Source organism: Pseudomonas sp. RA_5y_Pfl1_P24, from assembly GCF_963970945.1.
In the GTDB taxonomy this organism is placed as follows: Bacteria; Pseudomonadota; Gammaproteobacteria; order Pseudomonadales; family Pseudomonadaceae; genus Aquipseudomonas; species Aquipseudomonas tritici.
This window is the reverse complement of the sequence record NZ_CAXAOJ010000012.1, coordinates 56699-172041: the sequence shown is the minus strand read 5'-3', so window position 1 is coordinate 172041 and position 115343 is coordinate 56699. Positions and strand designations below refer to the sequence as shown.

The following is a 115343-nucleotide window of genomic DNA, read 5'->3' as shown; positions in this document are numbered from 1 at the left end:
TTTCAAGCTCAAGGGTAACGTCCATGCGCGTTCTGTCATTGATGATGGGTCTTACGACGCTGGCCGCCACTACGGTGTTCTGCGCCACCGCGATGGCGAATGAAGAAAGTCAGTTAGTCCAACAGATCAACCAATACCGCAGCCATGTGCAACGCTGCGGTGACCAGGGTTCCCAGGAACTGCCACCGCTGGCCAGCGACACGCGATTGGTGCTGCCCGCCAACAATGTGGGCGACTTGCAGCAAGCGCTGGCGCGGGCGGCGTACCCGATGGTCAACGTGCAGGCCATCAGCTTGTCGGGGCCCAAGGATGCGCAGTCAGCCATGAAGGCAGTGCGCGAAAGCTTCTGCCGTGTGGTGCTGGACCCGCAATTTGTAGACATCGGCGTGAGCAACAGCGGCCAGGACTGGCGCATCGTGCTCGCCCGCCCGCTGCTGACCAGCGGCCTGGGCGATTGGCAGACCGAAGGTAAGCAATTGCTCAACCTGATCAATACCGCCCGCGCCCAACCGCGTCAATGCGGTACCCAGGCGTTTACCGCGACCACGCCATTGTCCTGGAATGAAAACCTGGCCGGCGCCGCCAACAGCCATACGCGCAACATGGCCAACGGTAACTTCTTCGACCACCTCGACCATGACGGCCGTACCCCCGGCGACCGCGCCGAACTGGCCGGGTACACCGCGAAGGCCATCGGCGAAAATATCGCTGCCGGCCTGGACACGCCACGCAAGGTCGTCGACGGCTGGCTTGCCAGCCCCAGCCATTGCGCCAACCTCATGAACCCGCAATTCCGCGAGCTGGGTGCGGCCTATGCGATGGACCCGAAGAGTGACGCAGGCATCTATTGGACGGGGGTTTTCGGCGCACAATAAACGCGGTATTGGCAGATTGAAATGCAGGAAGCATCAAATTGCCATCTCATGGATAATCCCGTTGAACTGGCAGCGGCCATCCCGGTCTGTAGCTTGGCAGCCTGACATAGGGGGCGGATAAACAGACCGAGGCAAACAAGGTGCTCTTGCAATGATGAAATGGCTGCAAAGCAGCAGCGACATGGCTGAGCGGGTTCGCCAGCATGATTGGGCGAAAACGCCCCTGGGGCCGCCGGGGCAGTGGCCGGACGTGCTCAAGACCACCGTCGCGTTATGCCTTGCCTCGAGTTTCCCCCAATCCATCGTGTGGGGGCCTCACCTGACCATGTTGTATAACGACGCCTTCATTCCGATCCTGGGCGATAAACCCGATGCCTTGGGCCGCCCGTTCAGCGAAGTCTGGCGTGAGGCCTGGGCAGACATCAGCCCTATTGCCAACGCGGCATTCGAAGGCCGTGCCACCTATATCGAGAACTACCCACTGCAGATCGAGCGCGGCATGGGTGTCGAACAAGCGTACTTTACCTTTTGCTACAGCCCCATCCGCGATCCCAAGGGCAACGTCGTGGGGATGCTCGATACCGTCACCGAAACCACCGCCACCGTACTCCTGACCCGCCGCCTGGCCGTGTTGGACGCAGTGGGCAGCGCCGTGGCGAATGCTGCCGACGCCGAAAGCATCATGTCGATCACTACGCGACTGCTTGCCGAGCACTTGCAAGTCTCCAATTGCGCCTACGCCGATATGGACGACGATGAAGACGGCTTTACCATTCGTGGCAATTGGGCCGCGCCCGGCTCGCCAAGCACCGTGGGGCGCTACCGCCTGGCCTCGTTCGGCGCAAGGGCGGCGCAACAACTGCGCGGCGGTGAGCCGTTGGTGGTCGAAGACAGTCGCATTGAGTTCGCCCCCGAGGTTGCCGCCAGCTATCAGGCCCTGGGTGCGCTGGCGACCGCGTGCTTCCCACTCATCAAGAATGGCCGCCTGACCGCGTTGATGGCCGTGCACCACAAAACCGCCCGGGTCTGGTCGCCTGATGACCTGGCATTGGTCGGCCAAGTCACCGAGCGCTCCTGGGCGCATATCGAGCGGGTGCGTGCCGACGCCGCCGTACGCGAAGGCCTGGCCGCCTTCGCCGAGCTGAACGCGACCCTGGAACAACGCGTGCAAGAGCGCACCGCTGCCCTCACCCAGGCCGAAGCCGCGCTGCGCCAGTCGCAGAAGCTGGAAGCCATCGGCCAATTGACCGGTGGCGTGGCCCATGACTTCAACAACTTGTTGACCATCATTCGTTCGTCCGTGGATTTCCTGCGTCAGCCCGGGCTCTCCGAGGCGCGACGCCAACGCTATATGGGCGCGGTTTCCGACACCGTCGAGCGCGCCAGCAAGCTCACCAGCCAACTGCTCGCCTTCGCTCGGCGCCAACCCCTGAACCCGGAAGTCTTCGATGTCGGGCAACGGGTCAAGAACATCGGCGAAATGCTCGAAAGCGTCACCGGCGCGCGTATCCATGTGCAGGTACAACTGCCCGAGCGGCCTTGCTATGCACGTGTCGACACCAGCCAGTTCGAGACCGCACTGATCAATATCGCCCTGAATGCCCGGGATGCGATGGAAGGCCAAGGTACCCTGACCTTGCGCGTGGCCGATGTAGACGCAATGCCGCGCATCCGCGGCGATGAGCAAGTACGCCAACCTTTTGTAACCGTCTCCTTGGCTGACACTGGCAGCGGCATTCCGGCTGACACCTTCGAGCGCATTTTCGAGCCGTTCTTTACCACCAAGCCGGTAGGCAAAGGCACGGGACTGGGGTTGTCCCAGGTATTCGGGTTTGCCAAGCAGTCCGGCGGTAACGTTGACGTGGCCAGCCACCCAGACCAGGGCACGGTGTTTACCCTGTACCTGCCCGAAGTGGCGCCGCAGATGACGCACCACACACCGACACCGACAGGCCAGCAACTGCCCCAAGATACGACCCAGCGCCATATCCTGATCGTGGAAGACAACCTGGAAGTGGGCCGCTTTGCCAACCAGATCCTGCAGGACCTGGGTTACCAGACCACCTGGGCCACCGATGCCGAACAGGCACTCGCGCTGGCCGGTACGGATGCCCTGGCATTCGATGGGGTATTTTCGGATGTGGTGATGCCTGGCATGACCGGTGTGGCGATGGTCAAAAAGCTGCGTCAACGGCGCCCGGACTTGCCGGTGGTGCTCACCTCCGGCTACAGCGAAGAGCTGGCCGAAAGTGGCTATGAAGGCGTCGAGTTCCTGCCCAAGCCCTATTCCGCCGACCAGGTTGCACGGGCACTGACCACGGCAATGTCCAGGACTGAGCCCTACTGCGCCACCGCCACCTGATTGCGACCTTGTGCCTTGGCGCGGTACAGCGCCTTGTCGGCGGTATTCATCAGGCCGTGCAGGTCTTGGTCCTTGGCATGGGTGGACGCCACGCCCAGGCTGGCGGTCAACCCTTGCACGGGTTCAGAGTCCAGGCTGGAAATGGCCTTGATCAGTTGCTCGGCAATACCCCGCGCCGTTTCCAGTGAAGTGTTGGGCAGCAATACCGCAAACTCCTCACCGCCCACGCGCCCATACACGTCCGCCTGGCGAAAGGACGCGCTGATCACCCCTCCAATCTGGCGCAACACCTGGTCCCCGGTCTGGTGGCCGTAGGTGTCGTTGATTTCCTTGAAGTGGTCCATGTCCATCATCAGCGCGCACAGCGGCTGCTGGTTGTGAAGGCATTGTTCATGCAGCCGCTGGGCATGTTCGAAAAACGCACGGCGATTCATCAGACCAGTGAGTTCATCGGTCTGTGCGGCGCGAGTGGAGATATTGTGGGCACGTTCCATTTGCCGGGTCAGGCGAAACGCCTTTTCCAATGCATCGGACAACTTGCGCGTGGCGCTGACAACAAAGGTGGAGAACACCAATACGGCGATGGCCACGCCCACTTGCATCGAAGAAGGCTGGAACAGCAGCCACAGCGTACATGGCAGCAGCACCAGGCCCATGGAGGCCAGGGTCATGTAACGATAAGCCGAGTAACAGGATACCGCGCTGACCGACATGCCCACGGTAAACAACATGACCAGCACCTGGGACAGGCGATCATCCGTCGGCATCACCGCCAAGGCGCCGAAGCCCCAGATCCCGGCGGAAAACACCAGCGTCATCCAATAACGGCGCTCCCACAGATCCGGCGTGCGCTCGGCGTTGGGGCAGCGAAACCACTCTACAAACATCTTGACGCGCAACAGAGATGACCCCGCCAACACCACCAGCCAGACAAGGATGACCTGATGGTCAAACCGGTCCCAGCAGAGCCAGCAGAGCATGACCGCTGCCAAGAAACTGCCGAGAATGGCGGCAAATGACTGCCGAAACAGCTGGTGCAAACGGTCAGTTCGCACCAGCTCCTCTATAACGCAATCCTGGTCCTGCCCACGCCCAAGGCCATTCATTAAATCCGCCTGATCTACTGCCCCCGAGAATGGCGCTATTGTGGCACCCTGCCACCAGCATGGACAACAGAATCGAGCACGGCAGCGACTTTAAAGCGTTTCTGGCCGCAGAATCAGCACCCCAAGTGGCGGCACGTTCAACGACATTGACACCGGTTGACCATGGAGTGGTTCATCCTGTGTAAACACCTCGCCGCCGTTCCCATAATTGGAACCTGCGTACATGTCGGCGTCGCTGTTGATCACCTCACTCCAGCGCCCGCCAAACGGCACACCGACTTGATAGCCCTGACGCGGCACCGGGGTGAAGTTGGCCACCACCAGCACCGGCTTGCCGTCCTTGCTCCAGCGCAGCCAGGCATAGACGCTGTTGATCGCATCGTCGCCAATCAGCCACTGGAAGCCCTGCGGTGCGTCGTCCTGCTCATGCAGGGCCGGCTCCTCCCGATACAAGCGATTCAAATCGCCGACCAGCTTCTGCACGCCCTTGTGTTCCGCGTACTGCAGCAGGTACCAGTCCAGTTGCTGATCATGGTTCCACTCGCGCCACTGGCCGAATTCGCAGCCCATGAACAGCAGTTTCTTACCGGGGTGCATCCACATGAACGCCAGGTAGGCGCGCAAGTTGGCAAACTTCTGCCAGCGGTCGCCGGGCATCTTGTCGATCAACGAGTGCTTGCCGTGCACCACTTCATCGTGGGAGATCGGCAGGATAAACCGCTCGGACCAGGCATACACCAGGCCAAAACTCAGTTCGTTGTGGTGATGGGCTCGGTACACCGGGTCCTGCTGGATGTAATGCAGGGAATCGTGCATCCAGCCCATGTTCCATTTGTAGTTAAAGCCCAGACCGCCCTGTTGGGTCGGCTGGCTCACACCCGGCCAGGCGGTGGATTCCTCGGCAATCACCAAGGCGCCCGGCGCTTCCAGGGCCACCACATCATTGAGGTGACGCAGGAAGTCGATGGCTTCAAGGTTCTCGCGCCCACCATGGCGGTTGGGCACCCATTCGCCGGCCTTGCGCGAATAATCGCGGTAGAGCATTGACGCTACGGCATCAACGCGCAGGCCGTCGATATGGAAGTGCTTGAGCCAATGCAGCGCTGAGGCCAGCATGAAGCCATGCACTTCGGTGCGACCCAGGTTGTAGATCAGCGTGTCCCAATCCTGGTGGAAGCCTTCCAACGGGTTGGCATATTCGTACAGCGCGGTGCCGTCGAATTGCGCAAGGCCGTGGGTATCCGTCGGGAAATGCGCCGGCACCCAGTCGAGAATCACGCCAATATCGGCCTGATGCAGGGCATTGACGAAATACGCGAAATCTTGCGGCGAACCGAACCGTGCCGTCGGCGCGAATTGTGACAACGCTTGGTAGCCCCAGGAGCCACCGAACGGGTGCTCCATGATCGGCATCAGCTCGATGTGGGTGAACCCCAGTTGCTGCACGTAAGGAATCAACCGCTCAGCCAGCTCGCGCCAGTTGTATTGGCGGGCTACTTCGCCCGCCTCGTCCAACTCGCACTGCCATGAGCCCACGTGCAACTCGTAGATCGACAGTGGCGCGGTGGATTTTTGCTTGTCGAGGCGTGACTGCATCCATTCGTGATCCTGCCAGTCGACCGCCAACGGTTCGGCAACCTTGGATGCGGTGTCGGGTGGCAGTTGAGTGGCCAGCGCCATCGGGTCGGCCTTGAGCGGCAGGATTCCATTGGCGCCAAGTATTTCATATTTGTACGCTGCCCCCGGTTGCAGACGTGGGATAAAGATCTCCCACACGCCGGAAGGATGGCGCAGGCGCATCGGGTGACGGCGACCGTCCCAGACATTGAAATCGCCCACCACCGATACGCGCCGTGCATTCGGTGCCCATACGGCAAAGCGCACACCTTGCACGCCGTCGACCGTGGTCACTTGGGCACCCAGGCAACTGCTGAGGTCACGGTGATTGCCTTCGGCAAACAGGTAAAGGTCCATTTCACCGAGCAACAGTTGTTGGAAGCTGTAGGGGTCTTCGGTGATCTGTTCACCACCGGCCCACTGGACTTTCAGCAGGTACGCCTGACGTGTAGTGAAGTGCCCGACAAACAACCCCGGCACCTGGCTCGCGTCCAGGCTGCCGATCTGCTCGCCACTGTCACGCGCCAGTACCTGGACGCTCAAGGCCTCCGGCAGGAATGCGCGGATAAACTGGCCGCCGTGCTCATCATCGTGTGGCCCGAGCACCGAGAACGGGTCATGGTGTTCGGCGCGTACCAGTGCGTCGACGTCCTTGGACGCCGGCAGTGCAGTCAACTTCGGTTGCAGCGGTTCTTTATGTGTAAAGCTCATGACGATTCCCCACCGCGTGCAGTTTTCGATATTGGTGTTAGCCCACTCAATAGGCCGTGTAACCCTTGCAAGGGCACCGGCAACCAGGTCGGACGGTTTTCCGCTTCGTAAGCCACTTCATACGCGGCCTTCTCCAGGCTGAACAAGGTCAGCGCTGCGTCCTGGCCTTTGGCATCCTGCCAGTCATGCGCCAGTGTAGACGTAGCCGACTGATAAGCCTCGACAAAGGCCTGGCGTGCTTCTTTCAGGTAACGATCGGTCACACGCTTGCGTGATATGCCCGCCTCGGGTGAGTGATCCACCCCTTGCACATTCAACGCCATGGCCGCCGCGTAATCGAAGGAGCGCAACACGCCGCTCACATCTTTATACGGGCTGTGCTTGCCGCGTCGTTCGTGCAGCGGTCGTGCCGGTTCGCCTTCGAAGTCGATCAGGTAGGCATCGCCCTTCACCACCAGCACCTGGCCCAGGTGCAAATCACCATGGACGCGGATACGCAGCCCGCCTGCCGTGGCTTTCGCCAGGGCTTGCACATGGCTGGCGATGGCCTTTTTCTGCGCCAGCAAATCACTGACCAGCGCTTGCTCCACAGGGTTCAAATGGTTTTGATGCAGCTGTAGCAACTGCAGCGCGCGGTCGAGCTGCGCGCCGACATCCTTGGCCCAGGCCTGAGTGTCCTTGGCCGTGGTCACTTCGGGCTTGAAGTCTTTGTCTGTGGTTTTTGCACCCAGCACCACGTGCATTTCACCCAGGCGCTGGCCGAGCAATCCGGCAAAGTCGGCCAGTTCGCCCAGGGCGTTGTAGTGCTGTTCCTGCTCCGAGATGGCTTGGGCAAGCTCGTCGCGGATCGCCCGTTCCAGGTTGTTCTGCGTCCAGCTCCATGCGTCGCCCTGGTTGCTCAGGTAACCCTGGGCAATCATCAGCAGGTTGTCATGGCCGTCGGCGTCGCGGCGAATCACCGAACCCAGCAGCGGCGAAATATTCGGGTAGTCGGCTGCGGTGAGGTAGGCGCTCATTTCCAGCTCCGGGTGCACACCGGCGCTGACTTTGCGGATCAGCTTGAGCACCAGGCCCTCGCCCACCACCACTGAGCTGTTGGACTGCTCGGCGGACAAATAGCGCACTTGTGCTTCGTCCGTCAGTTGCAGCGCGTCCAGATGTTTTGTGGCTTCAAACCGCAGGTCGCCTTCGCTGGAGTTGAGCACCGTGCCAGCCTGCAGGCCCTGGATCACCGCGCGGATGAAGTGCTCAAGGCTGAACGCGTCGGTCACCAGGCCCACCTCGCGTGCCCGACGCACACGGGCCATCGCGAGTTGCTGCGGCAATGCGCTGGTGAACTGGTCCTCGCCAAGGAAGCCAAACGGCAGTTGATAGCGACTGACCTGACCACCTGCGGTCACCTCCAGCTCGCTGAGCAGTACCGGGTGTTGCGGGTCGCCAAAACGTACCCCATAGGCAATGCGCACGCTGTCGATAGCCGTGTCCTTGCCGGCAAACCAGCGGCGCTTGGGCAGCCAGGCCGGGAGCGCAGTCTGCTCCAGCGAGTTACGGCAGGGTTCTTCCAACAGTTCTTCCATACGCTTTTTCAGTACCAGTGTGGTGAAGTCCGGCATCCCTTGAACAGGCTCCACATGCCAGCTGGGCATTTGATTCTCGGCCGCCAAGACAAACCAATAGAAACCATAAGGCGCCAGGGTCAGCAGGAAATTCAGCTGGCCAATGGGCGGGAAGGCATTGCCGCCGAGCATCTCCACCGGGACCATACCAGCAAACGCCGACAGATCCAGCTCGGCCGCCTGGGCACTGCGTGACACGTTGGCCACGCACAGGATGATCTCGTGGCGTCCGTCTTCGCCGGTGAATTCGCGGGTATACGCCAGGATGCGGCGGTTGCTCGGCGAGAGCATTTTCAAGCTGCCACGGCCAAATGCCTTGGACTGCTTGCGCACCGCCAGCATGCGCCGGGTCCAGTTCAGCAACGAATGCGGGTCCTGGGCCTGGGTCTCAACGTTGACCGACTGGTAGCCATATTGCGGGTCCATGATCGGCGGCAGCACTAGGCTGGCCGGGTCGGCGCGGGAAAAACCGCCGTTGCGGTCGATGGACCATTGCATCGGCGTACGCACGCCATCGCGGTCGCCGAGATAGATGTTGTCGCCCATGCCGATTTCATCGCCGTAATACAGAGTTGGCGTGCCAGGCATCGACAACAACAGGCTGTTGAGCAACTCGACACGGCGACGGTCTCGCTCCATCAACGGCGCCAGGCGGCGGCGAATGCCCAGGTTGATGCGCGCGCGACGGTCGGCGGCGTAGTAGTTCCACAGGTAATCGCGCTCTTTGTCGGTGACCATTTCCAGGGTCAGCTCATCATGGTTGCGTAGGAAGATCGCCCACTGGCAATTGGCGGGAATCTCCGGCGTCTGCCGCAGGATGTCGGTGATCGGGAAGCGATCTTCCTGGGCAAGCGCCATGTACATACGCGGCATCAACGGGAAGTGGAAAGCCATATGGCATTCATCGCCGTCGTCGCCCTTTTTGTCACCGAAATACAACTGCGTATCTTCCGGCCACTGGTTGGCTTCGGCCAGCAGCATGCGGTCCGGGTAATGCGCATCGATCTCCGCACGGATCTGTTTGAGCACATCGTGGGTTTCGGGAAGGTTTTCGTTGTTGGTGCCGTCGCGTTCGATCAGGTACGGGATGGCGTCCAGGCGCAGGCCGTCAATGCCCATGTCCAGCCAGTAGCGCATGACCGACAGCACGGCTTTCATGACTTGCGGGTTGTCGAAGTTGAGGTCCGGCTGGTGGGAATAGAAGCGGTGCCAGAAGTACTGGCCGGCGACCGGGTCCCAGGTCCAGTTGGATTTCTCAGTGTCGAGAAAAATGATGCGCGTACCGTCGTATTTCTGTTCGTCATCCGACCAGACGTAGAAGTCCCGCGCTGCGGAGCCGGGCTTGGCCTTGCGCGCACGCTGGAACCAAGGGTGCTGGTCGGAGGTGTGGTTGATCACCAGCTCAGTGATCACACGCAGCCCGCGCTTATGCGCCTCGGCGATGAAGCGCTTGGCGTCGGCCATGGTCCCGTAATCGCCGTGCACGCCCCGGTATTCGGCGATGTCGTAGCCGTCATCGCGCCGTGGCGAAGGGTAGAACGGCAGCAACCAGATGGTGTTTACACCCAGGTCGGCGATGTAGTCGAGCTTGGCGATCAGCCCGGGGAAGTCACCGATGCCGTCGTTGTTGGAGTCGAAATAGGATTTGACATGAACTTGGTAAATCACCGCGTCTTTGTACCAGAGCGGGTCTTTGATAAAGGTGGCAGCGTTGGGTTTCTTCGCCATTGGAAACTCCTGGAAATTCTGAAAAAACCGGCTGAATGAACGCGGTTTAATGTGGGAGCTGGCTTGCCTGCGATAAGGGTGTGTCAGCACAGCACGTGTTGACTGATGTACCGCTATCGCCGGCAAGCCAGCTCCCACAGTTGATCTTCACTTGGCTCAGGATGTGGTGATACGCCAGATTCCAAACGGCATCTGCGGTTCAAGGCGCATCCACTGGGTCTTGCCATACCAAGTCCAGCGATGGCCGTTCATCAGGTCTTCGCCTTCGGTCTCGGCGTCATCCGGCAAATCCAATTCCCACAATGGCAACTCGAAACTGGCCTCCTGGGCATTGAACGGGTCAAGGTTGACCGCCACCAGAATGAAGTTGCTGCCATCCTCACTGCGCTTGCCGAAATACAGGATGTTGTCGTTCCAGGCGTTGTAAAGCTTCAAGCCCAGGTGCGTTTGCAGCGCCGGGTTTTGCCGGCGGATGCGGTTGAGCTGAGCGATCTCGGCGATGATGTTGCCGGGGGCGGTGAAGTCTCGCGGGCGGATCTCGTACTTCTCTGAATCCAAGTATTCCTCTTTGCCCGGCACCGGCGCCGCTTCGCACAACTCAAAGCCCGAATACATGCCCCACAGGCCCGAACCCATGGTGGCCAGCGCGGCGCGGATCAAAAAGCCCGGGCGGCCTGACTCATGCAAAAACGGCGGATTGATATCCGGCGTATTGACGAAGAAATTCGGCCGGTAGCATTCGCGCCATGGCGACTCGTTCAACTGCGTCAGGTATTCGCTCAGCTCGGCCTTGGTGTTGCGCCAGGTGAAATAGGTGTAGCTCTGGGAATAACCGACCTTGCCCAGGCGCGCCATCATCGCCGGCGTGGTGAACGCCTCCGCGAGGAAAATCACGTCCGGGTGCTTGGCACGCACGTCGCTGATCAACCATTGCCAGAATGGCAGCGGCTTGGTGTGCGGGTTGTCGACACGGAAGGTTTTCACGCCCTCTTCCACCCAACCCACCACCACGTCGCGCAGTTCGGTCCACAGGCCTGGAATCGCGTCCGCCGCGTAAAAATCGACGTTAACAATGTCCTGGTACTTTTTCGGCGGGTTTTCCGCGTATTTGATCGTGCCATCGGGGCGCCAGTTGAACCAACCCGGATGTTCCTTGAGCCAAGGATGGTCTTGGGAACACTGGATGGCGAAGTCCAGGGCGATTTCCAGGCCATGGTCGGCAGCGGCCTGCACCAAGCGACGGAAGTCATCGCGGCTGCCCAGTTGCGGGTGAATGGCCTCGTGGCCGCCCTCTTCGCTGCCGATCGCATACGGGCTGCCCGGATCATCAGGGCCAGCAGTCAGGGAGTTGTTCTTGCCTTTGCGGTGGCTGCGCCCGATCGGATGGATGGGCGGGAAGTACAGCACATCAAAACCCATGTCATGGATCATCGACAGCCGCGAGTGCACATCATTAAAGGTGCCATGACGCGCAGGATCGTCAGTGATCGAGCGCGGAAACAACTCATACCAACTAGCGAACAGTGCGGCCTCGCGCTCCACATCAATCGGGTACACGGTGCTGACGCTCAAATAAGCGCGGTGATCGGCCTGGGTCATCAGGCGTGCACTGTCTTCGTGCAGAAACTGCGCGACCTGCTCGGCTTCCAGCAGGCCGGAGAGTTCGTGGTGTAGCAGCATCAGGCGTTCGCGCAGTTCATTGTCACTGCGTTCGGCGGCCTGCAGCACCAGGCTGCGGCCTTCCTGCAATTCCAGGCTGACTGGTACGCCGGCTTCATGCTTCTTGCGCAGCTCGTAGCAGAAGCTGGCGAAGGTATCGATCCAGGCTTCAATGCAATATTCGTGGGGGCCTTGCTGGGTGACGGTAAATGCGCCCTCCCAGCCGTTGTTGCCCACATCAGTCATCACCACGCTGTGCCAGCTCTCTTCCTGCAGCGGGCGCCAGCGGATCAGCACTGCGAGCTTGTCATGGCCATCGGCGAACACGTTGCTGGTGACATTGACCCTTTGCCCCACCACGGCCTTGACGGCGAATTCGCCGCCGTCAATCACGGGGGTGGTGCTTTCGATAGCGATCCTGGGCAGCAACAGTGCCTGGGACAGCGGCAATATGGCGTTTTCTGGAACCTGTGCTTCAGCAGTCATCGAGCATCTCCCCTTACGCCCTATGGACGCTCTTTGCTTGATCCGAATTCTGATGCGGCCATGCTCTCCCTGAGCAGGGCCGCTTATAGGTCCGAGCCTGCGCCACTGTTAAAAGTTCAGGTGAATGTGTCGCCATTGGGCGGGAATCAATTCGGCCCGGCGGCTGTCCACCGCTAGAGCCAAGCACAAAGGAGGCCACACCGATGAATATCCCAATCCCGGCTGAAACGCCGGACCCCAATATCGACAACCCGACCCTGCCGCCCACCGAGCCGGCGCCAATTCCGGAAAAGGAGCCGCCAGAAAATGAGCCGCCGCCGGTCGAAGAACCGCCGACGACCATGCCCCCGGTGATCGTCAGTCCTTCTCGAAACGCTTGACGATTTTCGGCATCACGCTGAACACCACCAAGGCCAGGAATGTGCTCAGAACCGCTGTCGATTCCCGGCCCAACCCGGCCGAGACCCCAATCGCAGCGGTCATCCACAAGCCGGCTGCGGTGGTCAGGCCTTTGACATGGCCGTCTTCATCATCCTTGCCCTTGATGATCGTGCCAGCGCCGAGAAAGCCGATCCCGGCGATCACGCCCTGTACCACCCGGCTCATGGCATCCGCCTGGTTGCCAGACATTTGCGGCACCATGACAAACAGCGCAGCGCCCAACCCCACCAGCATATGTGTGCGCACCCCGGCGGCCTTGCCCTTGCTCTCTCGCTCAAAACCGAGAATGCCGCCGAGGATCGCGGCGATCAGCAGCCGCACAGTGATCTGGGTGAGCTGCCTGGCGTCGCCGATGTCGGCAAATTCAGCCTGCAGGGTTTGCCACACTTCATGCCACCAAGCGTCCATCTCAGCTGTCCTTTGTCATTGTTGGTAAAGGATGGACAGCGGCGACCGCCAGTCAGTTGCCTGGAACCCCTGCGCAGCGCCGTCCCCTAACCTTCAATAGCTCACAAAACAGGAGATCGGAATGCCCATACGCATCGAAAACCAACTGTGCTACTTCATGCTCGATGACAACGGCCAGGAACAGAGCGTGCCAGCGACCCGGGTCAATATTGTTACCGACATCGACAAATCCATGTCTTACGTGGAATTGGCGGCCGAGCGGATCTATATCACCGAAGCCGAGGCAGACGCGCTGACGGTCGCGGGCGCCCACGATGAGCGTCAACATGTAAAGGCAGACGACCCTGGTTCGTTGATTTGATTGATCTGCATCAGCACACCTCAGACAACGCTGCGCCGCTTGTTCCACGGGGTGCAGCAGATTGTCGCAGCGACTCTCTCATAGTCCATCTGATCCGCTTTTTATCGCCCTAGCTGAGTCTGTTATGCAAACAGAGCCGCGCGCATAGTTCATCCGCCTGATGGAGGCTGATGAGCGAACTACCATGAGCGAACGAATCCCCACCGTGGAAACCTTTGAGCCCATACACCCAAAGAAGGTGAAGGCCAAATCCAGCGACAACCTGGTTCATACCCGCAGCTTTACCGGCGTGTTCCGCACTGTGCGCGTGTGCGGTGCAGGCTTTCTGTTCCTGGCCTTTTTTGGCACCGTGTGGCTGAACTGGGGTGGCAGGCAGGCGGTGCTGTGGGACCTGGCGGACAGTAAATTCCACATTTTTGGCGCCACGTTCTGGCCGCAGGACTTCATCCTGCTGTCGGCCTTGTTGATCATCTGCGCCTTCGGCCTGTTTGCGATCACCGTATTTGCCGGCCGCGTGTGGTGCGGCTATACCTGCCCGCAAAGCTCGTTTACCTGGCTGTTCATGTGGTGCGAGAAGATCACCGAAGGTGAACGCAATCAGCGCATCAAGCTGCAAGCCGCGCCCTGGAGCCTGAACAAACTGGCGCGACGCTCGGCCAAACACATGATGTGGTTGGGCATCAGCGTGCTGACCGGGCTGACCTTTGTCGGCTACTTCACACCCATCCGCCCGCTGGCCGCCGAATTGCTGACCTGGCAAATGGGCGGCGTCAGCCTGTTCTGGGTGCTGTTTTTCACCGGTGCCACCTATCTCAACGCGGGATGGCTGCGTGAAGCGGTGTGCATGCACATGTGCCCGTATGCGCGTTTCCAAAGCGTAATGTTTGATAAGGACACCCTGACCATTTCCTACGACGTGGCCCGCGGCGAACACCGTGGCCCGCGCAAACGTGAGGTCAAACCCGCCGACGTCGGTCTGGGCGATTGCATTGACTGCCAACTGTGCGTGCAGGTCTGCCCGACCGGCATCGACATCCGCGATGGCCTGCAAATGGAATGCATCGGCTGCGCGGCGTGCATCGACGCCTGCGATTCGATCATGGACAAGATGGGCTACGCGCGCGGTTTGGTGAGCTACACCAGTGAACATCAACTGCAAGGCGGCAAGACCCACCTGCTACGGCCGCGCCTGATCGGATACAGTGCCGTGCTGTTAGTGATGATTGCGGCGTTGGTGGTGGCGCTGGTGGAACGGCCGATGGTGTCGCTGGATGTCACCAAGGACCGTGGCATGTTCCGTGAGAACGCCCAGGGCCTGATCGAAAACATCTACAGCCTCAAGGTGATCAACAAGACCCAACAGCACCAGGACTACCGCCTGGAACTGGTGGACGCCGATGGCTTCCAACTGCAAGGCAAGACCGAAATCAGCCTGGCGCCGGGGGAAATCAGTGATGTACCGGTGTCGGTGGCCTTGCTGGCGGATAAACCGGCGAGCAGTTCGCAAACCCTGCGTTTCAAGGTAACGGATGTGGATGAACCGTGGATCTACAGCGCGGCCGATAGCCGCTTTGTGGCGCCGCTGAACCGCTGAGGCCTGTCAGGCACTGAAGATCCCATTTAGCCCTGCGTACAATTTAAGAAAGTGATTAGGCCCCATGAAACGCTACGAAAAATTCGCCGACGACATTGCAGAACTGATCCGTTCCGGCGTGCTCGGCCCCGGACAGCGGGTGCCGTCGGTGCGCTATGCCAGCCAGACTTACGGCGTCAGCCCGTCTACGGTGTTCCAGGCCTATTATCTGTTGGAGCGCCGCGGCCTGATTCGCGCGCGACCGCGCTCTGGCTACTTCGTCAACACCCATGCGCCCAGCCCGTTCTCCGAGCCGGTGGTGAGTGAACAGGTGCATGAATCCACCGAAGTGGACGTCAGCGAACTGGTGTTCTCAGTCCTCGACTCGATCAAAGACCCCAACACCGTGCCTTTCGGCTCGGCCTTCCCCAGCCCGATGCTGTTCCCGCTGCCGCGCCTGGCACGCTCCCTGGCCAGCGCCAGCCGCGAGATGGACCCGCGCCTGGTCGTCACCGACATGTCACCGGGCAACCCGCAACTGCGCCGGCAAATCGCGCTGCGGTATATGGTCGGCGGGCTGATGCTGCCTATGGAAGAGCTGCTGATTACCAATGGCGCGCTGGAAGCACTGAACCTGTGCCTGCAGGCCGTCACCGAACCGGGCGACCTGGTGGCAATCGAAGCCCCGGCGTTCTATGCCTGCCTGCAAGTGCTGGAGCGCTTGAAACTCAAGGCGGTGGAAATCCCCGTGCACCCACGCGATGGCATTGATCTCAACGCACTGGCGCAAAGCCTTGAGCGCTACCCGATCAAGGCCTGCTGGACCATGACCAGCTTCCAGAACCCCATGGGCGCGACCTTGCCGGAAGCCAAGAAACAAGCGCTGGTGGAGCTGTTGCGCGGCCATCAGGTGCCGCTGATCGAAGACGATGTGTACGCCGAGCTGTATTACGGTCAACAGGCCCCCAAACCGGCCAAGGCTTTCGATACCGAAGGCCTGGTGATGCATTGCGGTTCCTTCGCCAAAAGCCTGGCCCCTGGCTATCGCGTGGGCTGGGTCGCAGCCGGGCGCTTTGCGCAGAAGGTCGAACGCTTGAAGTTAATGACCTCGCTGTGCCCATCGATGCCCGCCCAGGCAGCGATTGCCGATTACCTGCAACACGGCGGCTATGACCGGCACCTGCGCAAATTGCGCTATGCCCTGGAAGAACAGCAAAGCGCCATGCTGGCTGCCATCGCGCGCTACTTCCCGGCGCAGACGCGCGTCAGTCAACCGGCCGGCGGCTATTTCCTGTGGCTGGAATTGCCGGAGCAGACGGATTCGTTGAAGTTGTTCCAGATGGCGTTGGCGCAAGGTATCAGCCTCGCGCCGGGGCCGATTTTCTCGGCGACCCAACGGTTCAGGAACTGTATTCGCTTGAACTACGGCAGCCCGTGGACTGAAGCGTCGGAAAAAGCCATGGAGACGCTGGGGCGGATTGTGCGGTCATTTTGATCAGGCTGCTCACTGCGTCTCTCTTGTACAGTGCCGTGCCCCGCCGTTAGCGAAGATGTTTCACTCTTGTTACACTTACCGCCCTCTCACTGCTCATGGATGACGCCGATGCTTCGCCCACTGCTATCCGGAATTTGCTTGTTGGCGCTTGCCAGCCAGGCGCAGGCCCAATCCGCCACCAGCCCCGAACAGCTGTTCAGCGACTTTTCGCGCTGTGACGCACGCTTCTTCGAAACCCTCAACACTGCCTCGCTGCCCGCCGGCACCCTGCGCGTGGCCAAACAGGGCGCCGTCACCGCCCCAGTGGTCATGAACCCGCTGCAGGAAGGTGGACGCTATCAGCCGTTCGAGCAACCGTTGGTGGTGAACGGCGTGCGCCTGGTGGGTTATCAGAACGAAGCCATGGTGCTGCAAGGTGTTGGCAAGATCCTGTTCTGGGGCTTTGTCGCAGAAGGTTCAGTGAAGGATGTCACCGCGCGCCTCAAACCGTTGATCGCCGATAACGCGCGCGTGGCGCCTGATAGAGGCAGCTTCAGCCGCGTCGATATTCGCCGGGTCGGCGACCCTATCGGGCAGTGGCGCACCGAAGGTTTGGCGGGACCGGGCGTGGCCACGCCCTTTGGCTATGTGGAACGCATCCTGAGCCTGGAAAAAGGTACGACCGAGACGCGGACTAAGATTTTCTGCTCCTTGCAGGGCACCGTCACGCCCCCGCTGCTGCAAGTCTATCGCCCCGACCTCAACGCCAACCTGCTGGACTGACCAAGATGCCTATCGCCCTTATCCGTGGTTTTTCCCTACTGGCGGCCGCCGCCGTCCTGGCCGGTTGCGCACATCAGCCAACCGCTGCCCAACGTGACCTGCAGCATTGCGCCAACGCCCTTAAGGCCATAAAAACCGACCAGAACCAGCTGGTTATCCAGGAAGCCGACCTGTGCCTGGCCAAGAACACCCTGCCGGCCAAAATCCAGAGCACGGTGTACCTGCTCAAGTCCGCGGCCTATAGCAACCTCAAGCAGTACCCCGAGGCCATCATCGCGCGGGAGAAATCCATCGCCACCAACCCGCAAGTCGAACCGCGAGCGACGTTGGAACTCAGTTATCTGTATCGCCTGAATGGCAACCCACGCAAAGCGCTGGAACTGGTGCAGTCCAACCTTGACGCCGGCCTCGGCGAGCTCGGCAAGGGCGGCGGTTTCAACATGCCGACGTTCTATCACCTGGGGCTGGCGCTGCTCGACCTCGGCGAATACCGCGAAGCCGCCGAAGCGTTCAGCGCAGGGCTGGTCAAACAACCTGACTACGCCTGGGCCTTCTACCAGCGCTCGCTGGCCTATGACCGGCTGGGTGACAAGGAGAATGCCCGACGCGACCTGATGCAGTTCGCCAAATTGGTCGACCAGAGCACCGTGGAGCCGGAGCATAAAGCGCAACTGGCGGCGTACCAGGTCAAGCTGCCCTGACGGTCAACCGTGAGGCCTCCAGGCGGGGCCTCACGCGTTCCACCGGCTGCTGATCAGCGGCCGCCACCCAGGTCTAGGAATGTGCCCGTCGCATACGAAGCCTTATCCGACAGCAACCAGATAATCGCCTCCGCCACTTCATCCGGGCGCCCGCCCCTGGCCATGGGGATGCCGGACTCGAGTTTGCTGACGCGGTCCGGGTCGCCGCTCAGGGCGTGGAAGTCAGTGAAGATGTAACCGGGGCGCACGGCGTTGACACGAATGCCCTCGCCCGCGACTTCCTTCGACAAGCCCAGGGTGAACGTGTCGAGCGCGCCTTTGGAGGCCGCATAATCGACGTATTCACCCGGCGAGCCCAGTCGGGCCGCCACCGATGAGACGTTGACGATGCTGCCGCCCTGCCCGCCATGCTTGGGCGACATACGCAGCACCGCGTGCTTGGCACACAGGATCGGCCCGAGCACGTTGGTTTTCATGATTTTGAGGATGCGGAACTCGGACATCTCATCAACCCGCGCCTTGTGCCCCACGGTGCCAGCATTGTTGGCCAGTGCAGTCACGCGGCCCAATTCGGCGTCGACACGGTTGAACAAGGCGATCACTTCATCTTCGCTGCTCACATCGGCGCGCACGGCAATCGCCTGGGCGCCCAGCGCACGGACTTGCTCGAGCGTGCGGTGAGCAGCCTCTTCGTCGGACTGGTAGTTGATGCAGATGCGGTAGCCCTCGCGAGCGGCCAGCGATGCCGTCTCGGCGCCGATCCCACGGCTGCCCCCGGTGATGATGACGACTTTGTCCATACGTGCGTTCTCCTGATTCAACCTGACAGTTAGGGTCGTATCCGAGAATACCCGTCACTCACGGCTTTTGTCAGGCGCAACGCCTTTTTCGGCGTGCCGGATATCGGCCATGAACCCCTCCGCCGGCAACGGGTGCCCCAGCAGGTAACCCTGCAGGGAATCACACCCCAACCGAGTCAGGAAACGCTGCTGCGCATTGGTTTCCACGCCTTCGGCGACAATGCGCAACCCCAACGCCTGGCCGAGTGCGACGATGGCCGAGACGATGGCGGCGTCATCGCTGTCGTGCTCCAGGTCGCGGACAAACCCACGGTCGATCTTCAGCTCATTGGCCGGCAGACGCTTGAGGTACATGAGGCTGGAGTAACCCGTACCGAAGTCATCGATGGACAAATCGACCCCCATGTCCGACAGTGCCTGCAACACGGTCATGCTCGCATCGGCATCGCTCATGGCGGTGGTTTCGGTGATTTCCAGGGTCAGGTTGTTGGCGGGCAACTGGTGGCGCTCAAGGGCCGCGGCCACGCTCTTGACCAGTCCGGCATGGCAGAACTGCATGGCCGAAAGGTTCACCGCTATGCGCCAGTCTTCGTAGCCTTGGGCGTACCAGATACTCATTTGGCGACAGGCTTCATTGAGCACCCACTCGCCGATGGGAATGATCAGCCCGGTCTTTTCCGCCCGTTCAATGAACATCGCCGGCAGCAGCAGCCCCTGTTGCGGATGCTCCCAGCGCAACAGCGCTTCGGCACCCACCGGAATACCGCTCACCGCGTCGAACTTGGGCTGGTAGTAGAGCTGGAACTGCTGCTGTTCCAGGGCATTGCGCAGGTCTTGCAATAACTGCAACTGCTTGCGCGCATTGGTGCTCATCGATGCATCAAAAAAGCTGTAGCCGTTTTTGCCCACGCCCTTGGCGTGGTACATCGCGGCGTCAGCGTTCATCAGCAGTTCCCGGGGGTTGCCACCATTGCCCGGGAACATGGCGATACCAACGCTGGCGGAGATCTTCAGTTCATGTTCGGCTACCTGGAACGCGCGATTGATCAGCATCACCTGGCGTTCGGCAAGGCCGAGCGCGTCATCCGGCTGGGTCAGTTGCACCAGCAATACGAACTCATCCCCGCCGATACGCGCCAAGGTGTCCTGGCTACGCAAATCTTCACGCAGGCGTTGGCCTACTTCACGCAGCAACTGGTCGCCCATGTGGTGGCCGAAGGCATCGTTGACCGGTTTGAAGCCGTCCAGATCGATAAACATCAGTGCGAAGCAACCGCCCTGCTCCTTGACGGCCTGCATGGCTTGTTGAATACGGTCGGCGAGCAAGGTGCGATTGGGCAAGCCGGTGAGCATGTCGTGCAGGGCCAGGTGGGTCAGTTCCTGATTGGCTTGGGTCAGGGAGTCAGCGAGCACCGCCGTGCGGGCTTCCAGCCGCGCGTCGAGCAATGAGGTCAGCAAGGCGATGGCGAGCACGGCCAGGGTCGTGACCAGTACCAGATTGTCCAGGCCATTGCTGCTCAAGCCATCCAGCGCGGCACCGCAGAAACTGTCATCGGCGAACTGCGCCGCCGCCATACCGGTGTAATGCATGCCGACGATGGCAAACCCCATGACGACAGCTGCGCCACCCCGTGCCAGGCGCACGTATGGGGTATTACGACGCAGGTTGAAGGCGATCCACAGCGCTGCGCCGCAGGCTCCGACGGCAATCAACAAAGAAGCGCCAAACAAGGCCGGGTCGTAGTCGATACCCGGCGTCATGCGCATCGCGGCCATACCTGTGTAGTGCATGCAGGCGATGCCCGTGCCCATGATCAGCGCACCAAATGCCAGTTGCCACGCAGGTAAACGCGGCTGGCTGACCAGCCACAATGCAAAGCCGCTGGAGAGCACCGCGATCAACAACGACAACGCGGTGATGCCGCTATCGAAGCCCAGCGCAAACGGTAAACGCAGCGCGAGCATTCCGATGAAATGCATCGACCACACCCCGATCCCCATCGCCATCGCGCCGCCGGCTATCCATAGATAGACCGCGCGACCTTTGGCGGTGGCAAGGCGGCCGGATAGGTCCAACGCGGTGTAGGAAGCAAGGATCGCGACAAACAGTGAGATCGCGACCAGGGAGGGTGAATAACTACCGATGAGCATGGGACTTCTCGTGCGCAGCAGGCCTGAGAGGCCCGTGCAAATTGGCAAAGCGGGCGATTGTAGCGACAGTAATTCTTGTACAGTTGATTAATTATTGTATAGCCATTACTGGCATTTTGACGTCAATTGGCCAGCTCGACAACACCTTAAATTTTTGCTTAGGTTGAGTCCAAATGTGGGCGCGGGCTTGCTCGCGAAGGCGGTGAATCAACCCACTAATCCGGTGGCTGACACACTGCCTGCGCGAGCAAGCCCGCGCCCACATTGGCCTGAGTTCACACTCACTCTTTCTCGGCAATGGGTGTTTGCCCATCCCAACCACCGCCAAGCGCGGCGATCAGTTGCACACTGGCCACCAGGCGCGTCTGCAGCAAGGTCAATACGGTGCGTTCGTTGCTCAGGGCTGTCGCTTGCACGGTGACCACGTCGAGGTAGGCAATCAGCCCGGCCTTGTACTGGTTCTGGGTCAGCCGTAGCGATTCACGCGCGGCCTCAAGCGCTTCATTGCTCACCACCGCCTCGTCTTCCAGCACCTTGAGCTGCACCATGTAGTTTTCCACTTCGCGGAAACCATCCAACACGGTCTGGCGGTACTTGGCGACGGTCTCATCATAGCTGGCCACGCTGCGGTCAACTTCCGCCGAACGCTGGCCGCCGTCGAACAGGGTCATGGCGAGCTTGGGGCCTACCGACCAGAAGCGGTTCGGCAGGCTGATCCAATCGGAATAGGTGCTGCTCGAATAACCCCCGGCGAGGCTCAGGCTCAGGTCCGGGTAGTAGGCGGCCTCGGCCACGCCGATATTGGCGTTGGCGGCGATCACCGAGCGTTCTGCCGAGGCGATATCCGGGCGACGCTCAAGCAGTTGCGAGGGCAGGCTCAGCGGAATCTGCGGCAGTGCCGGAATATCTTTGCTCACCGCCAGGTTGAAGTTGGCCGGCGCCTCGCCGATCAGCACGGCAATTGCGTTCTCCAGCTGGGCACGCTGCCAGATGAGGTCGATCAGGCTGGCCTGGGTGGTCTTGAGCTGGGTTTGCGCCTGGGCCACCGCGTCCTTGCCGGAGACCCCGGCGCGGTATTGGTTCTGGGTCATTTGCAGGGAGCGTTGATAGGCCTCCAGCGTGGCTTGCAGCAAACGCGTCTGTTCATCCATCACGCGCAGTTGCAGGTAGCTTTGCACCAGTTCCGACTGTTGGCTCAGGCGCATCGCCGCCAGGTCCGCCGAGCTGGCTTCGGCGCTGGCCTCGTTGGCTTCCAGGCCACGGCGCAATTTGCCCCAGATATCCGCCTCCCAGCTCACGCCCAACTGTGCGTTCAGGGTGTCACGGATACCGCTGCTGGAACTGCTCAGGCTGGCGCTGCTGCTGCCGGTGCCTTGGCTGGCGCGGGTTTTACCGACGCTGAGGTCAACAGTGGGGTAAAACGCACCACGGGAACTGCGCACCAGCGCCTGGGCCTGGCGAAAGCGCGCTTCGGCCTGGGCGACGGTTTGGTTTGAGTGGTTGAGGCGCAGCACCAGGTCATTGAGCTGGCGGTCGCCGTACAGCTCCCACCAGGCGCCACGGGCCAGGGCGTCGCTTGGGGTTGCCTGGCGCCAGCCCTGGGCTTCTTTGAACTGGGCGGGCTCGACGACTTCCGGACGCTTGTAGTCGGGACCAACGGCGCAAGCGCTGAGCAACACGCCACACAGCACCAGGCTCGCCACGCGGCAACCGCGGAACAGGGCCAATCGGGCAAAGGTTGAATCGGTCATAGCGCAGTGTCCAGGGCAGCATCGGTACGCACGCCGCGCCATTTATTGAAGCGATGGCGCGCGCGGTCGAGATAGAGGTAAACCACCGGGGTGGTGTAAAGGGTCAGGACCTGGCTGAACACCAGGCCGCCGATGATGGTCAGGCCCAGGGGGCGACGCATTTCCGCGCCATCACCACTGCCCAACAGCAAAGGCAACGCACCGAGGATGGCCGCCAGGGTCGTCATCAGGATCGGTCGCAAACGCAGCAGGCAGGCGCTGCGAATCGACTCCATCGGGCCCATGCGGTCGTTACGCTCCAGCTGCAGGGCCAGGTCGATCATCAAGATCGCGTTCTTCTTCACCACACCAATCAGCAGGAACAGACCCAGCAAGGAGATCAGGCTGAACTCGCCCCCCGTCAGGTAAATCGCGAACATCGCGCCAACACCGGCCGACGGCAGGGTCGAGAGGATCGTCAAGGGGTGGATGTAGCTTTCATACAGAATGCCCAGCACCAGGTACACCGCCACCAACGCGCCGAGGATCATGAACGGCTGGCCCTTCTGTGTGGCCGCGAAGGCATCGGCGGTGCCGGCCATCTTGGCGATGACATCTTCTGGCAAGCCGACCTTGGCAATCGCCCGCTCGATAGCGGCCGTGCCCTGCTCGACTGTCACACCGGGCGCCATGTCGAAGGCAATGTTTTCCGAAGCGAACTGGCCTTCGTGGCTGACGCGGTCGTCCGCCAGGCTGTTCTCGTAATGGGCAATGGTCGATAACGGTACCCGCGCGCCGTCAGCGGTGATCACCTGCATCTGGTTCAGGGTGATCGGGTCCTGCGCGTATTTGGGATTGACCTCCATCACCACCTGATACTGGTTGAGGCTGTCGTAGATGGTGGAAATCTGCCGCTGGCTGTAGGCGTTGTTGAGCACCGCCGTGACCATATTCATGTCGATACCCAGGCGTTTGGCCTGGTCGCGGTCGACAATCAGCGTGACCTGCGCCGCACCCCGGCCTTCTCGGGCGTCGATGGCGGTGAGTTCCGGCAGCTCACGCAGGGCCGCGACGACCTTCGGATACCACAGACGCAGTGCCGCCAGGTCGCCACTTTGCAGGATGTAGGAATACTGCGCACTGGTCTGGTCGCGGCTGCCGCCGAATTGCAGGTCCTGGTCGGCCATCAGGAACAGCCGCCCGCCCGGCACCAACGGCACGTCCTTGCGCAGGCGCTCGATCACCGCCTGGGCGGAAATCTTGCGTTCGCTGATAGGTTTGAGGCGTACCAGCATCACCGCGTTGTTGGTGCCACTGTTGCCGCCGATAAAGCCGGCCACGCTGAGCACTGCAGGGTCCTTGAGCACGGCTTTGCGGAAGGTTTCCATCTTCGGTTGCATCACGCTGAACGACAGGCCGTCATCGCCTCGCACAAAACCGATCAACTGGCCGGTGTCCTGCTGCGGCATGAAGGTTTTCGGTACCACCACGTAAAGCACCACGTTCAAACCAATGGTCAGCAACAGGCTGAGCAGGGTCAGGCGACGATGGCGCAGCACCCAGTCCAGGCTGGTGGCATAGCCGGCGACCATGCGGTCGTTGACCCTTTGGCTCCAGCGCTGCAAACCGGTCATTTCGCCTTTGACATGGGGCTTGAGCCAGCGCGCGCAAAGCATCGGCGTGAGGGTCAGCGAGACAATCAGCGACACAATGATCGCCGCCGACAAGGTGATGGAAAACTCGCGGAACAGGCTGGTGACAATCCCCCCCATGAACAGGATGGACAGGAACACCGCCACCAGCGAAACGTTCATCGACAGCAAGGTAAACCCGACTTCCTGCGCGCCCAGGTACGCCGCCTTCATCGGCGGCACGCCTTCGTCGATATGCCGGGAAATGTTCTCCAGCACCACAATGGCATCGTCCACCACCAGGCCGGTGGCCAGGATCAACGCCATCAAGGAAAAATTGTTCAACGAAAAACCGTACAGGTACATCACCGCGAAGGTGCCCACCAGCGACACCGGCACCGCCAGGGTCGGGATCAGCGAGGCGCGGAAGTTACCGAGGAACAGGTACACCACCAGAATCACCAGGCCCACGGCGATCAGCAGGGTCATCTCGGCTTCGTGCAAGGTGGCCGTGATCACCGGCGAGCGGTCCATCGCAAGGCTCAGCTTGACACTGGACGGCAGCACCGCTTGCAACGCCGGCAACTGCGCCTTGATCTGCCTGACCGTCTCGATGATGTTGGCACCGGACTGGCGGTTGATCACCAGCAGCACCGCCGGTTCGTTGTTGAAGAAGCCGCTGTTGTAGCGGTCTTCCACGCCGTCGCTGATCTTCGCCACATCACTCAAGCGCAAGGCGGCACCGTTCTGGTAGCGGATCAGCAGCGGCTCGTAGTCCTTGGCCTTTTCCAGCTGGTCGTTGGCCTGGATCTGCCAGTTGCGCTGGCTGTCTTCCAGGGACCCTTTGGGCCGCCGCTGGTTAGCATTGGCAATGGTGTTGCGCACATCGTCGAGGGCCACGCCGTACTGGTCGAGGGCCTTGGGCTCCAGCTCGATGCGCACCGCCGGCAGGGAGCTGCCGCCGATCTGCACTTCGCCTACGCCCGGCACCTGGGACAGGCTTTGCGAAAGAATGGTCGAGGCCAGGTCGTACAGCTCGCCCTTCTGCAGCATGTCCGAGGTCAGCGACAGCACCATGATCGGCGCCTGGGACGGGTTGATCTTTTTGTAGGTGGGCATGCTGCGCATGCCGCTGGGCAGCAGGTTGCGCGAGGCATTGATTGCCGCCTGCACTTCCCGCGCAGCGCCGTTGATATCACGGTCGGAGTCAAACGCGAGGATCACCCGGGTGGAGCCCTGGCTCGACGAGCTGCTCATGGTGGTAATGCCGGCAATCGAGCCAAACGAGCGCTCCAGCGGTGTGGCCACGGTAGACGCCATCACCTCGGGGCTCGCGCCAGGCAAGCTGGCCGACACCACAATCACCGGAAAATCGATCTGCGGCAGCGGGGATACCGGCAGCAGGTTGAAGCTGACCCCGCCCAGCAACATGATCGCCAGGCTCAGCAGCATGGTCGCTACCGGCCGGCGAATGAAAGGTCCGGACAGGTTCATGACTCAACCGGCTCCAGGCTTTGCGGCTCTTTGCGCCAGCGACGGCCCAGGCGATCGAAGTACAGGTAAATCACCGGCGTGGTGAACAGCGTCAACACCTGGCTCACCAGCAGACCGCCGACCATCACCAGACCCAAAGGTTGACGCAATTCAGCGCCGGAACCCGTGGCGAGCATCAACGGCACCGCGCCAAACAGCGCCGCCAGCGTGGTCATCAGGATCGGCCGGAAGCGCAGCAGCGCCGCCTGGTAGATCGCGGTCTGTGGGTCGAGGCCCTGGTTGCGTTCGGCATCGAGGGCGAAGTCGATCATCATGATCGCGTTCTTCTTGACAATACCGATCAGCAAAATGATGCCGATGATCGCAATCATGCCCAGGTCATTGCCACTGAGCAGCAACGCTAGCAAAGCGCCGACGGCCGCCGACGGCAAGGTAGAGAGGATGGTGATCGGGTGGATATAACTCTCGTAGAGCACACCCAGCACGATGTACATGGTGACCACCGCCGCCAGGATCAGCAGCAAGGTGCTCGACAGCGAGGCTTCGAACGCCTGGGCCGCGCCCTGGAATTGGGTCTGCACGCCCACCGGCATGCCGATGTCTTTCTGGGTCTGGTTGATCAGCTCAACGCCTTTGCCCAACGCGACACCAGGCGCCAGGTTGAACGACATCATCACCGCCGGGAACTGGCCGATGTGCGCAATCGCCAGTTGCGCCTGGCGCTGTTCCACATGGGCCAGGCTGGACAAGCGCACCTGGCCGCCATCGGTGGTTTTCACATGGATCTGGTTCAGCGCATCCGGACCCAGGGTTTCGCCGGACTGGGCCTGCAATACCACGCGGTACTGGCTGGCCTGGGTGTAAATGGTAGAAATCTGCCGTTGGCCGAAGGCATCGTAGAGCGCATCGGTGATGCTCGATACGCTGACACCCAGGCGTGACGCCGCATCGCGGTCGATCATCAGGTACACCTGCAGGCCCTTGTCCTGCAGGTCGCTGGCAACGTCGGTGAGTTCGGGCATCTGGCTCAACGCGTGGACCAGTTTTTTGCTCCACAACGCCAGCAGCTCGGCGTCCGGCGACGACATGCTGAATTGGTACTGGGTGCGGCTGACGCGGTCTTCGATGGTCAAGTCTTGAACCGGCTGCATGAACAGGCGGATGCCCACCAGCTTGTCGATTTGCGGCTGCAGGCGGTTGATCACTTGGGCTGCGCTCAAGTCGCGCAGGCCGTGAGCCTTGAGGTTGATCAGCAAGCGCCCACTGTTGAGGGTAGCGTTGTCACCGTCCACACCAATGTAGGACGACAGGCTTTCCACCGCTGGATCGGCCAGGATGATCTTCGCCAGCGCCTGCTGGCGCTGGCTCATGGCGGCGAAGGAAATCGACTGCGGCGCTTCGGAAACACCCTGGATCACGCCCGTATCCTGCACCGGGAAGAAGCCTTTGGGCACCACCAGGTACAGCACCACGGTCAGGCCCAGGGTCGCGATGGCGACCAGCAGGGTCAGCGGTTGGTGCCGGAGCACCCACTGCAACATGCTTCCATAACGCGCGATCAACCAATCGATCCACGCACCACTGGCTTTGTAGAATCGGCTTTGCTCCTCTTCCTTGGGTTCACGCTTGAGCAGCCGCGCGCACATCATCGGCGTGAGGGTCAGGGACACCACCAGGGAAATCAGGATCGCCACTGCCAGGGTGATGGCGAACTCACGGAACAGGCGCCCCACGACGTCGGCCATGAACAGCAGCGGAATCAATACCGCGATCAGCGACAGGGTCAGGGAAATCAGGGTAAAACCGATTTGCCTGGCGCCCTTGAGCGCGGCGGCAAGCGGCGTTTCGCCCTCCTCGATATAGCGCGAGATGTTCTCCAGCATCACGATGGCATCGTCCACCACGAAACCGGTGGCGATGGTCAAGGCCATCAGCGTGAGGTTGTTGATGGAGAAACCCGCCAGGTACATCACGCCAAAGGTACCCACCAGCGACAGCGGCACGGCGATGGACGGAATGAGCGTGGCGCTGACCCTGCGCAGGAACAGGAACGTCACCATCACCACCAGGGCGATGGCGATGAGCAGTTCGTGTTGCACGTCTTTCACCGACGCCCGGATGGTTTGGGTGCGGTCTGTAAGCACCGTCACGTCGAGGCCGGCCGGCAGGTTGTCGGTGATGCTTGGCAGCAGCGCCTTGATGCGGTCCACCACCTCGATCACGTTGGCCCCCGGCTGGCGCTGGATATTCAGCAGCACGGCCTGGTTTTCATTGGCCCAGGCGGCAAGGCGCTCGTTTTCGGCGCCGTCGACGATCTGTGCCACGTCTTTTAGGCGCAACGGCGCGCCGTTGTTGTAGGCCAGGATCAACTCGGCGTATTGCGCAGGCGAGACCAACTGATCATTGGCATCGAGCATCGACACGCGGGTGGGGCCGTCGAAGTTACCCTTGGGCTGGTTGACGTTGGACGCCGCGATCAAGGTGCGCACGTCCGACAGGTTCAAGCCGTTGGCCGCCAGGGCCTCGGGGTTGACCTTGATGCGCACGGCCTGGCGCTGGCCACCGGCGATGCTGACCATGCCGACGCCGCTGATCTGCGCGATTTTCTGCGCCATGCGCGTGTCGACCAGGTCATTGAGCTTGGGCAGCAACATGGTTTTTGACGTGATGGCCAGGGTCAGCACCGGGGTGTCCGCCGGGTTGACCTTGTTGTACACCGGCGGCGCCGGCAAATCCTTTGGCAACAGGTTGGTCGCGGCGTTGATCGCGGCCTGCACCTGTTGCTCGGCGACATCCATATTGATGTCGAGGTTGAAACGCAGGGTCAGCACCGACGCGCCGCCGGAACTGGTGGACGCCATTTGCGTGAGGCCGGGCATTTGCCCGAACTGGCGCTCCAGCGGCGCGGTGACCGCACTGGTCATCACATCTGGGCTGGCGCCGGGGTACAGGGTCATCACCCGAATGGTCGGGTAGTCCACTTGGGGCAAAGCCGATACCGGCAACAAGCGGTACGAAATGATGCCGGCCAACACAATGGCCAGCATGCTCAGCGTGGTGGCGACCGGGCGAAGGATAAACAGTCGCGACAGGTTCATGAACCGACCTTTTGCGCCTTGCCGTCAGCAGCGCCGGTCTCCCCTTTCGCGGCGGGCTTGCCTTGCAGGTGTTCGGTCGGCGTGGTCGGCACTTCGCTGCTCTCATTCACCACTTCGACTTCGCTGCCGTCCTTGAGACGGTCAGTGCCTTCCAGCACCACGCGGTCGCCGGCCTTGAGACCTTGCTTGATCACCGTGTTATCGCCATCGGTATCGCCGACCACCAGCGGCTGCACCTTGACCTTCTTGTCGCCGTCGAGCACGTAGACGAAGGTGCCGGTGTTGCCGAACTGGATCGCCGCCGACGGCGCCAGCACTACGTTATGCAGGGTGTCAGCCAACAAGTGCACATTGACGAACTGATTGGGGAACAGCGCCTGGTCCTTGTTATCAAAGCGCGCCTTGAATTTCAGGGTGCCGGTGGTGACGTCGATCTGGTTGTCCAGGCTTTGCAGTACACCGGTGGCTTGTACTTTCACATCGCCGCGGTCCCAGGCTTCCACAGGAAGTTTGTTGCCAGCGTGGTAGCGAGCAAGCACGGTTTCCAGGGTATTTTCCGGCAGGGTGAAGACGACGCTGATCGGTTGGGTCTGAGTGATCACGGCCAGGGCGGTGGTGTCGTTGGCCGCCACCAAGTTGCCAACGTCCACCTGGCGCAGGCCTACGCGGCCGCCGATCGGCGCGCGGATCTTGGTGAAGTCGAGGTTGAGCTTGGCGTCATCCACCGCGCCCTGGTTGGTCTTGACCGTGCCCTGGTATTGCAGGACCAGCGCTTCGGCGGTGTCCAGGGTCTGCTTAGCGATACTGTCCTGGGCGAACAGGTCGCGATAACGCTGCACGTCGACCTGGGCGTTTTTCAGTTGGGCCTGGTTCTGCATCAGCGTGCCCTGGGCCTGGAGCAAGGCGTTCTGGTAGCTGCGCGGGTCGATCTCGGCCAGCAGGTCGCCGGCCTTGACCCTCTGCCCTTCTTCAAACGCGATCTTCACCAACTCGCCGCCTACCCGGCTGCGCACATTGATCGTGTTCAGTGCGGTAACCGTGCCCAAGGCCTTGTAGTACACCGGGAACTCGCCAAGCACCGCAGGCGCCACGCGTACCGGCACCGGGCCAGTGGAACCACCAAACCCAGGGCGCGCCATACCGGTCTTGCTCGCATGGCCGGCCGGCGCGTCTTTATGGGCGGCACCGCTGGGCCAGAATTTCCAGCACAGGCCGGCGATAGCCAGCAGCACAAGCAGGCCGAACAACCAGCGGCGGGAGTTGCGGGGGGAGGATTGCATGGAGTGATCAACCATTGGGCGCGAGAGCTTCTTCTTTGGGAGGCTGAAAGATAAGCACTGGAGCGCGTTAAGAAAAGCGCCTTTACCGGCTATTTACCTTGGGCTTAAAACTGTAAACATCTGCGCTTAGTCCGTTCGCTATTTCGCTAAGCACCTGAGCGACAAATAAAAACGGCCTGGACTAGGCCAGGCCGCAAGCATGCATCATACGTCTTACTGCCAAACGACAGTAACGTACCGAAACAGTTACTTCAAAACAGCCAGGGCTGCCTCGTAGTTTGGCTCCTGGCCGATTTCGCTGACCAGTTCGCTGTGCAGCACATTGTCATGTTCGTCCAGCACGACAACGGCGCGCGCGGTCAGGCCTTTGAGCGGGCCATCGGCAATCGAAACACCGTAGTCCACCGCGAAATCCGAGTCACGGAAGTCGGACAGGTTCTTCACGTTTTCCAGGCCTTCGGAGCCGCAAAAACGCGCCTGGGCGAAGGGCAGGTCGGTGGAGACGCACAGCACAACAGCGTTGGTCAGCTCGTTGGCCTGGGCGTTGAATTTACGCACCGACGTGGCGCAGGTCGGGGTGTCGACGCTTGGGAAGATATTCAGCACTTTGCGCTTGCCGGCAAAGGTCGCCAGGGTTGCGTCCGACAGATCGCCGGCAGTCAGGGTGAAATCAGGGGCTTGGGTACCGGTTTTCGGCAATTCGCCTTCAACCTGGACAGGGTTACCACGAAGGGTGACTTGAGCCATGAACGGAATCCTTATGCTGTGTTGGGTTTAACGAATTCGAGAGGCCGAAGTTAACCACAAACTGCTCAGAGGACCTATGGCAAACACATTATTTATAGAAATACGGGCGCCGGCATCTGCGATGCCAGACGCCCACTCGACTGTTAAATATCAAAGCGCTGACTGACTGTCCTGCGGTCATCAGGGCCCCCCATGTCAAAAATGAACGTCACGAAGATCTCAATCCAGATGGAGCCCCCCACGGCCATCGTATGGGTGGTATCCCAGACATGCCATTTTCCGTCCTGCCGCCTGTTATCAGGGGAATCGACCTTCCACTCTGCACCATTCTCGGCTTTTACCTCGAAATTGATATTTGCACTGTGGCGATTACCATTGGCGGTGAACATGTACCTGAGCGTTTGTACTGTCAGACTGCTGCCCACTCGATTCCAGCGCATGTCGAGATTGCCGGTGTAGCCGCTGGCACTTCCTGAAAATGTATCGCCTACCCAACTTGCGGGTGCCGAAGTTTTTTTGTCCATTTTAGAGGTGCTCCTCGGACCATGGTGAATTCCTCCCATGCCAGAGGCCAGGGAGACGCATCACCACACTGCCTGCCCCGCTCACGCTGCATAACTGTGATAATTGACAGTCAGTTAGTTCATTTCGCGATCATCGACCAGTCAATCTCTGACGTTCAGGAAACGCGTAGGTGTCGTCACTCCATGTTTTAATGCTGAATTTTGCCGGCCATGCAGCCGGAACACGTCAAGGATTCGAGTTAATGAACCACCGCGCCACCAAAGTCCTGGTCATTGGTTATGTCTGGCCGGAGCCCCGCTCTTCAGCCGCAGGCGGGCATATGATGCAGATTCTTGAGAACTTTCTTACGCAAGGTTGGGACATTACCTTCAGCAGCCCTGCGACCATTGGCGAGCACAAGGCCGATCTGCCCGCCCTGGGCATAGCCGAATGCGCGATCGAATTGAATAACAGCAGTTTCGACGATTTTATACGCGAACTCGCGCCGGACATCGTGCTGTTTGACCGTTTCATGATGGAAGAGCAATTCGGCTGGCGCGTCGAGAAATGCTGCCCCAACGCTCTGCGCGTACTGGAAACCTCCGACCTGCAAAGCCTGCGCGATGCGCGACATCAGCGCCTCAAGGATCACCTCAAGGCCCACCCCGACAGCGACGACTTCAGCGCGCTGTTTTCCCCGGCATTGCACGAAGAATTCCAGCTGATGGCCGACACTGACCTGGCCAAGCGCGAAATCGCGGCGATCTACCGCTGCGATATCAGCCTGATGATTTCCGACGTGGAAATCCGTCTGCTCACTGAGCACTTCAACGTGCCAGCCGCCCTGCTCCACTGGTGCCCTTTGATGTTGGAATCGCCAACCGAGCGTTTTGCGCCGTTTGAAGACCGCGCGCACTTCCTCAGCATCGGCAACTTCCGCCACGCGCCCAACTGGGATGCGGTGCTCTGGATGAAAAACAGCCTGTGGCCGCTGATACGCCAGCAATTGCCGGGGGCGCAGCTGCATATCTATGGTGCCTACACCCCGCCCAAGGCCACGGCACTGCACAACCCGGCCCAGGGCTTTCATGTGATGAACTGGGCCGAAGATGCGTTACAGGTCATGACCGCTGCACGCATCTGCCTGGCGCCCTTGCGTTTCGGCGCCGGCATCAAGGGCAAACTCGCGGACGCGATGCTCTGTGGCACGCCGAATATCACCACGCCCATCGGCGCCGAGGCCATGGGTGATGGGCAACCGTGGCCCGGGGTGATTGAGCAAAGCGCACCTGCACTGGCCACCGCCGCCGTGGCGCTCTACCAGGACCGCGAACGCTGGACCCAGGCCCAGGAAAACGGTCGCCAACTGGTGGCGCGCCGCTATGACCAGAACATTCATGGCCCCGCGCTGGTGGCATGCTTGCAACACTGCCGCAGCCATCTCGCTGCCCATCGCCGGGACAACTTCACCGGCAGCATGCTGCGCCATCATGCCCATAAAAGTACCCAATACATGTCCCAGTGGATCGAGGCAAAAAACCGCAGCGTATAAGCACCAGCGCTGGCGAGGTCGCGTGCGAGGGGGCATTATCCAACGCGACAACCACAATAAAGCGACGGCAGCATGACCCGAGCAACACGAATCACCGACCCTTCCTACGAGCTCATGGACGATCACAACGGTCTGTCCATCATCTATCGCCAGCATGGCTTCCCCTGCCCGCTGGTGCGCTGGCACTTTCACAAGGAATACGAGCTGCACCTGATCGTCGCGAGTTCCGGCAAGGTGTTTATCGGCGACTATATCGGCAACTTCTACCCGGAAAGCCTGTTCCTCACCGGCCCCAACCTGCCCCACAACTGGATCAGCCAGGTCGAGGAAGACGAGGTGGTGCCCAAGCGCGACATGCTGGTGAACTTTACCGATGAGTTGCTGGAGAACGGCAGCCACATTTTCACCGAGCTCAAGACGCTGGCACCGCTACTGGAACGGGCGCAGTACGGCATCGAATTTCGCTGCAAACGCACGATTGCCCAAGCGATGACCTTGATGCAACGCATCGAGGATGCCCAGGGCATTGCGCGCCTGGGGCACTTCTTTATTTTGCTGGAAGTGCTGAGTGCCTGTGAGGACTACCAACTACTGTCCGGTGCAACCACCCCGCAGCTGGCCGACGAGCACAGCATCGACCGAACCAACCGTGCAGTGGATTACATATTTGCTCACTATGCACGCGAGTTGCCGCTGGAAGAAGTCGCGGCCTACCTCGGGATGAAGCCCACGTATTTCTCCCGGGTGTTCAAGCAAGCCACCGGACGCACCTTCATCGAGTTCGTCAATCGGCTGCGTATCAGCAAATCCTGTGAACTGCTCGCCGACGGCGACAAACCGGTGACCGATGTGTGCTTTGAATCGGGCTTCAATAATATTTCCAACTTCAATCGGCGCTTCCAGCAGCTCAAGGGCATGACGCCATCGCACTACCGGCGGTTGGCGGTGCAGCGCTTGACGGAGCAGAACCTGGGTTGACCGCCCGTCGCTACTGTCAACTTTGACAGCTATACGCGCCACACCCAGGGGTGTGTGATTTCCTTACTCAGCTTTACGCTGCATAAGGAGCGCTCGCTATGAAAAAATTCACGTCCTCCAACTTGCCTTGCCCTGTCTGCAAACCCCATCGCCATGGGCCAAAGCCCCCCGTCATTGTCGACCCGCTGGACCCACCCTTTGTCAGCGACGCAGTACGACCGATTCCAGGCGCTGATAGCGGCTTGAATATTCGACTGGTGGAGCCCTGGCTTACGGTGCGTTTCAGCAAGTGGTTCAACTTCAACGAGGGCGACACGTTCACGTTATTCATGGGCAGTTTCACCTACGCCATTGCTGCCGATGAGGTCAGGTTCGAGGACTTGGATCCGGATAAGAATTTTTTAACGCTGGTGATCCCTGAGGGATTGGTTCCGAGGGGCTTTGTTTATCCGTGTTTTGGCCAAGTGAAGAGAGTGGGCAGCGGCACCCCGAGCACCTCCCCTTATGAAACCTGGCTTGTCAAAACCGACCGTCCCGGCGGCGTCAGCACCAATCCTTACTATCACTCGCGCCTGGTCATCCATCTACCGCCTGATCTGGTGGGGGGTGTACTCGACCCCGAGCGCGCTGAGCAAGGCGTTGACTTGACGGTTGATCCTTACCCGAACATGGCGTTGGGAGACACTGTCGAGGTGTGGTGGAACGGTCACCCAGTGTTCCTAGAGATTGATCAAGACCACCTCGACGGCATCAAGCCGATTGTCGTGCATGTACCGGAAGCGATCATCATCGCCGGAGGCAGCGGCGTGGTGGTGATTTACTTCCGGATCTTCGACATCGTGTTCAACTATTCGGGGGAAGTGCCGCAGTGGTCGAAGCCTGAGAAGGTGGAAGCCGATCTGGACCTATATGCGCTCGAACGGCCACACTTGGTGGTCAACGGGGATTCAGTGACTGAGGTCAATGTAGACCTTGTTGGTGATGGCCCCTATGAAGGAGAGGTCTTCGTTCCCAGAAAGCTACCCAATGGCACGACCACGCCTGGCGGCACGTTGATCCACCTGACGCTCGTCGTGTTCGATGATAATGGCGCAAATACCGTCACCCCATTACCCCCGTTTCCCGCTCGAATCGGCCTGTCGGCCACCACTGACATTGACCCCAAATATATTCAAATGGCGGTTAACGGCCACGTCCAATTGTTCTACACACTGACCACCGCCACTGGCACGCCCCTCGGCACCTCGCGACGCTTGAACGTCCCGGTTTCAGGCACGAGAAAGTCGATGCCGGCAATGACCATCGATAAAAGCGAAGGTGGCTTTATCGATCCATCGATCGAATATTTCCAGGCTTTTTTCCCGAATTTCTTCCCCTATAACGCTGACTGGAGCGTCATCTTCCGCATGGAGGCCCTGGACTCGACAGGCCGGCTGGTCGAGTACCAAGAAGAATTGCTGGCTGGCGCAAAAGAGCCACCCCCGCCCCCTCGCACAGTGCTCCAGGAGCAGTTTTCGCGTTTCATCGGACTGGGACTGGTCCGCGTGTTCTACCTCGTCAACGACGGCCAGATGCGGATCATGGGGGCAGGCATTAAAACGGTGCGCAAATCCGAGGTCCTGGAAGTAACCTTCGGCGCAGCAGTACGCTCAATGCCCGAACCAAAACTGCAATACGCAGACCTGTTCAAGAACTTGGACATTGATAGCATTATCGGCACCACGCTCAACTTGACCTTGACCGAAACACGTACGTTCCCTGGCGACATTCTCGAGTGGTTTTGGAGAGGTTCTGCCAGCAACGGCTCCGTCAGTGATGACGTGACACTCAACTCATCGACAGCGGGCAGGCAGGTCGTGATACCAGTAGAGGCGAAATACGCCATTGCCAATAACGATGGAGAAATTCGTCTCAGCTACACACTCCAACCGGCGGATGGCAGCGCGAAACGCTTTTCGGATGTTCTGCTCATCACAGTGGGAAAAGCACTCGAACTGAAACGACCGGAAGTCGCAGAAGCAACCCGCTATCCCGACCAACTGGCGGCAGTTGCCGCGACGCAGGGAGCGACAGTCGTGGTCGATATTGCGCAAATGCGACCCACTGACCAGATCGAGACCTGCTGGAGCGGAATCCCAGGCATTGGGACCTATTGCGAAACCCAGTATGGCAATACATCGAAAGTCCTGCATATCGACATCGACCCCGATGTAGTGGGTGCCAACATCCAGGCGCAAGGGCGCTTTATCACAGTGCAGTATTTCGTAATCCGGGGCCGGCACAGAACGCCTTCGCCCGTGTTGAACCTGGAGTTGTTACCACCGCCATTCCCCAAACCCTATCTGGAGGGCCATGCATTGGATGCGGTGCTGGACCTCAGCACACTGAAGGGCACCGAACGCGCCTTTGTCGATCGCTGGTTCTTCATCCAGCACTTTCAGCGGGCGTGGTTCGAAATGCTCGGTACCTATGCAGACGGCAATCAGTTTTACCATGCCTTCTACTATGGGGACCTGGTGGGACTGGACGGCGAGCAGAACGGTCTTCATCCACTTGCACCCATTGCGCAATTACGCAAACTCTTGGACGGGACGCAATTGACCATGCGCTGCGCAGTCACCTTCGACCAGAGCGCGGACCTGTCCAATGCGGTAAGGTTTTTGCAGCGCGACTACACCGTCAGGGCCTTGCCTGCGCAGTACCCGGTGCCCCTCTTGGAAGAGGCAAGCGGGTCCGGCACGTTGGTGACATTGGCGCCGCTGAACGCACAATACGGTGCGAATCTGCGGGTGAGCTATGGTCCGATGAGCACCACCGACAAGATCTATGTGGAAGTTCTAGGCAGTGCCGGCGCCGGCTCGGCTACCATCGGGCCGATCTACGGGGAAACCGATGGCACCGTCATTGTTCCCCTGGACGCCCCACTGATTGCCGCCAATATCCGCAGCACCACGAGCCAATTCACAATCAGGTACACGGTAACCAAAGGTACGGATACCCGGCCCTCTGTCTTGCTCACGGTGAATCTTGAACCGTTGCCTCAATCCGAGTTGAAAAAGACCGTGATCAGGATCGATGAAGCCACACCCGCCGGCGTGATCGATTTGGACACATTGATCGGTAATGCCACCGCCAGGGCGACGACCTGGCCATTTATCGCACGGCACCAGCCCGTATGGTTCAAATTGTTCGGTACCGACCGCGACGGTAAGGCGCACAACTTGACCCTGCTGGACGGTACGGTCGATGGCGAGGTTGATGCTGCCTGGATCAGCCAGGGTTATCACCTGGAAACGGTGTTGAGCAGTTACCTGCACGACCTAGGAAGCAACAGCCTGCTGACCCTGCAGTTCAAGGTGGCGTTCAACGGCGTCAGGGATGAGGGGCAGGCGATTGAGTTTCCGCCAACGCGTTACACAGTAAAAAGCGTGATGGTTCACGACTGCACGACATTCACCAACAATTACGTGAATTACTGGCTCAGTGAGTGGCCTGATGTGGGCATCCGACGCGAACCCAATGGCAACTTCTTTTGGCAGGCAGGCCCCCTTACTGGCAACGGGGCCCGCCTGTACAAAACCTTGACGCCTGCCACGGCAGGCTATTACCGGATCAGTTTCAGGTATCGGATCAACAAGTTTGCTGCCATTGGCGCGCCAACGTTCATTGAAATCCGGCTGGGCACACTGAAAAGCACGCCTCAGGTCCCCGCCATCAATACCTGGCTGAATGTCGACATCCCGCTCAACTACTTACCCGCTAATCCGTTTGTCGCCTCGATAGCCTTCAAAAACCCAACCACCGGCGGGATCTACGACCTGGATGATATTTGCATCATCCAGACCCCCTATCCGATTTGAGGTAGATGCAAAACAGGGATCAGTACCTGTACTGATCCCTGCGCACTCACTTGTTTATCCTACCGATGAATAGACCCTGGGGGGAAAATCAAGGCCTTACACATCTTTGTAACTGCTCGCTGAATTCATGCCCCGCGGGGCAAGTGTAAGGGAATTGAAGCCATCGGTTAGATTGAGCGCTCCATACACACCGGTAGTACCCCCCGACTCTATCAGTACTTTTAAAATAACCGGCCTTAGTACAAGCAGGCTCTCGTGACTCCGGCGGTTCCGTTGTACAAGCACCGAGAGAAACAGCAATGATAAAGCCCAGTACAGTCTTATAGACTGCGTTGTTTTTGAGAGTTACGCGAGAACCGTTCATAAACATCTCCTGGTTGGGTTGTGCCGAACCATTAACCCTCCAGTGCTCATAAGCGTCTACTGTCAGAACTAACAGGTCGGCGCCACTGTAGGCGCCGTTGAACATTTTGCAGACCCAGTGCAAAAAAGTATCAGTCCCAGTGCTCCCAAGGATTTGTCACAGCGCCATTTGAGGGCTGTAATCAACGCACACTCTTCCTGCTGTCGTGGAAGACACAACAACAATAACTGTCCTTCTGTAGCCCCTGGGCGCAGAAATGGAGTGCGCGATGAAGTTCACAGCAAAAGCTCTAATTGCCTTTTCTTGCATGACCCTCAGCGCCGTCAGCCTTGGCGCGCAAACCCTGACGATTGCGACCGTCAACAACAGCGACATGATCCGCATGCAAAAGCTTTCGAAAACCTTCGAGGCCGAGCATCCGGAAATCAAGTTGAACTGGGTGGTGCTCGAAGAAAACGTACTGCGCCAACGCCTGACCACTGACATTGCTACCCAGGGCGGACAGTTCGATGTGTTGACCATCGGCATGTACGAAGCAGCACTTTGGGGTGCCAAGGGTTGGCTGGAGCCGATGAAGGACTTGCCGGCGTCCTACGACCTCGATGACGTATTCCCTTCGGTGCGTGACGGTCTGTCTGTCAAAGGCTCGCTGTATGCCCTGCCGTTCTACGCCGAAAGTTCGATCACTTATTACCGCACCGACCTGTTCAAGGACGCCGGGCTGAGCATGCCCGAGCACCCGACCTGGACCCAGATCGGCGAATTCGCCAGCAAACTCACCGACAAGACCAAAGAGCAATACGGCCTGTGCCTGCGCGGCAAAGCCGGTTGGGGTGAGAACATGGCGCTGATCACCACCCTGGCCAATGGTTACGGGGCGCGCTGGTTCGACGAGAAGTGGCAACCGGAATTTAACGGCCCTGAATGGAAGGAGGCGCTGAACTTCTACGTCGACAACATGAAGAAATCCGGCCCGCCGGGTGCCTCCAGCAACGGTTTCAACGAAAACCTGGCGCTGTTCAACAGCGGCAAGTGCGCAATCTGGGTCGACGCCAGCGTCGCCGGCTCGTTTGTGACCGACGACACCCAAAGCAAAGTGGCTGACCATGTCGGCTTCACCTTTGCCCCGCACGAAAAAACCGACAAAGGTACGTCGTGGCTGTACTCCTGGAGCCTGGCAATCCCTACCAGCTCCAAGGCCAAGGACGCCGCCAAGGTGTTTACTACCTGGGCCACCTCCAAGGAATATGGCGCATTGGTCGCCAAGACCGACGGCGTTGCCAACGTACCCCCTGGCACGCGCAAGTCGACCTACAGCGACGCGTACATGAAGGCCGCGCCGTTTGCCAAGGTAACCCTGGAATCGCTGAAAGTGGCGGACCCGACCAAACCAACGCTCAAGCCGGTGCCGTATATCGGTATCCAGTTGGTCACCATTCCTGAGTTCCAGGCAATTGGCACCCAGGTCGGCAAGTTCTTCTCGGCCGCTCTGACCGGTCAGCAGACGGTGGATGCTGCACTGACCGCCGCGCAGACCAACACCGAGCGTCAAATGAAGCGGGCGGGTTACCCCAAGTAAGGTGAGCCTTCCACTGTAAATGTGGGAGCAAGCCTGCCCCCACATTTGACCGCACTCCGATTCTTGCTCTGTACCGGTCTCGAATACCATGAATACAACACCCAAAAACCGTCTGGCCAACCCCAGCTGGTTCCTCGTCAGCCCCTCGGTGGCCTTGTTGCTGCTGTGGATGATCGTGCCCCTGAGCATGACGCTGTACTTTTCGCTGATCCGCTACAACCTGCTCTACCCCGGCGAAAACCAATTCGTGGGGCTGGAGAACTTCACCTACTTCATCACCGACTCGGGCTTCCTGCCAGGTGCCACCAATACTCTGTTGCTGGTAGGCAGCGTGCTGCTGATCAGCGTGGTGTTCGGCGTATTGATCAGTGCCCTGCTGGAGGCCAGTGAGTTCTTCGGTCGCGGCCTGGTACGGGTGTTGTTGATTTCGCCCTTCTTCATTATGCCCACCGTCGGTGCGCTGATCTGGAAGAACCTGATTTTCCACCCGGTGTCGGGGATTCTCGCCGCCGTGTGGAAGTTTTTCGGTGCCGAGCCGGTGGACTGGCTGGCGCACTACCCCTTGCTGTCGATCATCATCATTGTGTCGTGGCAATGGCTGCCCTTCGCGATCCTGCTGTTGATGACTGCCATGCAGTCCCTCGACCAGGAGCAAAAGGAAGCCGCGCGCCTCGACGGTGCCGGCGCCATCGCGATCTTCTGGCACCTGACCCTGCCCCACCTGGCCCGCCCGATTGCCGTGGTGGTGATGATCGAAACGATCTTTTTGCTCTCGGTATTCGCCGAAATTTTCACCACCACCAACGGTGGCCCCGGCTACGCCTCGACCAACCTCGCCTACCTGATCTACAACCAGGCGCTGGTGCAGTTCGACGTGGGCATGGCCTCGGCCGGCGGCTTGATTGCCGTGGTCATCGCCAATATCGCGGCGATCATCCTGGTGCGGATGATCGGCAAAAACCTGACTGACAAGCCTTGAGGGCCGCGCCATGACGCTTCAACAATCCCGCCGGCTGCAAAGCCTGCTGCTTGGCACATTGGCCTGGGCCATCGCGATCCTGATCTTCTTCCCGATCTTCTGGATGGTGCTGACCAGCTTCAAGACCGAAATCGATGCGTTCGCCACGCCGCCGCAGTTCATCTTCACGCCAACGCTGGAGAACTACCTGCACATTAACGAGCGCAGCAACTACTTCAGTTATGCGTGGAACTCGGTGCTGATTTCCTTCAGCGCCACGGCCCTATGCCTACTGATCTCGGTGCCGGCCGCCTACTCCATGGCGTTCTACGAAACCAAACGTACCAAAGGCACGCTGTTGTGGATGCTCTCTACCAAGATGCTGCCGCCGGTAGGCGTGCTGATGCCGATCTACCTGCTGGCCAAGAGCATGGGCCTGCTGGATACGCGCATTGCGCTGATCATCATCTACACCCTGATCAACCTGCCGATCGTGGTGTGGATGGTTTACACCTACTTCAAGGACATTCCCAAGGACATCCTCGAAGCCGCCCGCCTGGATGGCGCCACTCTGTGGCAGGAAATGGTCCGCGTCCTGCTGCCGATCGCCAAGGGCGGCCTGGCGTCCACGGTGTTGCTGTCGTTGATCCTGTGCTGGAACGAGGCGTTCTGGTCGCTGAACCTGACTTCGTCCAGCGCCGCGCCGCTGACCGCGTTGATCGCCTCCTACTCCAGCCCTGAAGGCTTGTTCTGGGCCAAATTGTCCGCCGTCTCGACCCTGGCCTGCGCGCCGATCCTGATCTTTGGCTGGATCAGCCAGAAACAGCTGGTGCGCGGTTTGTCCTTCGGCGCCGTGAAGTAACGGCTGCCTAATAAAAAATTCAAAGCGGAGGCCCATCCCATGGCCCACCTGAAAATCAAGAATCTGCAAAAAGGCTTCGAAGGCTTTTCCATCATCAAGGGCATCGACCTGGAAGTGAACGACAAGGAATTCGTCGTATTCGTCGGCCCCTCGGGCTGCGGTAAATCCACGCTGCTGCGCCTGATCGCGGGCCTTGAAGAAGTCAGCGAAGGCACCATCGAGCTGGATGGCCGCGACATCACCGAAGTCACCCCAGCCAAGCGTGACCTGGCCATGGTGTTCCAGACCTACGCGCTGTACCCGCACATGAGCGTGCGCAAGAACATGTCGTTTGCGCTGGACCTGGCCGGTATCGACAAGAAGCTGGTGGAGAGCAAGGTCAGCGAAGCGGCGCGCATTCTCGAGCTGGGCCCGTTGCTGGAGCGTAAGCCCAAGCAGCTGTCCGGTGGGCAGCGTCAGCGTGTGGCGATCGGCCGCGCGATTGTGCGTAACCCGAAGATCTTCCTGTTCGATGAGCCGCTGTCCAACCTCGACGCCGCCCTGCGCGTGCAGATGCGCCTGGAGCTGGCGCGCCTGCATAAAGAGCTGCAGGCGACCATGATCTACGTGACCCACGACCAGGTTGAAGCCATGACCCTGGCCGACAAGGTCGTGGTGTTGAACAGCGGCCGTATCGAGCAAGTCGGTTCGCCACTGGAGCTGTACCACCAGCCCGCCAACCTGTTTGTCGCGGGTTTCCTCGGCACGCCGAAGATGGGCTTCCTCAAGGGCACGGTCACCCGTATCGAAAGCCAAGGCTGCGATGTGCAGTTGGACGCTGGCACCACCATCAGCCTGCCGTTGAGCGGTGCCAGCTTGAGCGTCGGCAGTGCAGTGACCCTGGGCATCCGCCCTGAGCACCTGGAAATTGCCGCACCGGGGCAAACCACGCTGACCGTCACCGCCGATGTCGGCGAACGCCTGGGCAGCGACACCTTCTGCCACGTCATTACCGCCAACGGCGAGCCGCTGACCATGCGGATTCGTGGCGACATGGCCAGCCAGTACGGCGAGACGCTGCACCTGCACCTGGACCCGGCGCACTGCCATCTGTTCGACACCGACGGTGTTGCCGTGGCCCGCCCACTGCGCGCTGCCGCCTGATCTCGCGAGTATTCCGTCATGAAGCTGAATAAACAGAACCTCACCCAGTTGGCACCGCAAGTGAAGCTGCCAACCTATGCGATTGCCAGCACGTCCCAGGGCATTGCGCACATCGGTGTCGGCGGCTTTCACCGCGCGCACCAGGCGTATTACACCGATGCGCTGATGAACACGGGCGAAGGCCTGGACTGGAGCATCTGTGGCGTCGGCCTGCGTAGCGAGGACCGCAAGGCGCGTGACGATCTGGCTGGCCAGGACTACCTGTTCACCCTGTATGAGCTGGGCGACACCGACGACACCGAGGTGCGCGTGATCGGTTCGATCAGCGACATGCTGCTGGCTGAAGACGGCGCCCAGGCGCTGATCGACAAACTGGCCAGCCCGCAGATTCGCATCGTCTCGCTGACCATCACCGAAGGCGGCTACTGCATCGACGACAGCAATGGCGAGTTCATGGCCCACTTGCCGCAGATCCAGCACGACCTGGCGCACCCCACGTCACCGACAACCGTATTTGGCTTTATCTGCGCCGCCCTGACCAAACGCCGCGCCGCCGGCATCCCGGCGTTTACCGTGATGTCCTGCGATAACCTGCCGCACAATGGCGCTGTCACGCGCAAAGCGCTGCTGGCCTTCGCCGCCCTGCACAATGGCGAGTTGCATGACTGGATCAAGGCCCATGTGAGCTTCCCGAATGCCATGGTCGACCGCATCACGCCCATGACCAGCACCGCCCACCGCCTGCAACTGCACGACGAACACGGCATCGACGATGCCTGGCCCGTGGTGTGCGAACCCTTCGTGCAGTGGGTGCTGGAGGACAAATTCGTCAACGGACGCCCGGCCTGGGAAAAGGTCGGCGTGCAGTTCACCGATGACGTCACGCCTTATGAAGAAATGAAGATCGGCCTGCTCAATGGCAGTCATTTGGCACTGACCTACCTGGGCTTTCTCAAGGGCTATCGGTTTGTTCACGAGACCATGAACGATCCGGTGTTTGTCGCTTACATGCGTGCCTACATGGACCTTGATGTCACGCCGAACCTGGCGCCGGTACCGGGTATTGATCTGACGGACTATAAGCAGACCTTGGTGGATCGCTTCTCCAATCAGGCGATTGCCGATCAGTTGGAGCGCGTGTGCTCGGACGGCTCGTCGAAGTTTCCCAAGTTCACCGTCCCAACCATTAACCGGTTGATCGCCGATGGCCGCGAGACCGAGCGCGCCGCGTTGGTGGTGGCGGCCTGGGCGCTGTATTTGAAAGGTGTGGATGAGAACGGGGTGAGCTACAAGATCCCGGATCCGCGGGCTGATTTTTGCCAGGGACTGGTGAGCGATGACGCGCTGATCAGCAAACGCCTGTTGGGGGTGGAAGAGATTTTTGGTACAGCTATTCCCAACTCGCCTGCGTTTGTGGCAGCTTTCGAGCGGTGCTTTGTCAGCTTGCGTGACAACGGTGTCACCGAAACACTGCAACACCTACTGAAGAAACCGAATTAAAAATGTGGGAGCTGGCTTGCCTGCGATAGCAATCTATCAGCCACATCATGGCTAACTGGACCACCGCCATCGCAGGCAAGCCACACACACAGTTGATAGGGTTTCCAATTCAAAAAATAATACTGCTGAGCAAATCCTCATGACCCAGCAAAACCTGTTTCTCGGCATCGACTGCGGCACCCAGGGCACCAAAGCCATCGTCCTCGACGCCTCCAGCGGCAGGGTGCTGGGCCTCGGCGCGGCGGCGCACACGCTGATCAGCGGCGCCAATGGCCGTCGCGAACAGCACACCCAGGAATGGTTGGACGCTTTCACCGAAGCCACCCACCGCGCCCTGCAACAGGCCGGTGTGGATGGCCAGGACATCCTCGGCATCGGTGTTTCCGGCCAGCAACATGGCCTGGTGCTGCTGGACGAGAAAGGTCAGGTGCTACGCCCGGCCAAGTTGTGGTGCGACACCGAAACTGCGTCGGAGAACGACCGCCTGCTGCACCACCTCGGTGGCGAAAGTGGTTCGCTGGAACGCCTCGGCGTGGCGATTGCGCCGGGCTACACCGTGTCCAAGCTGCTGTGGACCCGCGAACAGCATCCGGACATTTTCGCGCGCATCGCGCACATCCTGCTGCCTCACGACTACCTCAACTACTGGCTGACCGGTCGCGCGGTCGCGGAATACGGCGATGCGTCCGGTACGGGGTATTTCAACGTGCGCAGCCGTGAGTGGGATGTGGCGCTGCTCAAGCACATCGACCCGAGCGGTCGCCTGGAACACGCCTTGCCGGAACTGATCGAGGCCGATCAACCCGTCGGCACTCTCTTGCCCGCTGTCGCCGAACGCCTGGGCATCAACCCCAACGCCATTGTCTCGAGCGGCGGCGGCGACAATATGATGGGCGCCATCGGCACCGGCAACATTGCCCCAGGCGTGATCACCATGAGCCTGGGTTCGTCGGGCACCGTGTATGCGTTCGCCGACCAGCCTAACGTGAGCCCGCAGGCGTCGGTCGCCACGTTCTGCTCGTCCAGCGGCGGCTGGTTGCCACTGATCTGCACCATGAACCTGACCAATGCCACCGGGGTGATCCGCGAGCTCTTCGACCTCGACCTGGCCGCGTTCAATGCGTTGGTCGAACACGCCCCTGTCGGGGCCGAGGGCGTGAGCATGCTGCCCTTCCTCAACGGCGAACGCGTGCCCGCCCTGCCCCACGCGACGGGGAGCCTGCATGGCCTGACCATGACCAACCTGACCCGCGCTAACCTGTGTCGCGCGGTGGTCGAGGGCACCACCTTCGGCCTGCGCTACGGCCTCGACCTGCTGCGCCAGACCGGCCTGCAAAGCCACAGCATCCGCCTGATCGGCGGCGGTTCGAAAAGCCCTGTGTGGCGGCAGATGGTCGCCGATATCATGAACACCGAAGTGATCTGCACTGAACAAAGCGAAGCCGCAGCCCTGGGCGCGGCGATCCAGGCGGCGTGGAGTCAATCCGGCGAACCCCTGGCCAGCCTGTGCGACAAATGCGTGAGCGTCGACCCGGCCAGCCGGACCCTCCCGGTGGCGGCCAATGTCAGCGCCTATCAACAGGCATACGAGCGCTATCAGCAGCTTGTGGCAACCCTTTAAGAGCGAACGACTATGTATCTGGTGTGTGGCGAAGCGCTGTTTGATTTTTTCAGCGAAGAAGATGCCAGCGGGCAGGCTTCCAAGGTCAATTACAAGGCGATTGCCGGCGGTTCGCCGTTCAACGTCGCCGTCGGGTTGCGTCGCCTGGGTATCGAAGCCGGGCTGTTTGGCGGTTTATCCAGCGACTTCCTGGGGTGCCGCTTGTTGCAGGTGCTCAAGGATGAAGGCGTGAGCGAGCAGTTCCTGGTGGAATTTGCCGCGCCGACGACCTTGTCGATGGTCGCCGTCGGCGCCAATGGCTCACCGCAGTACAACTTCCGCGGCGAAGGCTGTGCCGATCGATTGTTGGAAATCGCCCACCTGCCGGAGTTGGGCGATGACATTCGCGGCCTGCATATCGGCTCCTTCTCGCTGGTGGTGCAGCCGATTGGCGACACCCTGCTGAGCCTGGTCAAACGCGAAAGCGGCAAGCGCCTGATCAGCCTCGACCCCAACGTGCGGCTCAACCCGCAACCGGACATCCAACTGTGGCGCGACCGTGTCGCCGAGCTGGCCAAGCATGCCGACCTGATCAAGGTCAGCGATGAAGACCTGCACCTGCTCTACCCCGACCAGTCGCCCGAGAGCGTGCTGCAGGGCTGGCTGCAACATCGTTGTCAGTTAGTGTTCCTGACACGCGGTGGCGATGGCGCCAGCGTATTCAGCCGTCAGCATGGCACCTGGTCTGCACCCGCAGTCAAGGTTGTGATGGCCGACACGGTGGGCGCCGGCGATACCTTCCAGGCCGCCTTGATTGCCTGGCTGACCGAGCAGCAGCTGGATTCAGTGCAAGGCCTGCAACAGCTCACGCGCGCGCAGATTGATGCCATGCTGGGTTTCGCCATTCGCGCCGCTGCCCTGACCTGTGCCAAGACCGGGCCCGACCTGCCGTATCGCGAGCAGCTCTGATGAAGGTTTTGTCAGCCAAGTAACATTAATCGATGGTTAATCCCGCAAGTCGGCAGCCAAGTCGTACCCACTTGCGCAGTCCCCCTATGACACTACGCACTTCAATGCTCGGCAGCGCTTTGGCGCTGGCCGCAGCCTCAGGCCTGGCCCAGGCCGACGATCAACCCGCCACTGCCAAACCCGCGCCTTACCAGTACGGCATGCCGATGAATATCGACAAGGTCCTGGCGATGAACGAAACCCCGACCGACGAATGCAAAGTCATCAAGGCCGATATCAAGTTTTTGGATAAGGCGGGCAAAGTCTAAGACGTGAGCTACAAAAAAATGTCCGAGGCTTGCCTGTTCCTAAACTGAGCAGGCTGCAGATAAGGGCGGCGTAATGCGTCAACACGGGATATCCTTGCGCGCTCGTCAAACGGCTGAAAGGACTCGCCATGCAACTGCGCTTTCACACGCTCGCCCTCTGTACCGCCTTGCTCTGCTTCGCCCTGGCCTTGATATGGGGCCTGCGCCCCGAATGGATGTTGTGGCTGTGGAGCGTGGAGTACACCAGCCCCACGGGCCTGGTTGCCCGACGTAACGCGGCGCTGTTCCTGGCCATCGGCGTGATGTTTTATCTCGCTCGCTATGCACCGCCCTCCCATACGCGACGCGCCATGACCACCGGTTTTATCACCGGATGCCTGGTGTTGGCGGCGCTGGGGTTCAGTGAATGGATAAACGGCAATGCCGGACCCGGCATTCTGCTGGCGGTGGGAACGGAAACCGTATTGGGCCTGGCGTTTATCCAGGCCCACAGGTCTGCGGTCGTCCAACCTCAGGCGTCACGTTAGTTGTAGCTTCGCCCTGACACTTGTTTCAGGACGGGTGCCTGGGTGTGCTTGAGGTCTTCACGCAAACCGGTGATCAGGTTGCAGAGGGCTCGGCTGCTGTCGAGTTTGTCAGCGTTTATGCCTTTGACTTCCAAATCCACCCGATCACGGTCGCGGTCGTCATAGACTTTGATCGTCAGCGAAGCATCTTCGGCTTTGGTGCATTCACACCGTTTGGGCAGGAAACTTCCTTCAATAATGCTGCGAAGTTCTAATTCCGAAAGCATGGTCAACCTCTCCTTTCTTGCGACTGCCAACAGATTGTTGTGAATCCAGCGAGCGCCTGCTCGCCGCGCCTTACCGACCTTGGAAGACGCTTATGACACCCAAGCCTACTCGGCAAAATCCGACCTCGTTGTAACGATTCCTCATAAGCAGGCGTCGATTTCATATAACTAAAACTTGAACTGATAGAGGCTGTTAAATAATCATCGAACAGCTTCGATTAAACGTTTAACCCGCTACGTTGTGGAAGACAGCACCGTGCGCGATCACCCTTTCAGCAACATATCGCAAACTATCAAAGTTGATATTGGCTCCAGAATTAATCGCCACCAGCGTCTGCCCGCGCACGCCACGTTCAGCAACGTGCTTGCAAATCCCCGCTACCGCCAAAGCGCCTGAAGGCTCGGTGATAGAGCGCGTATCGTCGTAGATCAGCTTAATTGCGCTGCAGAGTTCGTCATTACTCACGGTGATGACCTCATCCACCCAGTCCCGGCAGATTTCAAACCCATAGGCGCCGACCTGCGCCACTGCCGTGCCGTCGGCGAACCCGTCAACGCTGGGCAGCACCACCCGCTCACCGGCCCGCAGCGCCGCCAACAAGCAACTGGAGCCCTCGGGCTCGACGCCGATGATGCGCACTTCGGGGCGCAGGTATTTGACGTAGGCCGCCACGCCGGCGATCAAGCCACCGCCCCCAACCGGCACGAAGATCGCGCCCAACGAGCCTTGCTGCTGGCGCAGGATTTCCATGGCCACGGTGCCCTGGCCGGCGATCACCTCCGGGTCATCGAAAGGCGAAACGAAGGTGCACCCGGATGACTCGGCCAACTGCAGCGCGTGGGCCAGGGCAAAGGGAAAATTCGCCCCGTGCAGCACCACTTCGGCGCCCCGTGAACGTACGCCCACTACTTTCAACTCCGGCGTGGTGCTCGGCATCACGATCCGCGCCTGGATCCCCAACGCCTTTGCTGCCAGCGCTACGCCCTGAGCATGATTGCCTGCGGAGGCCGTGATCACGCCACGCGCCTTTTGCTCAGGCGTGAGCTGCACCAACTTGTTGTAGGCGCCACGGATTTTGAAGGAAAAGGTCGGTTGCAGGTCTTCACGCTTGAGTAGCACCTGGTTACCCAACAACGCTGACAACGCCGGGGCGGCCTGCAAGGGCGTACGCACCGCCAAGTCATACACCGGGGCGGCGAGAATCTTCTTCACATAGTGTTCAAGCAGGCCCGGGTCGGCGGTGTGAGGCGCGGTACAGGTGCTCATAGGTATCTCCTGGCTTCTTGTAAAGGGCCCGGGAGACGGAAAAACAAAACCCGCCTCTAGGGCGGGTATGGGTACAGCCGTGCGCTATCCCGCCAAATGAGGAATGGCGGTAATAATAATGTTCTGCTGGCTGCACACGGTTTGAAAGGTCATGTGACGAAACTAACCGGCGGCCCGTGACTTCGTCAATGATGAAGCACCATTTAGCATCCGGGGCTTTACGATGGATATACGAAACGTATACGATTTGTATATTCATACCGCACAGTGAACATCATGGGCATCGTCAAGATCACCGACCAACTGCACGAACAACTGCGCCTGGCCAGCGCCGCGATGGACCGCTCCATCAACGCCCAGGCCGAGTTCTGGATCAAGATCGGCCTGCTTGCCGAACTCAACCCCAACCTGCCCTACAACGCGTTGATCAACAAACTGTTGCTCGACAAGCCCGACCTGATACGGGGGCGCACTTGATGATCAAGACTGCCCCGCAACTGGCCGTGATGCGTGAAGCCGGACGCCTGCTGGCACAGGTCTTCTGCATGCTCGACGGTTTTGTCGCCGCCGGCCGCTCTACCCTGGAGCTGGACAGCGCCGTCGAAGCCTTCATTCGCCATGAGCTCAAGGCCCGCCCTGCCAGCCTTGGCCAGTATGACTACCCCTTCTCCATCAACACGTCGATCAACGAGGTGGTGTGCCACGGCATGCCCAGCGCCAAGGAGATTCTCAAGGACGGCGACATCATCAACATCGACGTCACCCTGGAAAAAGGCGGTTTTATCGCCGACTCCAGCAAGATGTACATGATCGGCACCGTCGCCCCCAAAGCCCGGCGCTTGGTGGAAATGACCTTTGAGGCCATGTGGGCCGGCATCCGCCAGGTCAAGCCCGGCGCCCGCCTGGGCGATATCGGCCATGCCATCCAGAGCCACGCGCAAGCCAACGGCTACAGCGTGGTCCGCGAGTACTGCGGCCACGGCATTGGTCGGCAGATGCATGAAGAACCGCAGATCCTGCACTTCGGCCGCCCCGGCACCGGGTTGGAACTGCGCGAAGGCATGGTGTTTACCATTGAGCCGATGCTCAACCAGGGCAGCAGTAAAGTGCGCAGCCTGAAGGATGGCTGGACCGTGGTGACCAAGGACAACAGCCTGTCAGCGCAGTGGGAGCATACCGTGGCGGTGACAGCGAATGGCTTCGAAGTCCTGACCCTTCAACCCCCCTCCTGAACCAAACGGGCGGCGCTTGCCATCGGTCAGCTCAAAACGCTGGATCATCGCCGGGTCACCAGCCCTGGTTCTGTTGAACGCAAGGGTTACCGGCGATTTGCGCTGACCAACGACTATTACGAAGACCACACTGCGGCCCAGCGCGCGGCAGCCCGCTCATTACAAAAGCCTGCGTACCCTGAAGGATTCGTTAAGCCACCTGCTTGAGTGCAGCCTTGGCCTCCAGCTCGCGCACCAAAGGCAACACGCGTTTGCCGAAGTACTCGACTTCTTGCTGGAAGTGCAGGAACCCCGCGAGCACCAGGTCCACACCGACCGCCTTGAGCGCAACGATGCGTTCGGCGATCTGCTGCGGGGTGCCGATCAGGTCGGTTTTGAAGCCGTCGTTGTACTGCACAAGGTCTTCAAAGCTGGACTTGGCCCAGTTGCCCTCGCCTTCGGGTGAAGCCTTGCCGGCCTGTTTGGCCGCGTCGCCAAAGGCATTCACCGCTTCCGGGTCGGCCTTGTCGATGATCTCCGCCAGCACCGCGCGGGCTTCTTCCTCAGTGTCACGGGCGATCACGAAAGCGTTGACGCCGACCTTGACCGAATGGTTATTCGCCGCTGCCTTGGCGCGGATGTCATCGACCTGGGCCTTGATGCCTTCTGGGGTATTGCCATTGGTGAAGTACCAGTCCGAGACCCGCGCGGCCATGTCCCGCGCCGCCCGTGAACTGCCGCCCTGAAACACCTCCGGCTGACCGATGGGCTTGGGCTTGAGGGTGTAATTGTTGAAGCGGTAAAAGTCGCCCTTGAAGGTGAAATCGTCCTGGGTCCAGATGCCTTTGAGGGCGCGAATGAATTCTTCGGAGCGGCGATAGCGCTCATCGTGCTCCAGCCAGTGCTCGCCGATGGCCTGGAACTCGCCCTTGAACCAACCGCTGACGATATTTACCGCGATACGGCCGTTGGTGAGCTGGTCGATGGTCGCCAGTTGCTTGGCCGCCAGCGCCGGCTGCCACGGGCCGGGCAGGATCGCGGCGATCACTTTGAGTGTGGTGGTCGCGGCCAGCAGCGCATGGCTGAACGCCACGGATTCGTGCTGGTTCTCGGCGCCGTAGCCGGCGGTGAAGCGGATCTGGGTCAGGCCATACTCGAAGCCCGCGGCTTCGGCCAGTTGCGCCAGTCTGCGGTTGTAGTCGATACCCCAATCGGTACGTTGCTCGATCTTGCTGACCACTAACCCACCACTGACGTTGGGCACCCAATAGGCAAATTTCACGGCTTGCTGACTCATCAATCGGTACCTCGCACAAAAGGATGTACCGAACGCTTGAGCAGCAAGCGTGCCAGGCCGGGGAAACGCCCAGGCCAAGGGGGTTGCCGCCAATGCTGGGGGCAGAGGCCGATGTTGCGGATTGCGCAGGTTTGTCGATCAGCTGTTGCCAGGGCAACAGTGCATCAGGGCTTTTTTCAGCAAATACGGGCGCCGGCACCCGGCACGGAGTGTGCAATCACCCCGGTACTGATCACTGCCCAGGAACCTTGCCCATGAGCGACCACCACGTCATCAACCCACTGTCCATTGGCGTCGACTACCCCACGTTAGCCGCGCGATTCCGACCGATCTTCCAGCGCATCGCCGATGGCGCGGTAGAGCGCGAACACACGCGCACCCTGCCCCATGACCCCATCCAGTGGCTCAAAGAGGCCGGTTTTGGCGCGGTACGGGTGCCGGTGGAATACGGCGGTGGTGGTGCTTCCCTGCCGCAGTTGTTCGAATTGCTGATCGAGCTGGCCGAAGCCGACTCCAACGTGCCCCAGGCCCTGCGCGGGCATTTCGCCTTTGCCGAAGACCGCCTGAACGCGCCCCCCAGTGCTGGCCGTGACCTGTGGTTCAAGCGCTTTGTGGAAGGCGATATCGTCGGCTGCGCCTGGACCGAAATCGGTAAGGTGGCCATCGGCGATGTAGTCACCCAAGTCAGCCCCGACGGTGACACTTGGAAACTCAACGGCGAAAAGTTCTACAGCACCGGCAGCATTTTCGCCGACTGGATCGATGTGTACGCCCAACGCAGCGACACCGGCGGCGATGTGATCGCGGCCACCCGCGCTCGCCAGCTTGGCGTGGTGCACAGCGACGACTGGGACGGCTTTGGCCAGCGCACCACGGGCAGCGGCACGTCGCGCTTTACCGAGGCGGTGGTGGAGGCGGAAAACGTTATCGACTTTTCCAGCCGGTTCAAATACCAGACCGCCTTCTATCAGCTTGTTCTGCTCGCCAGCCTGGCCGGTATTGGACGCGCAGCGCTGAGGGATGTGGCGCATCAGGTGCGCAGCCGCCAGCGGATCTACAGCCATGGCAATGCGGCCCATGTCAGCCAGGACGCACAGGTTCAGCAGGTGGTGGGAGACGTGGCAGCGTTGGTCTATGCCGCCGAGGCGAGTGCGTTGAAAGCCACGCTACCGGCGCAGAGGGCGTACGTGGCGCGGTTTGGAGGGGATGATGCCGTGGAGCGTGAAGCCAATGTGGCCGCCGAGATTGAATCGGCGACGGCTCAGGTGGTGGTGTCGGCGTTGATCCAGCGGGCTACCAGTGAATTGTTCAACGCACTGGGGGCTTCGGATGTGCGTCAGGGTAAAGCGCTGGATCGGCATTGGCGTAATGCGCGGACGGTGTCGTCGCATAATCCGGTGATCTATAAGGCGCGGGTTGTGGGGGACTGGGTGATCAATGGGGCTGAGCCGCCGTTTGTTTGGCAGATTGGGAATGGCCCGGGCCGGGGTTGAGTCGCGGTTTTGGTAGGGGGTATATCCGTTATTTGGGTGATGGCGGAGGGTTCCGCCCTTACGGCGGGGTGATGCCATCACAGGCAAGCCAGCGCCCACAGTTTGACCGAGTCCGGCTTTGAATACCGGTCGGCTTTAAGGGCGCCGAGTGTTGGGGCAAGAGCCCTTTGGTTACTTTGGGCTGGGCCGGCATTCCGGCTTTTCCAACGTGACCCGCTGTAAGAGCGGAACCCTAAGTAGCCGTTACCCAAATAACGGCGATACCCCCCATCGCCGCCCAGCAAAAATCAGAACGCGAGCTTGTAACCAATCGTCATCAACATAACCGCCAAGCACGGCCGCAATACCCCGTCCGGCAGCTTGCCCGTCATATGGCTGCCCACGTAAATCCCCGGCAACGACCCCATCAACAAAAAACCCAACAAATGCCAGTCCATGTTCCCCATGCTGGCATGCCCCAACCCCGCCACCAGGGTCAGAGGCACGGCGTGGGCGATCTCGGTCCCCACCAGCCGCCGCGTGGCCAGGAACGGGTATAGAATAAACAACGCCACAGTCCCCAGAGCGCCCGCGCCGATGGACGTCAGGGCAACCATGGTGCCCAGAACAGCGCCGGTCACCACCGTCAGCATGTTCAGGTTGCGCGGGCTCATGTGATAGTCATCACCGGCATGCCGCTGGGCAAAAGCCAACAGGCTTTTCTTGAACAGAATCGCCAGGGCCGTCAGCAGCAACACCACACCGAGGGCTTGCTTGATCACCGCGTTCATCGCGCTGGGGTCGGTGTGCAGGCTGGCCAGGAACCACAGGGTCAGCAACACCGCAGGCACGCTGCCCAGGGTCAGCCAACCGGTGATGGTCCAGTCGATGTTCTTGTTCTTGCTGTGCACCAGCACCCCACCGGACTTTGTGATGGCGGCGTACAACAAGTCGGTACCCACGGCCGTCGCCGGGTTGATGCCAAACCACAGCAGGATCGGGGTCATCAACGAGCCCCCACCCACCCCCGTCATGCCCACGATAAAACCTACGATCAGGCCGGCAATCACAAAACCAACATTACCCACTTCCATCAACGCTACCTGCGGCCTTGTAAATTTCTGGCCGCAGGATAGCGATTTTTCTTATAACGACTTATATCAATATGATCTGACTTTATGCCTTTTATGGCAGGCGATGACAGGCATAGGCCTGGGTCTGATACGGGAAGGCGATGGTGTCCCGCCCGCGCAAGTCGGGATGGGCGTCGATCAAGGTGCGCAATTGCGCGGTAACGCTGGCCTTTTCTGCGGCTGGGAGCGCCGCGATAAAGCTCACTGACAGAAAGCGATCCATGACCACTTCCTGGGGGCTGCCGACGTGGCTGTACGAAAAACAGGTGACTTCAGGATCGGAAAAATACTTGCCAGTGAAAGCTTCACGCCAACGCCCGCTATGAAAGCGCGGGGTGTCGCCTTCGTACGGTGTGATTATTTCGGTGATTGCCGCCACCCAGCCCACCGATTCGTCGCGTACATTCCAGACCAGCCCCAGGCGCCCTCCGGGCTTGAGTACGCGATGGATTTGCGCCAATGCGGCCTCGGTAGAGAACCAATGGAAGGCTTGCGCACAGACCAGTGCATCGGCGCTGGCGGACGCCAGGGGGATGGCTTCGGCAGTGCCGTTCACCAGGCGCACGCCCGGTAGCAGCTTAGCCAGTTGCGCGCCCATCGCCGCCAGCGGCTCGACGGCAATCAGCGTTGGCGCCAGGGTGCTGAGCAAGCGCGTGAATTTGCCGGTGCCGGCACCTAGGTCAATCACTGTCGACTGGGCATCAATGCGCAGGGTTTGCGTGAGCCAGCCAGTGAGTTGCCTGGGATAATTCGGCCGGCCCTGAGCGTAAGTGACGGCCTGGGTGGAGAAACCTTGTTGAGCAGACGCGTGGACACCAGTCATTGCCAATCTCTCCTCAGGGGTAAAGCGGGGGCACAGTGTGCGCCCTCAAACATTTATTTTCTAATCCGTGCATCCAATCCTAAGCACCCTGGGTAGTCCTTTCAGTCACCCCGCTGTTTTACTGAAATGGAGAAACACCCATGAACGCTAAAGCACTGTTCTGCCTCACCACCCTGCTGGCTGCCGCACCCGCTGCCTTCGCCCAGACCGGCTTGCCGGACAGCATCAAGGTACCGGACGGCCACAAGGTAGCGCTGGAAACTACCGGTGTCGGCGAAATCACTTACGAGTGCCGCGACAAAGCCAACGCCGCCGGCCAGACCGAGTGGACCTTCGTCGGCCCCAAGGCCGTGTTGAATGACCGCAGCGGCGAGCAAGTCGGCACCTATTTCGGCCCGCCTGCCACCTGGCAAGCCAAGGACGGTTCAAAAATCACCGGCACTCAGTTGGCCGTGGCGCCGTCGGGTGCGGGCAACCTGCCGTACCAATTGGTCAAGGCCAACCCGGCTGAAGGCAAGGGCGCGATGAGCGGCGTGAGTTACATCCAGCGGGTTGCCCTCAAAGGCGGCGTGGCACCGAGCAGCGCGTGCACGGCGGCCAACAAGGGCAAGCAGGAAGTGGTGAAGTACCAGGCCGACTACATTTTCTGGGCGGCCAACTGAGCAAAGTCGGCTACGCTGCCCCCAATGCTGATCGTTGGGGGGAGCACCACGTGTTTGATTACGAAGCCTGTCTGCAATCCTGCGCCCGTGGCGATCAACGCGCCTTGCGCCAGCTCTATGAGCAGGACAGCAGCCGTTTGCTCGGCGTGGCGTTGCGCATCGCCAGGGACAAGTCCCTGGCAGAAGACATCCTGCATGACGCGTTTATCAAGATCTGGCGCGGTGCCGGCAGTTTCGACCCCAGTCGCGGTTCGGCGCGTGGCTGGGTGTTCAGCGTGACCCGGCACGTGGCGCTCAACGTTGTGCGTAACCAGTACCGCGAAGTACCGTTGGGCGAAGAACACGAGCAAGTCGCTGCAACCGACACCTTTGAATTCAGCGCACGCACCGGGCGGGTTCACCTCTGCCTGGAGCAGCTCGACCCGGCCCGTCGCACCTGCATCCTGCATGCCTACGTCGACGGTTATTCCCACAGCGAAATCGCCCAGAAACTGGACACCCCACTGGGGACCGTCAAAGCCTGGATCAAACGTAGCCTCGCGGCGCTGCGGGAGTGCATGGCATGAGCAACCCACTGGACGAACTGGCCAGCGAATACGTACTGGGCACCCTGCCCGCCGAACAACGCGCCGAGGTGGAACAACGGCTCATGCACGACGCCGAATTACGCGCCGCAGTGGACGCCTGGGAACAGCGTCTGTTGCCGCTGACCGCCTTGGCGCAGCCCGTGCCACCCTCCTCTGAGTTGTGGCGGCGTATCGAACGCAACATCGCCAGCGCCCGCACGCACTGGTGGGACCTGCTGGCCGTGTGGCGCGGCCTGGCCGGCGCCGGGTTGCTGACTACGCTGGTCCTCGCCGGACTGCTGCTGACCCGCCCGCCCGCCGCCGAGCCGACTTTTGTGGTGGTGCTGGTGGCGCCGCAAAGCCAGGCCCCGGGCTGGGTGATCCAGGCCAGTGACAATCAGCAGATTCAGTTGATCCCGCTGGGCGTGATGGAAGTGCCAACGGACAAGGCCCTGCAGTTCTGGACCAAGGGTGACGGTTGGCAGGGGCCGGTATCCCTGGGGCTGGTCAAACCCGGGCAAACGCTGTCGGTGCCGCTGGACAAGCTGCCGCCGCTTACGCAGAACCAGCTGTTCGAACTGACCCTGGAAGACCCGCGCGGCTCGCCGACCGGCAAACCCACCGGGCCGATCCAGGCGATTGGCCGCGCGGTCAAGGTGCTCTGATCAGGCGACGCTGGGCAACCACACGCGAAAGCGTGCACCGCCCAGCGGCGAAGCCAATGCCGTCAAGGTGCCGCCCTGGGCTTCCAGGGCGCGTCGGCTGATGGCCAGGCCCAGGCCAAAACCACCGGTGGCGCGGTCACGGCTGCGGTCCAGGCGGTAGAACGGCTCGAAGATGCGGTCGCGCTGGTCCGGCGGGATGCCGATGCCGTCGTCGTCCACCCAGATTTCACAGCCCTTGGGGCAGATCTTCACGCCGACCTGAATGCGTTTGTCGCAGTAACGCGTGGCATTGCGCAGCAGGTTCTGCAGCGCGCGGGCGGTGAGGCGCGGATCGAGGCTGAAGCGCTCCACGGCGCAGTCGAGCGCTACATCGATGACGATCTCGGGGTTTTCCAGTTCGTCATCGACACTGCCCAGCACGCTGTCGATAAACTCGTCGAGCACCACCTCCACCCGCTCCGGCAATTGCGCCGGGTTTTGCAGGCGGCTGTAGGACAGCAGTTCCAGCACCAGTTCATCCAGCTCGCGGATATGCGCCACCAGGCTTTGCAAGCGTTCGCGGCTGGCCTCGGGCAAGTCTTCGGAGAGCGCCAGGGCCAGGCCGAAATCCAGGCGCGTGAGCGGCGTGCGCAATTCATGGGAGACGGCGTTGAGCAGGTCGCGTTGCTGATTGAGCAGGTGTTCGATGTCGTCGGCCATGGTGTCGAACACCGAAGCCAGGCTGCCGATACTGGAGCTGGCCGGAATGCGCGTGCGTTCCGCCATATTGCCCTGGCCCAATTGCCCCGCGGTGCTTTTCAGGCGTTCCAGGTCGCGCCAGTGCGGACGCAGCCACACCAATAGGCAGGCCAGCAGCGCCGCAACAATCAACACGTTGATCGCCCAATACAGCACGTTCATGTCCATCGGGTCAGGCGGTATCGTCAGCTTGACCACAAATTGCTCATTGATCGGAGTGCTGATTTGCTCCATCCAGCCCCATTCGCCCAGGCGCACTACCGACTTGCCCTGTTCCAATAGCTGTTCCTCAGCCGGGGTGTAGCTGGCGTCCTGGCGCAGCAGCAATTGAACGTTGAGTGGCGCGAATTCGCGGCCCAGTTGGTCGGTGACCTGTGACCAGCGCTCCACAGGTGCGCGCAGGTATTGTTTGACAATCAGCTTTTGCTGGCCGCGGGTCTGCTCGATGTTGTAATTCACGTAGCGGTGCTCGAACAGCTGGATCACCAGCGTGGGCACGAGGTAAATCGCTGCACTGTAGGTGACGATGGTGATCAGATAGAGGCGAAACAGTACGCGAACCATCGATCAGCATTCCCACTCGGAACGGCTGAACAGGTAGCCTTTGCCCCACACCGTCTTGATCTTGCGCGCTTCACCGGCGTTGTCGTCAAACTTGCGGCGCAGCTTGGAAATGGCCACGTCCACCGAACGGTCGGTGCCGTTGAACTCGATACCGCGCAGGCGTTGCAGGATCTGGTCGCGGCTGAGCACCTCGCCGGCATGCCGGGCCAGCACCACCAGCAGGTTGTATTCGCCGCTGGACAACTCCACCGCCTGCTCGCGCCAGGTCACGGTGCGCTCCGACAGGTCGATGCACAGGTTGCCCATGACGATCTGGTCGTTGGCCGCCTGGGGTTCGGACAAGCTGCTGCGCCGCAGCAAAGTGCGGACACGGGCCAGTAGCACGCGCGGTTCACAGGGTTTGGTCACGTAGTCGTCGGCGCCCATTTCCAGGCCCAGCACCTGATCGTGGCTGTCATCCCGCGCCGTGAGCATCAGGATCGGCAAGCCCGCCGAGTCGGCGCGCAGCAAGCGGCATACTTGCAGGCCGTCGAGGCCGGGCAGCATCAGATCGAGGATCACCAGGTCCGGCGGATTCAAGCGTGCGCGCTCACGCACATGGTCGCCACGACTGAGCACGCTGACGTGGTAGCCATTGCGCTCCAGGTAGCTGGCAATCAGCTCGGAGAGTGCGGCGTCGTCTTCCACCAGGAGGATGTTGGGCATGAAGGTGTTTCCAGAAAATACATTTATTGGTCGTACATAAATCCAATGTGGGAGCGGGCTTGCTCGCTCCCACATTGGATCTTCGGCGTATGTAGGGCTGTGCAAGGATATACGCCCAACGCTCACAACGCGCCGCACCTTACATTTCTTCACAGACGCGCTACACAGCTTCACAGCACCACGGCGCGGGTGACTTTAGGATGCGCCAGTCAATATTGGGATAAGAGCATGTCGAAGAATCTGTTTGCGCCGTTTTGCCTGCTGGCCCTCACCCTTGCCCTTAGCGCGTGTGACAACTCCGCCACCGAAGCGCCGCAAATGCCCCTGGCCAAAGTGCGCATCGAAACCCTTGAAGCCAAGCCCCTGTCGATCACCAGCGAACTGAGCGGGCGCATTGCCGCGCCGCGTATCGCTGAAGTGCGCGCACGGGTCGCGGGTGTGGTGACGCAGCGGGTGTTCAAGGAAGGTCGTGACGTGAAACAGGGTGATGTGCTGTTTCGCATTGACCCGGCGCCCTTCAAGGCCGACCTCGACAGCGCCCAGGCCAACCTGAGCAAAGCCGAGGCGAATGCCTTCCAGGCGCGCCTGCAAGAGCAGCGCTACAGCCAATTGGTGGAAGGCAACGCCATCAGCGGCCAGGACTACGACAATGCTCGCGCCGCCGTGCGCCAGACGAACGCCGACGTCGCCGCCAACAAGGCGGCCGTCGAGCGGGCCAAATTGAACCTGGGCTACGCCACTGTGACCGCGCCGATTTCTGGGCGTATCGGCCGTGCGCTGGTGACCGAGGGCGCCCTGGTCGGCCAGAATGAGGCCACGCCGCTGGCGATCATCCAGCAATTGGACCCGATCTACGCCGACCTCACCCAGTCCAACCGCGAGCTGAATGACCTGCGCCGCGCCTTCCGCGCCGGCAGCTTGAAGCAGGTCGGCCAGGACCAGGCCAAGGCCACGTTGATCGAGGACGACGGCAGCCTCTACCCGTTGCCGGGCAAATTGCTGTTTGCCGAGATCAGCGTCGACCCTGGCACCGGCCAGATCATCCTGCGCAGTGAATTCCCCAACCCGGACCTCGACCTGCTGCCCGGCAGCTTTGTGCGGGTGCGCCTGGAGCAAGCCATCGACAAGCAAGGCCTCAGCGTGCCGCAACGCGCCATTACCCGTGACAGCGCTGGCATCCCGATGGTGCTGCTGTTGGACGCCGAGCAGACCGTCAGCCAGCAGCCCGTAGAGCTGGGCGCGGTGATCAATGATCGCTGGATTGTCAGCAGTGGCCTCAAGCCCGGTGACCGCATCGTCGTCGAAGGCCTGCAACACGCGCGCCCCGGTGAAAAAGTCGAAGTAGATGACAGCCCGACGCCCGTCGCCCAGGCTCCCGGCCAATAAGGATCATTGACAATGCCGCAGTTTTTTATTGACCGCCCGATCTTCGCCTGGGTGGTCGCTCTGTTTATCCTGCTTGCCGGTTTGCTGGCAATCCCGCAACTGCCGGTGGCGCAGTACCCCAACGTCGCGCCGCCGAAAGTCGAAATCTACGCGGTATACCCCGGCGCTTCGGCCCAGACCCTGGATGAGAGCGTGGTCAGCCTGATCGAGCAAGAGCTCAACGGCGCCGATCACCTGCTGTATTTCGAGTCCCAGAGCAGCTTGGGTTCGGCGACCATCACCGCGACCTTCCAGCCGGGCACCAACCCGGAAATGGCCCAGGTGGATGTGCAGAACCGCCTGAAAGCGGTCGAGCCGCGCCTGCCGCAAGCGGTGACCCAGCAAGGCTTGCAGGTGGAGAAAGTCTCCGCAGGCTTCCTGTTGCTGGTGACCCTCACCTCCAGCGACGGCAAGCTTAATGATGTAGCGCTCAGCGATTACCTGGCGCGCAACGTGATGAACGAACTCAAGCGCCTCGACGGTGTGGGCAAGGCCCAGCTGTATGGCGCCGAACGTGCCATGCGGATCTGGATCGACCCGCAGAAGCTGATCGGTTTCAACCTGACCCCGGCCGATGTGAACGCCGCGATCAGCGCGCAAAACGCCCAGGTATCCGCGGGCAGCATCGGTGACTTGCCGGGCACCAACACCCAGGAAATCACTGCCGCGATCCTGGTCAAGGGCCAGCTGTCCACGCCGGCCGAGTTCGCCGATATTGTGCTCAAGGCCAATCCCGACGGTTCCACCGTGCGCATCGGCGATGTGGCGCGGGTGGAAGTCGGCAGCCAGGAATACCAGTTCTCCACGCGCCTGAATGGCAAACCGTCGACAGCGGTCAGCGTGCAGCTGGCACCTGGCGCCAATGCGCTGAACACCGCAACCCTGGTGCGGGCAAAGATGGACGAACTGTCGCGCTACTTCCCGGCCAATGTTGAGTACAAGATCCCGTACGACACCTCGCCGTTCGTCAAAGTCTCGATCACCAAAGTGGTCTACACCCTGCTCGAAGCGATGGCGCTGGTGTTCGCGGTGATGTTTTTGTTCCTGCAGAACGTGCGCTACACCCTGATCCCGACGCTGGTGGTGCCGATTGCGCTGATGGGCACCTTCGCCACCATGTTGTTGCTGGGGTTCTCGATCAACGTGCTGACCATGTTCGGCATGGTGTTGGCCATCGGTATCCTGGTGGACGACGCGATTGTGGTGGTGGAGAACGTCGAGCGGATCATGGTCACAGAGGGGCTGTCGCCCAAGGAAGCGACGCGCAAGGCCATGGGCCAGATCACCGGCGCCATCATCGGCATTACCCTGGTGCTGGTGGCGGTGTTCCTGCCAATGGCCTTTATGGCGGGTTCGGTGGGGGTGATCTACCAGCAGTTCTCGTTGTCGATGGCGGTATCGATCCTGTTCTCGGCGTTCCTCGCCCTGACCTTGACCCCGGCCTTGTGCGCCACCTTGCTCAAGCCGATCGCCAAGGATGAGCACACTACCAAAGGCGGTTTCTTCGGCTGGTTCAACCAGCGTTTTGAAAGCCTCACCGACCGCTACGAAGGCTGGGTGGCCTATGCCCTCAAGCGCAGCGGCCGTTACCTGCTGATTTACCTGGTGCTGCTGGTGAGCCTGGGGTGGATGTTCACGCGCCTGCCCTCCTCGTTCCTGCCGGTGGAAGACCAGGGTTACACGATCACAGACATCCAACTGCCACCGGGCGCGAGCAAGAACCGCACGGTGCAGGTTGCCGAACAGATCGAAGCGCACAACGCCGAGGAGCCTGGGGTGGGCGATACCACCATGATCATGGGCTTCAGTTTCTCCGGTTCTGGGCAGAACGCCGCGCTGGCGTTTACCACGCTCAAGGATTGGTCGGAGCGCGGCAGCGATGACTCCGCCGCGTCGATTGCCGACCGCGCCAACATGGCCTTTACCGAGCTCAAGGACGCGATTGCCTATGCGGTCCTGCCGCCGCCGGTGGATGGCCTCGGCACATCCAGCGGCTTCGAGTTCCGCTTGCAAGACCGGGGCGGTGTCGGCCATGCCGCGTTGATGGCCGCGCGAACGCAATTGCTGGCCGCCGCCGAGAAAAGCCCGATCCTGGCCAACGTGCGCGAAAGCGCCCTGGCAGAAGCACCGCAAGTGCAGCTGGAAGTCGACCGCAAGCAAGCCAACGCGCTGGGCGTGGCCTTTGCAGACGTGGGCAACGTGCTGTCCTCGGCCATCGGCTCGGCTTATATCAATGACTTCCCCAACCAGGGCCGCATGCAACGGGTGGTGGTGCAGGCCGAAGGCGACCAGCGCAGCCAGGTGGCGGATCTGATGAAGATCCACGTGCGCAACAACGCCGGCAAGATGGTGCCGCTGTCGGCCTTTGTCGAAGCCAAGTGGACCCAGGGCCCGGCGCAGTTGACGCGCTACAACGGCTACCCGGCCATTGCGATTTCCGGCGAAGCCGCACCCGGCCACAGTACCGGTGAGGCGATGGATGAAATCCAGCGCCTGGTCAGCCAATTGCCGGCCGGCCTGGGCCAGGAATGGACCGGCTTGTCGTTGCAGGAACGCCTGTCCGGCTCCCAGGCACCGATACTGCTGGGTCTGTCGCTGCTGATTGTGTTCCTGTGCCTGGCGGCGCTGTATGAAAGCTGGTCGATCCCGACCTCGGTATTGCTAGTGGTGCCGTTGGGCGTACTCGGTGCCGTGTTGGCGGTGAGCTTGCGCGGCATGCCCAACGATGTGTTCTTCAAGGTCGGCTTGATCACCATCATTGGCCTGTCGGCGAAGAACGCGATTCTGATCATCGAGTTCGCCAAGGACCTGTATGACCAGGGTGAAGACCTGATCAGCGCCACGTTGAAAGCCGCGCGGTTGCGCTTGCGCCCGATCATCATGACGTCGCTGGCGTTCATCCTCGGCGTGGTGCCGCTGGCGATTGCAACAGGTGCCAGCTCGGCCAGTCAGCAGGCGATTGGTACAGGCGTGATCGGCGGGATGATCACCGCGACACTGGCGGTGGTGTTTGTGCCGGTGTTTTTTGTGGTGGTGATGAAGCTGGTGCGTAAACGCAGCGACTAGATTTAAGCTTCAAGCGGCAAGTAAGAGCAGACTTGCTTCTAACTTGCCGCTTACAGCTTGAAGCTTGCAGCGGCGCAACCTATGGTGCTCTCAATTCCCGCGATTCGTGAGCGCCATGCCCTTCCTCGCCCGTACCCACCCTCGCCTCTCCGCCGCCGCCGTGTTCGGGCTTGCCGTGGGCATCCTGGCGCCGGCCGATACGTGGCTCAGCAAAATCCTCATCGGCTGGAACGCCGGGGTCTGGACATACCTGGTGCTGATGCTGTGGCTGACCCGCCGTGCCAAGGCCGAGGACGTCAAGCGCATCGCCGAGATCGAAGATGAAAACGCCGGTTCGGTCCTGTTCACTGTGTGCATCGCCGCCATGGCCAGCCTGGCGACCATCACTTTCGAACTGATCGGCAGCAAGGACCTCGCCAACTCTGAGCGCCTGCTGCACTACGGCTTCACCGGGCTGACGGTGATCGGCTCATGGTTGCTGATCGGGGTGATTTTCAGCGTGCATTACGCGCGCCTGTATTACACCTGGGGCGGCAAGGAGCCGGCGTTGCGTTTTGCCGAAGGTTTGCTGACACCCAACTATTGGGACTTTCTGTATTTCTCCTTCACGATTGGCGTGGCGGTACAGACCTCCGACGTAGGCGTCGCCACCCGTGGCATGCGTAAAGTCGTGCTGGGGCAATCGCTGATCGGCTTTGTGTTCAACACGGCGATCCTGGGTTTTTCGATCAATATCGCCGCCGGGCTGTTTGGGTGACGCGGCACAAACCTTCTAGACGCCCATTGATCATTGGGCGGTAATAACGTCACCTACTCCGCCTCGGTGTTTTATGACCGCGCACAGTTTGATGGCTTCAAGGCTGCACTGCCGATCATCCTTGGGGCTTGCCTGGGTGCAGCAGGGATTGTGCTGATAGTGGGCTCGGGTGTCGGCCAGTCGCTGGCGCCGTTACCCGAGGTTCACGCTGCCATGCAAGGGGCCGGCGTGGCTTGGCTGAGTTACCTGGCGTGGCAGATTTTCCGCGCGCCGGCCCAGGCTATGGTGGCGCAATCGACACAAAAACGGCTGGGCATTATCGGCGGCGCCAGCTTGCAGTGGGTCAACCCCACGACCTGGATGAGCGTGCTGGTCTGAACGTAAAAAAAGGGGAAGCCGCAGCTTCCCTCTGTTTAATTGAGCGATTGTCTTAAAAGTCGTAGCGTACGCCGAAGTTGACACCCCACGGCTGATCGATCTTCTTGCCCTGGCTGGTTTCGATGTCCGCATGCAACTTGACGTTCTCCGATACCGACATTGCCACACCGGCCGCCAGCTCGATGCGCGAGCCCGACAGGTCGTTGTTGAAGCTCTGGTCGTTGATGAACACCTTGTTGCTCTGGTCGAACTCATGGGCCACTGCGGTACGCAAGTAAGGCTGCAACACACCGCCGCTTTCCAGCTGGATGTTCTTGCCTGCGGTCACGCCAAGCTTACCCACCACCGAGCTGGAACGATCGCCCTTGGCTTGCAGGCCGTTGGTCAACTCGTAACTCTGCGCCTGAGTGATGGTTGCCGACAACTGCGCGTAGGGTTCCAGATAGAAGTCGTTGTCCAGCTTGATATGACGGCCGAACTCCGCCGAGGCCCCCACGGCATTCTGCGCGTAGTTGCCCTTGGCTTTCTTGCCGTCGCTCATGGTCACGTCGTTTTCCGTGTGCAGGCGGTTGAGCTTGGCCACACCGTCGAAGTACAGCCCGCTTTCGGCGTCCAACCAAGTGGCGTAACCACCTACGTAGTAACTCTTGACCTCGCCGCTGCTGCCGCGGGTAAGGCTGAGGTCGGAGACACTGTGACCGGCCATGACACCGGCGATCCACTGGCCGTCGCCACCCGACAATGGCGCATCGGCACCAATGGTGAAGCCCTTCTGGTTTTGCGTGTAGCCCGCACCGTTCTTGTTCGCCGCCACGTCGAATTTGTTGCCGTAGCTGCGCATCCACATCCCGTTGCCCGCACCCTCACTGAAGCGCAATTCGCCCATGCGCGTACGCAGGATGCTCATCTCGCCATACAGCACGGTTGGCGCACTGTTGAACAGGGCCAGTACCGAGTGGGCACTGGTACTGGTGCCCTTACGGTTCGGGTCGAGAAACCAGTCGGTGCCGTCCTTCTGCAAGCCATAAGCGTAGGCACCCACGTCAACCGTACCGCTCGCCAGGCTGAACTGCGCATCACCGCCTTCGGTGTGGACTACCTTGATCGGCTGGCCGTCAGCCAGGTTCGAGCCGCTGGCGGCCAACATCAGGCTATGGTTGCCATTAGCCTTGCCTTCCACGTTGAGAAAGTCGGTCTGATGGGTCAGAAAGTCGGTGTTCATGATGAACGTACCGTTGCCTTCCAGGCTTTTCACGTCCAACCGATAGAACTCATCCGGCCCACCGAAATGCACGGCGCCGCCGCCCATTTTCAGGGCATCGACATTGCTGTCGCCGACCAGAACCCAATTGGAAGCATCATTGACGCTCAGCTCGGCGACGTTTTTCAACTGGCCAGTCAGCCAGGCGCCGTTGTTCAACTGGACCTTGGCAGTACTGCCGTCTTCGACCACGATGTCGCCGAACAGCTCGCTGTGGTCAACATTGAAGTTGGCGGTTGAGCCATTGGTCACTTCGAGCAGATTGCCGTTGCTACCGAGAAGGCTCGAACCGTTGCGGACCTGGATATCCGCGTGGGTGCCCTCACGGGTGACAATCGCAGCACCGTTCTTGCCTTCAACGCTGGAGCCGTCCAGTAACAAGGCACTGTCCATGACACCAGAGCTGCCATCGATGCCCATCAGCACGCCATTTTTGCCACCCACAATCTGGCTGTTGGTGGCATTGGCCTGGCCGCTGTAGAGGGCCAGCCCCAAGCCACTGGCGCCGGTTGCTTCGACCTTCGTACCGATCAGGTCCAGCACGCTATAGGCGCTGGCAGTGGCGCCGCGTTGAGTGCCGGTGACCGTGCTATCGACAACCTTCACGGAAGAACCCACCGTGCTGCCGTCGGTACGGGCGGCGATCAGCCCGGTGCCGTTGTTGTTGATAATGTTACTGTTGGTGATCAATACCTTGCTGTCGTTAGCATGCACGGCGGCAGGCGCTGTGCTACGCGCAATCACATCAGAACCGTCTATACGAATGTCGGAATCGAACCCAGTGATGTCCTGGGTAGAACTGCCCGGTTCAACCACCAAGGTCGCGGATTGGGCACGAATGTCCTTGGTGACTGCACCTTTGACGGTGAATCCGGAGCCTGGTTGCAACTCATAGCGGTCCGCGGGAGTGCCAGGCAGCACAAAATCATCGGGGGCGGTGATGCTTCGGGCATCGGCGGCGTGTGCCATGAGCATAAGCAACGTGACAGCGTTGGCTTTCAACGCGAGACTTATAGGCGATGGTTTGAAATTGAATACAGATGACATTTGACGTACCTCTGGGTTGGCGTTCCTTTACGCAAGAATCTGGCTGGTTCCAAAGTGCGTGGGAGCCTGCCAATCGAGCGGGTGCCAAGGTATCCAGAGTGATTACCGGTATATGTAGGACTTATCTTAAGTAGTTGCATCTATAGGCGTTTTGCTCCAGGTAAATCCCCCTGCCGCCGACATAGGAAGGTATTTTTTTCAAAAAAAAAGCCAAAGAGCGAATTAACCGCTCTTTGGCATAGCCCCTCAACAATCACTATGGACCGGGTACAGCGCCTCCATCGCAGAAGGTCCCGTTAGTGCCCGACGCTCCGGATTTCTGACCGCGTACGCGCTGGATCGCATCATTGGAGTTCAAGGGCGCTCCACCTGCCTGCGGGATGCTGTAGAAGAGTTTTGCTGAACCTGCAAGCCTTGTCGCAAACGTCGGTTGGATGGTTTTGAAGATCGTCGCATAGGGCCCGAGGTTCATCGTGAATCCAAGGTTGATCTCGGACTGTTGGGTAATTGTGTGAGTTGCAGTACCCACCGCAGCGGGCACCTCCATACCCGCGGTAGCGGCATCATCGCTAAAGCCCTGCCAGTGCAACGTCACTAGCATGTTCAACGCAAACTCAGTGCTTGGCGGGATAAATACCACCAAATCACCGGGTGGAGGTCCTTTGGGTACGAAGCTGTCGCAGTTGATGAAGACGCCCGACGTTAGATTTCGCACCACAGGTTTGTCCAGCGAGACAAAGTTCGCCGTCACGTTCACAGGCGTAAGGGGTGGTTGCTGTGTATTGGCGCTGCCCGTCGCCTCGATGGTGTAGTGCGCCAGTTTGGTGCCGTTTTTTCCGGCGACGATAGCGGCCCAGGGGATGGTCATGTCAATTTCTTGATCAGCTACGCCATTGGGTACAGGCAGGGCGGGAGGTACAAAAAGCCCGTCATAATAAAGCCTGATCGTAAAGGCTCGAGCGTCGGGGGTGGGTGGATCACTCCAAAGCTTAATGCGCGCGACAGCATCGCGCGTGGCATGCTCTGGAGTCAGTTCATTGTCAGGTCCTTCTGCACCTACGAAGTCTTTACCGATCACCCGAACTGGATTCAGATTGATATTGATCGGGTCTGGTCCACCCGGTGTAGGCCCTACCACAAACAGATCCAAATCGGTCGTCGCAGTCAAGACCGCTGGATAGGAAACGGTGCGGCGCTTGATAGAATAAGAAACCGTCAGTGGCAACAGCCCCACCGTTGCACCGTAGAGTGCTACCAGCGTGGGGTAACTGATCTGGATGGGTACCGGGAAGGTTGCACTGCCCACGGGAAAAGGTAACTCAGTGTGCGAACCGAGGCTGGTGGTGAGGGTGACCACCAGCTCATCGTCAGCGCGTAAGACGTCGTCATAGGCAGGGATGCGCACCGTCAAACCGTTGAGTGCCGCTACGTCCGGGCGATTGGTCAACCCATCACCGGGGACAGCCAAATCGATGGTCGGGGCTTTGAAATTGCTGGGGCTGGGAAACAGGCTTACGTCAACGTTGAAGGCACCTGACTGTTTGTACATCGGATTGCCCGCCGCATCCACGATCAGATACCGCAAGCTGTGGACGCCATCCCCAGCCCCTTGAACGACCGATAGCGGCAGGGGGAAAGTGCGATCGGCGGGAATTAGCCAATACGGGTCAGGGTTACCTACGACGGGCAGGTAGGGATCATCCGAATTAGCCCAGAAGAACAGTGCACGATCGCCCGAGGCTCTGCCATAAGCGTCATAGTCCGGAATGGTGAAGACTGCAGATTCATTCGGCTTGGCCAAGAAGTAATCAGCCCCCACGGATGCAGGCAGGTCACTGGGAGGAATAGGTGCGGGAATGGTTCCAACATAAGCCTCATAGGGCCCTTCAAGGTCAGCAATCAATAACTGGGGCAGAGACTCGGTAGTGTTACCCACTTTGAAGACGAAAAACGAATATTTGATCTGGTGAATACCGGGTGCACGCCGAGCTCGCGCGATATTCACATCCAGCCCGGTTGCCGGAAGTGAAGATACACTTTGGGTCAAATAAGGATCACCGAAGTCGGCTGCATCATTTGGCTTGATCCATAATTTGAAAGTGTCGGGTTCAGCTGGGTCCGTACTGAAGTCGTCCGGCCGGGGAACAATAAACTTTGTATTTTCGCTCAATGAGGCTGCGCGTGTAAGCAAGCCGGGAAAACCTGGGACCTGCTCCTCCAGTACGCCATCAGAAAGAGCGGATATTCCGGGATTGGCCCTGCGTGAGTTCTCAAAGCATCGAATGGTGTCCAACGTTTTCTTTTTCATGTTGATCTCCGCGGCTATTCAGATAGCACAGTAATTTCACGGCGTGCGCGGGCGCGCACCAATACCTCATTGAGGTTTAATTATTACAACGACAACCTTGTAACTTCGACTACCCACAACAACGACACTCGGGACCGGAAAGCATTCACTCGCTCGACACACGTGTTGCGACACCCGTGTTTGAACATGAAACAACGTCGCCCGCCTTGCAATAACCACCCGAGCTATAGTTCAGATCAACACGAATTCTTCGGGGCAAAGACTCACCTATCAGTGCGCCCCCTCGCCTAACTTGGTACCACGCTTTCGCAGTACCGAAGTCTTTCATGGGAACAACTTTATCTTCGTAGGGGGCAACAACGAAGTTCAACCCATTCGCCAGATCAGCGCTGTTATTAAAAGCGCCATTTTCTGCAAACATCGATTCAACAATCACCGGCGGCGACCAGTTATTATTGTCGTAACCCTCCCAAAAAAACCTGATCACGTCATTAAGTTCAAAGAGCGGATCAGCCGTGACATGCCAGTGAACACCAAAAAACACTTCAGGCTTGGAGCAACATGACAAGTACCCCGCCCCCCCCACCAAGGTATGGTTAAGCACAGGCGCCGGAAATTGAATCAGCGTGCCAGTATTCACCGTCACGAATGTATTATCAGCTTGTTGGTCATTCACTCCGTTACTGGTGGTGTAATACACCGGCAGTGCAGGATGTATGAAGCCCTCCATCACGGCCCAGGGGATTACCGTAGAAAATACCAACTGGCCTTCCACATCACCGGGCTGGACGGTATAGGAGGCAACCGGCCCAATCCCATTCCAGTAAAAGCGCACTATCTGACCAGGCTGCGGGTCCTGATAAAGCAATACACGCGCACGAGCACCTGCCGGATTGTCATCATGGTTGACTACGTTCTTGGTGTTGGAGACAAGCCCCCACACCTGCGCCAGGGGCAAGTCTTGGTTGAGCAAGGCCGGCGCGTTGGCATGGTCCTGCCCGGCGATCGTCAAGTTGACATCGACAGGTATCGCGAAGGACGGAAATGGCGGCAGGCTGCCGCGAATAATCTCGTAGCGCACCGGCACTGTTTCTGGCGCCAGCGGGTCCGTCAACGGCCCCCGTAGAACCGACCAATCAATCGGTACATCGGTGGGAAAACCAAGCACATCCTGAAGCGGTGCGGGACGGTCTTTCCAGTAAACGCGGACCTGATCCCCTGGCGCCCAATCGGTATAGCCGTTGATCCTGACGTAGATCCCTGCGCGGGCGTCTTCACGATTGATCAGCGCATCACTGTAACGTTCAGGCGGATAGATTTCCGGCAGTGGCCGTGGCCCGGGCAATGGAATCAGCGCCAACTGAAAGGGAAGACCGGCACTGCGGACACTGAAATTACCGGCCCTGTCGAAAATTCGATAGAAGATAAACGCAGCACCATTGATCAACCCACGGAACTTATCCGCCGGCAGATAGACGATCAATGGATCGCCACTCAACACCAACTCATAAATATAATCCGGCCCGGCAACCGGAGGGTTTGCAGCATTGGACAGATAGAGGTGAATTTTGTCGCCGTCGCTGCGGCCAGTATAAGGGAGAAGGTGAAATGCCACCGGATCGTTATTGAGCAGGTACGTTTCATCGACTGCCGGTGATGGCGGCACCACAAACTCAAGATGCTGGGCTGGGTCCACTAACTCTGGGTTGTTCTGGTCGATCGTGAGTGTTCTTTTGGGTTCTAGTTCGCTGCGTCCACCAAATGAGTCTGTGACAACGTAATAGAGCTGAACAGGACCGGACAAGGATTGCATTATAAGGGAGTCAATTGTCAGCACATGCTCAGTCGGAAACGGTGGCGGTGGCGCAGTGACAGTCTTTGATTCCGTGTGAATAACCGCTGCCCCTTGAATCAAAATGAGGTCAAGGATGTGCGGGCTATCCAGCGGCACAGGCCCCGGGCCCCACATGGGAATTTTCACTTCTAGGTCTGCAAGCAATACATTTCTTTTTATCAGACCCGTAGGGTCTAAGGGGTCCACTCCGGTGATACCCATCGGGGCTAATGACAGTGCGCCCTGCGCATTCAAAGAAGCGCTACCCGTGCTAGTGCCTGAACTGGAGGTGCTTGGCATCACAACTTCCTCAACGCTGCAACGAGAGAGAGCCGCCAACAACGGAAATACTGGTCGACGTTTGAAGAAATTAAATACTCAATTTGATGCATCCGAAACTGTCAGAACTCACAGGTAAGGCAGACCGTTGGTCGGTTTACGATCCGTTGGACCGGAGACTTTCACGGATTAGTGCTTGACGGTTCAGGCTGCATGGTGTTTTCTGAAACCGGTTTCAGATTGTGCGCCAGTCGTCTATTCCAATAAGAAAGGCTTGTCTTCATGACTACATTTTCCGCCGCCCAGCGCAGCCGCGTTACCATGCTCGACGTCGCCGAGCGCGCCGGTGTGTCCAAGGCCAGCGTGTCGCGTTTTATCGGCGACGACCGCGCCCTGCTCTCCGATGCCATTGCCCTGCGCATCGAGCAAGCCATCGAACACCTCGGCTACCGCCCCAACCAGATGGCCCGTGGTCTCAAGCGTGGCCGCACGCGCCTGATCGGCATGCTGGTCGCCGATATCCGCAACCCCTATTCCATTGCCGTGATGCACGGCGTCGAAACCGCTTGCCGCCAGCACGGCTACAGCCTGGTGGTGTGCAATACCGACCGCGATGACGAACAGGAGCGCCAGCACCTGGCCGCGCTGCGTTCGTACAACATCGAAGGGCTGATCGTGAACACCCTCGGTCATCACCTCGACCAACTGCTGGAACTGCAACGGGAAATGCCGCTGGTATTGGTGGACCGCAAGGTCGAGCCGCTGCACAGCGACCTCGTCGGGCTGGACAACCCGTCGGCGGTGCGTATGGCGATGGAACACCTGGAGCAACAGGGTTACCGCAATGTGCTACTGGTGAGCGAAGCCACCGATGGCACCAGTTCGCGGTTGGAGCGCCTGGAGAGTTTCAACGCACACATTGCCAGCCGTCCGGCGTTGACCGGTGCGGTGCTGGAGCTCGATAGCGAGTTGGAAACCCATCTGCAAACCTTTCTTGCCAAACCCGGCGCCAAAGCGTTGTTCTGCGCCAACGGCGTCGCCGCATTGGCCTGTACCCGTGCGCTCAAGCGCCTGGGCTGCAACCTGTTCGAGGATATCGGCCTGATCGCCCTGGATGATCTGGACTGGTACCCACTGGTGGGCAATGGCATCACCGCCCTCGCCCAGCCGACCGAGGCGATTGGCGCCACGGCGTTCGACTGTTTGCTCAAGCGCCTGCGCGGCGATACCGAGCCGAGGCGCACGGTGGATTTTGTTCCCGAGCTGATCATTCGCGGCTCAACCCAGCCTCAGCCAGGAACCACCCCGTAGCAGCTGCCTCGCCGGGGCTCGACAGCTGCAACGCCACTCTTATTTCAAGATTTGCATACAAAAATGAAACCGGTTTCAGAGGTAAACAACAATGCACAAATACCCCGTCTCTATCAGCCTTTCCAGCTACGGCGCCGACCTGGTGCGCCAACAGGGCCAATCGAGTTTTGTCGAGGTACTGGCGGCCGCAGGCGCCCAGCGCATCGAGTGGCGTGAAGAGCTTTTAACCCACGAACAGCCCGCCGAACTGGCCCATGCGGCTGCGCAGTATCGGCTGGAGTCAGTGTTCTCATCGCCCCTGGAACTCTGGGTCGCCGGCCGCGCGCAACCGAACGCCGAACTCCCCGCCACCCTGGACCGTGCTCAGGCTTTTGGCTCGCGCTGGCTAAAAGTCTCCCTCGGCTACTTCACCGACACTAACGACCTGCAAAGCCTGCACGCCCTGCTCACCCGCCACCCGGTCCAGCTGCTGGTAGAGAACGACCAGACCCTGCACGGCGGCCGAATCGAGCCAATGCAGCGTTTCTTCACCGAGGTGGAACGCCTCGGCCTGCCGGTAAAAATGACCTTCGATATCGGCAACTGGCAATGGCAGGACCAATCCGCCCTTACCGCCGCACGCCTGCTGGGCCGGCATGTGGATTATCTGCACTGCAAGGCTGTGGCCCGTCGCGCAGATGGCAAGTTGGTCGCCCTGCCGCCTGGCGCCACCGACCTGCATCTGTGGGAACAACTGCTCAAGCACATGACTCCAGGTATTACCCGGGCCGTGGAATTTCCGCTGCAAGGTGATGACTTGATCGACATCACCGCGCAGCAAGTCGCCGCCCTCACCCTGCTGGGCCAACCTCGTGCGGAGAATGCGCATGTCTGAGATCGATATCCTCTCGTTTGGTGAAACCATGGCGATGTTTGTCGCCGAGCAAACCGGCGACCTGGCCCACGTGGCCCAATTCCATAAACGCATCGCGGGCGCCGACAGCAACGTCGCCATTGGCCTGTCGCGCCTGGGCTTCAACGTGGCCTGGCTGAGCCGTGTGGGCAATGATTCCCTCGGGCGTTTTGTGGTCGACACCCTGAAGAAAGAAGGCCTCGATTGCCGGCATGTGGCGGTCGACACGTTGCACCCCACGGGTTTTCAGCTCAAGTCGCGCGAAGAAGCCGGCGATGATCCGCAGGTGGAGTACTTCCGCAAGGGTTCAGCGGCCAGCCATCTGTCCATCGCGGCCATCAGTCCTGCCTTGCTGCAAGCCCGCCATCTGCATGCCACCGGTATTGCGCCGGCGTTGTCTGAGGCGACGCGCGAGCTGTCCATCGAGTTGATGACACAAATGCGCAAGGCCGGGCGCAGCGTGTCGTTCGACCCCAACCTGCGCCCTTCGCTATGGCCCAACCAACACACGATGATCCGCGAAATAAACGCCCTTGCGGGTCTTGCTGACTGGGTACTGCCGGGGCTGAGTGAAGGCCGCTTGCTCACCGGTTTCGATGACCCGGCCGACATCGCCGCGTTCTACCTCGACCAGGGCGCCGAAGCCGTGGCAATCAAGCTCGGCCCGGACGGCGCCTACTACCGTACCCAGATGGACCAAGGCTTTGTCGCCGCCGTGCGGGTGGAAAAGGTCGTGGACACGGTCGGCGCCGGTGACGGTTTTGCCGTGGGCATGATCAGCGCCCTGCTGGAAAACCTCAGCTTCCCCGAGGCGGTTCGGCGCGGCAACTGGATCGGCAGCCGCGCCGTGCAGAGCCGTGGCGATATGGAGGGTTTGCCCACCCGTTCAGAGTTGCACACCCGATCCGTCGCGTAACCCAACACCTGTTGCCACAACTACAACAAGCTCAGGAGCAACTCCATGGAAACCGTGAAACTCGCCACCCGCCGTTGGTGGTACATCATGCCTATCGTGTTTATCACCTACAGCTTGGCGTACCTGGACCGCGCCAATTATGGCTTCGCCGCCGCCTCCGGCATGGCCGAAGACCTGATGATCACCCCGGGCATGTCGTCGTTGCTGGGTGCACTGTTTTTCCTCGGTTACTTTTTCTTCCAGGTGCCGGGAGCGATCTACGCGCAAAAGCGCAGCGTTAAAAAACTGATTTTCGTCAGCCTGATTCTGTGGGGAGGCCTGGCTACACTGACCGGCGTGGTGTCCAACGCCTACATGCTGATCGTGATCCGTTTCATGCTGGGCGTGGTGGAAGCGGCGGTGATGCCGGCCATGCTGGTGTACCTCTGCCACTGGTTCACGCGTGCCGAACGTTCCCGCGCCAACACCTTCCTGATCCTGGGCAACCCGGTGACCATGCTGTGGATGTCGGTGGTATCGGGTTACCTGGTGCAGCATTTCAGCTGGCGCTGGATGTTTATCATCGAGGGTCTGCCGGCGGTGCTATGGGCGTTTATCTGGTGGAAGCTGGCCGATGAGCGTCCAAAGGATGCCAAGTGGCTCAGCGATACTGAGAAACAGGACCTGGAAACCGCGCTGGCCGCTGAACAGGTTGGCATCAAGGCGGTGAAGAACTACGCCGAAGCCTTTCGTTCGCCCAAGGTGATCATCCTCGCGCTGCAATTTTTCTGCTGGAGCATCGGCGTGTACGGTTTTGTGCTGTGGCTGCCGTCGATCCTCAAGGCCGGTTTGCAGATGGACATGGTCGAGGCCGGCTGGCTGTCGGCGATGCCGTATCTGGCGGCGGTGATCGGCATGCTCGTAGTCTCGTGGGGGTCGGACAAACTGCAAAAACGTAAGCGCTTTGTGTGGCCGCCACTGCTGATTGCCTCCATCGCTTTCTACGCATCCTACGTACTGGGCGCCGAACACTTCTGGTGGTCGTACACCTTGCTGGTGATTGCCGGTGCCTGCATGTATGCGCCCTACGGCCCTTTTTTCGCCATCGTCCCGGAGATCCTACCGGCCAACGTCGCCGGGGGCGCCATGGCACTGATCAACAGCATGGGCGCCCTCGGTTCGTTCGGTGGCTCGTACCTGGTGGGTTACCTCAATAGCAGCACCGGCTCGCCCGGCGCCTCGTACCTGTTGATGAGCGGCGCGCTCATGTTTGCGGTGGTGCTGACGATTTTACTCAAGCCCGGCGCCAGCGACCGCTCGCCGGCGCCAACCCTGGAGTTGAAGGTAAAGACCTCATGAAAATGTCTGTCGTGTTGTACAAGAAACTGTCCGCGCCGCTGATGGCGCGCCTGCATGAAAAGGCCGACGTCACGCTGATCGAAGCGCTGGATGACGCTGGCCTGGCCAAGCTGCGTGACGCCCTGCCCGGTGCCCATGGCCTGCTGGGAGCCAGCCTGCGCCTGGATGCAAAACTGCTCGATCTGGCGCCGCAGTTGAAAGCGATCGCCAGTGTGTCGGTGGGTGTCGACAACTACGATATCGATTACCTGACGAGGCGCGGCATTCTGCTCAGCAACACCCCGGACGTGCTCACCGAAACCACCGCCGACACGGGTTTTGCGCTGATCCTCGCGACGGCCCGGCGTGTGGTCGAACTGGCCGATATGGTGCGCGCCGGCCAGTGGAACAAAAACATTGGCCCGGCACATTTCGGCAGCGACGTGCATGGCAAGACCCTGGGCATCATCGGCATGGGCCGCATCGGCGAAGCCTTGGCCCAGCGTGGGCATTTTGGTTTTGGCATGCCGGTGATCTACCACAGCCACTCGCCCAAGCCGGCGGTGGAAGCACGCTTCGGCGCGCAGTACCGCAGCTTGAACGACTTGCTGCAACAGGCCGACTTTGTCTGCCTGACCTTACCGCTCACCGCTGAAACCGAGAAATTGATTGGCGCCGAGGCGTTTGCACTGATGGGCTCGGAGACGATCTTTATCAATATCTCGCGGGGCAAAGTGGTGGATGAGGCGGCGCTGATCGACGCGTTGCAACAGCGCACGATTCGGGCGGCAGGGTTGGATGTGTTCGAGCACGAGCCGCTGAATCACGATTCGCCGTTATTGCGCTTGAACAATGTGGTGGCCACGCCGCATATCGGCTCAGCGACCCATGAGACACGGGAGGCGATGGCCACGTGTGCGGTGGATAATCTGTTGCAGGCGCTGGCAGGGGAAAAGCCCAAGAACCTGGTGAATGCCACTACCTGGAAGCAGTAACCCCTGACACACAAAAACCTATGTGGGAGCGGCGGTGCGAGCAAGTCGAATCGTCGCACCGCCGCTCCCACAGTTTTGACCGTATTCCAAATCAGTTAACGAATCGGGCCACCATCCCATTCAAATCCACCGCTAGGCGCGACAGCTCATGGCTGGCCGCGCGGGTCTGGTTAGCACCCGCTGCAGACTGAGTCTGCCAGGCCTTCGATCATCACGGCGGTATTTTGCACGTCCTGGGTCTTGCCATCGTCTTCGATGGGTTTGCTGAGGTCACCACTGGCGATGATTTCTGCGACTGCCAGGGCCTTGCGCAGCGGCGTGACGATGCTGCGGGTGAGCAGCCAGGCCAGCAGTACGGTGAGCAATGCGGCAGCGACCGAAACGGCAATAACGCCGGTAATCGCACCTTCGTAGCTCTATAAATATTTTTTTACACTTCTGACGACTGTCAGTTTCTGGCATCCTGCGCCTCCATTTTCTGACCCGAGCCCGTATTTTGTCTGACGCTCAAGCCCCCCGCTCGCGCTATAAATCCGACCTGATCTACGGCTTGGAAGATCGCCCACACTTCACCGCGGCGATTTTTGCCGCGTTGCAGCATGTGCTGGCCAGCTTTGTCGGCATCATTACGCCCACGTTGATCGTCGGTGGCGTGCTGGGCCTGGAAAGCGAAGTGCCCTACTTGGTGAGCATGGCGCTGTTTGTGTCGGGGCTCGGCACCTTTGTGCAGGCACGCAAATTCGGCCCGATTGGCTCGGGTTTGTTGTGCCTGCAGGGCACCAGTTTTTCCTTTATCAGTGTGATTCTCAGCGCGGGTTTTATGGTCAAGGCCCGGGGCGGCGGTACGGATGAGATCCTCTCGACGATCTTCGGCATCTGCTTTTTCGCGGCATTTATCGAAGTGGTGCTGAGCCAGTTCATCGGCAAGCTGCGCAAGCTGATCACCCCGGTGGTCACCGGCACCATCATTACCTTGATGGGTTTGTCACTGATCAAAGTCGCGGTGACCGACATGGCTGGCGGCTTTGGCGCCAGCGACCTCGGCGCCGCCAGCAATATGGGCCTGGCAGCGCTGGTACTGCTGACCATCGTGGTACTCAACCGTTTCAACAACCCGTTCCTGCGCCTGGGGTCCATCGTGATCGGCCTGACCCTGGGCTTTGTGGTGGCCTGGCTGATGGGCCGTGTGGACCTGGCGGCACTGCCACAAGTACCGTTGATCAGCGTGCCGGTGCCCTTCAAGTACGGGTTCTCGTTCGACTGGGTGGCGTTTATCCCGGTCGCGGTGATCTTCCTGATTTCGCCCCTGGAAGCGGCTGGCGACCTGACCGCCAATTCGATGATTTCCCAACAGCCGGTCAAGGGCCCGTTGTATATCAAGCGCATCAAGTCCGGCCTGTTGGCCGATGGCCTCAACTCGGCGATGGCGGCCACCTTCAACAGCTTGCCGATGGTGACCTTCGCCCAGAACAACGGTGTGATTCAGCTCACGGGCGTGGCGAGCCGCTACGTGGCGTACTTTATCGCCGGCCTGCTGGTGCTGCTGGGGCTGTTCCCGATGATCGGCGCGGTGCTGCAATTGATGCCCAAGCCGGTACTGGGCGGCGCGACCCTGATCATGTTCGGCACCGTGGCGGTGGCGGGTATCAAGATCCTTGCCGAAGCCGGGTTGCACCGACGCAATGTGTTGATCGTGGCGATCTCGCTGGGCATGGGCCTGGGCGTTGCCGCCGTGCCGGAAGTGCTGCGCGAGCTGCCCAAGGCACTGCACAACATCTTCGAATCGCCGATCACCGTGGGCGCATTCTGTGCAATCCTGCTGAACATTTTCCTGCCGGAAGAGTTCTTAGAGCTGGAAGAAGATGAATTTGATCCGGAGTCATCGACCCTCAAGGTGATGCAGGACCCGGACGTCACGAAATAGGAGCACTGTTATATGCGCAAGCTCATGGTTCTATCGCTACTGCTGCTGACCCTGAGCGCCTGCGCGCTGTTCCCCAATCGCGACCCGGTGAACATCAACGTGGTGGGCATCGAACCGCTGCAAAGCCAGGATCTGGAAGTACGCTTTGCCGTGAAGCTGCGGGTGCAAAACCCCAATGAAACGGCGATTGACTACAACGGCGTGGCCCTGGATCTGGAGGTCAATGGCCGGCCGTTGGCATCTGGGGTGAGTGATCAGAGCGGGTCTATCCCTCGTTTTTCCGAGACGGTACTGATGGTGCCGGTGAGTGTTTCAGCGTTTTCCGTGTTGCGCCAGACCTTGGGCCTGAGCCAGACCCAAAGCTTGAACAACCTGCCCTACGTGCTGCGGGGCAAACTGGCGGGTGGCTTGTTCGGTACGATGCGCTTTGTCGACCGTGGCACGCTGGACCTGCCGAATACGGTGACCTGGTAAACGCCATGCAGCCTGTATTGCTGACTGACCGCCTGATCCTGCGCCCGCTGACCCTCGACGATGCAGAGGGTATCCAACAGCAATTCCCCCATTGGCAAGTGGTGCGCTACCTGAACGCCCTGGTGCCGTGGCCTTACCCGGCCAATGGTGCACGCGCCTACCTGGAACAGATCGCCCTGCCCGCCATGGCCCGTGGCGAGGAATGGCACTGGTCGATCCGCTTGAAAAGCGCGCCGGAGCAGTTGATCGGCAATGTCAGCTTGATGGATGAGCAGGACAACAACCGAGGCTTCTGGCTCGGCCCGCAGTGGCAGGGACAAGGGTTGATGAGTGAAGCCAGCGCGGCGGTGACCGACTATTGGTTTGGTGTGCTCAAGCGCCCTGTGATGCGCGTGCCCAAGGCCGCGCCTAACCGGGGCTCGCGGCGCATCTCCGAACGCACAGGCATGCGTTTGATCAGGACGGAGAAAGGCGAGTTTGTCGAGGGCAGCTTCCCAAAAGACATCTGGGAAATGACCCGCGATGAATGGCTGAAATCCAAATCCCCCAGCCAGCGCCCACCTTTTTCCACCGCGTTTTAGTCCGTGATAAAGCGCACGCCGGGTTTTTCGCGTTCATCCACCGTCAGCTCGAACACATCCGGCCGGGCATAGTGCCCCACCACGTCATAGTCATACCGCGCCCGCACCAAGTCAGCCGTATCGATTTGCGCCGTCAACAACCCCGCCTTACCCAGCAAAGGCCCCGCTAAAATGTCGCCCATCGGCCCGACAATCACGCTACCGCCAGCGATCAACGGGCGATCCGACGGCCAGTTGGCAACCGCCACCCCCAGCGCCTCGGGCGAAGCCTGCACCTGACACGCACTGACCACAAAGCAGCGCCCTTCATGAGCCACATGACGCATGCTCACCTGCCACATCTCACGCTCGTCCACTGTCGGTGCGCACCACACCTCCACACCCTTGGCGTACATCGCCGTGCGCAGCAACGGCATCATGTTTTCCCAGCACACTGCGCCACCGATGCGCCCGACTGCCGTATCGATTACCGGCAAGGTTGAGCCATCGCCCTTGCCCCAGATCAGTCGTTCGGTGCCGGTAGGCATCAATTTACGGTGCTTGGCGACCAAGCCACCCGCCGGTTCGAAGTACAACACCGTGCAATACAACGTGCTGCCACTGCGCTCGATAACGCCAAGCACCAGGCTGGCACCGGTACGCGCCGACAGACCGGCCAGTGCTTCGGTCTCGGCGCCCGGCACATCGATGGCATTGGCAACATATCGGGCAAAAGCTTCCCGGCCCTCGGGCAGGCGATACCCCAGCTGCGTGCCGAAACCCTCGCCTTTGGGATAGCCACCCAGCAGTGCCTCGGGCATCACCACCAATTGCGCGCCGCTGCGCGATATCTCGTCTTCATAGGCCAGGATCTGCGCCAGGGTTTCAGCCTTGCCACCCGGCAAGGAGCCAATTTGCAGGGCCGCCACAGTCGATACAGGCATCACGATCACTCCGAAGTCAGGGGTTGCCCATTGTCCCGCCAGCCTCGATCATGAATAAAGCCCCCTTCACTGCTGAATGATATGAGCCAAATGAATATCGCCCAGGTCGACCTGAACCTGCTGAAAACCTTTGAAGCCCTGCATGATGAGTCCAGCGCCAGCCGCGCGGCATTGCGCCTGGGCGTCACACAATCGGCCATCAGCGCAGGGTTGCGGCGCCTGCGCGAGGTCTATGACGATCAATTGTTCGTGCGTACCGGACGCGGCCTGGCGCCGACCTTGCGGGCGAACCAATTGAAGCCGCTGATCAGTGAAGCGCTGGACCGCTGCCGACAGAGCCTGGCCATGGTTAATCCGGACAATCAGCAGTATCAGGGCCGGTCCGTGGTGCTGGGTTTATCCGATGACTTCGAAATAGCCTACGGCCGACGGCTGATGGATGAAATTACCAGGCGCGCGCCGAGACTGCGGGTGATTTTCCGTCAGACCCACAGCCAGATCGTGGCCGGAGCGCTGCTTGATCGCACGTTGGACCTGGCGATTACCGCAGGCGGCTTCGCGCACAGCAGGCTGAGTCGCCAAGTGCTGGGGGAAGGTGATTATCGCTGCCTGGTGGACGCCGACCAGCCAAGCATGAGCCTGGACGAGTTCGTCACCCGCGAGCATGTGCTGGTGTCATCAGGCGGGTTTATCGGGATCACCGACGAGGGCTTGGCGGCGCAGGGGCTCAGTCGTCAGGTGTGTGCGTCTACCAGCCACTTCGCCGCGCTGCCGTTTTTGCTCAAGGGCAGTCAGGCGGTTGCAACCATTCCCGGCCACGCCGCCGAGGTCATCGGCGCAATGACCGGATTGCGCGTTCTGGCGTGCCCGCTGGCCCTGCCGCGCTACCCGATCGAGCTGGGCTGGCGAACCCAGGCGCAGCTCGATCCACTGTTGCTGAAGGTGCGTGAAGCGATTGTGGCGAGCTTTACTTGGTCGCCGCCATCAACTTGTTAACCTCACTGCGCACCATGTTGGAAAACTCTGGTGGCGACATACCGTCAAGTTCCGCACGTACCCATTCGGCCCACTTGCCTTTGCGCTTGGCGCGCTCGCCGAACAACCGCGCGGCCTCGCCCTTGGCCTTGCCCAGGTTGCTTTGCCACAGGTCATAGAGGCGCGACTTTTCATCTTCCAGCTCGGCACGTTCGGCGAGGGTCTTGTTGGCGAGATTGAAGCTCATGTTGAATTTCCTGCTGCGCAAATAGACGACATCTTACACTGTAGGTCGAAACTTCCTGATTCGGATTTTACGCAGGACAACGCTTCGGAAAAAAACTGCAACTTTTGCCGCAGCCCAATACTCCATTGTTCACTGTCATATTCACTCGCAAGGAGTCACACAATGGCCCGCAAAACCGCCGCCCAAGCTGTCGAAGAGCAAATCAAGGACCAAGCCTTCAGCGAGCTGCAATCGCTGATCGAAGAATCGGACAAGCTGCTCAAGAGCAGTGCTTCACTGGTTGGCGAGGAAGGTGAAACCCTGCGCGAGCAGGTTGCAATCAAGCTCAAGCAAGCGCTGGACTCGGTATCCAACGTGCGTGAACGCAGCAAGCCAGTAGTGGATGCCACCGAAACCTACATCGGTGGCCACCCTTGGCAGACCGTTGCGATTTCCGCAGGCTTTGGCCTGGTGGTGGGCCTGCTGTTGGGTCGTCGCAACTGATGCATTAAAGGCTGCGCCCATGGCGCAGCCTGTTCAGCCGGCGGCCAAAGCCCGCAGGCCTTGCAACTCCTCAGCGTCCAAGACGATCCCTTCCTGCTCGGACCTGAGCCGCGTCCGGTGCCGCCGATCTCCCGGCAGACGCCGCAACCCTGCCGCATGCATCTGTCGCACCAGCTCCTGGCTGCGCTCGGCGAAGCTCTGCCCTGCGGTCTTGCTGGGATCGATCACGATCAACAACTGCCCTGTCCAAGGCGTACGCGCTCCCGGATGATCGGACCAGTTGAATTCAAACGAGAAGTTACCGCCGGTCAACGCCGCGGCCAGCAGTTCGACCATCATCGAAAGCGCCGACCCCTTATGCCCGCCAAACGGCAACAGGGCGCCCCCTTCAAGAATCGCCCTTGGGTCCTGAGTCGGCTGACCCAGCCCATCAACACCCATGCCCGGAGGCAAACGCTCCCCTTTGCGCGCGGCAATCTGCACGTCACCGTGGGCAATAGCGCTGGTGGCCAGGTCAAATACGATAGGTAAACCATCGGCGCGTGGGGCTGCGAAGGCGATAGGGTTGGTGCCGAACAACGGGCGGTCGGCGCCGTGGGGCACCACGCAGGTCATGCTGTTGACCACGCTCAACGCCACCAGCCCCTGCTCGGCGAACGGTTCGACATCCGGCCACAAGGCCGCGAAATGATGGGAGTTATGGATCGCCATTAAGGCGATCCCGGCACTCCTGGCTTTTTCCACCAGTAGTGCACGGGCAGCTTCCAGGGCCGGCTGGGCAAAGCCGTTGGCGGCGTCCACCCGCACAAACCCCGAGGCCACGTCGGTAACCTGCGGCACCGCACGGCCATCCACCCAGCCACTGGCCAGGGTACTGAGATAACCGGGAATACGAAAAATGCCATGGCTGTGGGCGCCGTCGCGTTCAGCGCTGGCGCAATTGTGGGCGAGGATCGCAGCCACCTCAGGCGAGGTGCCATGGCGCTCAAAGACCTGTTGCAACAAAGCCACCAGCGCACTGAAGCTAATGGAAACATTGGAACTCTCAACGACCTTGGACGGCGTAGACATCTGAAGCTCCGAATTATGATTGGAAGGGGCAACAAGACGGGAGACTCGAGCCTGTGATTAAACAACGCGGCGTGCGCCTGCTGTCAATCAGCGTTTGCGAGACCCGTTGTGTTTGCATCAGCTATCTACCGCTGCAACGGCACCATCGCTACCTAATCTGGCGCTCGAGACACCCCCTGGTCCTGAGAGAGCAACCCATGGCAAGCGTAACTCCCGCGTATTTTTTCGATGAATTCCTGCGCCCGATCACTCGCAAATACCCTTCAGACAGAGAGCGCGCGCTGGGCTTGACCCTGAAGGATCTCGAATGGCTGATGACGATCTACACCCCCACCGACGCCGTGCGCCAGAGCCGCGAGTCGCCTATGGCCGTTGAAAAACTGGTGATTGAGAGGCTTGGGAAATCTGCAATACCGCTGGCCGGCGTGTTTATGATGAGCCCGTCCCCTGACGAAAAAAAGGCGCTGCTATACAGTCCTTACGGAGGAATCGAGGTATTCGACAACCGCGCCACCGTAATAGCAGAAATTAGGGAACGCCTCACAAACAATATATTACGCGTTGATTTAGTTAGTTTTTTGTCTATTGATCAGCGTCAGGATGGTGGCTTCGATGGTACTTTTACCCTGACTGCTGCACCCGTTACGGGCATCGTCTTTGTGGACCAGGAACAAACGATTGAGGCAAGCCAGAAACGTAACGTGCAACGCATGCTCGAGGAGTTACGCAAGCTCCCCACCCTGCCCTCAATGCTCGACAAACTGCTGGGCATCATGGCGCGCCCTTACTTTCCCAAGCTCGATCAGCAACAGACGTTGGTCAATAGTTTCCTGGTTCCAGCGCAGGACAGCGGTGATGCCGTGACCCGATGGGTGGGCTCGGCGACCCTCAATGAGACCTTGCTGCAGTACTACCTGAAACAGGGGTGGCCGGCCAACCACACGCGCGCGTTCACCCACCCCAAGCACGATACACGCGCGATGACGGCCAACGCGCTCAAACAGGAACTTGCGCAGTGGGAGCACGTGGTAGAACAAACCGCTGCCGTCTTCTCCACGCTGCTCAGCAGCCTGTTGCAGACGTGGTGGAATGAAAATATCGGCGGCAACCAATCGCGCATGGATTTGTTTGCCCAGGTAATGAGTGACAAATTTCGCGCCGACCTGCTGCTCAAGCGCCAGAACGCTATTCTGACGTCCGACGAAGCTCATCGACTGCGTGCCGTGTTCCTCCCCGACAAGGCGTCACGCAGCGCCTGGCATGCGCCCTTGCGGATCGAAAAGGTCAGCATTCATGCGCCCTATCAACATTATGTTGAGCTGGCTGCAACCTTGTTGATCAGCGACACGCATGCCTACCTCTACACCCAGACGCGCGGGCTGCAGGTGCTCAAGAACCTTGATGACCTGAAGGACGTCCTGCTGAGCATGCTCAAGGCCGCCGGGCATGAGGACGAGTTGCTTAATTTCCTGTCCCTGGACGAGCGCAGCCTGTACCTGGGCATGGATGCGGTGCAAGTCAGCGGGCTGCCAGTGGCCGAAAGTGTGTTCGGTGGGATGGTCAAGGACATTGCCAGCAAGCAATTGAGCAACATGGACCATGCACTCGCGCTCTTTCGCCGCAACGACGGTGCAGCAGACCTGGCAGCGCTGCTCGATTGCGCCCTGGACCTGCGCCACATGCTCGACCACCGGCTGCTGGCCCTGGAAGCCGAAGGACGTTGGAGCCTTCACCCAGCCACCAGCGGCAACGGCCGGCCCTCGACGGTTCAGGCGGAGCGCGCCAAACAACAGCGGGTAGCACTGCGCGCGGCTCAGGAAGCGTTGATGGCGCAACGCCAGAAACATCCCACTCTGCGCAGCTTGGCTTTACATGCCCTGAAGACGGCGTTGGCCCTACACCTACTGGACCTGGACCCCACGGATGTATTCGCCAACACCTACGCCACTGAAGCGCAGCAACAGGAGGACCGTGCCCCTGAATCTTCACGAAGCATGGTCGATCATCTCGTCGAGCGTCTGGCAAAGGTTGCCGACCCTGTCGGCGACTCGCCACGCATCGGTCTCTACAGCGCTCGCCGCAGCGGGACCGCCACGCGTTGGAACAACCTGAACAGCCGTGTTTTCAATACGGTCATCGACCAGGCCATGCGCCCTTTTGTACAGCACGACATACGCACCTTGCCGCGCCTGTTCCTGGAAGGTCATCGCAACGAAATGAACGCTTCCCTGATGCAGGGACTGCGCAGCGAGGCCGAACTGCGGCTGCTCAACAAGACATTGAGCCCCGACCACCAGGCGATTCTCGACGCGGTCCTGCGGCCCGACAGCATGACTCGCGACAAGCGCCATGGGCTCAAGGGTTTTCTGCCGGATGCCTACAGCTTGACGCTGACCCTGGGCGACGACCAAAGAGCCCACCCCCTGGCCAGCTGTTTTGCACTGACGCAGCGCGGCGGTATCGACCCTGAGCTTTCGGGTAACGTCGTGCTCTGGACACCCCAGCAGGGTCTTGAACCCTTCGCCTCAGTGCACGCCTTGCGCCAATCCCTTGAACTGCGCCTGACCCAACCCGACCGGCGCTTGCCGCTGTTGCTTAACCTACCCATGAGCCTTCGCGCGCCCCATCAGGTCTATCGCCTCGGGCCCCTGCAACGCATCGACGAACATTTTTTGAACAACCGCCAGCAGAGCTACCTGGATTACCACCTCGACGCCATCGACTACTGGCTCGCCACGCCACTGGGGCCAACGCCATTGCAAGACCGCCTGGACGAGCAAATGCGACAGCTGGCGCCGTCGAACCTGGAGCGCGCCAGTGCCATCGCCCAGGCAATGGTTCAGCAGCAGGCCTTGCCAGTGTGGCTGGGTATGGCTTCGGCCGAGGATCAATTGCTGCACGCCGAACTGTTGGAGCAGTACCGCCTCAGCGCGCCAGACAATCAGGACTACCTGCACAGCGTGCCTACCTTGCGTGAACACGTTGCCAGCACCTTGACGGGCCTGCTCAAGGCGCGCTTCCCCGACGCCGCCCTGGACCCGGAAAACATCCAGATACCGGCAAGCGTACTGCTCGACGGGCATGCCCAAAGCCTGACCGACTTTGCTCTGCGCCACCTGCCGGAACCGAACGCCGACAACCTCACCCCCACCGCCCGCGACACCACCACCCTGCCGCTAGCACTGGACGGCACGGCAGTGGTGCAGTTGGTCCGCCAGTTGGATATTGCTAAAACCTACCGCGAATGGCTCACCACGCACCTCGCCGCCGATACCGACGATGCCCGACAGCGTCGCGCCCTGTTTTGCCGTCAATTACCCTGGCAGGTGCTGCGCCACGCCCATGAAGAAAAACTCGAAGAGCGCCTGAGTGCTGCGGCCTGGTGCTTGATCCAGCAAATTTTCGACATGCCGGATGCCGAGGCGCGGGATAAGGTCAACGGGGCAGCAGCAAGGATTCACCCCTTAGAACTGATCGCTACCCCGGGCGCGACGCCGGTGACCGTCCCTTGCGTCTACGTGATCGGCCCGCAGGCGCCGGCGACCGGCCCGCTGGTGCTCTACGCGCCATACGCACCTTTGCGCGTGCTCACGGAATACACCAACGAAGAAAGCTTGCGCACTCAGATCAACCGCCCCGGCCCTTTACAGGATTGGATCATCCGGCAGTTGGGCGATCCCGACCAGGCGATATACCGCAACCTGCTCAGGCAACCGGCCGCCCCGGACACACAGGAGGTCAGGCTGGCCTCACACCCGATCAGGCGCAATATTCTGCCGCGGCTATTCGATGACAACACGGCGCAGTTGATCAAAATGCTCGCCTGCCAATTCGAACGCGGGAGTAAAGATCAGTGGGACGGGGTCACCGGCCTGTTACGCAGGGGCATCCCCATGGCAGCGCAGTTTATTGCGGGCAAACTCCAATTCCCGTTGGTCGTGTGGCGCAGTTTCAAGTTGTTCCAGGCTTCGGCCGAGGCCTTGCAGCAACAGCATTTCGGCGCAGGCTTGCTCAGATTCATCCAGGGATTGGGGACACTCGCTTCATTGCGCGAGGAACTCGATGAGCTACTGGCGCCGTTGCTTTCACCGCCAGCCACGGATCTGCCGGACAGTATCCCTGCCCCTGTGACGACCATTGCAACACTGGACGTGACAAACCCGGTGCGTACCCGCATGCAGTACTTTGAAGACGTGACAGTGTCGCTGGCGCAGTTGGAGCAAGATCCGTCGCAGCATGTTTATGTCACACCGAGCGGCAATCATTATGTGCCGGTGGCCGGGCGGGTGTACCCGGTCGAAAGAGCCGGCGCACGCTGGCGGGTGCGCCTGGCGCAGGTGCTGGGCCCGTTTGTCGAGCGCAACGCACAGGGCGGCTGGGTGTTGGACTTTTCTGCACAAGAACCGCGGTTCGGTCCCGCGGTGTCGCGTTTCAAAGGACGGGTCGTCACCTATAGAGTCGAGCGCAGTTCGATCAATATTGAAGCGGTGGGAATGCCGGCGATCCGTGCACTCCATCCTGGAAAAGCCTACTGCATCGACCGCGCGCTCAACGTCGCGATTTACTACGCGGTCATGTGTGAACGCAATCTCGCGGTCTTTGCCCAGCAACGTGATCCGGATTCGCGCGTAGGCCGCTTCTTGACCGAAATGTTCGGTATACGCACTTTGAACGCAGCGCAGGTCACGAAAATTCAGAAACGTGTCGCCGAGATTACCAAGGGTTTGACCCAGCAAAGCCTGATCAGGCCAGATTCAACCCGACTCGTCACGGGCGCGGCCCGTTGGTCGCCGACCAACACCTATGCTTTTGTAATACCCGCAGACCCAGAGCAGAAAATCTACTTGCTCGACTACTTCTTCAATACGCACATGGACGCTTATCGGGGTCATCTCAACGCGCCGTTCGATCTTGACGATCATGCAAGGGCAGCAACCCTGATCCATGAGATAAGCCATATGGTCTCGAAGACTGAAGATATCGCCTACCTGGACTCCATGCGCCCGTTTGCCGACTTGATCAGCCGGGGTACGGCGGACGGCCTGCGACAGCATACCGCGCTGTCCAACCTGCAACGCACCGCGCTGTCAGTGCTGACCCCTGCCACCATGCTGTTTAAAACATGGGACGACCTTTCACTTCAATGGGAAGACGTAGGAAGTTTGGGCTCGACCAAACCGCGTGACAAGATTCTGAATCTCACCGGCGCCAGGACGCTGGACGATGCCCGGCAAATCTTTATGAGCGATGCGGACCGAAGGATGGACATCATTCTGGCCAATGCGGACTCGGTGACCTATTTGATTACGCACCTGGGGCGCAAGCTGGTTCAGGGGGCCTGAATAGGCCCCCGAGGGGTGTATCAGTCTTTCTGGTCGCGCAAGATATTGCCCGAGGCGCCATCAATGCGGGCTTCATATACGGTGCCGTCAGACTTGCGGCCTTTGACTTCCCAGTAGCCATTGTCGTCTGCCTCAGCGGCGTACACCTCGACGTATCCACCTTTGGTCTTGGCAACTTCAATCGCCTTCTCGATCGGGATCCAGCCCGCGCCCGGCTTGTCGGCAAAGGCAGCACCGGCGCCGAGCAGCGCGGAGGTTGCACACAGAGCGACTAAGGTTTTCTTCAGCATTTTCTTACTCCATTGTGGGAAATGTCCTGAATTTCTTAGGTGCTTTCAAACGAGAATAAGTTCCAATTGATGTGCAATCGCCATGATGGCTGTTCTCGCGGCCCATCCTGGGAGGTTAGAATGTACGAAATCAGGATGAGTTAATGAGCGAAAAGTCCATTTCAGAAGCCGAATATGACGCCATCACCGACGCCGCCGCGCATTGGTGCATGCGCCTGCACGCGGGTGATTGCACCGCGAGTGAACGTCAGGCTTTTGCCCAATGGCACGATTCGCACCCGCTGCACGCCTTCGAATACGCGGCAATGCTGGAGATCTGGGACGTTGCGGACCATCTGCCACGCCAAAACACCACACCGACAGAGGTGCCGTTCAAGCCCCGTAGCCGGTCGCGCATCTACGCGGTGGCTGCGGCGATCTGCCTGGGCGCCCTGCCACTGGCCGCCTTCACTGGCTGGGAAGCCGGTTGGTTGCCCAGTTCCTATGAACGCTTTGATGCCGCTAATGGCCTGCGCCAGGTCATCCTCGACGATGGCAGCCAGGTGGAACTCAACCTGGGCACCGAACTGGTCTACAGCAACTACAAGGACCAGCGTCGGGTCACTCTGAAAAAAGGCGAGGCGTTCTTCAAGGTCAGCCATGACAGCGCCCATCCGTTCATTGTGCACGCCGGCAGTGGTCAGGTACGTGTCACGGGCACCCAGTTCAACGTCTGGAAATATGAAGACCAGGTACGGGTGATGTTGCTTGAAGGCTCGGTTCAGATTGCCAGCGATCAGGTCCATGGTAGCGTGCCCCTGACACCCGGCATGCAAGCCAGCTACCAGCAGGGTGATGCCACGCCACGCGTGCGCACGATCAACCCGAATGGCACCGCGCTGGCCTGGCGCCAGGGCAAGCTGGTCCTCGACAACCTGGCTTTGGCCGACGCGTTGCCGCTGATCAACCGCTACCTGAGCAAGCCGGTGATGCTGGCCGACGCCACGACCGGAGCGATACGCATCGGTGGTATCTACAACATCGATGAGGTCAACAACCTCGTTCCCTCCCTGCCCAAGGTTTTGCCGGTATACCTGACCCAGAACCAGGACGGCAACCCCGTACTCAATTCTATTCCGCGTAAAACACCCAAAGGCTGACACCCTGCCTCCTTGCACGGGGGATGTCGCGCCGCAAGTGTCCATTTTTTTAACACTCCTCTGCCTTGAATCGCCCGTGCTCAGCGCATTCACCGTTTTGTCACACGTGTTGTTACAGCGCTGATACAGCCAGTGAAGCGTTTGCGCAGTGGCTAAGTCTGTAGGTTTGGGCAGGGTGCTGTTTCAGGATTGAAACAGCGATGCCATCACTTTGCCCTTCAATGTCCGTAACACATTGAATACCAAGGCCAAATAAAAAGCGGCACGGCTTCTGCTCTATCCCTTACAGCGCTGTTCAGGGTCAGCGCGAAGAATAAGGAATGCCGCCGTGAATACATTCACTCAAGGTTCGATGAACGTGTTGCTGATCAGCTGTGCACTCAGTGTCGGCCTCAGTGTTCCGAGCTATGCGGGTGACGGCGTTATCGTGACGGGTCGAGACGTACAGGGGCACATGTACGGTCGATCTGCATTCGGCAAAGACCCCTACCCCACTACCGCCAATGCCAATCCGAGCCGCGAGATCCTAGGGTCCACCAGCGAGCTCAGTGACATGGACATCGGTGGCATCAGCAGCGGCTCAAGCATCACCCGCGCCATCATCCCAAACGGCAACATCCCTGGTTTGACTAACACCCAAGGCAGCGTGTCGACACTCGGTTCCGGCGCAGCCGTCAGCCATGGTGCAGGCGCCTCCATGGGCGGGCAGATCAGCGATTCAATCCAACGTGGCATGGCCCCCCTGAACAACCTCGGCAGCATGATGGGGGGCAAATAATGAAACGTTCCCTGCTGCTTCTCGCCCTGCTGAGCAGCACGGCGGCCATGGCCGACAACACCGCCGTGATTAACAACAGCGGCAAAGACTACAACGGCAACGTGATGATCAATCAGGCGGCCGGCAACCAGCAACAAATGGCCAATAACCGCGCCGTCACGCTCGGTGGGCAGGCCACCACCCGCAATACCCAGAACATGAACGGCAACGTCGATCCCTCTCTCAACGCGAAGGCCTCGATCGAAGGCGCCTCTTTTACCAATGGCAACGGCATGGTGGGCATCAACCAGTCCGCCGGGGCCAATAACCAATCAATCAATGCCGTGCGGATCAGCATCAACCCTGGCCCGCAAAGCATCGACGACAGCGTCCTGTTGCAACAGAACACGACGACGCTGGCAACCGACTCAGGGCTCACCCCCACCACTGGCAGCCGCCAGGTCGTGACAAGCGACCAGGCCTTCACCGGCAGCCGAGGAGTGATTCAGGTGAACCAGAGTGCAGGGGTGGGGAACCGAGTGGCTAACACCCTGGGCATCACTATCAAGTAACAGCTTGGTAGCACACGTTAGACCGTACCAACACTTAACCCACTAATTAGAAGCAAGGAGAAACACCATGAAACCTCAAATGGCTCTGAAACCAATGGTTTTCGCTCTCGCCGCGCTCATGGCTGCTGCCGCTCAAGCAGGGGGTGGCTGGCACCCTGCGCCTCAACCAACCGGCGTGGTCGCCTCCGTGGTTACGGATGTGCAGAACAGCGCGGGCAACAAATTCGACGACACCAACACCGAAAACAACGCCTCTGCTGATGGCTCGGTAAACGGCAACAGTGGTAGCACCATTGTTAACAATCAGTCAGGCACCGGAAACCAGGCAGACGGTTCCGGCGCCATCTCCAGCGCCAAGGGCGACTTTGCAACCGTGTTTGCCGTGGCCGATGTGAATCAAAACAGCGTGCTGAACAATTATGTCAACAAAGGTACCCAAAACAACGCATCCCTGGATAACGCGGTTAACGGCAACTCCGGTAGCACGATTTATAACGGTCAAGCCGGTCAAGGCAACCAGGCCAAGGGCAACCTGGCAATCACCACGGCTGACGGTAAAAATATCGCAGCGGCGGCCAACACCGAGCAAAACTCGCTCGGTAACAGCTACCTCAACGCGGCCGCCAGCGGGAATGGCCACTACAGCAAACCTCAATACGTGTCGAACAACTCCAGCCTCGACAACGCAGTTAACCGCAACAGCGGCAGCACAATTGTGAACTTGCAATCCGGCTCCGGCAACCAAGCCAGCGGCAGCCTGTCGATCAGCCAAGGTTGCAGCGTATGCGCCAGCGGCGTGCGCTTCTGATCCAACGGGGCCTTGGCAACAAGGCCCTCTTTATTACAGTGCCCAGCAGGTCATACGATCATGCGCCTCGCGACCCTCAGCCTCTTGATGCTGCTCACCGGCCCTACCTGGGCAGGCACCATGGCGATCTCCGCCATGCCTGGTGGTGCAGTCATCTACAAGAAGGTCGAGAGTATCCGTGAACGCCGGTTCGCCAACCTGGTGGAACAGAAAACCGATTTCAGCTGCGGTGCTGCGGCACTCGCCACCATCCTGCGCCAGGGCTACTGGCTCGACGTAGACGAAGACCACGTCATCAAAGGCATGCTGCTCAATGCAGACCAGGACCTGGTACGTACCCAGGGCTTTTCCATGCTGGACATGAAGCGCTACCTCGAAAGCATCGGCATGCGTGCCCGGGGCTACAAAATCGGGCCAGATACCCTGGCGACCGTGAAGATCCCCGTGGTGGTGTTGCTGGAAATTCGTGGCTACAAGCACTTCGTGGTGTTGCAGCGCGCGGACAAGGAGTGGGTCTATGTCGGTGACCCGGTGCTGGGCCACAAGCGCTATTCACACGACGACTTCGTCCAAGGCTGGAATGGCATCGTCTTCGCCGTGCTGGGTGAAGGCTACGACAAGGCCAACGCTTTGCTTGACCCGCCCACGCCACTGACCGCCAAGAACCAGTTGAATGAGTTCAGGCCCGTAGGCGATGCCGAGTTGATGGACTTCGGTTTCATCCAGAGCGACTTCTTCTAAGAAGCGCAAAAAGGAGCAGGACGCTCCAGGAGCAAGAGATGAACACTTCCCGTTGGCTGACGGTCTTGTGCCTGGCAGCCTCAATGCCCGCTTATGCTTCATCGGGGTTCAAGCCGATTGAGCTCAAGGATTCGGAAATGGCCGAACTGCGCGGCCGGTATGTGATGCCGGGGCGGATTATCAGTTTCGGTATTGTCATGAGCAGCACCTGGACCAATGCCATAGGCGACACCATCACCGGCAAGGCCAGCATGCAAGTCGACTCGTCCACCATCACCCCGCAGTTTTACGTACAGACCACCGGCTCGGCTGGCACGGGCACCCACCAGGATACCGGTACCGGTAACGTGGTCGGGGGCGCAGGCCTGGGCACCGGCACGGGCGTGACCCAAAGCGTACGCACCGCCGGCGATGGCAACACTGCCTACAACAATGTCGGTATCAACGTCACAGAGAATGGCTTCGCCCCCTCCAACATCGTGCAATCAGGGCATGTGCTGGTGGCGGGTGGCACAGTCAGCGGCGACAGCGCGGCCGGCCGTGTGAGCGTGTCGGCCAACAATGGCGGCTTGCAGATGGCGATCCAAGGCAATCATAACCAGGGCAACAGCCTCCAGCAGATCGGTGGCGGGCAAGTGCTCCAAGGCACGGTATTAACCGGCGATAGAAACGTCGTCACTAACATGACCCAGCTCAATGTGGTGATGAACAACGGCCTGACCAACCCGGCATTGAACTGCAATCTGGACCCACTCAAAGGCCTACGCACGCTAGGTTATTGAACTACGCTGACCCTCGACACTTTCGCATTAGAAAAGGACGGCTTATTTCATGCATCGATCGTTATCGCTACGTGCGGTGGTTTGTTTAAGTACGCTCTTGCCTGCATCCATGTTGTATGCCGCGCCAGACGCCGATATCGAAGCCCTCAAACAGGAACTTCTGGAACTCAAGCAGCGGTACGACGTACAACAAAAAGCCTTGGCGGTGTTGGAGCAGCGGGTTCGTCAAGTCGAGGATCAACCGGCCACACCGGCGCCCAAACGCCTGGCCAAATCCCCGGCAGACTTCCAGAAAGCCAGCGGCACAACGGTGGCCGGTACCGGCGCGGCAGCGAAATCAGGCGGTGCGGGAGGCGGTGGCAGTTCCTACGGTCAGTCGCTCAAGGACGATTCAGCGCCTGCGCAAAGCGTGAGCAACCTCTACAACGAGGCCAGCGGCTTTTTTGGCAATGGCAAGTTCAGCTTTGAAACCGGTGTGACCTATGCGCGCTACGACGCTCGCCAACTCACGCTCAACGGCTTCCTGGCGCTGGACTCGATCTTCCTGGGCAATATCAACCTGGACCGGATCAAGTCGGATAACTGGACCCTGGACCTGACTGGCCGCTACAACGTCGACAACCGTTGGCAGTTCGACGTGAACGTGCCGGTGGTGTACCGCGAGTCGACCTACCAGTCCGGCGGTGCCGGCAACAACGCCAACGCCACCTCGGAAGAGTCGGTGAGCCGCGACCCAACCATCGGCGACGTCAACTTCGGCGTGGCCTACAAGTTCCTCGATGAAACCCCGACCCTGCCGGATGCGGTAGTGTCGGTGCGCGTCAAAGCGCCTACGGGCAAAGAACCGTTTGGCATCAAGCTGGTGCGGTCTACCGCCAACGACAACTTGTATGTGCCGGAAAACCTGCCGACGGGTAACGGTGTGTGGTCGATCACGCCGGGTATCTCGCTGGTCAAGACCTTCGACCCGGCCGTGCTGTTTGGCTCGCTGTCCTATACCCATAACTTCGAGGAGTCGTTTGACGATATCAGCAGTGACGTCAACCAGAAGGTCGGCGGCAAGGTCAGCCTGGGCGACAGCTTCCAACTTGGCCTCGGCGTGGCCTTCGCGCTGAACGAGAAGATGAGTATGTCGTTCTCGGTGTCCGACCTGATCCAGCGCAAGAGCAAGCTCAAGCCTAACGGTGGGGACTGGCAGTCGGTGACGTCCAGCGACGCCAACGCGGGTTACTTCAACGTGGGCATGACGATTGCGGCGACGCAAAACCTGACAATCGTGCCTAACCTGGCGATCGGGATGACGGACGATGCGCCAGACTTTACGTTTAGCCTGAAATTCCCGTACTACTTCTGACACCAAGCGGCCCAAGTCAATACAGCGCACGCAGCGCACAAGGAAAAGCCCCGCAGCGATAAGGGTCGTTGCGGGGCTTTTCGGTTTACCCGCCCTAGCGGATCTGGTGTTTGTGCAGCAACCGGTAGAACGTGGGCCGGGAAACGCCCAGTACACGGGCCGCCACACTCAAGTTGTCGCTGTGCCGATTGAGCACGTCGCACAGCGCCTGGCGTTCGGCGCGGTGCTTATAGTCTTCCAGTGTAGCCATGGGCGACGAAATTGCCTGCTGGCCGTGCAATCCCAGATCAACGGCTTCGATCTGGCGTCCTTCGGCGAGCACCAGCCCGCGGCGTACGCGGTTGGCCAACTCGCGCACGTTTCCAGGCCAAGCGTGCTCGCCCATCGCGACGAGGGCGTCATCACTGAAACTACGCGGGCGACGACCGGTTTCCTGACTATAGAAACGTGAAAAGTGGTTGGCCAGCATCGCGACGTCGCCATGGCGGTCGCGCAATGGTGCGGTCACCACTTGCAGGACATTGAGGCGGTAATACAAGTCTTCGCGGAAGGTGCCTTTCTCAACGGCGGCTTCCAGGTCGACGTGGGTGGCGGCCAATACCCGCACATCCACTGGGATCGGCTGGCTGCCGCCAACCCGCTCGATCTGCTTTTCCTGGAGAAATCGCAAGAGATTGGCTTGCAGCTCCATCGGCAGATCACCGATTTCATCCAGGAACAACGTGCCGCCGTTGGCCGCCTCGATTCGCCCGACCTTGCGTTGATGGGCGCCGGTGAACGCACCTTTTTCATGGCCGAACAATTCGGATTGAATCAAGTGTTCAGGGATCGCACCGCAGTTGATCGCCACAAACGGCTTGTCATGCCGCTGCGATTGTCGATGCAACGTCTTGGCCACCAGCTCTTTGCCGGTGCCGCTGTCGCCACGAATCAACACGGGAGATTCGGTGGGCGCCAGTTTCGACAATAATCTGCGCAGTTCGCGAATGGGCCGGCTGTCACCGAGCAATTCGTGCTCGGGCTCATCCACCGGGGTATGGCCCTTGCCCCGCAACCGCGCCATGCCAAAAGCACGGCCCAGGGTCACCTGTACGCGGGCGACGTCGAAAGGCAAGGTATGAAAGTCAAAGAACCATTCGCAGACGAAGTCACCGAAGTTCTGCAGCCGCAGCACATCCTGGTCGAGCACGGCGATCCACTCGGTTCCACTGCGGCCGATCAGCTCTTTGACGGCTTCGGGTCGTTCCAGGTGAGCGGGCTGCAAGCGCAGCAGGCCGACGTCGCAGGATCGGTCGCCCACCGCGTCCAAGCTGCAACTGTCGATTTCCCACCCCGCCGCGCGCAAACCGGGCAGCAGCCCGTGGCAGTCATCACAAGGATCAACTACGAGCAATCGACGTTGAACGGGGGGTCCACCCATGACTGTTCCTTGGCGTCAAAATTGGTAAATTTATTTAGAAACAACAGTTTGGAACGTCTGTTGCCAACCGTAGCAAGATATTGACGCAGTCCTTGTACCGTTTCGCTATAAGTTCGGGCAAAAAGCCATTCCCCACGTTCGCGTCGTTAAAAGTTACGCGACGCTGAAACGTTCAATCCGCTTTCAAAACAGCCGCTTACATGACGTTAATCACTAAATGTTGAAAATAGTTGTTCTAATGTGTGACCCGTACCCGGCCATCGTGCATCAGTACAAGTAACCCGCCGCACGGTCAGCCCAACCGCCGGCACTCACTTGAATGGGCAATGAGAGAGAACCCACATGAACGCCCCGCTCCGCATCAACGAAGCTCTTTTGATCGCAGACCGTGCCTTCCAACCCTTTCAGTGCGTGGCCTGGCACGATGGCAACGGCGCCCTGAGCCTGAGCGTCATCGACCGCACCAATACCCGCATCGGCAGTAAACAACTCTCGTCAAGTGCCTATACCGACCCGACGCAGTTGGAAAACTTGCTGTTGCAAGCCCGTGCCGAGCTCGATAAAGATGGCCACCAGTTGCAATCCTGGGCAATGCCGAAGTAATCCAACGCTGTAACTTGCGCTCATCGTTTTAAATGAGCGCACGTTCAGTGTTAGAGCGAAAACCGCTTATCGCTTCGCGAGAATAAACCGCTCAATCGCTTCGGCAGCACCGTCTTCGAGATTGCTGCCAGTGACCACACTGGCCTGGCGCTTGACGGTTTCTTCAGCCTGCCCCATGGCAATCGATAACCCGGCCACATGAAACATCGCCGGGTCATTGCCACCATCACCGATGGCCGCCGTCTGCTCCAAGGGGACCCCAAGGTGCGCCGCCAGGGTTTTCAAGGCCTCGCCCTTGTTGGCCAACATCGCGGTGACGTCCAGGTACACCGGTTGCGAGCGTGACACTTGGGCCACCCCCTGCACCTTGGGCTGCAGCTGCGCTTCCAGCTCCACCAGCAATTGCGTGTTGTGGCTGGCAGCGACGATCTTGTCGATCCGGTCCAGGTACGGCTCAAAACTCTCCACCACTACCGGCCCGTATCCCAGGCCATCGGTTTCGCGCTGCTGCATCGGCCCTGGCGGGTCACGGCGCAGCCAATCGCCATCGGCAAACACCCACACTTCCACCTCCGGCTCCGCTGAAAACAGCGCCAGGGTCACCAGCGCCGCCTCTGCCGGCAGATGGTGGGCGACCAGGATGCTGCCATCCGGGTTGATCAGCGTGCCACCGTTAAAGCCCGCCACCGGCACATCGATGCCGAAGGTTTCGATCAGGTGCAGCATGGCCTTGGGCGGTCGCCCGCTGGCCAGGCTGAAAAATACCCCACTGTCGCGCAAGGCGCGCACGGCATCGGCAGTGCGCTGGCTGAGGCTGTGATCAGGATGCAACAACGTGCCGTCCACATCACTGAGGATAAAACGGATGGGATGAATCGCTGCGTCACTCATCCGAGGCGGTGCCATGCACGGCCATCACGGGCCAGCAACGCATCGGCGGCTGCAGGACCATCTTCACCCGCCTTGTAGGCCTGGATCCCGTCATCTTCCTGCCATGCATCGAGGAAGGGCTGCACAGCGCGCCAACCGTTTTCGATGTTGTCCGCACGCTGGAACAAAGTCTGGTCGCCGGTCATGCAGTCGTAGATCAGGGTTTCGTACCCGGTCGAGGGCTGCATCTCGAAGAAGTCCTTGTAGGCAAAACCCAGCTGGATGTTGGCCATGTCCAGGGTCGGCCCGGGCTTTTTCGCCAGCAGGTCGAACCACATACCTTCATTCGGCTGGATCTGGATTTTCAGGTAGGTGGGCTTGAGCTCATCGACTTCGGTATCGCGAAACTGTGCATAGGGTGCCGGCTTGAAGCAAATCACGATTTCGGTGTCGCGCACGCTCATGCGCTTGCCGGTGCGCAGGTAGAACGGCACGCCGACCCAGCGCCAGTTGTCGATCATCACCTTGAGGGCGACGAAGGTCTCAGTGCTGCTGTCAGGTGCAACGTTGGCTTCTTCGCGGTAACCCGGCAGTGGCTTACCGCCGATTTCACCGGCGGTGTACTGCCCGCGTACCGAGTTGGTCCGCGCATCTTCCAGGGACCAGGGGCGTACGGCGCCAATCACCTTGGCTTTTTCACCGCGCACGGCGTCGGCACCAAAGGCGGCAGGTGGCTCCATCGCCACCATCGCCAGCAGTTGGAACAAGTGATTGGGCACCATGTCGCGCAGGGTGCCGGTCTTCTCGAAGAAATTGCCACGGGTTTCAACGCCGACCGTTTCAGCGGCGGTGATTTGCACGTGGTCGATGTAATGGTTGTTCCAGAACGCTTCGAACAGCACGTTGGAGAAACGGCTGATCAGGATGTTCTGCACCGTCTCCTTGCCCAGGTAATGGTCGATGCGATAGATCTGCTTCTCGCTCATCACCTTGAGCAGGCTGGCATTCAGCGCTTCGGCGGTGGCCAGGTCGGAACCGAAAGGTTTTTCGATCACCACGCGACGGAAGCTGTCATCGGTTTCCGTCAGCAGGCCAGCACTGCCCAGGCGCTGCACCACGTCGCTGAAAAAGCGCGGGGCGGTGGCCAGGTAAAACACCGCGTTGCCAGTGCCGCTGTCGGTGATCTTCTTGCCAATGTCGGCGTAGGTGCTGTCGTCGAGGAAATCACCTTCGACGTAGCTGATGCCCTTGGCCAACTGCGCCCATAATTGTGGGTCCAGGGCGTTATCCGCATTACCCTTGACCTTGCTCGCCGCTTCGGTGCGAATGAAGTCTTCGAGTTTCTTCGCGAAATCGGCGTCGCTGATGGCGTTGTGATCAACGCCGACGATGCGCAAACCATCGCCCAGCAGCCCATCACGACTGAGGTTGTACAGCGCCGGCATGAGCAGGCGCTTGACCAGGTCGCCATGGGCGCCAAACAGAAACAAGGTGGTCGGTGGTGCAGGTTCGGCCTTGGTTTTTTTGCCGTTGGCGGTCATTTTTTGGAAGTCTCCACGTGACCACCAAAGCCGAAGCGCATGGCAGAGAGCATTTTGTCACCGTACGTGCTCTGCTGACGCGAGCGGAAGCGGGCGAACAGCGAGGTGGACAGTACGGGCACCGGCACGGCTTGTTCCATGGCGGCTTCGATGGTCCAGCGGCCTTCGCCACTGTCGGCAACGGAACCGGAGTAACCGTCGAGTTTCGGGTCGGTGGCCAAGGCGTCGGCGGTCAGGTCCAGCAGCCAGGACGACACCACACTGCCACGGCGCCAGACTTCGGCGATATCGGCAACGTTCAGGTCGAAACGCTGGTCTTCCGGCAGGTTTTCCGAATTCTTGGTCTTGAGGATGTCAAAACCCTCGGCGAACGCCTGCATCATCCCGTATTCGATGCCGTTGTGGATCATCTTGACGAAATGCCCGGAGCCCGCAGGGCCCGCGTGGATATAGCCCTGCTCGGCGCGAGGGTCAGCGCTGGCAGAACGGTCCTTGGTGCGCGGAATGTTGCCCTGGCCCGGGGCCAGGCTCTTGAAGATAGGATCAAGGCGCTGCACGGTCCCGACATCCCCACCGATCATCATGCAGTAGCCACGTTCCAAGCCCCAGACGCCGCCGGAAGTACCGACGTCGACATAGTGCAGGCCTTTTTCCGCCAGCGCCTTGGCCCGGCGAACGTCGTCCTTATAGTTGGTGTTGCCGCCGTCGATGATTGCATCGCCGTCTTCCAGCAGTGTGCTCAATTCGTTGATGGTGTCTTCGGTCGGCGCGCCTGCCGGTAACATCACCCACACGGTGCGTGGCTTTTGCAGCCCGGCAACCAGGGCCTTGAGGCCGGCAACGCCAGTGGCGCCCTCTTCGCTCAAGCCTTTTACAAATGCTTCGTTACGGTCGTAAACAACGGTGGTATGCCCATTGAGCATCAGGCGCCGTGCAATATTCCCGCCCATGCGGCCTAGTCCAATAATCCCCAGTTGCATGTGCTGATGCTCCTAACTACTAAAAAATGTGTGACATAGTTTATAGCGCAATGAGGCTAATGAGGGTTAGTCCAGCGCGGATACCTGTAGTTTCATGAGAAAAATTTGCCACCACTTCGGCATCACTGCACAAAAAGTCACACGACCTTCAAAAATAAAAAAGTTCCATTGCTCGCAAAAAGAATTCAGAATTGCCCTGACTGCTGCCGAGAACCTCGACTCAAGCGTTCTGGCACACCGCGACACACTGGCTATTTGCGAGGTAAGCAATGAGCACTGCACAGATGAACCGTCCGCCACAGACCCTCTACGTCACCATTCGACGCGACGAGCTGCGCCAGTTGAAAGACGAACGCGAACAACTGCAGCAGGAAGTCATACGCCTGCGTTCGCACATCATCCAGGCCCAGTTGGATCAGCCTTCCGGCGCCCAGCCAGCGCTCTGCTAAGCCCCGTCATCACTTTGTAAGATTACGCCTACAAAAATCTCACAAAGTTTTCACACCTCCCTCCCGATACTCCCGCCCGAAGGGCCACCCCATGCAAGGGTGGCCTCTGTTGCGCGCAGTCCTGCGCGTCGACTGAAAAATTATCGGGTTGGAGCGCTGGATGGCGATGTTCGAACGCAGCACGAAGTCTGCGAAAAGCTTTGATTGGGCCGGTCTTGGCTGGCTATTCCTGTTTTTCTGGTACTTCTCGGGTATTACCCAACTGCTGATTCAGCTCAGTGGCACCTCTGGTTTCAGTGGTTTTCGCCAAGCGTTCTTCATGAGTGCGATCTGGCTGGCGCCACTGCTGATATTCCCCCGCCGTACGCGCTTGTTAGCCGCCTTGATCGGCGTAGTCCTGTGGGCCTGCTCCATGGCCAGCCTGGGCTATTTCTTCATCTACCAGCAGGAATTTTCTCAAAGCGTCATCTTCATCATGTTCGAGTCGAACATCTCTGAAGCCGGTGAATACGCCACCCAATATTTCGCCTGGTGGATCGTGCTGGCGTTCATCGCCCACACCGCCGTGGCCATTTTCCTATGGACCCGCGTCCGCCCGGTGTATCTGCCACGTGGCCAGGCGCTGCTCGCAGCGACGGCTATCCTGGTGGGCGTCATTGGTTACCCGCTAGTCAAGCAGATCGCCCGCAGCGACACGATGGACGATGCCATCGACCGCTTTGAATCGCGCATCGAACCTGCGGTACCGTGGCAGATGATCGTCGCCTACCGCCGTTACACCGAGCAGTTGGACAACATGCAAGGCATGCTCGACAGCGCCAGCCAGATCCCGCCTCTGACAAACCTCAAGGACAGCATGGCCGGCCAGCCCTCAACCCTGGTACTGGTGATCGGCGAGTCCACCAACCGTCAGCGCATGAGCCTCTACGGCTACCCGCGTAACACCACGCCGGAGCTGGACAAACTGCGCGACCAACTGGCGGTGTTCGACAACGTCATCACCCCGCGCCCCTACACCATCGAAGCGCTGCAACAGGTATTGACCTTCGCTGACGAAGAGAACCCGGACCTGTACCTCAAGACGCCATCCATTGTCAGCGTGATGAAACAGGCCGGCTACAAGACCTACTGGATCACCAACCAACAGACCATGACGAAGCGCAACACCATGCTCACGACCTTTTCCGAACAGGCCGACGAGCAGGTGTACCTGAACAACAACCGCAACCAGAACGCCCGTCAATACGACGGCGACGTACTGGCGCCGTTTTCCAAGGCCCTGGCCGACCCGGCCGAGCGTAAGTTCATCGTGGTGCACCTGTTGGGCACCCACATGAGCTACCAGTATCGCTACCCGCAGACCTTCGATAAATTTACCGACCGCCAGGGCGTGCCGGCGGGCGTGAGTGACGATCAATTGCCGACTTACAACAGCTACGACAATGCCGTGCTGTACAACGACTTCGTGGTGTCGAGCCTGATCAAGGACTACGCCAATACCGATCCAAACGGTTTCCTGCTGTACTTATCGGACCACGGCGAAGACGTGTTCGACTCGGCAGGCCACAGCACGCTGGGACGCAACGAAAGCAAGCCGACGGCGCCGATGTACACCGTTCCGTTCATGGCCTACGCCTCGCCAAAATGGCGTGAAAGCCACGACTGGAGCTTTGCCGGCGACTTGCAACGGCCTTACAGCAGCTCGCAGTTGATTCATACGTGGGCCGACCTCGCCGGCCTGAGTTTCAACGAGTTGGACCGTACGAAAAGCCTGGTGAGCGACCGCTTCACGGCGCGCCCACAGATGATAGGTAACCCATACCTGCGCCAACAAAAACCCCTGATCGACTTCAGCCTGATCAAGCCGAAAAAGGTGAGCCCGACTGACGTGGTGCTCCAGGAACAACCGGCGCCGTAACACAAAGATAACAATCATTCTCGTTTAAGCCTAAAGTTCGCCCGCTCTTTTCGTCTTTGAACCATGGCCTTTCCCGACCGGAAAGGCCAAAAAGACGACAAGGAGTCTTCTGCGATGTTTGCGCCTCTAACCCGTTCCATGACCTTCACCCTCGGCCTCTTCAGCGTGGTCGCGAGCCCGGATCTGTTGGCTGAAACCGACCCCGAACAGAAAACGTTCGAACTGGGCGCCACGAGCATCACCGCCGAGAGCCTTGGCGCCACCACTGAACACACGGGCGCCTACACGACCGGTTCGATGAGTACCGCCACCCGCCTTGACCTGTCCATCAAGGAAACCCCGCAGTCGATCTCGGTGATCACTCGCCAGCAGATGGATGATTTCAATCTCAATACGTTGACAGAGGTGCTGCGCCAGACCACGGGGGTCAACGTTCAGCACAACGATTCCGACCGTGCCTCCTACTCCTCGCGTGGTTATGGCATCAGCAACTACCAGATTGATGGGATGCTCAACACCTTTGGCTACATGAAATCCGATGCCGACACCATCATCTACGACCACATCGAGGTGGTTCGTGGTGCCACCGGCTTGACTACCGGCGCCGGCGACCCCTCCGCCACGGTCAATATGGTGCGCAAGCGCCCTACCGCTCAATGGCAGGCGCAAACCGGGGTAAGAGCCGGCAGCTACGACAACTACTACAGCTACATGGATGTGGGCGGGCCGCTGGCGTTCGACGGCAAGCTGCGCGGGCGCACGGTGCTGGCCTACCGCGACAGCCAATCCTTGCGTGATAACTACGGGCTGCAACGGTCGGTTGGCTACGGCATTCTTGAAGCAGATTTATCAGACGAAACCGTGCTGGCCGTAGGTTTTGATTACCAGAACAAGCAAGTGCAAGGCACGTCCTGGGGCACCGTGCCTTACTGGAATAGCCAGGGTGGCAAGGCCGGGTTGTCGCGCTCGACCAATATGGCGGCGCACTGGAGTTCCTGGCCGCTGACCGACAAGACAACCTTCGCCAGCCTCGATCATCGGCTGGGCGGTGAGTGGCATTTAAAGGCCGCCTATACCCATCGCCAGAGCGACACGGATGGCAAGGTGTACTACGGTGGCGCGGGTTTCCCCAATGACGACCGCAGCGGCATGACCGCCTGGGCCAGCCACATGCGTGGCACCTCAAGAATGGAAGCTGTGGACCTCAACCTTGCCGGCAGCTACGCGTTGCTGGGCCGCGAACATGCACTGATGATGGGTTATGGCGAGGCCACGCAGCGCGACGTGTCCCCTGTGATGCGCAGCAGCATACCGGGTGGCTACTACACGATCGAAGACTGGAAATACATGGGCGGGATTGGCACGTTCGGCGACACCGTTACCGACCTCAAGGGTGAACACAGCAGCAAGCAACAGAAAGCCGGCTACTTGGCCACGCGCTTGAGCCTCACCGAGCGCTTGCACGCCGTACTGGGCAGCCGCTATGGCAGTTGGTCGCTGGAGAGCGCGACGCCCGAATACGGTGACGATGACCAGTTGATCGCGGCCAACAAGACTCACCAGACCCACAACGACCTGTTGACGCCTTACGCCGGCCTGCTCTACGACATCACGCCGGAATACACCGTCTACGCCAGCTACACCGACATCTTCAAACCGCAAAGCCTCAAGGACGTCAACCGCAACTACCTAGAACCGGTGGTGGGCAGCAACTATGAGGTGGGTCTTAAGGGAAGTTTGCTGAAAGAGCGCTTGAACGTGGCAGCCGCGTACTTCTGGAGCACACAGGACAACGTCGCTGAGCGGGATGAATCGGCCCTGCCTAACCCGACCACGGGCGAGGAGTACTACAAGTCCGGCGGCAAAGGCAACAAGGTCAACGGCTTCGAATTGGAGGTTGCCGGCGAAGTGATGCCGGACTGGAACCTGACGGCGGGCTACACCTACACTCACTCCGTTAATGGCTCGGACAAGCGCAACAACACCGGGCAGCCATTGAATTTGCTGAAGGTGTCCAGCGCCTACCGTTTGCCGGGGACGTGGCGAAACCTGACGGTGGGTGGTGCCGTGAACTGGCAGAGCGATATCTATGAGTTCAGCGACAGGCCTACAGGCCAACGTGTCGGTAATCAGCGGGTCACCGAACGGGCGAAAATCACCCAGCAGGCCTACGCAGTGGTCAAACTGATGTCCCGCTACCAGTTCGACGAACACGTTTCGGCGTCGATCAACGTCAATAATCTATTTGATAAAAAATATTACGAACGCGTCGGCTTCTATAACGGCGTTTATTGGGGCGACCCGCGCGCTATCACGCTTGCGCTGGACTGGACGCTTTAAACTACAGCTTATATGACCGCCAACCTTAACAAAATCGTTAAGGTTGACGCCTATCCAATTAAGCTTCGCTTAATCCACCCTGCACATAATCGGCCCCACGAGTCTGATCTAAGAGAACAGACACCGATCACACTTTTTGGGAATACTGACAATGAAAATCTCGACGCTGATGCTGGCTGGCTTAATGACCTTGACTTCCGCCGCTGCCTTCGCCGAAGGCGGCTCAGAGCGTTCTAAAGAGTTTTACGCTAACTTTAATTTCATGCAGGACAAGATGAACGGCCCAGCCGAGGAAACGGCCTCCAGTGATGTTAAAAACTCGAAAACCGATGAAACTCAGCAACCAAAAAGTTGATTTACCGTCATACTCTTTGTCATTCCGCTCCGTTGACAAAGATTAACTTGGCGCCATGTAATGGCGCCTTTTTTATTGCCCGCCATAACACTATTTTTTACAGCGGCTTATTCCAAAACAACATGGTGCCATAAGCGGGATCAAATTTAGCGCCGTCAAACCCGAACTTGCGGTACGCCGCCTTCGCTACTTCATTGCCCTCAAGCACTTCCAAAGTAATCTTGCAGCAACCGCGTTGGCGGGCGATTTCCTCAACCTTCTGCAACATTTTCTGACTCAAGCCCAAGCCACGGAACCGATCCATTACCGCCACATCATGGACGTTGACCAATGGGCGACAGGCGAAGGTCGAGAAACCTTCAAAACAATTCACCAACCCCGCCGGCTCTCCATTCACAAACGCCAACACGCTGAACGCGTGCGCACGCTTGGCTAATTCGCTCGGCAGTTGCGCTAGCAAATCCGGGTCCAGGCTGTGCCCGCCCCCCATCGCGTCTTCGGCGTAATGGTTGAGCACCAGCGCGATGGCTTCGGCATGCACGGTGTTCGTGTAGCTGGCTTGCAGCACCAGGATGTCAGGGGTGTCCATTTCCTTCCTCGATAACGGCAACAAGGGATTCGGTTCCCTTTGAGAGGCCAATTGTAAACGTGGAAGCACCACCTGCTGAAGGAGATTAACTACAAATATGCGTTTGAAAAACGCGAAGGTTGTGCCGGTAAAAAAGCGCGAATCTTTCATTTCCTGATCTTTTCGCACACGCTTGAGCCGTAACGCTGCAACTGCATTTCCTGCAAACGGCTCAGGGTGCGGCGGAAAGGAAACGCCAGGTAACCCTCGGTATAGAGACATTCGAGGGGCACCTGAGCCTCGATGAACAACGGCACCTTGCGGTCGTAGCATTCGTCCACCAATGCAATGAACCGACGCACGCTATCGTCGTGCACCGACAACTGCGGCAATTCGCGATCACCGGCCACCACACGCTGGGCGCCGTCTTCGGTGCCACGGGCTATGCGGCCCGGGCGCTGTTGCGCGCTAAGATTAGGGACTTCGCTCAACAGGATGGCATTGAAAAGATCGCACATCAGCATGAAGTCCATCGCGGCCAGCGGCTGCTCACAGAGATCGGCATAACGGCACCAAAGCACTGTTTCACAGGACTGGACAGCCAGAATAGAACGATGCCCGACGGGAATCGGCCCGCTGCTCACTGCCTGGTCTTCGGCCAATTGCTTGAACACAGCTGCCAACGCATCGGGTTGATTCACCCAATAGCGCTGAAGGCCGGCGCCAGGGTGCAAGCGATGATCCTCAGCGCCATCCACCGCCACCACTTGCAAATGCTGCTCTATCGCCGCAATGCCGGGCAAAAACCGCTCACGGTTGAAGCCATCGGCATACAACTGGTCAGGCGGTTGGTTAGAGGTGCAGACCATTACCACGCCGTCCTCGAACATCACCTGAAACAGGCGACCGAGGATGATCGCGTCACCAATGTCATTGACGAACAGTTCATCGAAGCACAACACGCGCACTTCCTGGCTGAGCTCCCGGGCCAGCGCCTGCAAAGGGTCGTGGGTACCCGTCAGTTGGAACAGACGCTGATGCACCCACCCCATGAAGTGGTGAAAATGCTGGCGCCGCGCGGGCACCCGCAGGCTTTGGTAGAACTGATCCATGAGCCAGGTCTTGCCACGACCCACAGGCCCCCACAGGTACACGCCGGTGATCGGCGCGCGACCTTGATGCAAGGCTTCATGGCAGGCTTGTAACGCATCCACCGCGCGACGCTGGGCGTCGTCGGCAACGAAGCCCTGTTGAGCAATGGCGTATTGGTAGGCAGCGAGGGGTGAGTCAGAAGTCATGCCCGCCATTATGACCTACGGAGAAAGCTACAGCCGTAAAAAAACGGCCCGACAGGCCGTTTTTTACTGCAGCGTAGTGACTCAGGCGAGGCTCTTGCTGACCACCTCGAACACATCGCTCGACAGTTCGCCGGACGCTCGAATGCGCTCCAGCTCCGCTTTCATCAGCGCCTGACGCGCGCTGTCGTATTTACGCCAACGGGTCAGTGGCGCCAATTGGCGCGAAGCGATCTGCGGGTTGAAGGCATTGAGCTCGATCACCAGGTCCGCCAGGAAGCGATAACCCGAGCCGTCCGCTGCGTGGAAGTTGATCAGGTTCTGCCCGGCAAAGGCGCCGATCAAGGCGCGCACCTTGTTCGGGTTCTTCAACGTGAACGCTGGGTGTTCCATCAACGCTTTGACCCGCGCCAGCCCGCCCGGCAAGGTGCTGCCGGCCTGAACGCTGAACCACTGGTCCATGACCAGCGGGTTGTCTTTGAAGTTGTCGGCAAACACGGCCAGCGCCTGAGCCTTCTCCACTTGGAACGGCGAATTCACCAGCACCGCCAGTGCGGTCAGGCGCTCGGTCATGTTGTCGCTGCTGTCGAACTGTTCAAGCGTCGCGGCCAGGACTTCCGGCTTGCCGCTAAGCATCAGGTACGACAGCGCGATGTTCTGCAACGCACGACGGGCAAAATGCTCAGCGGCAGCAACATACGGCGTTTGCTTGGACAGCTCGCGATTGGCCTGGTAGCGCAGCCACAGTTCTTCATGCAGGTTGTCGGCCAGTTGCTTGCGCGCAAACTCACGGGCGGCGTGGATGGCATCCACATCCGCCACTTCGCTGATTTCGGTCAGGTAGGCTTCACCCGGCAACGATAGCATTTCCGCAACCATTGCCTGGTCCAGGCGTTCGTCGCTCAACACGCTGCGCAGCGCGGTGATCAACCGCTGATCCATCTTCAAGGCCTGGCCTTGTTGATACTGACCAACCAGCGCCTGCAACACCTGCACCGAGAGCTGCTGACCGGCATCCCAACGATTGAAGCCATCGCTGTCATGCTGCATCAGGAACATCAGTTGATCGCGGTTGTACGGGAAGCTCAGCTTCACCGGCGCCGAGAAACCGCGCAGCAGCGAAGGCAAAGGCTGCTCGGCGATATCAATGAAGGTGAAGGTCTGCTCGGCCTCGGTCACCGAGATCACACGCGACGTGCCGCCCGCAACCGCTTCACCGGCCAGGCGCAAGGCGATATCCGCGCCCTTCGCGTCCAGCAAGCCCAATTCCACCGGGATCACGAACGGCAGTTTCTCTACCTTGTCCGGGGTTTCCGGGCAGCTCTGGCGGAAGGTCAGGCTGTAGGTTTTGGCCGCTGCGTCGTAGGACTCGCTCACCGCCAAACGTGGCGTGCCGGCCTGGCTGTACCAGCGTTTGAACTGAGTCAGGTCGGCGCCGTTGGCATCTTCCATGGCCTTGATGAAGTCGTCGCAGGTCACTGCCTGGCCGTCATGACGTTCGAAGTACAGGTCGCTGCCTTTACGGAAGCCTTCAGCGCCGAGCAAGGTGTGGATCATACCGACCACTTCCGAGCCCTTTTCGTACACCGTCAGGGTGTAGAAGTTGGAGATTTCGATAAAGCTGTCCGGGCGCACGGCGTGAGCCATGGGGCCGGCGTCTTCGGCGAACTGGTGGGTACGCAGGTACGCCACATCCTGGATGCGCTTGACCGTGGCCGAGTTCATATCAGCCGAGAAGCCCGAATCACGGAACACCGTGAAACCTTCCTTGAGCGACAGCTGGAACCAGTCGCGGCAGGTCACGCGATTGCCCGACCAGTTGTGGAAATATTCGTGGGCAACGATCGCTTCCACCCGCTGGTGGGCGGCGTCGGTGGCGGTTTCGGCGCGGGCCAGCACGGCGCTGGAGTTGAAGATATTCAGGCCTTTGTTTTCCATGGCGCCCATGTTGAAGTCGTTCACCGCGACGATCATGAAGATGTCGAGGTCGTACTCACGGCCGTAGGTTTCTTCGTCCCAGCGCATGGATTTTTTCAGGCTGGTCATGGCGTGCTGGCACTTGTCGATGTTTTCCGGCTCGACGTAGATGCGCAGCGCCACAGTGCGGTCAGTCATGGTGGTGAAGGTGTCTTCAACACACCACAAATCACCGGCCACCAGGGCGAACAGGTAGGCAGGCTTCTTGAACGGGTCTTCCCAGGTTGCCCAGTGGCGGCCGTCTTCGCCGGGGCCGCTGGCGATCGGGTTGCCGTTGGACAGCAGGATCGGATAGCGGTGTTGCTCGGCGATCACCGTGGTGGTGAATGTGCTCATCACGTCCGGGCGGTCAAGGTAGTAAGTGATCTTGCGGAAGCCTTCGGCCTCGCACTGAGTGCAGAACATACTGCCGGACTTGTACAAGCCTTCCAGGGCGGTGTTGGTTTCCGGGTGGATTTTTACCGTGGTATCCAGGGTAAACGTCGCACTCTGCGGATGCACCGTCAGGTGGCTGTCGGTCAGCTGATATTCATCGGCGGTCAACGCCTGATCGGCGAGGTTCACGCTCAACAGCTCCAGCTGCTGGCCATCCAGCACCAGCGGCGGCAAACCTGCGCCGCGCTCCGGGTTGCGGCGCATCACCAGTTGCGCATGGACCAGACTGTGGTCCTCGAACAACTCGAAGGTCAGGTGCGTCTCGTCAATCAGGTAGTCCGGCGCCTGATAGTCCTTCAGGTAAATCATCTTCGGTTGTTCGGTGCGCATGGGTGGCATCCTTTTTACTGATGCACGGCGAGCTGATAGGCCGTGTACTTGCGAATGTTGATTACGCCGGTGTCGAAGATCAGGTATTGGCCCTTGATCCCCAGCAACGTGCCTTCGGCAATCGGGTTCTTGTCCAGGTTGAAGCTGACGATCTTGGTCGGATACTGCTCGACCGGGTAGCGGATTTCGATCGGTTCGATGTCGGCAATCGTTTGGATGGCCTGCAGTCCAAAGCGTTCCTGCAAACTCAGCAGGCCCTCGGCGCAGGAGGCGAACAGTTCATCACGCACGTGCTTGAGGTCGACAGGCTGCGCATCGCCTTTGAGCAGCGCGCGCCAGTTAGTCTTGTCGGCCACTTGGCTACGCAGCACGTCCTCGACGAAACCGGATTGCTGGCGGGTCGCCACGCGCATGATCGGCAGCGCCTGGCTCGCGCCCTGGTCCAGCCAGCGCGTCGGCAGTTGAGTGGCACGGGTGATGCCGACCTTGATCCCCGACGAATTCGCCAGGTAGACCACGTGGTCGGTCATGCAGAATTGCTCGCCCCAGCCTGGGTCGCGGCAGGTGCCGGCGTCGTAATGGCAACGCTCGGGGCTCATGATGCACAGGTCACACTGGGCCAGCTTGGTCATGCACGGGTAGCAATACCCCTGGCTGAAGCTGGTCTTGGTCTTGCGGCCGCAATGGCTGCAATGGATGGCACCGAGGTATTCCAGGCGAATGTGCGTGCCGATCAACGGATTAACCGGCACCTCGGCATCGCCAAGGCGAAACGCGTATTGAACGGTCGGCTCACCGAGTTGCGCCGACATCTTGCTGACTGCACCACGACCAATTTCAATCAATGGATCGCATCCGACTTGAACAGGATGTTCGGCACCGGCGCGGACTTGGACGCGCATTCCTGTGGCCCCATGTAGCCGGTGCGCTGGTCTTCCGGCAAGTTCTGGAGTTCCCAGGCGATCACGGCTTGCAGAGACAGCTCGCGCTGTTCAGGGGACAGTTTGCGCCCATCGGACCACTTGCCGATTTCCACGGCGAGCTTGAGGCTCTCGTAGATGTCCGGGGTAATGTTTTCAATCATTTCAGCAAAAGAGGACATGAGGCTCTTCCTTATCAAATAGACGATTTGCGGCGGCTGTACAACCCGCCCAGCAAGCCGGTCAAGCAACCGATAACCAGGCCGCCGACATGGGCAGCGTTGGCGATTTCGCCGAAGCCGATCATCGAGATCAGCCCCGACATACAGAGCACCAGCCAAATCAGCATCATCGCCAGCACCCCACGGGGCAGGCGATAAGCAGGGTTCGGCGACAGCAGTTGAAAAATCCAGCAATGCCCAAGCAGGCCATATAACACGCCGGACAAACCGCCAAACAGCCCGGGGCCGCCGTAGGCGTATTGAGCGTAGTTGGAGACCAGGCTGAACAAGAGCGTCAGCCCCAGCAGGTTGATACTGCCCTGGCGCGCTTCGATGCGCCGGCCCAGCTCCCAGTACCACATGCCATTCATGGCCAGGTGCAGGATGCCGAAGTGGATCAGCATCGGCGTAACCAACCGCCACCATTGCCCCGAGGCCAGTGTATCGGCCAGCGGCGTGAACTGGATGTACTCACCGAGAATGCGAAACGGCAGGAACGTCAGCCAGCTCATGGCCTGCAGGTTTTCGCCAAGCAAGGTCACCGCGCCAACGATGATGCTCGCCAGCAGCACCAACGCCGTCACAGGGCTATGCCGCAGTTGCTCGACAAAACCCGGGCGCTTGACCGGCGCCTGCTCAGGAATATCCAGTTGCTGGTCCGGATCACCCGCAGGAAAGCGCTGATACAGCACGCGCACATCGTCGCTGATGGTCTCGGGCACCCATAACACTTGCTCGCCCGATTCCTCGCTGATGCGATGGGGCACTTGCATGCGTTGCAGCAGCTTTACGAAGCCACCCAAGTCGACGCTCAGCGGCAGGCGCAATACAGCCACAGTACTCATGTGATGACCTCGGGCCGCTCAACGTCAACCCATACAAATTTACGCGGGTCCAGGCGGGTTTCCTGATCCAGGCGGTACGCCACCAACTTGCCGTACAGCACCGCGCTGTAGTCCAGGCAGGCCAGGTTGTCGCGGATCGGCGCCGGTTTGCCGCTGCGCCAGTAATGGCCGACGAACAGCAAAGGCTCGTCGACGCCGTAGCGCAGCAGGGAATTCTTTTCAGTGGACGACAACGGCGTGCGCGCCACCGGCTCCGGCAGTGCGTCGGGCTGGAACACGATGTCGCCGTAGGTCTTGGGGTCGTCTTCCCAGAACTTGGTGCGGAAAAACGAGCGCGTCAGGCCGTCGCCACCGGTCAGCGTCAGGCCATCCGGCAGGCGCATGTCGGTGCCGCGCAGCAGGCGGTCAAACGCATTGCAGGCAAAACTGCCTGGGACGGCGGCGGCCTGCAGGAAGTGCTGGTCGATGCAGCCGTCCGGGAAGGTCGCGCGCAGTGGCTCGATAAACCCGTCATCCCAGCACGCGTGGACCACCCGGAAACGCCCGGCGTCGACAAACAGCGGCATGTCATAGAACCAGCCGAGGAAGTCGTGCCAGTCGGCCGGGTGGTGTTCGAACTGGGTCAGCGTCTCGTGGATCAACCGCGCATGCCGTGGGTTGCGCTCACGCACGAACTGCTTGCCGCTGCCCGGCGGTGCTGGCGTGCTCCAGCCCAGAGCGTTGAATTCGTGGTTGCCCATGATGCACAGCGCCTGGCCAGCCTCGGCCATGTCGTGGACGATATGTAACGCCTCGCGGATACGAGGGCCACGGTCGATGATATCGCCGAGGAACACCGCCATACGCGAAGGATGACGCCAGGTGCCGCCCTGCTTGTGGTACCCCAGCCGCTCGAGCAAGTGCTCAAGGGTATGAGCGCAACCGTGCACGTCACCAATCAGGTCGTAGCTACGCGCGGGATCGAGCATCAGTCGCCTCCACCCCCCAAGCGGCTGCCCCAGCCCAACTTGGTGCGGCACACTTCGTAGTAGTTGTGGTCCAGCGGGTGGATCAACCGCAACTTCTGTGCCTTCTTGCTCACGGTGATGGTGTCACCGGGCGCGCAGGTGAAATGGTTCTGACCGTCACAGGACACCTGCGGGTAGATCTGCATGTCTTTGGACACCACGATTTTCAGCTCACTGTTGCCGTCGACCACGATGGGCCTGCTGGACAACATATGGGGGTACATCGGCACGATCACAATGGCATCCAGCTTGGGATGCATGATCGGGCCACCCGCCGACAGCGCGTAGGCGGTGGAGCCGGTCGGCGTGGCGACGATCAGGCCGTCGGCCTTCTGGCTGCACACGAACTGGCCGTCTATATAGAGTTCGAACTCGATCATTCGCGTGGACTTGCCGGGGTGCAGCACCACGTCATTCAAGGCGTCGCCCTGGCCGATGGCTTCGCCGTGTCGGCGCACTTCGGCCTGCAGCAGGAAGCGGTTTTCCACCAGGTAATGGCCGTCGAGCACCTTGGCCACTTCGACTTCCAGCTCATCGGGGCGGATATCGGTGAGGAACCCCAGGCTACCCCGGTTGATCCCCAGTACCGGCACGTTATGCCGCGCCAGGGCCCGGGCGGCGCCGAGCAGGCTGCCGTCGCCGCCAACCACGATAACCATGTCGCAGACTTCGCCGAGCATCTTGCGCGACGAGGTTTGCAGGCCATGGCCTGGGAGGATTTCGGCGATGGTGTCTTCGAGGATCACGTGCAGGTGGCGTTCCAGCAGGAATTTTTTCAGCCGGCGGACGGTGTCCAACACCTGGGTACTGCCCAGGCGACCGATAATGCCGATATTGCGAAATTGCTCCATGGGGCTCCTGCGGGATTTGGGGTGGGGCAAAAAAGAACGATTATGGGCGAAAGGCCGCCCCAGGCAAAATCCTTTGTCGCCATGAACCCTTGATGACAACGGTTCTCAGCCACCTGAGCCCCCGTTAAAAGGCTATGCTCGGACCATGACTGTGTTCCCGGATCTGCAGACCCTGCCCCGCCAGCTGCGCCACCCTGAAGTGCGCGACTTGGCGTGGGTGATGCTCGCCCCGCCAATGCTGGCGCAGACGCCGTGGCCGCAACGCCACCCGTTGGCCGGCAGTGATTGGGTGCAAGCGCCACACCTGCTCGAACAATGGCTACGTGCACTCGATCACGACAGCAGCCCCTTGCAACAGTGGCTGAGCCTGGCCCGTACCCGTCGTCTTGGGCTTTATTACGAGCGGTTATGGCAGTTCGCCGTGCAGCATGCGCCGGGCGTGGAGTTGCTGGCCGCCAACCTGCCGATCCGCCGCGCCGGGCATACCCTCGGCGAGCTGGATATGTTGCTGCGCGACCGCGATGGCGTGCATCACTTGGAACTGGCGATCAAACTCTACCTGGGGCCGCAGGACGGCGACGACCAGGATACAGCGCAGTGGCTGGGGCCGGGTTGTCATGATCGGCTGGACCGCAAGCTGGCGCATCTGGCCCAGCACCAATTGCCAATCTCGGCGCGGGCGGAGAGCCGCGAGGTGTTGGCGGCGCTGGATATCCAGCAGTTCGATGCGCATTTGTGGCTGGGCGGGTATTTGCTGTATCCCTGGCCCGGTGAAGCGCAGGCACCCGTGGGTGCCCACCCGCAGCATTTGCGTGGGCGCTGGTTGCATCAGCGCGACTGGCGGGCATTTGTCAGCGCCAGCGCCCCCGGCCGCTGGCAACACCTGCCCCGGCATGCATGGCTGGCGCCGGCGCATTACCCAGCGGATGAGGTATGGAGTGAGGAGCAGATGCAGGGTTGGCTGGCGGACCTGGATCCGATGGCTCCAGCACAGCTATTAGTTCGGCTGGTTCAGGTGGGTGAGGATTGGGAAGAGGCTGAGCGGCTGTTTCTGGTGGCGGATCTTTGGCCGAATGTGCCGGGGGCGGGCTGATAACCTTGTGGTGTATTTGAGGGCTTGCTCGCGAAGGCGGCGGCCCAGGCGTTACACCTTATCGATATGCTGATAATCCAACTGCAACCCAGCCGCCAACTCCTCAGCCCGGCCCAACCTGATCGGCCCACGCTCGATGTCTATCAATAATCCCGAGCACTCCAGCAACGG

At 59.9% G+C, this 115343-nt stretch carries 94 protein-coding genes and 2 pseudogenes (1 of these 96 cut by a window edge); 54 read left to right on the top strand and 42 right to left on the bottom strand.

What is annotated here, in order from left to right:
* The first annotated feature begins 23 nt into the window (after nt 1-23).
* Both AACY30_RS20905 and AACY30_RS20900 read left to right on the top strand, forming a co-directional pair.
* Nucleotides 24-875 (top strand): CAP domain-containing protein, encoded by an 852-nt coding sequence (locus AACY30_RS20905; RefSeq protein WP_339418511.1) that lies wholly within the window; start codon nt 24-26, stop codon nt 873-875.
* 151 nt (nt 876-1026) lie between these two features.
* Entirely contained in the window at nt 1027-3237 is a 2211-nt protein-coding gene (locus tag AACY30_RS20900; RefSeq protein ID WP_339541069.1) for an ATP-binding protein, read from the top strand.
* Here the strand turns inward: AACY30_RS20900 and AACY30_RS20895 are convergent.
* The 4 genes from AACY30_RS20895 to AACY30_RS20880 all read right to left on the bottom strand — a co-directional run bounded on the left by AACY30_RS20895 (nt 3216) and on the right by AACY30_RS20880 (nt 12160).
* On the bottom strand, nt 3216-4343 hold the full coding sequence (locus AACY30_RS20895; RefSeq protein WP_339541068.1) for a GGDEF domain-containing protein: 1128 nt from the start codon (nt 4341-4343) through the stop codon (nt 3216-3218). The two genes, AACY30_RS20900 and AACY30_RS20895, sit on opposite strands and share 22 nt — an antisense overlap.
* Before the next feature lie 90 nt (nt 4344-4433).
* On the bottom strand, nt 4434-6671 hold the full coding sequence (gene glgB, locus AACY30_RS20890; RefSeq protein ID WP_339541067.1) for a 1,4-alpha-glucan branching protein GlgB: 2238 nt from the start codon (nt 6669-6671) through the stop codon (nt 4434-4436).
* A complete protein-coding gene (gene treS / locus AACY30_RS20885; protein WP_339541066.1) occupies nt 6668-10015 on the bottom strand; it encodes a maltose alpha-D-glucosyltransferase in 3348 nt (1115 codons plus the stop codon). The genes glgB and treS overlap by 4 nt, the downstream gene beginning before the upstream one ends.
* A gap of 156 nt (nt 10016-10171) precedes the next feature.
* Nucleotides 10172-12160, bottom strand: a complete 1989-nt coding sequence (locus AACY30_RS20880) for an alpha-1,4-glucan--maltose-1-phosphate maltosyltransferase (RefSeq protein ID WP_339541065.1) — start codon at nt 12158-12160, stop codon at nt 10172-10174.
* Nucleotides 12161-12363: 203 nt separating this feature from the next.
* Here AACY30_RS20880 and AACY30_RS20875 point away from each other — a divergent pair, with 203 nt between their 5' ends.
* Nucleotides 12364-12540, top strand: a complete 177-nt coding sequence (locus AACY30_RS20875) for a hypothetical protein (protein ID WP_175403076.1) — start codon at nt 12364-12366, stop codon at nt 12538-12540.
* Here AACY30_RS20875 and AACY30_RS20870 read toward each other — a convergent pair.
* A complete protein-coding gene (locus tag AACY30_RS20870) occupies nt 12518-13009 on the bottom strand; it encodes an MgtC/SapB family protein (RefSeq protein WP_339470922.1) in 492 nt (163 codons plus the stop codon). The two genes, AACY30_RS20875 and AACY30_RS20870, sit on opposite strands and share 23 nt — an antisense overlap.
* Nucleotides 13010-13130: 121 nt before the next feature.
* Between AACY30_RS20870 and AACY30_RS20865 the strand changes: the two genes are divergently transcribed.
* The 5 genes from AACY30_RS20865 (at nt 13131) to AACY30_RS20845 (ending at nt 17901) form a co-directional block, all read left to right on the top strand.
* A complete protein-coding gene (locus AACY30_RS20865; RefSeq protein WP_339541064.1) occupies nt 13131-13370 on the top strand; it encodes a DUF3203 family protein in 240 nt (79 codons plus the stop codon).
* Nucleotides 13371-13554: 184 nt separating this feature from the next.
* Nucleotides 13555-14964, top strand: coding sequence for a cytochrome c oxidase accessory protein CcoG (ccoG, locus tag AACY30_RS20860; protein ID WP_339438843.1), 1410 nt, complete (start codon nt 13555-13557; stop codon nt 14962-14964).
* A 64-nt stretch (nt 14965-15028) separates the two neighbouring features.
* Nucleotides 15029-16438, top strand: coding sequence for a GntR family transcriptional regulator MpaR (gene mapR, locus AACY30_RS20855; protein ID WP_339470919.1), 1410 nt, complete (start codon nt 15029-15031; stop codon nt 16436-16438).
* A 108-nt stretch (nt 16439-16546) separates the two neighbouring features.
* Nucleotides 16547-17200, top strand: coding sequence for a hypothetical protein (locus tag AACY30_RS20850; RefSeq protein WP_339541063.1), 654 nt, complete (start codon nt 16547-16549; stop codon nt 17198-17200).
* A gap of 5 nt (nt 17201-17205) precedes the next feature.
* Complete coding sequence (locus tag AACY30_RS20845) at nt 17206-17901, top strand: tetratricopeptide repeat protein (protein ID WP_339470915.1); 696 nt, start codon at nt 17206-17208, stop codon at nt 17899-17901.
* Nucleotides 17902-17954: 53 nt separating this feature from the next.
* On the opposite strand, the gene AACY30_RS20840 is transcribed toward AACY30_RS20845, so the two are convergent.
* The 8 genes from AACY30_RS20840 to AACY30_RS20805 form a co-directional block, all read right to left on the bottom strand.
* Nucleotides 17955-18701 (bottom strand): SDR family oxidoreductase, encoded by a 747-nt coding sequence (locus AACY30_RS20840; protein WP_339541062.1) that lies wholly within the window; start codon nt 18699-18701, stop codon nt 17955-17957.
* A gap of 54 nt (nt 18702-18755) precedes the next feature.
* Complete coding sequence (locus AACY30_RS20835) at nt 18756-20852, bottom strand: putative bifunctional diguanylate cyclase/phosphodiesterase (RefSeq protein WP_339470911.1); 2097 nt, start codon at nt 20850-20852, stop codon at nt 18756-18758.
* 281 nt (nt 20853-21133) lie between these two features.
* Nucleotides 21134-22603 carry an efflux transporter outer membrane subunit gene (locus tag AACY30_RS20830; protein WP_339470909.1) on the bottom strand — a complete coding sequence of 490 codons (1470 nt, stop codon included), beginning with the start codon at nt 22601-22603 and terminating at the stop codon, nt 21134-21136.
* Nucleotides 22600-25707, bottom strand: a complete 3108-nt coding sequence (locus AACY30_RS20825) for an efflux RND transporter permease subunit (RefSeq protein ID WP_339470907.1) — start codon at nt 25705-25707, stop codon at nt 22600-22602. Before AACY30_RS20825 ends, AACY30_RS20830 begins: the two co-directional genes overlap by 4 nt.
* Nucleotides 25704-28805, bottom strand: a complete 3102-nt coding sequence (locus tag AACY30_RS20820) for an MdtB/MuxB family multidrug efflux RND transporter permease subunit (RefSeq protein WP_339470905.1) — start codon at nt 28803-28805, stop codon at nt 25704-25706. Before AACY30_RS20820 ends, AACY30_RS20825 begins: the two co-directional genes overlap by 4 nt.
* Entirely contained in the window at nt 28802-30100 is a 1299-nt protein-coding gene (locus AACY30_RS20815; RefSeq protein ID WP_339541061.1) for an MdtA/MuxA family multidrug efflux RND transporter periplasmic adaptor subunit, read from the bottom strand. The genes AACY30_RS20820 and AACY30_RS20815 overlap by 4 nt, the downstream gene beginning before the upstream one ends.
* A gap of 231 nt (nt 30101-30331) precedes the next feature.
* Complete coding sequence (tpx, locus tag AACY30_RS20810) at nt 30332-30832, bottom strand: thiol peroxidase (protein ID WP_339541060.1); 501 nt, start codon at nt 30830-30832, stop codon at nt 30332-30334.
* 143 nt (nt 30833-30975) lie between these two features.
* Nucleotides 30976-31356 (bottom strand): hypothetical protein, encoded by a 381-nt coding sequence (locus tag AACY30_RS20805; RefSeq protein WP_339541059.1) that lies wholly within the window; start codon nt 31354-31356, stop codon nt 30976-30978.
* 242 nt (nt 31357-31598) lie between these two features.
* Here AACY30_RS20805 and AACY30_RS20800 point away from each other — a divergent pair, with 242 nt between their 5' ends.
* From AACY30_RS20800 to AACY30_RS20790, 3 genes are all read left to right on the top strand, one after another.
* The gene (locus AACY30_RS20800; RefSeq protein WP_339541058.1) at nt 31599-32888 is read left to right on the top strand and encodes a glycosyltransferase; all 1290 of its coding nucleotides are present in this window, start codon (nt 31599-31601) and stop codon (nt 32886-32888) included.
* A gap of 72 nt (nt 32889-32960) precedes the next feature.
* Nucleotides 32961-33866, top strand: a complete 906-nt coding sequence (locus AACY30_RS20795) for an AraC family transcriptional regulator (RefSeq protein ID WP_339470895.1) — start codon at nt 32961-32963, stop codon at nt 33864-33866.
* 98 nt (nt 33867-33964) lie between these two features.
* Nucleotides 33965-37726: a hypothetical protein gene (locus AACY30_RS20790; protein WP_339541057.1), complete on the top strand. Its 3762-nt coding sequence runs from the start codon at nt 33965-33967 to the stop codon at nt 37724-37726.
* Between the two features lie 88 nt (nt 37727-37814).
* Here AACY30_RS20790 and AACY30_RS27610 read toward each other — a convergent pair whose 3' ends face one another.
* Nucleotides 37815-38090: a chitin-binding domain-containing protein gene (locus AACY30_RS27610; protein ID WP_445261448.1), complete on the bottom strand. Its 276-nt coding sequence runs from the start codon at nt 38088-38090 to the stop codon at nt 37815-37817.
* Between the two features lie 307 nt (nt 38091-38397).
* On the opposite strand from AACY30_RS27610, the gene AACY30_RS20785 reads away from it, so the two are divergent.
* The 9 genes from AACY30_RS20785 (at nt 38398) to AACY30_RS20745 (ending at nt 47536) form a co-directional block, all read left to right on the top strand.
* Nucleotides 38398-39669 carry an ABC transporter substrate-binding protein gene (locus tag AACY30_RS20785; protein ID WP_370467894.1) on the top strand — a complete coding sequence of 424 codons (1272 nt, stop codon included), beginning with the start codon at nt 38398-38400 and terminating at the stop codon, nt 39667-39669.
* Between the two features lie 88 nt (nt 39670-39757).
* Entirely contained in the window at nt 39758-40648 is an 891-nt protein-coding gene (locus tag AACY30_RS20780) for a carbohydrate ABC transporter permease (protein ID WP_339541056.1), read from the top strand.
* 10 nt (nt 40649-40658) lie between these two features.
* Nucleotides 40659-41489: a carbohydrate ABC transporter permease gene (locus AACY30_RS20775; protein ID WP_339418442.1), complete on the top strand. Its 831-nt coding sequence runs from the start codon at nt 40659-40661 to the stop codon at nt 41487-41489.
* Nucleotides 41490-41528: 39 nt separating this feature from the next.
* Nucleotides 41529-42632, top strand: a complete 1104-nt coding sequence (locus tag AACY30_RS20770; RefSeq protein WP_339470891.1) for an ABC transporter ATP-binding protein — start codon at nt 41529-41531, stop codon at nt 42630-42632.
* Between the two features lie 18 nt (nt 42633-42650).
* Complete coding sequence (locus AACY30_RS20765; protein WP_339470890.1) at nt 42651-44132, top strand: mannitol dehydrogenase family protein; 1482 nt, start codon at nt 42651-42653, stop codon at nt 44130-44132.
* Nucleotides 44133-44271: 139 nt separating this feature from the next.
* Nucleotides 44272-45753, top strand: coding sequence for a xylulokinase (gene xylB / locus AACY30_RS20760; protein ID WP_339470889.1), 1482 nt, complete (start codon nt 44272-44274; stop codon nt 45751-45753).
* Between the two features lie 12 nt (nt 45754-45765).
* On the top strand, nt 45766-46701 hold the full coding sequence (locus AACY30_RS20755; protein WP_339470887.1) for a carbohydrate kinase family protein: 936 nt from the start codon (nt 45766-45768) through the stop codon (nt 46699-46701).
* Nucleotides 46702-46787: 86 nt separating this feature from the next.
* Nucleotides 46788-47009, top strand: a complete 222-nt coding sequence (locus AACY30_RS20750; protein ID WP_339470885.1) for a DUF2790 domain-containing protein — start codon at nt 46788-46790, stop codon at nt 47007-47009.
* 128 nt (nt 47010-47137) lie between these two features.
* Nucleotides 47138-47536, top strand: coding sequence for a hypothetical protein (locus AACY30_RS20745; RefSeq protein ID WP_339470883.1), 399 nt, complete (start codon nt 47138-47140; stop codon nt 47534-47536).
* Here AACY30_RS20745 and AACY30_RS20740 read toward each other — a convergent pair.
* Both AACY30_RS20740 and ilvA read right to left on the bottom strand, forming a co-directional pair.
* Complete coding sequence (locus AACY30_RS20740; protein ID WP_339470881.1) at nt 47533-47802, bottom strand: DUF1652 domain-containing protein; 270 nt, start codon at nt 47800-47802, stop codon at nt 47533-47535. The two genes, AACY30_RS20745 and AACY30_RS20740, sit on opposite strands and share 4 nt — an antisense overlap.
* Nucleotides 47803-48028: 226 nt before the next feature.
* Nucleotides 48029-49069 carry a threonine ammonia-lyase, biosynthetic gene (gene ilvA / locus AACY30_RS20735; RefSeq protein WP_339541055.1) on the bottom strand — a complete coding sequence of 347 codons (1041 nt, stop codon included), beginning with the start codon at nt 49067-49069 and terminating at the stop codon, nt 48029-48031.
* 276 nt (nt 49070-49345) lie between these two features.
* Here ilvA and AACY30_RS20730 point away from each other — a divergent pair, with 276 nt between their 5' ends.
* Nucleotides 49346-49546, top strand: a complete 201-nt coding sequence (locus tag AACY30_RS20730) for a ParD-like family protein (RefSeq protein ID WP_314570019.1) — start codon at nt 49346-49348, stop codon at nt 49544-49546.
* Nucleotides 49546-50301: a type I methionyl aminopeptidase gene (map, locus tag AACY30_RS20725; protein ID WP_339541054.1), complete on the top strand. Its 756-nt coding sequence runs from the start codon at nt 49546-49548 to the stop codon at nt 50299-50301. Before AACY30_RS20730 ends, map begins: the two co-directional genes overlap by 1 nt.
* Nucleotides 50302-50491: 190 nt before the next feature.
* Here the strand turns inward: map and sfnG are convergent, their stop codons facing one another.
* Complete coding sequence (sfnG, locus tag AACY30_RS20720; RefSeq protein ID WP_339541053.1) at nt 50492-51577, bottom strand: dimethylsulfone monooxygenase SfnG; 1086 nt, start codon at nt 51575-51577, stop codon at nt 50492-50494.
* A gap of 254 nt (nt 51578-51831) precedes the next feature.
* Between sfnG and AACY30_RS20715 the strand changes: the two genes are divergently transcribed.
* Nucleotides 51832-53070 (top strand): acyl-CoA dehydrogenase family protein, encoded by a 1239-nt coding sequence (locus AACY30_RS20715; protein WP_339541052.1) that lies wholly within the window; start codon nt 51832-51834, stop codon nt 53068-53070.
* A gap of 287 nt (nt 53071-53357) precedes the next feature.
* On the opposite strand, the gene AACY30_RS20710 is transcribed toward AACY30_RS20715, so the two are convergent.
* A complete protein-coding gene (locus AACY30_RS20710; RefSeq protein WP_339541051.1) occupies nt 53358-54143 on the bottom strand; it encodes a sulfite exporter TauE/SafE family protein in 786 nt (261 codons plus the stop codon).
* A 91-nt stretch (nt 54144-54234) separates the two neighbouring features.
* Nucleotides 54235-55005, bottom strand: coding sequence for a class I SAM-dependent methyltransferase (locus tag AACY30_RS20705; RefSeq protein WP_339541050.1), 771 nt, complete (start codon nt 55003-55005; stop codon nt 54235-54237).
* A gap of 140 nt (nt 55006-55145) precedes the next feature.
* On the opposite strand from AACY30_RS20705, the gene AACY30_RS20700 reads away from it, so the two are divergent.
* Genes AACY30_RS20700 through AACY30_RS20690 form a run of 3 tightly spaced genes read left to right on the top strand, consistent with a single transcriptional unit; the run spans nt 55146 to nt 56898 of the window.
* On the top strand, nt 55146-55667 hold the full coding sequence (locus AACY30_RS20700; RefSeq protein WP_339470873.1) for a DUF3455 domain-containing protein: 522 nt from the start codon (nt 55146-55148) through the stop codon (nt 55665-55667).
* Between the two features lie 50 nt (nt 55668-55717).
* A complete protein-coding gene (locus tag AACY30_RS20695) occupies nt 55718-56233 on the top strand; it encodes a sigma-70 family RNA polymerase sigma factor (RefSeq protein ID WP_339541049.1) in 516 nt (171 codons plus the stop codon).
* Nucleotides 56230-56898 (top strand): anti-sigma factor, encoded by a 669-nt coding sequence (locus AACY30_RS20690; protein WP_339541048.1) that lies wholly within the window; start codon nt 56230-56232, stop codon nt 56896-56898. The genes AACY30_RS20695 and AACY30_RS20690 overlap by 4 nt, the downstream gene beginning before the upstream one ends.
* Here AACY30_RS20690 and AACY30_RS20685 read toward each other — a convergent pair whose 3' ends face one another.
* A complete protein-coding gene (locus tag AACY30_RS20685) occupies nt 56899-58200 on the bottom strand; it encodes an ATP-binding protein (RefSeq protein WP_339541047.1) in 1302 nt (433 codons plus the stop codon). It lies immediately after the preceding gene.
* 3 nt (nt 58201-58203) lie between these two features.
* Entirely contained in the window at nt 58204-58905 is a 702-nt protein-coding gene (locus tag AACY30_RS20680; protein ID WP_049708618.1) for a response regulator transcription factor, read from the bottom strand.
* Nucleotides 58906-59133: 228 nt separating this feature from the next.
* Here AACY30_RS20680 and AACY30_RS20675 point away from each other — a divergent pair, with 228 nt between their 5' ends.
* The 4 genes and pseudogenes from AACY30_RS20675 to AACY30_RS20660 all read left to right on the top strand — a co-directional run.
* Nucleotides 59134-60291 (top strand): efflux RND transporter periplasmic adaptor subunit, encoded by a 1158-nt coding sequence (locus AACY30_RS20675; protein ID WP_339470869.1) that lies wholly within the window; start codon nt 59134-59136, stop codon nt 60289-60291.
* 12 nt (nt 60292-60303) lie between these two features.
* A complete protein-coding gene (locus tag AACY30_RS20670; protein ID WP_339470867.1) occupies nt 60304-63396 on the top strand; it encodes an efflux RND transporter permease subunit in 3093 nt (1030 codons plus the stop codon).
* A 115-nt stretch (nt 63397-63511) separates the two neighbouring features.
* A complete protein-coding gene (locus AACY30_RS20665; RefSeq protein WP_339470865.1) occupies nt 63512-64153 on the top strand; it encodes a DUF1345 domain-containing protein in 642 nt (213 codons plus the stop codon).
* 93 nt (nt 64154-64246) lie between these two features.
* Nucleotides 64247-64525: pseudogene (locus AACY30_RS20660) on the top strand (LysE family transporter); the annotation flags it as partial.
* A gap of 58 nt (nt 64526-64583) precedes the next feature.
* Here AACY30_RS20660 and AACY30_RS20655 read toward each other — a convergent pair.
* The 3 genes from AACY30_RS20655 to AACY30_RS20645 all read right to left on the bottom strand — a co-directional run bounded on the left by AACY30_RS20655 (nt 64584) and on the right by AACY30_RS20645 (nt 71281).
* The gene (locus AACY30_RS20655) at nt 64584-66839 is read right to left on the bottom strand and encodes an autotransporter outer membrane beta-barrel domain-containing protein (protein ID WP_339541046.1); all 2256 of its coding nucleotides are present in this window, start codon (nt 66837-66839) and stop codon (nt 64584-64586) included.
* Between the two features lie 256 nt (nt 66840-67095).
* Nucleotides 67096-69147, bottom strand: a complete 2052-nt coding sequence (locus AACY30_RS20650) for a hypothetical protein (RefSeq protein ID WP_339470863.1) — start codon at nt 69145-69147, stop codon at nt 67096-67098.
* A gap of 145 nt (nt 69148-69292) precedes the next feature.
* The gene (locus AACY30_RS20645; protein WP_339541045.1) at nt 69293-71281 is read right to left on the bottom strand and encodes a hypothetical protein; all 1989 of its coding nucleotides are present in this window, start codon (nt 71279-71281) and stop codon (nt 69293-69295) included.
* Between the two features lie 261 nt (nt 71282-71542).
* On the opposite strand from AACY30_RS20645, the gene AACY30_RS20640 reads away from it, so the two are divergent.
* From AACY30_RS20640 to AACY30_RS20620, 5 genes are all read left to right on the top strand, one after another.
* Entirely contained in the window at nt 71543-72571 is a 1029-nt protein-coding gene (locus AACY30_RS20640) for a LacI family DNA-binding transcriptional regulator (protein ID WP_339470861.1), read from the top strand.
* A gap of 91 nt (nt 72572-72662) precedes the next feature.
* On the top strand, nt 72663-73445 hold the full coding sequence (locus AACY30_RS20635; RefSeq protein ID WP_339541044.1) for a sugar phosphate isomerase/epimerase family protein: 783 nt from the start codon (nt 72663-72665) through the stop codon (nt 73443-73445).
* Nucleotides 73438-74379 carry a sugar kinase gene (locus AACY30_RS20630; protein WP_339470858.1) on the top strand — a complete coding sequence of 314 codons (942 nt, stop codon included), beginning with the start codon at nt 73438-73440 and terminating at the stop codon, nt 74377-74379. Before AACY30_RS20635 ends, AACY30_RS20630 begins: the two co-directional genes overlap by 8 nt.
* Before the next feature lie 45 nt (nt 74380-74424).
* The gene (locus tag AACY30_RS20625; protein WP_339470857.1) at nt 74425-75717 is read left to right on the top strand and encodes an MFS transporter; all 1293 of its coding nucleotides are present in this window, start codon (nt 74425-74427) and stop codon (nt 75715-75717) included.
* On the top strand, nt 75714-76691 hold the full coding sequence (locus AACY30_RS20620; RefSeq protein ID WP_339541043.1) for a 2-hydroxyacid dehydrogenase: 978 nt from the start codon (nt 75714-75716) through the stop codon (nt 76689-76691). The genes AACY30_RS20625 and AACY30_RS20620 overlap by 4 nt, the downstream gene beginning before the upstream one ends.
* A 91-nt stretch (nt 76692-76782) precedes the next feature.
* Here AACY30_RS20620 and AACY30_RS27605 read toward each other — a convergent pair.
* Nucleotides 76783-77104: pseudogene (locus AACY30_RS27605) on the bottom strand (HAMP domain-containing protein); the annotation flags it as partial.
* Nucleotides 77105-77187: 83 nt separating this feature from the next.
* On the opposite strand from AACY30_RS27605, the gene AACY30_RS20610 reads away from it, so the two are divergent.
* Genes AACY30_RS20610 through AACY30_RS20600 form a run of 3 tightly spaced genes read left to right on the top strand, consistent with a single transcriptional unit; the run spans nt 77188 to nt 79670 of the window.
* Nucleotides 77188-78615, top strand: coding sequence for a nucleobase:cation symporter-2 family protein (locus AACY30_RS20610; RefSeq protein WP_339541042.1), 1428 nt, complete (start codon nt 77188-77190; stop codon nt 78613-78615).
* A gap of 12 nt (nt 78616-78627) precedes the next feature.
* Nucleotides 78628-79089 carry an LEA type 2 family protein gene (locus tag AACY30_RS20605; RefSeq protein WP_025857294.1) on the top strand — a complete coding sequence of 154 codons (462 nt, stop codon included), beginning with the start codon at nt 78628-78630 and terminating at the stop codon, nt 79087-79089.
* 5 nt (nt 79090-79094) lie between these two features.
* Nucleotides 79095-79670, top strand: coding sequence for a GNAT family N-acetyltransferase (locus AACY30_RS20600; protein ID WP_339470853.1), 576 nt, complete (start codon nt 79095-79097; stop codon nt 79668-79670).
* Here the strand turns inward: AACY30_RS20600 and AACY30_RS20595 are convergent.
* Complete coding sequence (locus AACY30_RS20595) at nt 79667-80593, bottom strand: carbon-nitrogen hydrolase family protein (protein WP_339418399.1); 927 nt, start codon at nt 80591-80593, stop codon at nt 79667-79669. The two genes, AACY30_RS20600 and AACY30_RS20595, sit on opposite strands and share 4 nt — an antisense overlap.
* Nucleotides 80594-80674: 81 nt before the next feature.
* Between AACY30_RS20595 and AACY30_RS20590 the strand changes: the two genes are divergently transcribed.
* Nucleotides 80675-81589: a LysR family transcriptional regulator gene (locus AACY30_RS20590; protein WP_339428019.1), complete on the top strand. Its 915-nt coding sequence runs from the start codon at nt 80675-80677 to the stop codon at nt 81587-81589.
* Here AACY30_RS20590 and AACY30_RS20585 read toward each other — a convergent pair.
* On the bottom strand, nt 81561-81815 hold the full coding sequence (locus AACY30_RS20585) for a hypothetical protein (RefSeq protein ID WP_049708634.1): 255 nt from the start codon (nt 81813-81815) through the stop codon (nt 81561-81563). The genes AACY30_RS20590 and AACY30_RS20585 overlap by 29 nt on opposite strands.
* A 162-nt stretch (nt 81816-81977) precedes the next feature.
* Between AACY30_RS20585 and AACY30_RS20580 the strand changes: the two genes are divergently transcribed.
* On the top strand, nt 81978-82298 hold the full coding sequence (locus AACY30_RS20580; protein WP_339418395.1) for a DUF883 family protein: 321 nt from the start codon (nt 81978-81980) through the stop codon (nt 82296-82298).
* A 33-nt stretch (nt 82299-82331) separates the two neighbouring features.
* On the opposite strand, the gene AACY30_RS20575 is transcribed toward AACY30_RS20580, so the two are convergent.
* A complete protein-coding gene (locus AACY30_RS20575) occupies nt 82332-83369 on the bottom strand; it encodes an Ldh family oxidoreductase (RefSeq protein WP_339541041.1) in 1038 nt (345 codons plus the stop codon).
* Between the two features lie 197 nt (nt 83370-83566).
* Between AACY30_RS20575 and AACY30_RS20570 the strand changes: the two genes are divergently transcribed.
* Nucleotides 83567-88711 carry a dermonecrotic toxin domain-containing protein gene (locus AACY30_RS20570; protein WP_339541040.1) on the top strand — a complete coding sequence of 1715 codons (5145 nt, stop codon included), beginning with the start codon at nt 83567-83569 and terminating at the stop codon, nt 88709-88711.
* Between the two features lie 20 nt (nt 88712-88731).
* Here the strand turns inward: AACY30_RS20570 and AACY30_RS20565 are convergent, their stop codons facing one another.
* Nucleotides 88732-89001 carry a PepSY domain-containing protein gene (locus AACY30_RS20565; RefSeq protein WP_339418391.1) on the bottom strand — a complete coding sequence of 90 codons (270 nt, stop codon included), beginning with the start codon at nt 88999-89001 and terminating at the stop codon, nt 88732-88734.
* Between the two features lie 143 nt (nt 89002-89144).
* On the opposite strand from AACY30_RS20565, the gene AACY30_RS20560 reads away from it, so the two are divergent.
* From AACY30_RS20560 to AACY30_RS20530, 7 genes are all read left to right on the top strand, one after another.
* Nucleotides 89145-90140 carry a FecR family protein gene (locus AACY30_RS20560; RefSeq protein WP_339541039.1) on the top strand — a complete coding sequence of 332 codons (996 nt, stop codon included), beginning with the start codon at nt 89145-89147 and terminating at the stop codon, nt 90138-90140.
* Nucleotides 90141-90468: 328 nt separating this feature from the next.
* Nucleotides 90469-90918, top strand: coding sequence for a hypothetical protein (locus AACY30_RS20555; RefSeq protein WP_339470845.1), 450 nt, complete (start codon nt 90469-90471; stop codon nt 90916-90918).
* Nucleotides 90918-91469, top strand: a complete 552-nt coding sequence (locus AACY30_RS20550) for an adhesin (protein WP_339470843.1) — start codon at nt 90918-90920, stop codon at nt 91467-91469. Before AACY30_RS20555 ends, AACY30_RS20550 begins: the two co-directional genes overlap by 1 nt.
* A 67-nt stretch (nt 91470-91536) precedes the next feature.
* Nucleotides 91537-92277, top strand: coding sequence for a hypothetical protein (locus tag AACY30_RS20545; protein ID WP_339418385.1), 741 nt, complete (start codon nt 91537-91539; stop codon nt 92275-92277).
* A 60-nt stretch (nt 92278-92337) separates the two neighbouring features.
* Entirely contained in the window at nt 92338-93018 is a 681-nt protein-coding gene (locus tag AACY30_RS20540) for a C39 family peptidase (protein ID WP_339438868.1), read from the top strand.
* Between the two features lie 38 nt (nt 93019-93056).
* Nucleotides 93057-93800 (top strand): hypothetical protein, encoded by a 744-nt coding sequence (locus AACY30_RS20535; protein WP_339470837.1) that lies wholly within the window; start codon nt 93057-93059, stop codon nt 93798-93800.
* A gap of 49 nt (nt 93801-93849) precedes the next feature.
* Nucleotides 93850-95154 (top strand): hypothetical protein, encoded by a 1305-nt coding sequence (locus AACY30_RS20530; protein WP_339541038.1) that lies wholly within the window; start codon nt 93850-93852, stop codon nt 95152-95154.
* Between the two features lie 94 nt (nt 95155-95248).
* Here the strand turns inward: AACY30_RS20530 and AACY30_RS20525 are convergent, their stop codons facing one another.
* Nucleotides 95249-96574, bottom strand: coding sequence for a sigma-54 dependent transcriptional regulator (locus AACY30_RS20525; protein WP_339541037.1), 1326 nt, complete (start codon nt 96572-96574; stop codon nt 95249-95251).
* A gap of 342 nt (nt 96575-96916) precedes the next feature.
* On the opposite strand from AACY30_RS20525, the gene AACY30_RS20520 reads away from it, so the two are divergent.
* A complete protein-coding gene (locus AACY30_RS20520; RefSeq protein ID WP_065881580.1) occupies nt 96917-97177 on the top strand; it encodes a hypothetical protein in 261 nt (86 codons plus the stop codon).
* A gap of 66 nt (nt 97178-97243) precedes the next feature.
* On the opposite strand, the gene AACY30_RS20515 is transcribed toward AACY30_RS20520, so the two are convergent.
* Genes AACY30_RS20515 through gnd form a run of 3 tightly spaced genes read right to left on the bottom strand, consistent with a single transcriptional unit; the run spans nt 97244 to nt 100568 of the window.
* Entirely contained in the window at nt 97244-98068 is an 825-nt protein-coding gene (locus AACY30_RS20515; RefSeq protein WP_339470832.1) for an HAD family hydrolase, read from the bottom strand.
* Nucleotides 98065-99588, bottom strand: a complete 1524-nt coding sequence (gene zwf, locus AACY30_RS20510) for a glucose-6-phosphate dehydrogenase (protein WP_339541036.1) — start codon at nt 99586-99588, stop codon at nt 98065-98067. Before zwf ends, AACY30_RS20515 begins: the two co-directional genes overlap by 4 nt.
* On the bottom strand, nt 99585-100568 hold the full coding sequence (gene gnd, locus AACY30_RS20505) for a phosphogluconate dehydrogenase (NAD(+)-dependent, decarboxylating) (protein WP_339541035.1): 984 nt from the start codon (nt 100566-100568) through the stop codon (nt 99585-99587). Before gnd ends, zwf begins: the two co-directional genes overlap by 4 nt.
* A 269-nt stretch (nt 100569-100837) precedes the next feature.
* On the opposite strand from gnd, the gene AACY30_RS20500 reads away from it, so the two are divergent.
* From AACY30_RS20500 to AACY30_RS20485, 4 genes are all read left to right on the top strand, one after another.
* Complete coding sequence (locus AACY30_RS20500) at nt 100838-101017, top strand: DUF6026 family protein (protein ID WP_139113268.1); 180 nt, start codon at nt 100838-100840, stop codon at nt 101015-101017.
* Between the two features lie 160 nt (nt 101018-101177).
* Nucleotides 101178-102935, top strand: coding sequence for a phosphoethanolamine transferase CptA (locus tag AACY30_RS20495; protein WP_339470828.1), 1758 nt, complete (start codon nt 101178-101180; stop codon nt 102933-102935).
* Between the two features lie 114 nt (nt 102936-103049).
* Nucleotides 103050-105275: a TonB-dependent siderophore receptor gene (locus tag AACY30_RS20490; RefSeq protein ID WP_339541034.1), complete on the top strand. Its 2226-nt coding sequence runs from the start codon at nt 103050-103052 to the stop codon at nt 105273-105275.
* 151 nt (nt 105276-105426) lie between these two features.
* Nucleotides 105427-105630: a hypothetical protein gene (locus AACY30_RS20485; RefSeq protein WP_339436729.1), complete on the top strand. Its 204-nt coding sequence runs from the start codon at nt 105427-105429 to the stop codon at nt 105628-105630.
* A gap of 97 nt (nt 105631-105727) precedes the next feature.
* Here AACY30_RS20485 and AACY30_RS20480 read toward each other — a convergent pair whose 3' ends face one another.
* The 8 genes from AACY30_RS20480 to AACY30_RS20445 form a co-directional block, all read right to left on the bottom strand.
* A complete protein-coding gene (locus AACY30_RS20480; protein ID WP_339541074.1) occupies nt 105728-106219 on the bottom strand; it encodes a GNAT family N-acetyltransferase in 492 nt (163 codons plus the stop codon).
* A gap of 146 nt (nt 106220-106365) precedes the next feature.
* On the bottom strand, nt 106366-107496 hold the full coding sequence (gene zapE, locus AACY30_RS20475) for a cell division protein ZapE (protein ID WP_339541033.1): 1131 nt from the start codon (nt 107494-107496) through the stop codon (nt 106366-106368).
* An 81-nt stretch (nt 107497-107577) separates the two neighbouring features.
* The gene (gene pepN, locus AACY30_RS20470) at nt 107578-110235 is read right to left on the bottom strand and encodes an aminopeptidase N (protein WP_339541032.1); all 2658 of its coding nucleotides are present in this window, start codon (nt 110233-110235) and stop codon (nt 107578-107580) included.
* A gap of 14 nt (nt 110236-110249) precedes the next feature.
* Nucleotides 110250-111080 carry a DUF2797 domain-containing protein gene (locus AACY30_RS20465; RefSeq protein ID WP_339418509.1) on the bottom strand — a complete coding sequence of 277 codons (831 nt, stop codon included), beginning with the start codon at nt 111078-111080 and terminating at the stop codon, nt 110250-110252.
* Nucleotides 111077-111337 carry a YeaC family protein gene (locus AACY30_RS20460; protein ID WP_339418360.1) on the bottom strand — a complete coding sequence of 87 codons (261 nt, stop codon included), beginning with the start codon at nt 111335-111337 and terminating at the stop codon, nt 111077-111079. The genes AACY30_RS20465 and AACY30_RS20460 overlap by 4 nt, the downstream gene beginning before the upstream one ends.
* A gap of 14 nt (nt 111338-111351) precedes the next feature.
* Complete coding sequence (locus AACY30_RS20455) at nt 111352-112221, bottom strand: rhomboid family intramembrane serine protease (protein ID WP_339418358.1); 870 nt, start codon at nt 112219-112221, stop codon at nt 111352-111354.
* Complete coding sequence (locus tag AACY30_RS20450) at nt 112218-113192, bottom strand: metallophosphoesterase (RefSeq protein WP_445261449.1); 975 nt, start codon at nt 113190-113192, stop codon at nt 112218-112220. Before AACY30_RS20450 ends, AACY30_RS20455 begins: the two co-directional genes overlap by 4 nt.
* The gene (locus AACY30_RS20445; RefSeq protein WP_003217892.1) at nt 113189-114079 is read right to left on the bottom strand and encodes an NAD(+) kinase; all 891 of its coding nucleotides are present in this window, start codon (nt 114077-114079) and stop codon (nt 113189-113191) included. The genes AACY30_RS20450 and AACY30_RS20445 overlap by 4 nt, the downstream gene beginning before the upstream one ends.
* Before the next feature lie 145 nt (nt 114080-114224).
* Here AACY30_RS20445 and AACY30_RS20440 point away from each other — a divergent pair, with 145 nt between their 5' ends.
* A complete protein-coding gene (locus tag AACY30_RS20440; RefSeq protein WP_339541031.1) occupies nt 114225-115172 on the top strand; it encodes a DUF1853 family protein in 948 nt (315 codons plus the stop codon).
* Nucleotides 115173-115223: 51 nt separating this feature from the next.
* Here AACY30_RS20440 and AACY30_RS20435 read toward each other — a convergent pair whose 3' ends face one another.
* Nucleotides 115224-115343, bottom strand: the final stretch of a protein-coding gene (locus AACY30_RS20435) for a vWA domain-containing protein (RefSeq protein ID WP_339470951.1). Its footprint extends 483 nt past the window's final position; only the last 120 of its 603 coding nucleotides appear in the window; its start codon lies off the right edge, out of view — the gene reads right to left on this strand; the stop codon is at nt 115224-115226.

What these genes read in the sequence shown, in the direction of transcription:
- AACY30_RS20905 (WP_339418511.1), top strand. Translation starts at nt 24, where the DNA reads ATGCGCGTTCTGTCATTGATGATGGGTCTTACGACGCTGGCCGCCACT.
- AACY30_RS20900 (WP_339541069.1), top strand. Translation starts at nt 1,027, where the DNA reads ATGATGAAATGGCTGCAAAGCAGCAGCGACATGGCTGAGCGGGTTCGC.
- AACY30_RS20895 (WP_339541068.1), bottom strand. Translation starts at nt 4,343, where the DNA reads ATGAATGGCCTTGGGCGTGGGCAGGACCAGGATTGCGTTATAGAGGAG.
- glgB (WP_339541067.1), bottom strand. Translation starts at nt 6,671, where the DNA reads ATGAGCTTTACACATAAAGAACCGCTGCAACCGAAGTTGACTGCACTG.
- treS (WP_339541066.1), bottom strand. Translation starts at nt 10,015, where the DNA reads ATGGCGAAGAAACCCAACGCTGCCACCTTTATCAAAGACCCGCTCTGG.
- AACY30_RS20880 (WP_339541065.1), bottom strand. Translation starts at nt 12,160, where the DNA reads ATGACTGCTGAAGCACAGGTTCCAGAAAACGCCATATTGCCGCTGTCC.
- AACY30_RS20875 (WP_175403076.1), top strand. Translation starts at nt 12,364, where the DNA reads ATGAATATCCCAATCCCGGCTGAAACGCCGGACCCCAATATCGACAAC.
- AACY30_RS20870 (WP_339470922.1), bottom strand. Translation starts at nt 13,009, where the DNA reads ATGGACGCTTGGTGGCATGAAGTGTGGCAAACCCTGCAGGCTGAATTT.
- AACY30_RS20865 (WP_339541064.1), top strand. Translation starts at nt 13,131, where the DNA reads ATGCCCATACGCATCGAAAACCAACTGTGCTACTTCATGCTCGATGAC.
- ccoG (WP_339438843.1), top strand. Translation starts at nt 13,555, where the DNA reads ATGAGCGAACGAATCCCCACCGTGGAAACCTTTGAGCCCATACACCCA.
- mapR (WP_339470919.1), top strand. Translation starts at nt 15,029, where the DNA reads ATGAAACGCTACGAAAAATTCGCCGACGACATTGCAGAACTGATCCGT.
- AACY30_RS20850 (WP_339541063.1), top strand. Translation starts at nt 16,547, where the DNA reads ATGCTTCGCCCACTGCTATCCGGAATTTGCTTGTTGGCGCTTGCCAGC.
- AACY30_RS20845 (WP_339470915.1), top strand. Translation starts at nt 17,206, where the DNA reads ATGCCTATCGCCCTTATCCGTGGTTTTTCCCTACTGGCGGCCGCCGCC.
- AACY30_RS20840 (WP_339541062.1), bottom strand. Translation starts at nt 18,701, where the DNA reads ATGGACAAAGTCGTCATCATCACCGGGGGCAGCCGTGGGATCGGCGCC.
- AACY30_RS20835 (WP_339470911.1), bottom strand. Translation starts at nt 20,852, where the DNA reads ATGCTCATCGGTAGTTATTCACCCTCCCTGGTCGCGATCTCACTGTTT.
- AACY30_RS20830 (WP_339470909.1), bottom strand. Translation starts at nt 22,603, where the DNA reads ATGACCGATTCAACCTTTGCCCGATTGGCCCTGTTCCGCGGTTGCCGC.
- AACY30_RS20825 (WP_339470907.1), bottom strand. Translation starts at nt 25,707, where the DNA reads ATGAACCTGTCCGGACCTTTCATTCGCCGGCCGGTAGCGACCATGCTG.
- AACY30_RS20820 (WP_339470905.1), bottom strand. Translation starts at nt 28,805, where the DNA reads ATGAACCTGTCGCGACTGTTTATCCTTCGCCCGGTCGCCACCACGCTG.
- AACY30_RS20815 (WP_339541061.1), bottom strand. Translation starts at nt 30,100, where the DNA reads ATGGTTGATCACTCCATGCAATCCTCCCCCCGCAACTCCCGCCGCTGG.
- tpx (WP_339541060.1), bottom strand. Translation starts at nt 30,832, where the DNA reads ATGGCTCAAGTCACCCTTCGTGGTAACCCTGTCCAGGTTGAAGGCGAA.
- AACY30_RS20805 (WP_339541059.1), bottom strand. Translation starts at nt 31,356, where the DNA reads ATGGACAAAAAAACTTCGGCACCCGCAAGTTGGGTAGGCGATACATTT.
- AACY30_RS20800 (WP_339541058.1), top strand. Translation starts at nt 31,599, where the DNA reads ATGAACCACCGCGCCACCAAAGTCCTGGTCATTGGTTATGTCTGGCCG.
- AACY30_RS20795 (WP_339470895.1), top strand. Translation starts at nt 32,961, where the DNA reads ATGACCCGAGCAACACGAATCACCGACCCTTCCTACGAGCTCATGGAC.
- AACY30_RS20790 (WP_339541057.1), top strand. Translation starts at nt 33,965, where the DNA reads ATGAAAAAATTCACGTCCTCCAACTTGCCTTGCCCTGTCTGCAAACCC.
- AACY30_RS27610 (WP_445261448.1), bottom strand. Translation starts at nt 38,090, where the DNA reads ATGAACGGTTCTCGCGTAACTCTCAAAAACAACGCAGTCTATAAGACT.
- AACY30_RS20785 (WP_370467894.1), top strand. Translation starts at nt 38,398, where the DNA reads ATGACCCTCAGCGCCGTCAGCCTTGGCGCGCAAACCCTGACGATTGCG.
- AACY30_RS20780 (WP_339541056.1), top strand. Translation starts at nt 39,758, where the DNA reads ATGAATACAACACCCAAAAACCGTCTGGCCAACCCCAGCTGGTTCCTC.
- AACY30_RS20775 (WP_339418442.1), top strand. Translation starts at nt 40,659, where the DNA reads ATGACGCTTCAACAATCCCGCCGGCTGCAAAGCCTGCTGCTTGGCACA.
- AACY30_RS20770 (WP_339470891.1), top strand. Translation starts at nt 41,529, where the DNA reads ATGGCCCACCTGAAAATCAAGAATCTGCAAAAAGGCTTCGAAGGCTTT.
- AACY30_RS20765 (WP_339470890.1), top strand. Translation starts at nt 42,651, where the DNA reads ATGAAGCTGAATAAACAGAACCTCACCCAGTTGGCACCGCAAGTGAAG.
- xylB (WP_339470889.1), top strand. Translation starts at nt 44,272, where the DNA reads ATGACCCAGCAAAACCTGTTTCTCGGCATCGACTGCGGCACCCAGGGC.
- AACY30_RS20755 (WP_339470887.1), top strand. Translation starts at nt 45,766, where the DNA reads ATGTATCTGGTGTGTGGCGAAGCGCTGTTTGATTTTTTCAGCGAAGAA.
- AACY30_RS20750 (WP_339470885.1), top strand. Translation starts at nt 46,788, where the DNA reads ATGACACTACGCACTTCAATGCTCGGCAGCGCTTTGGCGCTGGCCGCA.
- AACY30_RS20745 (WP_339470883.1), top strand. Translation starts at nt 47,138, where the DNA reads ATGCAACTGCGCTTTCACACGCTCGCCCTCTGTACCGCCTTGCTCTGC.
- AACY30_RS20740 (WP_339470881.1), bottom strand. Translation starts at nt 47,802, where the DNA reads ATGCTTTCGGAATTAGAACTTCGCAGCATTATTGAAGGAAGTTTCCTG.
- ilvA (WP_339541055.1), bottom strand. Translation starts at nt 49,069, where the DNA reads ATGAGCACCTGTACCGCGCCTCACACCGCCGACCCGGGCCTGCTTGAA.
- AACY30_RS20730 (WP_314570019.1), top strand. Translation starts at nt 49,346, where the DNA reads ATGGGCATCGTCAAGATCACCGACCAACTGCACGAACAACTGCGCCTG.
- map (WP_339541054.1), top strand. Translation starts at nt 49,546, where the DNA reads ATGATCAAGACTGCCCCGCAACTGGCCGTGATGCGTGAAGCCGGACGC.
- sfnG (WP_339541053.1), bottom strand. Translation starts at nt 51,577, where the DNA reads ATGAGTCAGCAAGCCGTGAAATTTGCCTATTGGGTGCCCAACGTCAGT.
- AACY30_RS20715 (WP_339541052.1), top strand. Translation starts at nt 51,832, where the DNA reads ATGAGCGACCACCACGTCATCAACCCACTGTCCATTGGCGTCGACTAC.
- AACY30_RS20710 (WP_339541051.1), bottom strand. Translation starts at nt 54,143, where the DNA reads ATGGAAGTGGGTAATGTTGGTTTTGTGATTGCCGGCCTGATCGTAGGT.
- AACY30_RS20705 (WP_339541050.1), bottom strand. Translation starts at nt 55,005, where the DNA reads ATGACTGGTGTCCACGCGTCTGCTCAACAAGGTTTCTCCACCCAGGCC.
- AACY30_RS20700 (WP_339470873.1), top strand. Translation starts at nt 55,146, where the DNA reads ATGAACGCTAAAGCACTGTTCTGCCTCACCACCCTGCTGGCTGCCGCA.
- AACY30_RS20690 (WP_339541048.1), top strand. Translation starts at nt 56,230, where the DNA reads ATGAGCAACCCACTGGACGAACTGGCCAGCGAATACGTACTGGGCACC.
- AACY30_RS20685 (WP_339541047.1), bottom strand. Translation starts at nt 58,200, where the DNA reads ATGGTTCGCGTACTGTTTCGCCTCTATCTGATCACCATCGTCACCTAC.
- AACY30_RS20680 (WP_049708618.1), bottom strand. Translation starts at nt 58,905, where the DNA reads ATGCCCAACATCCTCCTGGTGGAAGACGACGCCGCACTCTCCGAGCTG.
- AACY30_RS20675 (WP_339470869.1), top strand. Translation starts at nt 59,134, where the DNA reads ATGTCGAAGAATCTGTTTGCGCCGTTTTGCCTGCTGGCCCTCACCCTT.
- AACY30_RS20670 (WP_339470867.1), top strand. Translation starts at nt 60,304, where the DNA reads ATGCCGCAGTTTTTTATTGACCGCCCGATCTTCGCCTGGGTGGTCGCT.
- AACY30_RS20665 (WP_339470865.1), top strand. Translation starts at nt 63,512, where the DNA reads ATGCCCTTCCTCGCCCGTACCCACCCTCGCCTCTCCGCCGCCGCCGTG.
- AACY30_RS20655 (WP_339541046.1), bottom strand. Translation starts at nt 66,839, where the DNA reads ATGTCATCTGTATTCAATTTCAAACCATCGCCTATAAGTCTCGCGTTG.
- AACY30_RS20650 (WP_339470863.1), bottom strand. Translation starts at nt 69,147, where the DNA reads ATGAAAAAGAAAACGTTGGACACCATTCGATGCTTTGAGAACTCACGC.
- AACY30_RS20645 (WP_339541045.1), bottom strand. Translation starts at nt 71,281, where the DNA reads ATGCCAAGCACCTCCAGTTCAGGCACTAGCACGGGTAGCGCTTCTTTG.
- AACY30_RS20640 (WP_339470861.1), top strand. Translation starts at nt 71,543, where the DNA reads ATGACTACATTTTCCGCCGCCCAGCGCAGCCGCGTTACCATGCTCGAC.
- AACY30_RS20635 (WP_339541044.1), top strand. Translation starts at nt 72,663, where the DNA reads ATGCACAAATACCCCGTCTCTATCAGCCTTTCCAGCTACGGCGCCGAC.
- AACY30_RS20630 (WP_339470858.1), top strand. Translation starts at nt 73,438, where the DNA reads ATGTCTGAGATCGATATCCTCTCGTTTGGTGAAACCATGGCGATGTTT.
- AACY30_RS20625 (WP_339470857.1), top strand. Translation starts at nt 74,425, where the DNA reads ATGGAAACCGTGAAACTCGCCACCCGCCGTTGGTGGTACATCATGCCT.
- AACY30_RS20620 (WP_339541043.1), top strand. Translation starts at nt 75,714, where the DNA reads ATGAAAATGTCTGTCGTGTTGTACAAGAAACTGTCCGCGCCGCTGATG.
- AACY30_RS20605 (WP_025857294.1), top strand. Translation starts at nt 78,628, where the DNA reads ATGCGCAAGCTCATGGTTCTATCGCTACTGCTGCTGACCCTGAGCGCC.
- AACY30_RS20600 (WP_339470853.1), top strand. Translation starts at nt 79,095, where the DNA reads ATGCAGCCTGTATTGCTGACTGACCGCCTGATCCTGCGCCCGCTGACC.
- AACY30_RS20595 (WP_339418399.1), bottom strand. Translation starts at nt 80,593, where the DNA reads ATGCCTGTATCGACTGTGGCGGCCCTGCAAATTGGCTCCTTGCCGGGT.
- AACY30_RS20590 (WP_339428019.1), top strand. Translation starts at nt 80,675, where the DNA reads ATGAGCCAAATGAATATCGCCCAGGTCGACCTGAACCTGCTGAAAACC.
- AACY30_RS20585 (WP_049708634.1), bottom strand. Translation starts at nt 81,815, where the DNA reads ATGAGCTTCAATCTCGCCAACAAGACCCTCGCCGAACGTGCCGAGCTG.
- AACY30_RS20580 (WP_339418395.1), top strand. Translation starts at nt 81,978, where the DNA reads ATGGCCCGCAAAACCGCCGCCCAAGCTGTCGAAGAGCAAATCAAGGAC.
- AACY30_RS20575 (WP_339541041.1), bottom strand. Translation starts at nt 83,369, where the DNA reads ATGTCTACGCCGTCCAAGGTCGTTGAGAGTTCCAATGTTTCCATTAGC.
- AACY30_RS20570 (WP_339541040.1), top strand. Translation starts at nt 83,567, where the DNA reads ATGGCAAGCGTAACTCCCGCGTATTTTTTCGATGAATTCCTGCGCCCG.
- AACY30_RS20565 (WP_339418391.1), bottom strand. Translation starts at nt 89,001, where the DNA reads ATGCTGAAGAAAACCTTAGTCGCTCTGTGTGCAACCTCCGCGCTGCTC.
- AACY30_RS20560 (WP_339541039.1), top strand. Translation starts at nt 89,145, where the DNA reads ATGAGCGAAAAGTCCATTTCAGAAGCCGAATATGACGCCATCACCGAC.
- AACY30_RS20550 (WP_339470843.1), top strand. Translation starts at nt 90,918, where the DNA reads ATGAAACGTTCCCTGCTGCTTCTCGCCCTGCTGAGCAGCACGGCGGCC.
- AACY30_RS20545 (WP_339418385.1), top strand. Translation starts at nt 91,537, where the DNA reads ATGAAACCTCAAATGGCTCTGAAACCAATGGTTTTCGCTCTCGCCGCG.
- AACY30_RS20540 (WP_339438868.1), top strand. Translation starts at nt 92,338, where the DNA reads ATGCGCCTCGCGACCCTCAGCCTCTTGATGCTGCTCACCGGCCCTACC.
- AACY30_RS20535 (WP_339470837.1), top strand. Translation starts at nt 93,057, where the DNA reads ATGAACACTTCCCGTTGGCTGACGGTCTTGTGCCTGGCAGCCTCAATG.
- AACY30_RS20530 (WP_339541038.1), top strand. Translation starts at nt 93,850, where the DNA reads ATGCATCGATCGTTATCGCTACGTGCGGTGGTTTGTTTAAGTACGCTC.
- AACY30_RS20525 (WP_339541037.1), bottom strand. Translation starts at nt 96,574, where the DNA reads ATGGGTGGACCCCCCGTTCAACGTCGATTGCTCGTAGTTGATCCTTGT.
- AACY30_RS20520 (WP_065881580.1), top strand. Translation starts at nt 96,917, where the DNA reads ATGAACGCCCCGCTCCGCATCAACGAAGCTCTTTTGATCGCAGACCGT.
- AACY30_RS20515 (WP_339470832.1), bottom strand. Translation starts at nt 98,068, where the DNA reads ATGAGTGACGCAGCGATTCATCCCATCCGTTTTATCCTCAGTGATGTG.
- zwf (WP_339541036.1), bottom strand. Translation starts at nt 99,588, where the DNA reads ATGACCGCCAACGGCAAAAAAACCAAGGCCGAACCTGCACCACCGACC.
- gnd (WP_339541035.1), bottom strand. Translation starts at nt 100,568, where the DNA reads ATGCAACTGGGGATTATTGGACTAGGCCGCATGGGCGGGAATATTGCA.
- AACY30_RS20500 (WP_139113268.1), top strand. Translation starts at nt 100,838, where the DNA reads ATGAGCACTGCACAGATGAACCGTCCGCCACAGACCCTCTACGTCACC.
- AACY30_RS20495 (WP_339470828.1), top strand. Translation starts at nt 101,178, where the DNA reads ATGGCGATGTTCGAACGCAGCACGAAGTCTGCGAAAAGCTTTGATTGG.
- AACY30_RS20490 (WP_339541034.1), top strand. Translation starts at nt 103,050, where the DNA reads ATGTTTGCGCCTCTAACCCGTTCCATGACCTTCACCCTCGGCCTCTTC.
- AACY30_RS20485 (WP_339436729.1), top strand. Translation starts at nt 105,427, where the DNA reads ATGAAAATCTCGACGCTGATGCTGGCTGGCTTAATGACCTTGACTTCC.
- AACY30_RS20480 (WP_339541074.1), bottom strand. Translation starts at nt 106,219, where the DNA reads ATGGACACCCCTGACATCCTGGTGCTGCAAGCCAGCTACACGAACACC.
- zapE (WP_339541033.1), bottom strand. Translation starts at nt 107,496, where the DNA reads ATGACTTCTGACTCACCCCTCGCTGCCTACCAATACGCCATTGCTCAA.
- pepN (WP_339541032.1), bottom strand. Translation starts at nt 110,235, where the DNA reads ATGCGCACCGAACAACCGAAGATGATTTACCTGAAGGACTATCAGGCG.
- AACY30_RS20460 (WP_339418360.1), bottom strand. Translation starts at nt 111,337, where the DNA reads ATGTCCTCTTTTGCTGAAATGATTGAAAACATTACCCCGGACATCTAC.
- AACY30_RS20455 (WP_339418358.1), bottom strand. Translation starts at nt 112,221, where the DNA reads ATGAGTACTGTGGCTGTATTGCGCCTGCCGCTGAGCGTCGACTTGGGT.
- AACY30_RS20445 (WP_003217892.1), bottom strand. Translation starts at nt 114,079, where the DNA reads ATGGAGCAATTTCGCAATATCGGCATTATCGGTCGCCTGGGCAGTACC.
- AACY30_RS20440 (WP_339541031.1), top strand. Translation starts at nt 114,225, where the DNA reads ATGACTGTGTTCCCGGATCTGCAGACCCTGCCCCGCCAGCTGCGCCAC.